The sequence below is a fragment of the Pseudomonas sp. PDM31 genome, from assembly GCF_019218965.1.
In the GTDB taxonomy this organism is placed as follows: domain Bacteria; phylum Pseudomonadota; class Gammaproteobacteria; order Pseudomonadales; family Pseudomonadaceae; genus Aquipseudomonas.
On the sequence record NZ_JAHUWS010000009.1, the window covers coordinates 1 to 113,077 of the forward strand.

111 protein-coding genes, 4 tRNA genes and 3 pseudogenes (1 of these 118 cut by a window edge) are annotated in these 113,077 nt (G+C 59.6%); 57 read left to right on the top strand and 61 right to left on the bottom strand.

Annotated features, from left to right (window positions below; translation table 11 throughout):
• Positions 1-409: 409 nt before the first annotated feature.
• A complete protein-coding gene (locus tag KW839_RS17970; protein WP_218425070.1) occupies positions 410-1,228 on the bottom strand; it encodes a shikimate 5-dehydrogenase in 819 nt (272 codons plus the stop codon).
• A 244-nt stretch (positions 1,229-1,472) separates the two neighbouring features.
• Here KW839_RS17970 and KW839_RS17975 point away from each other — a divergent pair, with 244 nt between their 5' ends.
• From KW839_RS17975 to KW839_RS17985, 3 genes are all read left to right on the top strand, one after another.
• Entirely contained in the window at positions 1,473-1,850 is a 378-nt protein-coding gene (locus tag KW839_RS17975; RefSeq protein ID WP_218425072.1) for a hypothetical protein, read from the top strand.
• A 727-nt stretch (positions 1,851-2,577) separates the two neighbouring features.
• Positions 2,578-2,772: a hypothetical protein gene (locus KW839_RS17980; RefSeq protein ID WP_060541980.1), complete on the top strand. Its 195-nt coding sequence runs from the start codon at positions 2,578-2,580 to the stop codon at positions 2,770-2,772.
• 115 nt (positions 2,773-2,887) lie between these two features.
• Positions 2,888-3,079 (top strand): hypothetical protein, encoded by a 192-nt coding sequence (locus KW839_RS17985; RefSeq protein ID WP_060541982.1) that lies wholly within the window; start codon positions 2,888-2,890, stop codon positions 3,077-3,079.
• On the opposite strand, the gene KW839_RS17990 is transcribed toward KW839_RS17985, so the two are convergent.
• Positions 3,076-4,137, bottom strand: coding sequence for an AI-2E family transporter (locus KW839_RS17990; RefSeq protein WP_060541979.1), 1,062 nt, complete (start codon positions 4,135-4,137; stop codon positions 3,076-3,078). The genes KW839_RS17985 and KW839_RS17990 overlap by 4 nt on opposite strands.
• 298 nt (positions 4,138-4,435) lie before the next feature.
• On the opposite strand from KW839_RS17990, the gene KW839_RS17995 reads away from it, so the two are divergent.
• The 6 genes from KW839_RS17995 (at position 4,436) to ampC (ending at position 13,760) form a co-directional block, all read left to right on the top strand.
• Entirely contained in the window at positions 4,436-8,221 is a 3,786-nt protein-coding gene (locus tag KW839_RS17995) for a response regulator (RefSeq protein ID WP_218425074.1), read from the top strand.
• A gap of 182 nt (positions 8,222-8,403) precedes the next feature.
• A complete protein-coding gene (locus KW839_RS18000) occupies positions 8,404-9,528 on the top strand; it encodes a two-component system response regulator (protein WP_256352720.1) in 1,125 nt (374 codons plus the stop codon).
• Between the two features lie 62 nt (positions 9,529-9,590).
• The gene (locus KW839_RS18005; RefSeq protein ID WP_060541977.1) at positions 9,591-11,000 is read left to right on the top strand and encodes a GGDEF domain-containing protein; all 1,410 of its coding nucleotides are present in this window, start codon (positions 9,591-9,593) and stop codon (positions 10,998-11,000) included.
• A gap of 174 nt (positions 11,001-11,174) precedes the next feature.
• The gene (locus KW839_RS18010) at positions 11,175-12,044 is read left to right on the top strand and encodes a winged helix-turn-helix domain-containing protein (RefSeq protein ID WP_218425077.1); all 870 of its coding nucleotides are present in this window, start codon (positions 11,175-11,177) and stop codon (positions 12,042-12,044) included.
• A 130-nt stretch (positions 12,045-12,174) separates the two neighbouring features.
• Positions 12,175-12,537 (top strand): hypothetical protein, encoded by a 363-nt coding sequence (locus KW839_RS18015; protein ID WP_156465508.1) that lies wholly within the window; start codon positions 12,175-12,177, stop codon positions 12,535-12,537.
• A 65-nt stretch (positions 12,538-12,602) separates the two neighbouring features.
• Positions 12,603-13,760: a class C beta-lactamase gene (gene ampC, locus KW839_RS18020; RefSeq protein ID WP_218425078.1), complete on the top strand. Its 1,158-nt coding sequence runs from the start codon at positions 12,603-12,605 to the stop codon at positions 13,758-13,760.
• Between the two features lie 57 nt (positions 13,761-13,817).
• Here ampC and KW839_RS18025 read toward each other — a convergent pair whose 3' ends face one another.
• From KW839_RS18025 to KW839_RS18035, 3 genes are all read right to left on the bottom strand, one after another.
• The gene (locus tag KW839_RS18025; RefSeq protein ID WP_060541973.1) at positions 13,818-14,369 is read right to left on the bottom strand and encodes a DUF4174 domain-containing protein; all 552 of its coding nucleotides are present in this window, start codon (positions 14,367-14,369) and stop codon (positions 13,818-13,820) included.
• A 141-nt stretch (positions 14,370-14,510) separates the two neighbouring features.
• Positions 14,511-15,296 (bottom strand): sulfite exporter TauE/SafE family protein, encoded by a 786-nt coding sequence (locus KW839_RS18030; RefSeq protein WP_060541972.1) that lies wholly within the window; start codon positions 15,294-15,296, stop codon positions 14,511-14,513.
• Positions 15,297-16,284: 988 nt separating this feature from the next.
• Complete coding sequence (locus KW839_RS18035; protein ID WP_218425079.1) at positions 16,285-17,034, bottom strand: hypothetical protein; 750 nt, start codon at positions 17,032-17,034, stop codon at positions 16,285-16,287.
• Positions 17,035-17,135: 101 nt separating this feature from the next.
• Between KW839_RS18035 and KW839_RS18040 the strand changes: the two are divergent.
• A pseudogene (locus KW839_RS18040) lies at positions 17,136-17,339 on the top strand (aldo/keto reductase); the annotation flags it as partial.
• 29 nt (positions 17,340-17,368) lie between these two features.
• Positions 17,369-17,839, top strand: coding sequence for a DUF1810 domain-containing protein (locus KW839_RS18045; protein WP_060541587.1), 471 nt, complete (start codon positions 17,369-17,371; stop codon positions 17,837-17,839).
• On the opposite strand, the gene KW839_RS18050 is transcribed toward KW839_RS18045, so the two are convergent.
• Positions 17,804-20,164, bottom strand: coding sequence for a DNA polymerase II (locus KW839_RS18050; protein WP_218425080.1), 2,361 nt, complete (start codon positions 20,162-20,164; stop codon positions 17,804-17,806). The genes KW839_RS18045 and KW839_RS18050 overlap by 36 nt on opposite strands.
• Positions 20,165-20,514: 350 nt before the next feature.
• On the opposite strand from KW839_RS18050, the gene KW839_RS18055 reads away from it, so the two are divergent.
• Positions 20,515-20,955, top strand: coding sequence for a CBS domain-containing protein (locus KW839_RS18055; protein ID WP_007976812.1), 441 nt, complete (start codon positions 20,515-20,517; stop codon positions 20,953-20,955).
• Between the two features lie 167 nt (positions 20,956-21,122).
• On the opposite strand, the gene KW839_RS18060 is transcribed toward KW839_RS18055, so the two are convergent.
• Entirely contained in the window at positions 21,123-21,746 is a 624-nt protein-coding gene (locus tag KW839_RS18060) for a glutathione S-transferase (protein ID WP_060541585.1), read from the bottom strand.
• A 226-nt stretch (positions 21,747-21,972) separates the two neighbouring features.
• Between KW839_RS18060 and KW839_RS18065 the strand changes: the two genes are divergently transcribed.
• Entirely contained in the window at positions 21,973-22,374 is a 402-nt protein-coding gene (locus KW839_RS18065; RefSeq protein ID WP_218425224.1) for a hypothetical protein, read from the top strand.
• A 300-nt stretch (positions 22,375-22,674) separates the two neighbouring features.
• Here KW839_RS18065 and KW839_RS18070 read toward each other — a convergent pair whose 3' ends face one another.
• Entirely contained in the window at positions 22,675-23,766 is a 1,092-nt protein-coding gene (locus tag KW839_RS18070) for a DUF1615 domain-containing protein (protein WP_218425081.1), read from the bottom strand.
• Between the two features lie 278 nt (positions 23,767-24,044).
• On the opposite strand from KW839_RS18070, the gene KW839_RS18075 reads away from it, so the two are divergent.
• Complete coding sequence (locus KW839_RS18075) at positions 24,045-26,255, top strand: TonB-dependent siderophore receptor (RefSeq protein ID WP_218425082.1); 2,211 nt, start codon at positions 24,045-24,047, stop codon at positions 26,253-26,255.
• A 322-nt stretch (positions 26,256-26,577) separates the two neighbouring features.
• Positions 26,578-28,107: an FAD-dependent oxidoreductase gene (locus KW839_RS18080; RefSeq protein ID WP_218425084.1), complete on the top strand. Its 1,530-nt coding sequence runs from the start codon at positions 26,578-26,580 to the stop codon at positions 28,105-28,107.
• A 29-nt stretch (positions 28,108-28,136) separates the two neighbouring features.
• Here KW839_RS18080 and KW839_RS18085 read toward each other — a convergent pair whose 3' ends face one another.
• A complete protein-coding gene (locus KW839_RS18085) occupies positions 28,137-28,847 on the bottom strand; it encodes a glutathione S-transferase family protein (protein ID WP_060541581.1) in 711 nt (236 codons plus the stop codon).
• A gap of 64 nt (positions 28,848-28,911) precedes the next feature.
• Positions 28,912-29,235 (bottom strand): hypothetical protein, encoded by a 324-nt coding sequence (locus tag KW839_RS18090; RefSeq protein WP_218425086.1) that lies wholly within the window; start codon positions 29,233-29,235, stop codon positions 28,912-28,914.
• On the opposite strand from KW839_RS18090, the gene KW839_RS18095 reads away from it, so the two are divergent.
• Positions 29,197-29,871 (top strand): histidine phosphatase family protein, encoded by a 675-nt coding sequence (locus KW839_RS18095; protein ID WP_218425088.1) that lies wholly within the window; start codon positions 29,197-29,199, stop codon positions 29,869-29,871. The two genes, KW839_RS18090 and KW839_RS18095, sit on opposite strands and share 39 nt — an antisense overlap.
• A gap of 210 nt (positions 29,872-30,081) precedes the next feature.
• On the opposite strand, the gene mnmH is transcribed toward KW839_RS18095, so the two are convergent.
• The 5 genes from mnmH to KW839_RS18120 all read right to left on the bottom strand — a co-directional run bounded on the left by mnmH (position 30,082) and on the right by KW839_RS18120 (position 34,426).
• The gene (gene mnmH / locus KW839_RS18100; RefSeq protein ID WP_218425090.1) at positions 30,082-31,185 is read right to left on the bottom strand and encodes a tRNA 2-selenouridine(34) synthase MnmH; all 1,104 of its coding nucleotides are present in this window, start codon (positions 31,183-31,185) and stop codon (positions 30,082-30,084) included.
• Positions 31,185-32,219, bottom strand: a complete 1,035-nt coding sequence (gene selD / locus KW839_RS18105) for a selenide, water dikinase SelD (RefSeq protein WP_060541578.1) — start codon at positions 32,217-32,219, stop codon at positions 31,185-31,187. Before selD ends, mnmH begins: the two co-directional genes overlap by 1 nt.
• A gap of 171 nt (positions 32,220-32,390) precedes the next feature.
• A complete protein-coding gene (locus tag KW839_RS18110) occupies positions 32,391-33,347 on the bottom strand; it encodes a zinc-binding alcohol dehydrogenase family protein (protein WP_218425092.1) in 957 nt (318 codons plus the stop codon).
• A 27-nt stretch (positions 33,348-33,374) separates the two neighbouring features.
• On the bottom strand, positions 33,375-33,548 hold the full coding sequence (locus KW839_RS18115) for a DUF1427 family protein (RefSeq protein ID WP_082457527.1): 174 nt from the start codon (positions 33,546-33,548) through the stop codon (positions 33,375-33,377).
• A 98-nt stretch (positions 33,549-33,646) separates the two neighbouring features.
• Entirely contained in the window at positions 33,647-34,426 is a 780-nt protein-coding gene (locus tag KW839_RS18120) for a helix-turn-helix domain-containing protein (RefSeq protein ID WP_218425094.1), read from the bottom strand.
• A 146-nt stretch (positions 34,427-34,572) separates the two neighbouring features.
• Between KW839_RS18120 and KW839_RS18125 the strand changes: the two genes are divergently transcribed.
• Positions 34,573-34,800: a DUF6555 family protein gene (locus tag KW839_RS18125; RefSeq protein WP_060541575.1), complete on the top strand. Its 228-nt coding sequence runs from the start codon at positions 34,573-34,575 to the stop codon at positions 34,798-34,800.
• Between the two features lie 171 nt (positions 34,801-34,971).
• On the opposite strand, the gene KW839_RS18130 is transcribed toward KW839_RS18125, so the two are convergent.
• Genes KW839_RS18130 through KW839_RS18140 form a run of 3 tightly spaced genes read right to left on the bottom strand, consistent with a single transcriptional unit; the run spans position 34,972 to position 36,126 of the window.
• The gene (locus KW839_RS18130; RefSeq protein ID WP_060541574.1) at positions 34,972-35,136 is read right to left on the bottom strand and encodes a metallothionein; all 165 of its coding nucleotides are present in this window, start codon (positions 35,134-35,136) and stop codon (positions 34,972-34,974) included.
• A 40-nt stretch (positions 35,137-35,176) separates the two neighbouring features.
• On the bottom strand, positions 35,177-35,629 hold the full coding sequence (locus KW839_RS18135; protein WP_218425095.1) for a DMT family transporter: 453 nt from the start codon (positions 35,627-35,629) through the stop codon (positions 35,177-35,179).
• Positions 35,630-35,631: 2 nt separating this feature from the next.
• Positions 35,632-36,126, bottom strand: a complete 495-nt coding sequence (locus tag KW839_RS18140; protein WP_218425097.1) for a DMT family transporter — start codon at positions 36,124-36,126, stop codon at positions 35,632-35,634.
• Positions 36,127-36,329: 203 nt separating this feature from the next.
• Between KW839_RS18140 and KW839_RS18145 the strand changes: the two genes are divergently transcribed.
• On the top strand, positions 36,330-37,265 hold the full coding sequence (locus KW839_RS18145; RefSeq protein WP_060541572.1) for a LysR family transcriptional regulator: 936 nt from the start codon (positions 36,330-36,332) through the stop codon (positions 37,263-37,265).
• Between the two features lie 126 nt (positions 37,266-37,391).
• Here KW839_RS18145 and KW839_RS18150 read toward each other — a convergent pair whose 3' ends face one another.
• From KW839_RS18150 to KW839_RS18195, 10 genes are all read right to left on the bottom strand, one after another.
• Positions 37,392-38,204, bottom strand: a complete 813-nt coding sequence (locus KW839_RS18150) for a transglutaminase family protein (RefSeq protein WP_060541571.1) — start codon at positions 38,202-38,204, stop codon at positions 37,392-37,394.
• Positions 38,201-39,151 (bottom strand): alpha-E domain-containing protein, encoded by a 951-nt coding sequence (locus KW839_RS18155; protein ID WP_060541570.1) that lies wholly within the window; start codon positions 39,149-39,151, stop codon positions 38,201-38,203. The genes KW839_RS18150 and KW839_RS18155 overlap by 4 nt, the downstream gene beginning before the upstream one ends.
• Before the next feature lie 12 nt (positions 39,152-39,163).
• Positions 39,164-40,573 carry a circularly permuted type 2 ATP-grasp protein gene (locus tag KW839_RS18160; protein ID WP_060541569.1) on the bottom strand — a complete coding sequence of 470 codons (1,410 nt, stop codon included), beginning with the start codon at positions 40,571-40,573 and terminating at the stop codon, positions 39,164-39,166.
• 288 nt (positions 40,574-40,861) lie between these two features.
• On the bottom strand, positions 40,862-41,203 hold the full coding sequence (locus KW839_RS18165; protein ID WP_060541568.1) for a ribonuclease E inhibitor RraB: 342 nt from the start codon (positions 41,201-41,203) through the stop codon (positions 40,862-40,864).
• A 210-nt stretch (positions 41,204-41,413) separates the two neighbouring features.
• A complete protein-coding gene (locus KW839_RS18170; protein WP_060541567.1) occupies positions 41,414-41,647 on the bottom strand; it encodes a hypothetical protein in 234 nt (77 codons plus the stop codon).
• Between the two features lie 208 nt (positions 41,648-41,855).
• On the bottom strand, positions 41,856-42,731 hold the full coding sequence (speE, locus tag KW839_RS18175) for a polyamine aminopropyltransferase (RefSeq protein ID WP_218425101.1): 876 nt from the start codon (positions 42,729-42,731) through the stop codon (positions 41,856-41,858).
• Between the two features lie 253 nt (positions 42,732-42,984).
• Positions 42,985-43,176 carry a PLDc N-terminal domain-containing protein gene (locus KW839_RS18180; protein WP_060541565.1) on the bottom strand — a complete coding sequence of 64 codons (192 nt, stop codon included), beginning with the start codon at positions 43,174-43,176 and terminating at the stop codon, positions 42,985-42,987.
• Positions 43,177-43,257: 81 nt separating this feature from the next.
• Positions 43,258-43,788, bottom strand: coding sequence for a hypothetical protein (locus KW839_RS18185; protein ID WP_218425102.1), 531 nt, complete (start codon positions 43,786-43,788; stop codon positions 43,258-43,260).
• A 132-nt stretch (positions 43,789-43,920) separates the two neighbouring features.
• Entirely contained in the window at positions 43,921-44,439 is a 519-nt protein-coding gene (locus KW839_RS18190; RefSeq protein WP_218425103.1) for an ankyrin repeat domain-containing protein, read from the bottom strand.
• Positions 44,440-44,535: 96 nt separating this feature from the next.
• Positions 44,536-46,374: a long-chain-acyl-CoA synthetase gene (locus tag KW839_RS18195; RefSeq protein ID WP_218425104.1), complete on the bottom strand. Its 1,839-nt coding sequence runs from the start codon at positions 46,372-46,374 to the stop codon at positions 44,536-44,538.
• Between the two features lie 342 nt (positions 46,375-46,716).
• Between KW839_RS18195 and KW839_RS18200 the strand changes: the two genes are divergently transcribed.
• Positions 46,717-46,992: a DUF3509 domain-containing protein gene (locus KW839_RS18200; RefSeq protein ID WP_060541561.1), complete on the top strand. Its 276-nt coding sequence runs from the start codon at positions 46,717-46,719 to the stop codon at positions 46,990-46,992.
• 155 nt (positions 46,993-47,147) lie between these two features.
• Here the strand turns inward: KW839_RS18200 and mtnC are convergent, their stop codons facing one another.
• Genes mtnC through aroC form a run of 5 tightly spaced genes read right to left on the bottom strand, consistent with a single transcriptional unit; the run spans position 47,148 to position 51,282 of the window.
• Positions 47,148-47,831 (bottom strand): acireductone synthase, encoded by a 684-nt coding sequence (gene mtnC, locus KW839_RS18205; protein ID WP_060541560.1) that lies wholly within the window; start codon positions 47,829-47,831, stop codon positions 47,148-47,150.
• 4 nt (positions 47,832-47,835) lie between these two features.
• Positions 47,836-48,381 carry an acireductone dioxygenase gene (locus KW839_RS18210; RefSeq protein WP_218425105.1) on the bottom strand — a complete coding sequence of 182 codons (546 nt, stop codon included), beginning with the start codon at positions 48,379-48,381 and terminating at the stop codon, positions 47,836-47,838.
• A gap of 12 nt (positions 48,382-48,393) precedes the next feature.
• Positions 48,394-49,014 carry a methylthioribulose 1-phosphate dehydratase gene (locus KW839_RS18215; protein ID WP_060541558.1) on the bottom strand — a complete coding sequence of 207 codons (621 nt, stop codon included), beginning with the start codon at positions 49,012-49,014 and terminating at the stop codon, positions 48,394-48,396.
• Positions 49,011-50,162, bottom strand: coding sequence for an MFS transporter (locus KW839_RS18220; protein WP_218425106.1), 1,152 nt, complete (start codon positions 50,160-50,162; stop codon positions 49,011-49,013). The genes KW839_RS18215 and KW839_RS18220 overlap by 4 nt, the downstream gene beginning before the upstream one ends.
• A gap of 28 nt (positions 50,163-50,190) precedes the next feature.
• Complete coding sequence (gene aroC / locus KW839_RS18225; protein ID WP_095059105.1) at positions 50,191-51,282, bottom strand: chorismate synthase; 1,092 nt, start codon at positions 51,280-51,282, stop codon at positions 50,191-50,193.
• 83 nt (positions 51,283-51,365) lie between these two features.
• Here aroC and KW839_RS18230 point away from each other — a divergent pair.
• Positions 51,366-52,365 (top strand): annotated as a pseudogene (locus KW839_RS18230) (alpha/beta hydrolase).
• Positions 52,366-52,463: 98 nt separating this feature from the next.
• A complete protein-coding gene (locus tag KW839_RS18235; protein ID WP_218425108.1) occupies positions 52,464-53,252 on the top strand; it encodes a hypothetical protein in 789 nt (262 codons plus the stop codon).
• A 112-nt stretch (positions 53,253-53,364) separates the two neighbouring features.
• Here KW839_RS18235 and prmB read toward each other — a convergent pair whose 3' ends face one another.
• On the bottom strand, positions 53,365-54,273 hold the full coding sequence (prmB, locus tag KW839_RS18240; protein ID WP_218425109.1) for a 50S ribosomal protein L3 N(5)-glutamine methyltransferase: 909 nt from the start codon (positions 54,271-54,273) through the stop codon (positions 53,365-53,367).
• Between the two features lie 239 nt (positions 54,274-54,512).
• On the opposite strand from prmB, the gene KW839_RS18245 reads away from it, so the two are divergent.
• From KW839_RS18245 to KW839_RS18275, 7 genes are all read left to right on the top strand, one after another.
• Positions 54,513-55,103, top strand: coding sequence for a cysteine hydrolase family protein (locus tag KW839_RS18245; RefSeq protein ID WP_060541552.1), 591 nt, complete (start codon positions 54,513-54,515; stop codon positions 55,101-55,103).
• A gap of 132 nt (positions 55,104-55,235) precedes the next feature.
• Positions 55,236-55,556, top strand: coding sequence for a hypothetical protein (locus tag KW839_RS18250; RefSeq protein WP_060541551.1), 321 nt, complete (start codon positions 55,236-55,238; stop codon positions 55,554-55,556).
• A gap of 98 nt (positions 55,557-55,654) precedes the next feature.
• Complete coding sequence (locus KW839_RS18255; protein ID WP_060541550.1) at positions 55,655-56,212, top strand: Smr/MutS family protein; 558 nt, start codon at positions 55,655-55,657, stop codon at positions 56,210-56,212.
• Positions 56,213-56,290: 78 nt separating this feature from the next.
• Positions 56,291-56,836 carry a GTP cyclohydrolase I FolE gene (folE, locus tag KW839_RS18260; RefSeq protein ID WP_060541549.1) on the top strand — a complete coding sequence of 182 codons (546 nt, stop codon included), beginning with the start codon at positions 56,291-56,293 and terminating at the stop codon, positions 56,834-56,836.
• Positions 56,837-56,940: 104 nt separating this feature from the next.
• The gene (locus tag KW839_RS18265) at positions 56,941-57,312 is read left to right on the top strand and encodes a glutathione S-transferase N-terminal domain-containing protein (protein WP_218425110.1); all 372 of its coding nucleotides are present in this window, start codon (positions 56,941-56,943) and stop codon (positions 57,310-57,312) included.
• A 361-nt stretch (positions 57,313-57,673) separates the two neighbouring features.
• Complete coding sequence (locus KW839_RS18270; protein ID WP_218425111.1) at positions 57,674-59,023, top strand: NCS2 family permease; 1,350 nt, start codon at positions 57,674-57,676, stop codon at positions 59,021-59,023.
• 65 nt (positions 59,024-59,088) lie between these two features.
• Entirely contained in the window at positions 59,089-59,715 is a 627-nt protein-coding gene (locus KW839_RS18275) for a LysE family translocator (RefSeq protein ID WP_218425112.1), read from the top strand.
• 229 nt (positions 59,716-59,944) lie between these two features.
• Here the strand turns inward: KW839_RS18275 and uraH are convergent, their stop codons facing one another.
• On the bottom strand, positions 59,945-60,298 hold the full coding sequence (gene uraH, locus KW839_RS18280) for a hydroxyisourate hydrolase (RefSeq protein ID WP_008031462.1): 354 nt from the start codon (positions 60,296-60,298) through the stop codon (positions 59,945-59,947).
• 431 nt (positions 60,299-60,729) lie between these two features.
• Between uraH and puuE the strand changes: the two genes are divergently transcribed.
• The 8 genes from puuE to KW839_RS18320 all read left to right on the top strand — a co-directional run bounded on the left by puuE (position 60,730) and on the right by KW839_RS18320 (position 68,907).
• Positions 60,730-61,656, top strand: coding sequence for an allantoinase PuuE (gene puuE, locus KW839_RS18285; protein WP_218425113.1), 927 nt, complete (start codon positions 60,730-60,732; stop codon positions 61,654-61,656).
• Positions 61,653-62,168, top strand: a complete 516-nt coding sequence (uraD, locus tag KW839_RS18290) for a 2-oxo-4-hydroxy-4-carboxy-5-ureidoimidazoline decarboxylase (RefSeq protein WP_218425114.1) — start codon at positions 61,653-61,655, stop codon at positions 62,166-62,168. The genes puuE and uraD overlap by 4 nt, the downstream gene beginning before the upstream one ends.
• An 89-nt stretch (positions 62,169-62,257) precedes the next feature.
• Positions 62,258-63,253: an allantoicase gene (gene alc / locus KW839_RS18295; protein ID WP_218425115.1), complete on the top strand. Its 996-nt coding sequence runs from the start codon at positions 62,258-62,260 to the stop codon at positions 63,251-63,253.
• Positions 63,254-63,374: 121 nt separating this feature from the next.
• On the top strand, positions 63,375-63,878 hold the full coding sequence (locus KW839_RS18300) for an ureidoglycolate lyase (RefSeq protein ID WP_060541542.1): 504 nt from the start codon (positions 63,375-63,377) through the stop codon (positions 63,876-63,878).
• Between the two features lie 50 nt (positions 63,879-63,928).
• Positions 63,929-65,233 (top strand): urate hydroxylase PuuD, encoded by a 1,305-nt coding sequence (locus KW839_RS18305; RefSeq protein ID WP_218425116.1) that lies wholly within the window; start codon positions 63,929-63,931, stop codon positions 65,231-65,233.
• Positions 65,234-65,447: 214 nt separating this feature from the next.
• Positions 65,448-66,800, top strand: coding sequence for a nucleobase:cation symporter-2 family protein (locus KW839_RS18310; RefSeq protein WP_218425117.1), 1,353 nt, complete (start codon positions 65,448-65,450; stop codon positions 66,798-66,800).
• A 156-nt stretch (positions 66,801-66,956) separates the two neighbouring features.
• Positions 66,957-67,742 carry an outer membrane protein OmpK gene (locus KW839_RS18315; RefSeq protein WP_060541539.1) on the top strand — a complete coding sequence of 262 codons (786 nt, stop codon included), beginning with the start codon at positions 66,957-66,959 and terminating at the stop codon, positions 67,740-67,742.
• 379 nt (positions 67,743-68,121) lie between these two features.
• A complete protein-coding gene (locus tag KW839_RS18320) occupies positions 68,122-68,907 on the top strand; it encodes an outer membrane protein OmpK (protein WP_060541538.1) in 786 nt (261 codons plus the stop codon).
• Positions 68,908-69,053: 146 nt separating this feature from the next.
• Here the strand turns inward: KW839_RS18320 and KW839_RS18325 are convergent, their stop codons facing one another.
• From KW839_RS18325 to KW839_RS18330, 3 genes and pseudogenes are all read right to left on the bottom strand, one after another.
• Positions 69,054-70,226: a patatin-like phospholipase family protein gene (locus KW839_RS18325; protein ID WP_060541537.1), complete on the bottom strand. Its 1,173-nt coding sequence runs from the start codon at positions 70,224-70,226 to the stop codon at positions 69,054-69,056.
• A gap of 53 nt (positions 70,227-70,279) precedes the next feature.
• A pseudogene (locus KW839_RS28160) lies at positions 70,280-70,366 on the bottom strand (outer membrane lipoprotein carrier protein LolA); the annotation flags it as partial.
• 25 nt (positions 70,367-70,391) lie between these two features.
• Complete coding sequence (locus KW839_RS18330; RefSeq protein WP_060541536.1) at positions 70,392-71,324, bottom strand: lipid A biosynthesis lauroyl acyltransferase; 933 nt, start codon at positions 71,322-71,324, stop codon at positions 70,392-70,394.
• Between the two features lie 118 nt (positions 71,325-71,442).
• On the opposite strand from KW839_RS18330, the gene minC reads away from it, so the two are divergent.
• The 7 genes from minC to KW839_RS18365 all read left to right on the top strand — a co-directional run bounded on the left by minC (position 71,443) and on the right by KW839_RS18365 (position 78,568).
• Positions 71,443-72,180 (top strand): septum site-determining protein MinC, encoded by a 738-nt coding sequence (minC, locus tag KW839_RS18335; RefSeq protein ID WP_218425118.1) that lies wholly within the window; start codon positions 71,443-71,445, stop codon positions 72,178-72,180.
• 200 nt (positions 72,181-72,380) lie between these two features.
• The gene (minD, locus tag KW839_RS18340; RefSeq protein WP_060541535.1) at positions 72,381-73,193 is read left to right on the top strand and encodes a septum site-determining protein MinD; all 813 of its coding nucleotides are present in this window, start codon (positions 72,381-72,383) and stop codon (positions 73,191-73,193) included.
• A gap of 3 nt (positions 73,194-73,196) precedes the next feature.
• Entirely contained in the window at positions 73,197-73,451 is a 255-nt protein-coding gene (gene minE / locus KW839_RS18345; RefSeq protein WP_007974947.1) for a cell division topological specificity factor MinE, read from the top strand.
• Positions 73,452-73,641: 190 nt separating this feature from the next.
• Entirely contained in the window at positions 73,642-74,277 is a 636-nt protein-coding gene (locus KW839_RS18350) for an RluA family pseudouridine synthase (protein WP_218425119.1), read from the top strand.
• Between the two features lie 458 nt (positions 74,278-74,735).
• Positions 74,736-76,025 carry a M18 family aminopeptidase gene (locus tag KW839_RS18355; protein ID WP_060541533.1) on the top strand — a complete coding sequence of 430 codons (1,290 nt, stop codon included), beginning with the start codon at positions 74,736-74,738 and terminating at the stop codon, positions 76,023-76,025.
• Positions 76,026-76,160: 135 nt separating this feature from the next.
• Positions 76,161-76,337 carry a hypothetical protein gene (locus KW839_RS18360; protein ID WP_177336965.1) on the top strand — a complete coding sequence of 59 codons (177 nt, stop codon included), beginning with the start codon at positions 76,161-76,163 and terminating at the stop codon, positions 76,335-76,337.
• 77 nt (positions 76,338-76,414) lie between these two features.
• On the top strand, positions 76,415-78,568 hold the full coding sequence (locus KW839_RS18365) for a mechanosensitive ion channel family protein (RefSeq protein ID WP_218425120.1): 2,154 nt from the start codon (positions 76,415-76,417) through the stop codon (positions 78,566-78,568).
• A gap of 92 nt (positions 78,569-78,660) precedes the next feature.
• Here KW839_RS18365 and KW839_RS18370 read toward each other — a convergent pair whose 3' ends face one another.
• Positions 78,661-79,200 carry a hypothetical protein gene (locus KW839_RS18370; protein ID WP_218425121.1) on the bottom strand — a complete coding sequence of 180 codons (540 nt, stop codon included), beginning with the start codon at positions 79,198-79,200 and terminating at the stop codon, positions 78,661-78,663.
• Positions 79,201-79,351: 151 nt separating this feature from the next.
• The gene (locus tag KW839_RS18375; RefSeq protein WP_218425122.1) at positions 79,352-80,065 is read right to left on the bottom strand and encodes a UTRA domain-containing protein; all 714 of its coding nucleotides are present in this window, start codon (positions 80,063-80,065) and stop codon (positions 79,352-79,354) included.
• 351 nt (positions 80,066-80,416) lie between these two features.
• Here KW839_RS18375 and KW839_RS18380 point away from each other — a divergent pair, with 351 nt between their 5' ends.
• From KW839_RS18380 to KW839_RS18405, 6 genes are all read left to right on the top strand, one after another.
• Positions 80,417-81,481 carry an ABC transporter substrate-binding protein gene (locus tag KW839_RS18380; protein ID WP_060541529.1) on the top strand — a complete coding sequence of 355 codons (1,065 nt, stop codon included), beginning with the start codon at positions 80,417-80,419 and terminating at the stop codon, positions 81,479-81,481.
• Positions 81,482-81,657: 176 nt separating this feature from the next.
• Complete coding sequence (locus KW839_RS18385) at positions 81,658-82,464, top strand: alkaline phosphatase family protein (RefSeq protein WP_218425123.1); 807 nt, start codon at positions 81,658-81,660, stop codon at positions 82,462-82,464.
• A 5-nt stretch (positions 82,465-82,469) separates the two neighbouring features.
• Complete coding sequence (locus KW839_RS18390) at positions 82,470-83,306, top strand: ABC transporter permease subunit (RefSeq protein ID WP_162237395.1); 837 nt, start codon at positions 82,470-82,472, stop codon at positions 83,304-83,306.
• On the top strand, positions 83,293-84,093 hold the full coding sequence (locus KW839_RS18395) for an ABC transporter permease (protein WP_060541526.1): 801 nt from the start codon (positions 83,293-83,295) through the stop codon (positions 84,091-84,093). The genes KW839_RS18390 and KW839_RS18395 overlap by 14 nt, the downstream gene beginning before the upstream one ends.
• A complete protein-coding gene (locus KW839_RS18400; RefSeq protein ID WP_060541525.1) occupies positions 84,090-85,079 on the top strand; it encodes an ABC transporter ATP-binding protein in 990 nt (329 codons plus the stop codon). Before KW839_RS18395 ends, KW839_RS18400 begins: the two co-directional genes overlap by 4 nt.
• 34 nt (positions 85,080-85,113) lie before the next feature.
• The gene (locus tag KW839_RS18405) at positions 85,114-85,767 is read left to right on the top strand and encodes an HAD family phosphatase (protein ID WP_060541524.1); all 654 of its coding nucleotides are present in this window, start codon (positions 85,114-85,116) and stop codon (positions 85,765-85,767) included.
• 617 nt (positions 85,768-86,384) lie between these two features.
• Here KW839_RS18405 and KW839_RS18410 read toward each other — a convergent pair.
• On the bottom strand, positions 86,385-87,347 hold the full coding sequence (locus tag KW839_RS18410; protein ID WP_218425124.1) for a zinc-binding dehydrogenase: 963 nt from the start codon (positions 87,345-87,347) through the stop codon (positions 86,385-86,387).
• 138 nt (positions 87,348-87,485) lie between these two features.
• Between KW839_RS18410 and KW839_RS18415 the strand changes: the two genes are divergently transcribed.
• Complete coding sequence (locus KW839_RS18415; RefSeq protein ID WP_162237391.1) at positions 87,486-89,567, top strand: carboxy terminal-processing peptidase; 2,082 nt, start codon at positions 87,486-87,488, stop codon at positions 89,565-89,567.
• Between the two features lie 231 nt (positions 89,568-89,798).
• On the opposite strand, the gene KW839_RS18420 is transcribed toward KW839_RS18415, so the two are convergent.
• From KW839_RS18420 to KW839_RS18460, 9 genes are all read right to left on the bottom strand, one after another.
• Complete coding sequence (locus tag KW839_RS18420; protein ID WP_218425125.1) at positions 89,799-90,203, bottom strand: sel1 repeat family protein; 405 nt, start codon at positions 90,201-90,203, stop codon at positions 89,799-89,801.
• Complete coding sequence (locus tag KW839_RS18425; protein ID WP_003223109.1) at positions 90,204-90,575, bottom strand: hypothetical protein; 372 nt, start codon at positions 90,573-90,575, stop codon at positions 90,204-90,206.
• Entirely contained in the window at positions 90,572-90,913 is a 342-nt protein-coding gene (locus KW839_RS18430; RefSeq protein ID WP_060541595.1) for a helix-turn-helix transcriptional regulator, read from the bottom strand. The genes KW839_RS18425 and KW839_RS18430 overlap by 4 nt, the downstream gene beginning before the upstream one ends.
• Positions 90,914-91,028: 115 nt before the next feature.
• Entirely contained in the window at positions 91,029-91,484 is a 456-nt protein-coding gene (locus KW839_RS18435; RefSeq protein ID WP_060541520.1) for a YkvA family protein, read from the bottom strand.
• 294 nt (positions 91,485-91,778) lie between these two features.
• Positions 91,779-92,495 carry an FKBP-type peptidyl-prolyl cis-trans isomerase gene (locus KW839_RS18440; RefSeq protein ID WP_218425126.1) on the bottom strand — a complete coding sequence of 239 codons (717 nt, stop codon included), beginning with the start codon at positions 92,493-92,495 and terminating at the stop codon, positions 91,779-91,781.
• Between the two features lie 361 nt (positions 92,496-92,856).
• Positions 92,857-92,933, bottom strand: a tRNA-Asp gene (locus tag KW839_RS18445).
• 28 nt (positions 92,934-92,961) lie between these two features.
• Positions 92,962-93,037, bottom strand: a tRNA-Val gene (locus KW839_RS18450).
• Positions 93,038-93,235: 198 nt separating this feature from the next.
• A tRNA-Asp gene (locus KW839_RS18455) sits at positions 93,236-93,312 on the bottom strand.
• 19 nt (positions 93,313-93,331) lie between these two features.
• A tRNA-Val gene (locus KW839_RS18460) sits at positions 93,332-93,407 on the bottom strand.
• Positions 93,408-93,566: 159 nt separating this feature from the next.
• Between KW839_RS18460 and rdgC the strand changes: the two genes are divergently transcribed.
• From rdgC to sugE, 3 genes are all read left to right on the top strand, one after another.
• Positions 93,567-94,487 carry a recombination-associated protein RdgC gene (rdgC, locus tag KW839_RS18465; RefSeq protein WP_007969735.1) on the top strand — a complete coding sequence of 307 codons (921 nt, stop codon included), beginning with the start codon at positions 93,567-93,569 and terminating at the stop codon, positions 94,485-94,487.
• A gap of 146 nt (positions 94,488-94,633) precedes the next feature.
• Complete coding sequence (locus KW839_RS18470) at positions 94,634-95,599, top strand: bile acid:sodium symporter family protein (protein ID WP_060541518.1); 966 nt, start codon at positions 94,634-94,636, stop codon at positions 95,597-95,599.
• Between the two features lie 119 nt (positions 95,600-95,718).
• A complete protein-coding gene (gene sugE / locus KW839_RS18475; protein WP_060541517.1) occupies positions 95,719-96,033 on the top strand; it encodes a quaternary ammonium compound efflux SMR transporter SugE in 315 nt (104 codons plus the stop codon).
• 123 nt (positions 96,034-96,156) lie between these two features.
• Here sugE and KW839_RS18480 read toward each other — a convergent pair whose 3' ends face one another.
• Both KW839_RS18480 and KW839_RS18485 read right to left on the bottom strand, forming a co-directional pair.
• Entirely contained in the window at positions 96,157-98,031 is a 1,875-nt protein-coding gene (locus tag KW839_RS18480; RefSeq protein WP_218425127.1) for an MFS transporter, read from the bottom strand.
• Positions 98,032-98,114: 83 nt separating this feature from the next.
• On the bottom strand, positions 98,115-99,266 hold the full coding sequence (locus tag KW839_RS18485; protein WP_218425128.1) for a TDT family transporter: 1,152 nt from the start codon (positions 99,264-99,266) through the stop codon (positions 98,115-98,117).
• 297 nt (positions 99,267-99,563) lie between these two features.
• Here KW839_RS18485 and KW839_RS18490 point away from each other — a divergent pair, with 297 nt between their 5' ends.
• Positions 99,564-103,034, top strand: coding sequence for a PAS domain-containing hybrid sensor histidine kinase/response regulator (locus tag KW839_RS18490; protein WP_218425129.1), 3,471 nt, complete (start codon positions 99,564-99,566; stop codon positions 103,032-103,034).
• Positions 103,035-103,103: 69 nt separating this feature from the next.
• Here KW839_RS18490 and rmuC read toward each other — a convergent pair whose 3' ends face one another.
• Positions 103,104-104,468, bottom strand: a complete 1,365-nt coding sequence (gene rmuC, locus KW839_RS18495) for a DNA recombination protein RmuC (protein ID WP_218425225.1) — start codon at positions 104,466-104,468, stop codon at positions 103,104-103,106.
• Between the two features lie 175 nt (positions 104,469-104,643).
• A complete protein-coding gene (locus KW839_RS18500) occupies positions 104,644-104,967 on the bottom strand; it encodes a hypothetical protein (protein ID WP_082457525.1) in 324 nt (107 codons plus the stop codon).
• Positions 104,968-105,957: 990 nt separating this feature from the next.
• On the opposite strand from KW839_RS18500, the gene KW839_RS18505 reads away from it, so the two are divergent.
• From KW839_RS18505 to KW839_RS18515, 3 genes are all read left to right on the top strand, one after another.
• A complete protein-coding gene (locus KW839_RS18505; RefSeq protein ID WP_007898912.1) occupies positions 105,958-106,182 on the top strand; it encodes a hypothetical protein in 225 nt (74 codons plus the stop codon).
• A 274-nt stretch (positions 106,183-106,456) separates the two neighbouring features.
• Positions 106,457-106,939 carry a hypothetical protein gene (locus KW839_RS18510; RefSeq protein ID WP_060541511.1) on the top strand — a complete coding sequence of 161 codons (483 nt, stop codon included), beginning with the start codon at positions 106,457-106,459 and terminating at the stop codon, positions 106,937-106,939.
• A 146-nt stretch (positions 106,940-107,085) separates the two neighbouring features.
• On the top strand, positions 107,086-108,357 hold the full coding sequence (locus KW839_RS18515; protein ID WP_218425130.1) for an OmpP1/FadL family transporter: 1,272 nt from the start codon (positions 107,086-107,088) through the stop codon (positions 108,355-108,357).
• A gap of 89 nt (positions 108,358-108,446) precedes the next feature.
• Here the strand turns inward: KW839_RS18515 and KW839_RS18520 are convergent, their stop codons facing one another.
• The 7 genes from KW839_RS18520 to cobT all read right to left on the bottom strand — a co-directional run.
• Positions 108,447-108,998, bottom strand: coding sequence for a glutathione peroxidase (locus tag KW839_RS18520; RefSeq protein WP_218425131.1), 552 nt, complete (start codon positions 108,996-108,998; stop codon positions 108,447-108,449).
• 55 nt (positions 108,999-109,053) lie between these two features.
• Positions 109,054-109,176, bottom strand: a complete 123-nt coding sequence (locus tag KW839_RS27705) for a hypothetical protein (protein ID WP_256352723.1) — start codon at positions 109,174-109,176, stop codon at positions 109,054-109,056.
• The gene (locus KW839_RS18525) at positions 109,173-110,381 is read right to left on the bottom strand and encodes an MFS transporter (protein WP_060541508.1); all 1,209 of its coding nucleotides are present in this window, start codon (positions 110,379-110,381) and stop codon (positions 109,173-109,175) included. The genes KW839_RS27705 and KW839_RS18525 overlap by 4 nt, the downstream gene beginning before the upstream one ends.
• Positions 110,382-110,432: 51 nt before the next feature.
• Positions 110,433-110,837, bottom strand: coding sequence for a MarR family winged helix-turn-helix transcriptional regulator (locus tag KW839_RS18530; RefSeq protein ID WP_218425132.1), 405 nt, complete (start codon positions 110,835-110,837; stop codon positions 110,433-110,435).
• Between the two features lie 139 nt (positions 110,838-110,976).
• The gene (locus KW839_RS18535; RefSeq protein ID WP_218425133.1) at positions 110,977-111,708 is read right to left on the bottom strand and encodes an adenosylcobinamide-GDP ribazoletransferase; all 732 of its coding nucleotides are present in this window, start codon (positions 111,706-111,708) and stop codon (positions 110,977-110,979) included.
• Between the two features lie 2 nt (positions 111,709-111,710).
• Entirely contained in the window at positions 111,711-112,286 is a 576-nt protein-coding gene (gene cobC / locus KW839_RS18540; RefSeq protein ID WP_218425134.1) for an alpha-ribazole phosphatase family protein, read from the bottom strand.
• Positions 112,283-113,077, bottom strand: partial view of a nicotinate-nucleotide--dimethylbenzimidazole phosphoribosyltransferase gene (gene cobT, locus KW839_RS18545; RefSeq protein WP_218425135.1) — the 3' portion only. It continues 261 nt past the right edge of the window; 795 of the gene's 1,056 nt are visible here — the last part of the coding sequence; the start codon falls outside the window, past its right edge; it ends in the stop codon at positions 112,283-112,285. The genes cobC and cobT overlap by 4 nt, the downstream gene beginning before the upstream one ends.

Sequence of the window (113,077 nt, forward strand, 5' to 3'; positions counted from 1 at the left end):
GAGGCCTGTGGCCGCCACAGATCCCTTGTAGGAGCGAGCATGCTCGCGAAAAACCTGAGAACGCCGGGGGGTGTCAGGCTTCCCGCGTCAGCGTTCACGACCATCGCGAGCATGCTCGCTCCTACAGTTTGCTCTTCTGCGAATGCGAGGCCTGTGGCCGCCACAGATCCCTTGTAGGAGCGAGCATGCTCGCGAAAAACCTGAGAACGCCGGGGGGTGTCAGGCTTCCCGCGTCAGCGTTCACGACCATCGCGAGCATGCTCGCTCCTACAGAATGGGAGGAGTGTAACCGCCATAGAATCCTCCCACAGTTGACTTGGCTGGATCACAGATGTGCAATCCAGCCCGGAACTTGTGGGAGCGCGCTTGCCCGCGATGGCGTCGGCACGCTCAATAAGCCGCCAAGCCCTCAACCACGGGCAAACGCCACGGCTTTTTGGAACTGTTCGTCTGTCGGCCGCACGCCGGTGTAGAGCACAAACTGCTCAAGCGCCTGGATCGCGATCACTTCCAGCCCGGTGATCACCCGCTTGCCTGCGGCGCGAGCCTGCACGATCAGCGGTGTTTCCGAGGGGATCGCCACCACATCAAAGACAGTCTCGGCATGTGCGATTACGTCAGCCTCGAACGCCAACTGGCCGGCTTCCGGTCCGCCGTCCATGCCTACCGGGGTCACGTTGATCAGCATCTGCGGACGCTGCTCACCCAACTCGGCTTGCCACCGATACCCCAACGAGTCTGCCAGCGCCCGCCCGGCACCCTCGTTACGGGCCACGATCAGACCATTGCTGTAGCCGCCATCACGCAAGGCACTGGCCACCGCCTTGGCCATGCCACCACTGCCGCGCAGGGCAAAGGTCGAATCCTTGGGTACTTCATGGGTTTGCAGCAACTGCGCAACGGCGATGTAGTCAGTGTTGTAGGCCTTGAGATGGTCATCGGTATTGACGATGGTGTTGATCGACTGAATCGCCGCAGCCGATGCATCCAGCTCATCGACCAGGGCGATGCTGGCTTCCTTGAACGGCATCGACACGCCGCAGCCACGAATACGCAGGGCGCGGATACCGGCGACAGCACCCGGCAGGTCGTGGCTGGCGAACGCTTTGTAATAGAAGTTCAGGCCCAACTGCTCATACAGATGATTGTGGAAACGCAGGCCAAAGTTCCCGGGACGTGCCGACAGGGACATGCACAGCTGGGTGTCTTTGTTGGGGTTCATCTGCATGCAAAGCTCCTTCAAAAGCACTTTCGGATGGACGGGATTAGCCAGCCCATCGAGTTCTGTTCGATGATATTGACCTGCCTGTGCGAACCGGCACACACCGGTCAGAAAGTCGGTCCAGACCTTACACAAAATTTACCCAATGGCTGTGCTGAATTTCGAAAAAAAGCTGTCTTAGTAGTATCCCCGCGACATTCCTTGGGTCTGTTGCAGACACAAGCGCCGGGTCGCAGATCGAGGAACCATCATGATCAGTCGAATCCCCACTGTAGCCTTGCTGATCGGCGCACTCGCCGTCGCAGGACAGGCGCAAGCCCATGGCGGCGGTAATGATGCGGCGGTGTTCGGAGCGATCGTCGGTACTGCCATCGTTGGCTCAGCCCTGATCAACGCCAACCGGCCGGTCTATGTGGCGCCGCAGCCGGTCTACGCCCCACCGCCACAGGTCTACTACCAGCCTCCCCCACCGGTTTATTACCAGCCGGCACCGATCTACGTGCAACAACCGGTCTACTACGCTCCGCCGCCAATATATTACGGGCCACCCCGTGGTTATTACGGACCACCCAGAGGTTATTACGGCCCGCCCCGTGGTTACTATCGCGCCCATTACGGTCGCTGGTAACGCATCATCAAGCCCCGTGTTGAGAGCGTAATGCTGTTCACTTAAGCATGGTGTTGTTAAGAACTGGATTGGGGGGATATCCATTGCTGCGGTAACGGCCACCTATGGTTTCGCTCTTACAGCGAGTCACTTTTGGAAGAGCCCAAAAGTAACCAAAAGGCTCTTGCCCCACCACTCGGTGCCTCGCTTTGGCTTTGGCTTTTGATTTTCTTGCCCCCTCGAGAGGCCGAGTGGAGGTTCTGCGCAGTGGGCAACCCGGCATGGATGCCGGGTTAGCCGCGCTGGGCCAAGGATGGCCCATCGCGGCGGGCCCACGGAGCAGGACCGGAGCGAGGGCATGCCGAGCCTAGGCGAGGCACCGAACGTCAGGGGCAAGAGCCCTTGGTTACTTGGGGCTTTTCCAAGTGACTCGCTGTAAGAGCGAAACCATAGGTGGCCGTTACCGCAGAAATGGATATACACCTAATCCAAATATCCACCTGGAGCCCTCCAACCTAAAGTGAACAGCATTACGTGTTGAGAGCGGGGCTTTTATTCCCGTTCGTCGCCAGAAGTCTGGATCCATCTCGTCAAGGTCGCTATCGGGACAATGCCCGGGGTGCTGGTTGGCAAGAATAATTGATCACTCTTTTGGCCCGCGTCACAAACGGTCATATTAATGTCACAAAAGATCCGCAAGCTCGGATCTGTCCGTTGATAACAGGTCAATAAAAACAAGGACGACCCCATGCCAACCCAAAACCCGCACCGCAACGCCGGCCTGTGCACCTCCAGCAAGGTCTATGACACACTGACCGAACTCAAGCACCTGGAAGGCCATCGCAGCGCCAAATTTCTTTCGCTGCTGACGCAAAACCTGGTGCGCAAAGGCCTGCTCAACGAGCAGGAAGTGGTGCAAATGCTCGATCAGGTCGTCAACTGATCGACAGCCGGTCTTTTACCCTCACTGGCGTCAATGACCACTATTGAAAACGTTGATTTTCGGTGAGAGCGCCGGGGCCTTAAGGTAACTCCACAGATTGATGGAGGTACCTATGATGTCTCAAGTCCAGATCATGTCCGTTATCGGTAGCGCGGTTCCCGCACAACTCAGAAACCTGGGCATGCTCGCCTGCTGGTATCTGGTTCAGGATGGCGAGCCAATCAGTGGTCCGCTGACCTCGCTGCCCGCCGCCCGGGCACTGTCGCAACGCATTGGCACAGGCCAGTCCGGCAAACTCAGTGCTTAAGGCAACTGCACCCGCGGTTTGGTTTCGATGAAAATGGCCCAGCTCGACATGAACAGGGCCGCAATCAATGGGCCGATGACAAAGCCGTTGAGACCGAAAACCGCCAGGCCACCCAAGGTCGAGATCAAAATCATGTAGTCGGGCATCTTGGTGTCCTTGCCCACCAGGATCGGGCGCAGCAGGTTATCCACCAGGCCAATCACGAAGATCCCGAACAAGGTCAGCACGACCCCTTGCCAGATCGCCCCGCTCAGCAGGAAAAACGCCGCCACGGGTGCCCAGACGATCCCCGCACCCACCGCTGGCAGCAACGACAGGAACGCCATCAGTACCGCCCAGAGCAACACGCTGGGGATATCGAGCACCCAGAAAATCAGCCCGCCCAATGCACCCTGCGTGACAGCGACCAACAGGTTGCCCTTCACCGTGGCCCGCACCACCCGATTGAACTTGAGCTGCAGACGACGTTTCTGCTGATCTTCCAGTGGTACGGCGGCCCGCACCTTGCGCGCGAGCTCAGAGCCATCGCGCAGGAAGAAGAACAGCATGTAGAGCATGATGAAAAAGCTGACGATGAACTCGAATGTACCCTGGCCAAAACTGAACGCCCGGGAGGCCAGGACCTGCCCGCCGGTCATCGCGCTTTTGACGATTTTCTCCCGCAACCCATTCAGCTCACCTATGCCGAACCGGTCGAGCAAATTCTGGAAGTATGCCGGCAGGCTGTGCTTGAACTGCGCCACATAGCCGGCAATGTCCAGCTCGCCGCTCTCGATGCGCTTGTACAGCGCCGCGCCTTCCTGCACCAGCAAGGTGCTGATGGTAATCACCGGCAGGATTGCGATCACCAGACATATGCTCAGGGTGCACAGCGACGTCAGGTTGCGCTCCCAGCCGAATTTCAGCTGCAACCGATGCTGCAAGGGCGCAAAGAGAATGCCGAGAATGACCGCCCAGAACACCGCGCCGTAGAACGGCAGCAGAATCCAGACAAATGCAACGCTCACCAGTGTCAGCAATACCATCAATGATTTGTCTTGTAGCGTCTCTTTACTCATATCCGATCCATGTCAGTACACCCGGACGTAAAACGCAACGCCCTGATGCTTAGTCCGCCACGGTTCGCGCGAGTGCCATCCGTTTGTTCTTCAAGCATAGATTCAGATCAACACCGGCCTATAACGCCCCCGCCACCGCAGGCGCCGCATACAGGATGCACCACATATTTTTTCAGGGTTTTTCATCGAGTCGAATTGCCTGGACAGGATGTTTTTCACAGCACGGGCCTTGGCGCGGCGGTTTACTGCACATTCAAGCTGCCGATAAGTGTTCGGGGCGATTGTCGCGGGAGAGCCCATGAGCCTGGTACGTCTGAGCAAACTCATTTCAGTGGGGTTTGGCATGGCCTTGGTTGCCTGCCTGATGACCCTGGCGCTGGATGAATACTTTGGTGAGCAGGCTGCGCAAGCCACGGATCGACGTCACCAGACGATCGTTGGCGTCTCGCGGATGGCCACCCTCAACCGTGAAATGACGCACCTCGCCCGTCTTTATGTAGGCACCGGCGATGAATTGTTTCTGAGCCAATACAACGAAAAATGGCAGAAAGGCCGGACATTCCACGGCATCACTCTGGATTTGCGCGCGATTGGCCTGAACGACTCAGAGCAAAAACTGCTGGATTTGGTCGAGACCATGGATACCAGGCAGACGAGCATGGAACGCATGGCAATGAAACAGAGCTTTCACGGCACGAGGGGGCCGTCATTGCTTGCCAGCACCACTTACGTCAATTCCGAGTGGGGTTTTGCTGTCGCGCTGGATCAACTGACCAGCTCAATTACCCTGCGTTTCAATAGTGACTTCGTTGCGGCTCGCAAAAAAGCGCAGTGGGCCAGCCAAATCAATGTCCTGATGCAGTTGATTACCCTGGGGGCGGGTCTGCTGGCGTTTTTGGTCATCCTGCGTCGGCAGCTGGTGACTCCCCTGCTGAGTCTTGCCGAACGCATGCGCCGCCTGCACGCTGGTGAAGATCCTGGGCAGCCGGAGCAGCGAAAGGGGCTCGCTGAAGTCGTGACCCTGGCCGAGGCAATCGATGCCTATGTGGACGTCAATGAAAAACTGCGCCGACAGCACTGGGTAAAAGAACTCCTCGGCGAGCTGATGCAAGCGTTGCAGTTATGCACCAGTCGGGAGGCCTTTGCGGCGACGCTGCAGCACAAACTGGGTGAATGCCTGGGTTGCCGGACGACGTTGCTGTTCGACGCAGAACCCTCTGGGGCGCGTACGGGCCAAGTGCACTACAGTCTGCCACTGCTGCAGGAAGGCCAGCAGCTGGCCAGCCTTGAAATCGACTTCGCCAACCGCCCGGATCCCGCCCAGCTGAAGTTTCTCGACAGCTTGCCCAACCGACTCGGTACGCTCCTGAGCTTGCTGGATCAACGCATTCACAATCAGCAATTGTTGCAACAGGCTCACCTGCAGGCCCGGCAACTGGAATCCCAGGCGGTGAAACTGCAACAACGCCAGCAGTCCCTGGAAACCACCGAGAGCTGGTATCGCAGCATCGTCGAGTTTGCCCCCAAAGCGCTGCTGGTGTTCGACGAACAAGGGGTGATCCTGGCTAACCAGCAGAGCGAAGCGACCTTTGGTTATGCCCCCGGCAGCCTGCTTGGCTTGAGCTACCGGGCACTGGTACCGGACAGCCAGTTTGAAGTCATTGAACACCTGCTCGAACGTGTGCGGCAGAAAAAGACGCTCGGCACGCTCGAGCTGATTGCCCGTCGCGCTGACGGTAGCGAGTTCCCGGCCGAATTGCGCCTGTGTCTGCTGCCGGCGCGACAGAATCGAGGGCAATGTCTGTGCGTTGCGTTTCGCGATCTCAGCCAGCGCAAAGCTGAAGAGCGCAGGCTGCGTGAAGCACACGAACAGCAGGAGGCCATCGTTAACTCGGCGCCCTATGGCATTGCCCTGGTGCGAGGCATGCTCATCGCCCAGGCCAACTCGCGGCTGGACGAACTGCTCGGCTACGCCGTTGGCGAACAGCTTCAGCGCTCCCCGCTGATCTGGCTGGAGCACGTCATGCCGGCACAGATGATGATCTCGTTCGAGGCGCAGGTGCGCGAGACGTTGAACCGTGGCGACATCTTTCAGCAGCGTTTGCAACTTTGCCGCCAGGACTCCAGCCGTTTCTGGGCAAGCATGAGTGCAAGGGCCATCAGCCCCGGCGACCTGTCCCGTGGCTCGATCTGGATCATCGAAGATATTTCCGCCCAGCAAGCGGCGGCCCAAGAGATGCAGCAGGCGCGGCAGCTGGCCGAGGAAAGCGCTCGGACCAAAGCCGAATTCCTCGCCAACATGAGCCACGAGATCCGCACGCCGATGAACGCCATCATCGGCATGACCTACCTGACCCTGAAAACGCAGTTGAGCGAACGCCAGCGCGACTACCTGAACAAGGTACAAAGCTCCAGCCGGCATTTGCTCGGTGTCATTAACGACATTCTGGATTTCTCCAAGGCCGAGGCCGGAAAGCTGCAACTGGAGGCCCGCGATTTCAGCCTGGCCCGGTTGCTGGAAGAAGCGCTGGACCAGGTACGTCCGCGTATTGCCGATAAAGGCCTGGATATGCGGCTGCATGTCGACGCAGATGTGCCGGAACGGCTATGTGGCGATCCGCTGCGTTTGCGGCAAATACTGCTGAACTACCTTAGTAATGCGGTTAAATTCACCGAACGTGGGCAGATCCGGGTGCAGGTCAGCCTGCGTCAGGCCGGCCCGGGTGACGCCTTGCTTTGCTTCAGTGTCACCGACAGCGGCATAGGGCTCTGTGCCGAGCAATTGCCACACATATTCCAGAGCTTTGTGCAGGCTGATACCTCCACCACAAGGCGCTTTGGCGGCACGGGGCTCGGGCTGGCAATCGCCAGACAACTGGCCGAACTGATGGATGGCCAAGTGGGTGTGCAGAGCGTGCCGGGTGAAGGAAGCACCTTCTGGTTTGAGGTTCGCCTGCTGCTGGCCGGCGACACGTTCATTGAAGGCTCGTATGCCACAGACCCTCTCAAAGATTGGCGAGTGACCGAGGGGACTCGTGTTTTGCTGGTCGAGGACAACAAATTGAACCAGCAGGTGGCCGCCGAAATCCTGCAGGCGGCAGGTTGTCAGGTAGATATCGCGGCTGATGGCAGTCAGGCGTTGAACCTGTTGGCCGGCGAGCGCTATGACCTGGTGTTCATGGATATGCAGATGCCGGTGCTCGATGGCCTGGCCGCCACCCGCCTGCTGCGTCAGCTGCCCGGGCTCGGCACACTGCCCGTCATCGCGATGACCGCCAATGCCGGCAAAGATGATCATGACGCCTGTCTGGCCGCGGGCATGAATGACTTTATCAGCAAGCCCTTCGAGCCGCAGACGCTCTATGCGGTGTTGCGGCGCTGGCAAACCGGGCCACAGGCCCGAGACAAGCTCTCCCTGGAGGTGGATGCTCCAACACAGGTGCACCGCGCGCATGCGTGCCTGGAACTCGAAGGTGTAGACATGGACGCCGGACTGCGCCGGACAATGGGTCGGCATAACCTGTATACGGACTTGCTGCGCAGCTACCTGACAGACCAGAGCGACTTGCTCGAACAACTGGGCGCGGCCCTTGCGGCGGGCGAACGGGATAGAGCCGAACTGTTGGCCCATAGCTGCAAAGGCGCGTCAGCGACCATCGGTGCTGATGCCGTCGCGCAAGCGGCCAATCAACTGGAGCAGTCACTGCGCGCAAAGAGTCCGCAGGAAGAGCTGCAAACCTGTCTGCAGGCGTTGTCTGAACCCTTGATGGCTGTGCTGGAGCAACTGCAGGAGAAACTTCCCGGTGAAGTGGAGACTGCACCGATAGTCGTGGATTTTGTCGAGTTGCAACGCATCTGCCGACAACTCGACGAGTTGCTGGGCGATTTCGATGCGCAGGCCGTGCCCTGTTTTTCCTCCCATGCCGCCTTGCTGCGGGACGCGTTCGCAAAACACTACCAGCCCCTGGAAAGCGCTGTGCAGCGTTTCGATTTCGAGCAGGCGCAGGTTTGTCTCAACGAGGCCCTGCTGGCCTGTGGAACGGGTGCGATAAACAGTGAAAGTATCGCTGTTCAGAAGTTTTAAGCGTTTTTCACAACCCGGCCATCAGGCTCCAGCCCATTTCAGAGCAGATTCATGGAGGGCATGCGTTACTGCAGTCAGTTGGCAGAGGCGATGTCCGTTGATCTTTGCGTCGCGTTCACGCAGCAGCTATTGCCCCCGCTGCTTTACTGACACATCTGTGACCTCGTCACGAGGAAGTCCAGTTGAACAGTTCGATCCATACACCCACCGTGCTGGTGGTCGACGATATGCCGGCCAACCTGCGGCTGATCAGTGAGATGCTAAGTGAGCTTTATCACGTCAAGATCGCCATCAGCGGTGCCCAGGCCCTGCAGGTCGTACAACGCACGATCCCTGATCTGATACTGCTGGATGTGATGATGCCCGACATGGATGGCCATGAAGTCTGTCGTAGACTCAAGGCTGATCCGAACACACGTGAAGTACCGGTCCTGTTTCTAAGCGCCAGGAATCACCACGAAGATGAGTGCCTGGGTTTCGAGCTCGGCGCCACCGACTACCTGTTCAAACCGATCAACCCGCCTATCCTGCTGGCGCGGGTGCAGACACAGTTGCGCCTGAAGGCGACAACGGACCTGTTGCGTTCGCACAATGCCTATCTCGATGAGCAAGTGATGGCGCGAACCCGGGAGCTGCAAGCCACCCATGACGTGACCATCCTGGCCCTCGCCTCGCTGGCCGAGACTCGGGACAACGAGACCGGCAACCACCTGCGCCGCACGCAGCATTACGTGCGGATACTGGCGCAAGAACTGCGCGATCACCCGCGATTCAGTGCACATCTTGATGACGAGAGCATTGAACTGATGTTCAAGTCGGCGCCACTGCACGATATCGGCAAGGTCGGGATTGCCGACCATATCCTGCTCAAGCCGGGGCGCTTCGAGCCAGCCGAATACGAGATCATGAAGAGCCACGCCCGGTTGGGTTATCAGGCCCTGGTCCATGCCGAGGAGCTGTTGGGCGCGCAAGTGCCTTTTCTGCGAATCGCCAAGGAGATCGCCCTGTGCCACCACGAAAAGTGGGACGGCAGCGGCTACCCCAGTGGCCTTGCCGGTGATGCCATTCCCGTCAGCGCCCGCCTGATGGCGGTCGCCGATGTCTACGACGCGGTCATCAGTCGACGGGTCTACAAATCGCAAATGAGCCACCAGACCGCAGCGGCGATCATCCGCGACGGGGCCGGGCAACATTTTGATCCGGAGGTGGTAGCAGCCTTCATCACCCTGGAAAAACAGTTTGAGCAGATTGCCGAACGCTATGCCGACACCACTGACGAGGAGCCCCTTGAGGACAAGGCCGGCTAACGGCGGGTGAGTGACGGCAGAGTCAAGACAGCGGTGTCAGCAATCAGACCGGAGTAAAGATCATGAGTTGGGTCGTCAAGCACGCGCAGGTGATCAAGCGTATTTGCTGGATAACAGTGGCCGTTCTATCGATACTTACCGTGGTTGCCGTGGTCGATCGCTATCAACGCCAACAAATCATGCTGCTGGAGAGCCAGCAGGCACTGTTGGCTCAACGAAGCGCCAGGGGTTACTCCGACCTGCTGAGCAATCTGCAGACCCACAAGTTGCAACAATCACTGCTGCTGGCAAATCCGCCTCCGCAGGGATGCCTGTCAGACGAGTTCATTGCCGGGCAGCAGCGATTCAATAAGACCCAGGCGGCGGATGTCGACGGGCTGTCACAACACACTTTGCGAGTACCGATTCACCAACTGGCACCTTTACCCAAGCCGCACGCGCCACGCATGAAAGTCAGCGGGGGCAGTTTGCACATGACCAGCGGACAACTCCTGGGCTATACCTGCGATAAGCGTTACGCAGTGATACAGCAAACGCAGACCCGCTTGAACCCACCTCCGCTGCTGCAGCCTCTGGCGTTGGGATCGGCGGTTTCCGAAGGGCTTGTCGTGCATGTTGCGTTGAACCAGGGTATGGGGCCAACCTTGTACTTCGACATTCGTTTCAACGCCGGCAAAGCAATCTATTTACCTGTCACCGGCACTGGCTGGCCGACCTCGCTGCCTGACCAGGTGCAAGGCGAAGAGCGCTTCTTGCGGCAATATGCGAATCTGCACCGAGAACTGCAAATGCGCATCTACAGTGAACCGCTGGCGCCGAATTTCCTCTCGCAGTTCCTCATTCTGAACGGCCAATGGTTGTTGCTGGCGGCCGGAGTAGTTGTCTGTCTGCTGCTGATCAACTGGCTGGTGGCGCACCTGATCGATGCCATTGTGGTGCAACATCGTGAAGCCTCCCACGACTTTCTCACCGGCCTGTACAACCGGCGGGCGGCGATGGCGCTGGCTGAAACCGAATTGGCACGCGCCACGCGCAAGCCCGGGCCGTTGTGTGTATTGATGATGGACATCGACCACTTCAAACAGGTCAACGATACCTACGGCCACGACGGCGGAGACCAAGTGCTGAAGTTTTTCGCGCAGTTGCTCCGTGAAACGGTGCGGCAACCGGATCTGGTCGCCCGCATCGGCGGTGAGGAATTTCTCGTGGTGTTGCCCGACACCGACCTGAGCGGCGCGCAACAGATGGCCCGGCGTCTGCTGCAAGTGCTGCGCAGCTCGACGGTGGACTATAACGGCAAGTGCTTCGGCATCACCTGCAGCATAGGTGTAAGCGCCTGGCATGGTCACGGGGATAGCCTTCAGAACTTGCTGGTGCGCGCCGACAAACTGCTTTATCAAGCCAAGCAGCAAGGCCGTGACCGCTATATCAGCGAGCCCCTGGCGGATTCTGCGCAGGTTGCGTACGTCTGAACGCGAGCCTCGATGGTGCTCGTATCCCGGACTGCTTCAATGATCACCACCCTGCAGCAGCGATTTGCACACCCGATCAACCGATATGTTGGCTAAAGCTGGGAATGGACGCTTAACTCTAGAGGTCGGCGACACACACCCGACCTGCCTTCCTGCCACATACGAAAGGGTGCCATGGGCCAACTGCTGATTGATGAACACTTGGTGTTCGACGAGAGTAACTTCCTGTTGTTTCGCGTGGACGCCACGGATGAGGAGCCTTTGCGCCTGGGGGCAATTGCCAGTCGATGCCTGGCCATGATTCTCAGGTCCGAGGGCGCTGTGGTGCGCAAGCGTGAACTGATGGCCGGGGCATGGGGGCAATACGGCCTGGAAGTGACCGACAACAGCCTGGCCCAGGTTGTCCGGCAGTTGCGCGTGGCGCTTGAGAAACTGCAACCGGATCGGGAGTTCATCCAGACCTTGCCTCGTATAGGTTACAAGCTCGCCGATGGCGTGCGGGTCGATGAGTTGACCACAGCGCAAAAAACGGCGGCTGGCGCCGGCAGTGAAGTACCCCACCCTGAAGCGCTTACTGTATTGCCCATGGCTGAGGCCCAAGACGAAGAAGTCGGGCATCCATCACTCATCAACATTCCAGCTTCGGAGCAACCTGCGCCAACGCAGCAACCGGTGCTTGCGACAGCGCGTCCAAGGCGATGGTATCTGTGGCTGGCCTTACCCCTTTGGGCAATCGGTGCCTTCATGCTAGGCAAAATCTGGCTGGCACCTTCGCAAGAAGTGGTGCTGCCAACGTTCAACGCTCCCGTCACCATTGATGATGTGCAGGTGCATCTGCCAGCTCAAGAAGTGCCGCCGCTGGAGGCTGCAGAGCTGGAACCGATGGTCCGGCACAGTCGAAAACTGGCGGGGCTGCTTGGTGTTGCGACGCAAAATCTGCATTTGTACCTGTTGCCGTCCCGTCGTGGTGCAGATCAGATTCTCTGCGACGGTGAGATGGAAGCGTCCAGCAGTCGCTGCATTGGGGTACAACAACATGACTAGACGCGCGGAAAATGCAGCCTGGTGCCTGGCCTTCGTGCTGGCTGGTCTATTGGGAGTGGGACTGGCACACCTCGTTGGAAGGCAAACCTCCGGCCCGGACCTTTGGTGCAACGGAGAAGGGGCTCACCAGGTGTCGTCGCAACAGCGTCCTGCGTGGATGACCACACGCTATCGACTGGACCTGAGGCCCACCGGCGTCAGTCATATGCGCCTGGTGGCGCAACTGATCGATGCCGACTCAGGGGCTGAACTCGGCACTATCCGTCGCAACAGTGCCTTTCGCGTGCAACAACAGGGGCACCGCTTGCAGCTCAATGTCGAGAGTAGCGCCAGAGGCGAAGCGGACAGTACGGCGCCTGAATTGTCGGGCACACTGGGCATGTTCATTTTCCGCTCGGACGGTAGCCTGAGTTACTGGATGCGGCCGTTGTCCGCGACCCGTTACCTGTTCGATGATGGTAACGACATGTTTGTTCTGTGCAGTAAGCGATGACGTCGTTTGTCGATCATCAGTAAATTGTCTAGATTTGGCTCCTCTGAAATCATGGAGCAAAGCCAATGACGGGCAAAATCAGACTCTCCACAATCACTCGCCTGGCGGCTGGCATCGCGCTGATTGGGGCAACCCATTGTTTCGCCGAGCAACCGATAGAGACCCTGGTGAACGACGCGGTACGCCCGGTCATGCGCGACCATGGCATCGCCGGGATGGCGGTGGCTGTCACCCTGCACGGCAAAGCGCTTTATTTCAATTATGGAGTGGCCTCCCGGGAAACCGGCAAGCCTGTCACGCCATACACCCTGTTCGAGATCGGCTCGGTCAGCAAAACATTCACCGCCACCCTCGCCGCCTACGCCCAGGCCAGCGGCAAGCTGTCATTGTCCGATAAAGCCAGCCAGGTACTGCCGGCCTTGCGCGGCAGTGCATTCGACAACATCAGTGTGTTGCAACTGGGCACCTACAGCGCCGGTGGCCTGCCGCTGCAATTCCCCCAGGATGCCGATGCGCCGGACAAGATGTTCGGCTACTACAAACAGTGGAAGCCGCTCTACCCCGCCGGCAGCCATCGCCAATACTCAAACCCCAGCCTCGGCCTGTTCGGTTATCTTGCCGCGCAAAGCATGGGGCAACCGTTTGATGCGCTGATGGAAAACACCCTGCTGCCCAAACTCGGTTTGCAGCACACTTTCCTCAAGGTGCCGCAGGCGCAGATGGCGCTCTACGCCCAGGGCTACAACAAGGATGACAAACCGGTACGAGTCGGGCCGGGGGCACTGGATGCCGAGGCTTACGGGATCAAAACCAGTGCGGCGGACTTGATTCGCTATGTCGAAGCAAACATGCATCCGGCGAACCTGGAAATACCCATGCAGCGAGCCATCGAACTGACCCGCAACGGTTATTACACCGTCGGTGACATGACTCAGGGACTGGGTTGGGAGCTGTATCACTATCCGGTAACACTGGATCGGTTATTGGCTGGCAACTCGACGCAGATGGCCATGGAGGCGCACAAGGTTCAGTGGCTGAACCCGCCACAAGCGCAAGCGGACAATGTGCTGATCAACAAAACCGGATCGACGGGTGGATTCGGGGCTTACGTCGCATTTGTGCCGTCCAGGGACATTGGTATCGTGATCCTGGCCAACAAGAACTATCCCATTGCAGAGCGGATCAGGATTGCTCACACCCTGTTGACTGCGCTGGGCGACTGATCTTTTTCAAGACCAGATCCGCCAGCGCCTTTCTCACCAGCAAAATTCCATGTCGGATCAATCATCCGGCATTTGCGGCGGCTTGGCGGTCTTGGTCGCTTTGCCGTTTTTTGCGCCCTTGGTACCCTTGGCCGGTTCGGCCTCGGCGGGCGGTGTCACCACCGGTGGCGGCACGGCTTCTTTTTCCGCCGCCGGTAACTGATCGACAGTGCTGAAAATTTCCGTCAGTTCGATTGCGCCGGAATGATCCAGTTTCTTCTCGCCATCCTTGCCCACCAGAATGACTTTGGTCTGCGCACCTGCTCCCAGCTTCAGGGCACGGATCAGTGCCATCGTCGTCTGCGGGTCGAGGTCTTTACCGTCACGCTGGCCCATCGTGTTGATCACCGAATACAGCACCAGCTTGCGTTCGGAGAATCCCTGCTTGTTCGCAGGCTCCTCCAATGCCTTTTTAAGGCTGACCCAGGTCGGATCCACCGTGCTGGGTGCGATGACAATCAGGGAGCGGTTCCTGCCCTTTTCGATATCCAGTGGTGAATCGCCATCGGCGGCGAACAAGGTGCCGGTAAACGCCAGTAAAGTAGCCAGGGTCAGTGACCTGATGAGCATGCGCATCTCCTTTTGATATCCACGCTCTAATGATTGCGCATCGCGGCGATTGTTCCAGGTGACATACCGCAATTTGTGCTGCGTCTTGCCCCAAGCTTAGGTCAGGGCGGTCATTGCGCAACAGGCTGGGCCAGGGCTGAATCAGAACGCCAATTTGTAACCGATCAATACCAGCATGGTCGCCAGGCACGGACGCAACAGTTCATCGGAGATGCGCCCGGTCAAGTGGCTGCCCAGGTAGATTCCCGGCAACGAGCCGATCAGCAGGTAACCGAGCACGTGCCAGTCCATGTTGCCCATGCTTGCATGACCCAGGCCTGCAACCAGGGTCAGGGGTACGGCGTGTGCGATTTCCGTCCCCACCAGACGACGGGTCGGCAGCAGCGGGTAGAGAATGAACAACGCCACGGTGCCCAAGGCGCCGGCGCCAATGGACGTCAGCGCGACCATGGTGCCAAGGACCAGGCCTGTGATGACTGTCAGGACATTCAGACGCGTGCCACTGGGGTTGTAGTTGCCACCGGCGCGTTTGTGAGCGAAATCGAGCAGGCGTTTCTTGAACAGAATGGCCAGCGCCGTGGCGAACAAAACGAAGCCCAGGGCCTGTTTGATGATCGCATTCATCGCATCGGGCGAGCTGTGCAAACTACTGAGGAACCACAACGTCAGCGCCACTGCCGGCACACTGCCCAGCGTCAGCCAACCGGTAATGGCCCAGTCGATGTTGTTGTTCTTCCTGTGAACCAGCACGCCACTGGATTTGGTGATGGCCGCGTACAGCAGATCGGTGCCGACGGCCGTTGCGGGATTGATGCCGAACCACAGCAGGATCGGGGTCATCAATGACCCGCCACCGACGCCAGTCATGCCGACGATAAAACCCACCACCAACCCGGCAACGACTAACCCGATGTTCACTAAATCCATTGATACGTCCACATAGATCGCAGGGGAAATCCGGCCCGCAGCATAGCGATTTTTCTTATAACCAGTTATATCGATACGATCTATCTTTATTCCCCAAACACAGCCTCCCTCTTTGTGGGAGCGGGCTTGCTCGCCAAAGCGGTGTGTCATCCAATACAACTTTCGACTGACATACCGCCTTCGCGAGCAAGCCCGCTCCCACAGGCAATGCTGTTCACTTAAGCATGGGGTTGTTAAAAACTGGATTGGGGGGATATCCATTGCTGCGGTAACGGCCACCTATGGTTTCGCTCTTACAGCGAGTCGCTTTTGGAAGAGCCCAAAAGTAACCAAAAGGCTCTTGCCCCACCACTCGGTGCCTCGCTGTGGCTCGGCATGCCCTCTCTCCAGCATTGCTCCGTGGGTCGCCGCGATGGGCCATCCCTGGCCCAGCGCGGCTAAACCGGCGTCCTGCCGGTTTCCCCACTGCGCAATGCCTGCGTTCAGCCATCGTGGTTTAACGGGGCGCCCAAATCTAAAGCCAAAGCGAGGCGGCCTGACAGCCGACCTGAATTCTAGTGAGCACGTTCCCCAAGGAGCGAGCTTGCTCCCACAATTGGATCGTAGACAGGTCCCTTAATCAGGTCGGCTGTCAGGCCGCCTCGCTTTGGCTTTGGCTTTTGATTTTCTTGCCCCCTCGAGAGGCCGAGTGGAGGTTCTGCGCAGTGGGCAAACCGGCATGGATGCCGGGTTAGCCGCGCTGGGCCATGGATGGCCCATCGCGGCGGGCCCACGGAGCAGGACCGGAGCGAGGGCATGCCGAGCCTAGGCGAGGCACCGAACGTCAGGGGCAAGAGCCCTTGGTTACTTGGGGCTTTTCCAAGTGACTCGCTGTAAGAGCGAAACCATAGGTGGCCGTTACCGCAGGAATGGATATACACCTAATCCAAATATCCATCTGGAGCCCTCTAACCTAAAGTGAACAGCATTACGCTCCCACAGGGGATTTTCACTGGACCGGCAGGAAATTGAGGAACAACAGGCTCTGCGCGTAATTCAAGCCAATGCGCCGATAACGCTCGTCGAGCATCTGGGTCAGCAAGTCCAGGCGCGCGACGATCTTGCCGAACTCCACGGCAAAACTCAGGTTGCTGCCCTCTTCCGAGATTTCATTGGAGAACAGCAAGGGCTGGCCCTCCCTGTTTTGCCGCTGGCTCAGAATCCAGGTGGCTATTTCGATATTGCGCGCGGCGTTACTGACGAAGGTCGGGTTGATCGCGTCTGTCATGTAAAACTCAAGGCGATTGCCGTGGGCCGTGACCAGCATGCTGCCGATGGCATAGATGAAGGCCCCGACCCGGTCACCGAGAAACTCCGGGCTCATGGCAAAGCGCAGGGCCGCCAGGTCCTTTTTGCCACCCAGGGTGGGCAGCGGTTGCTCCTGCTCGATGGCCAGGCGCACTTGCTTGACTGCGGTGCGGACATCGAGGAAACCGGATTTTTTCAGCTCGTCGGGGTTGCGCAGGTAAAGCTTGCCCATGATCCGGTAGAGGCTGTCGAGATTGTCGCGCATCGCCAGGGTCGCCATGCGGTCGACGCTGGTTTGCAGAAACTCCTGGGGCTTGCCTTCGCGCATCTGAGTGAAGATATCGCTGCCCTGCTGCTGGCTGCAGCCGGTAAAAAGCAAGATCGCCAGGCCGGCCGGCAGCCAGCAATGCTTTCGCAACAGAGCGCTGATAACAGGTAAAGCTTGAGCCATGGGGTCTTGAACTTGGCATGGGCCAACGGTGGGGATCGCCGCAGGCTGCCCATGGATAGAGCCGCTCAATTCGAAAAAGTGCAGTGTCGGCAGGCATCAATCGATCATCGGTGACGCCGGCACCGATAGCGCTGGCCTGGATTGTGCGTCAGGATGGAGTGATCGCCATCCCCAAGGCGGTCAGTCCCGAACATGTACGACTCAACGCCCACGCGGCGGATTTTCAACTTGAGGCCGGAGATCTGGAGGCGCTGGACCAAGCTTTTCGTGCGCCACAACGCAAACAGCCGTCGGCCATGGTCTAAGCCAATACAGCCTGTCAGAGAGCTTCGTCATGAGAAGCACGGATCCGCTGGACACCTTTAACCTGCAACGCTTCATACAGGCGCAGGACCCGGTATTCGACCGGGTCCAGGCCGAGTTAGGTGCTGGTCACAAGCGCAGTCACTGGATGTGGTTCATCTTCCCGCAGTTTGCCGGGCTGGGCGGCAGTGAGATGTCCCGGCACTTTGCCATTCACTCGCGGGAAGAAGCCCTGGCCTATCTGGATCATCCCTTGCTGGGTGCAAGGTTACGCACTTGCACTCAGGAAGTGCTTAACATCCAGCAGCGCTCGGTTGCAGCGATTTTCGGCCATCCGGATGACCTGAAATTTCACTCATCGATGACGCTGTTCGCCGAGGTAGCAGACCGGGATAGTCCGTTCCACCAGGCTCTGGACCGCTATTTTCACGGCATTCTGGATGCCTGGACGTTGTCGTTGATGGACTTAAAACAGGCCCAGTTGCCCACCAATCAGGGTTGAGAAATCGTCGTCGACAAACGGCAGAATCGCGTCCGCCACCGGTTGCAGCTGCCGGGTGATGTAGTGGTCGTAATCGATGGGTGCGCTGCGAATTTCCAGCGGCTCGGGGCCCGCGACGGTGATCACGTAGCTGATCCATCCGCCGTTCTGGTATTGACGCGGGCGGCCCTGAAGATCGTTGTTGTCGTCGGCGATCCGCGCCGCGCGCACGTGGGGCGGCACGTTACGCTGATAGTCGTCCAGGGTACGGCGCAGGCGTTTGCGGTAGATCAGCCGGTCATCGAACTCCCCGGCCAGCGTCTTGCGCACGTAGTCGCGCACGTAATCCTGATAGGGTTTGCGCTGGAAGATCCGCGAGTACAGCTCCTGCTGGAATTGCCGGGCCAGCAGCGACCAGTCGGTGCGCACGGTTTCCAGGCCCTTGTAGACCATTTCTTCGCTACCATCGGCGCGCGTCACCAGCCCGGCATAGCGCTTCTTGCTGCCCTCTTCCGCGCCGCGAATGGTTGGCATCAAAAAGCGTTTGTAGTGGGTTTCGAACTGCAATTCCAGGACGCTTTGCAGGCCGTACTCCTGCTGCACATGTTCGCGCCACCACTGATTGACGTGGTCCACCAGCGCATGACCGATCTGCGCGGCTTCCTGCTGACCGTGAGCGCGACGCAACCAGACAAACGTCGAGTCGGTGTCGCCATAGATCACCGCGTGGCCCTGGGCTTCGATCAACTGGCGGGTACGCAGCATGATCTCGTGACCACGCAAGGTGATGGACGACGCCAGCCGCGTATCGAAGAAGCGACAACCGCTGGAGCCGAGCACACCGTAGAACGCGTTCATGATGATCTTCAGCGCCTGGGACAGCGGTGCGTTGTGCTCGCGCTTGGCGGTTTCCCGACCCTCGGCGACCCGCGCGACGATGGCCGGCAGACAATGTCGGGTGCGCGAAAACCGCGCCCCGCGAAACCCCGGGACCGACTCGCTGTCATCCGGAAGCCTGAGCCCTTCGATCAGCCCCACCGGGTCGATCAGGAAGGTGCGGATGATCGACGGATAGAGGCTTTTGTAGTCAAGCACCAGCACCGATTCGTATAACCCCGGTTGCGAGTCCATGACAAAACCACCGGGGCTGGCTTGCGGTGGTTTGCCGCCGAGGTTTGGCGCGACAAACCCCTGGCGATGCATCAACGGCATATACAGATGAGTGAACGCCGCCACCGAACCACCGCTGCGATCGGCCGGCAGACCGGTGACGCTGGCGCGTTCCAGCAGGAAGGTCAGCAACTGGGTCTTGGCGAAAATCCGTGTCACCAGTTCGCAGTCCTTGAGGTTGTACTTGGCCAGCGCCGGTTTGTCCTCGGCGAACATGCGGTTGATTTCGTCCATGCGCTGGTACGGCGTGGCGATCGACTTGCCCTCGCCGAGCAGGGTTTGGGCGACATTTTCCAGGCTGAACGAGGGGAAGCTCCAGGTCGCCGAACGCAGGGACTCGATGCCGTCGATGATCAGCCTGCCTGCCGCCGAGGCGAAGTAATGATTGCCGCTGCCATGTTCGCGCCACTGCATTTCCTCGCCGCCACGCCCCAGTTTCAGGGGCACGGCCAGGCGCCTTGCGTGCTCATGCAGGATGCGCAGATCGAACTGCACGACGTTCCAGCCAATGATCGCGTCGGGGTCGAAACGGGCAAACCATTGGTTGAGCTTTTTCAGCAGCAAGGTACGGGAGTCGCAGTACTCAAGCTGGAAATCCACCTCGCTATCGTCACCATTGGGCGGACCGAGCATGTACACCTGACGCTCGCCGCAGCCTTCCAGGGCAATGGAGTACAACTCGCCCTGTGCCGTGGTCTCGATGTCCAGGGAGACCAGTTTGAGGTTCGGCCGATAGTCGGGGTCAGCTTTCATCTGGGCGTCGAGCAGCACGCCCTTGTCGTTCGGTGTACCGGTAAAAACCACGGGAGCGGTGATGAATCGCTCCATCATGTAGCGCTCCGGCGGCCGCACGTCGGCCTCGAACACCTCGACACCGGCCCTGCGCAGCGCAGTTTCCAGGCGCATCAACTGTCCATGCTGCTGGCAGTACAGGCCCAGGACGGGACGATGTTCGAAATCCTCCAGGGCCAGGGCTTTGAGTTCGACATTCTTCTCGCCCTGCAACAGCGCCTCGGCCTGCTGCCGTTGCTGGGCCGGGATGAACGCCACCGACGGTTGATGAGGCAGGCGGATGCACCGGGGACCGGCATCGGTCGCCAGCCAGAACTCGACTTCGGTGCCGGCCGGGGTATCGCGCCAATGCCGGGTCAGGACGAAGCCCTGCTGTAAATCCACCACTGCAACCTCAGATTTGATTCAGAGGGGGATTCTACCTGTCATGGGCCGGGATGGCGCGCAGGTCGATCCCCTGTGGCGAGGGGGCTTGCCCCCGCTTGAGTGCGCAGCACTCACAAGATCTTTGGTGCTGGGACATTTTAGGGGGCTGCTTCGCAGCCCGACGGGGGCAAGCCCCCTCGCCACAGGCAAGCCCCCTCGCACAGGCAAGTCCCCCTCGCCAATGGGCGGTTTACTGCAGAAAAACCGCTGAATGCCGTTTTTTGCGTGTTATCTGCCGCTTTCGCCCTTGCCCTCAGCGCCTGTGTCTACGATTCTTCATGAACAACGACAACACCCGAGTAACCACCATGAAAACCGTCGCTCAATTGCTCAAGCTCAAAGATCAGAAGAATCAGGAAGTGCACCAGATCAAACCCGATCACATGGTGCTCGAAGCCCTGATGAAGATGGCCGAGAAAAACGTCGGTGCCTTGCTGGTGGTTGAAAATGACGAGGTGCTGGGCATCATCAGCGAGCGCGACTATGCGCGAAAACTGGTGCTGCATGGCCGTTCTTCGGTGGGCACGCCGGTGCGCGATATCATGGTATCGCCGGTGATCACCGTCGATACCCATCAAACCGTGGACACTTGCCTGGGCATCATGTCCGACAGACGCCTGCGTCACCTGCCGGTGGTGGAAGGTGGCAAGCTCATCGGTCTGCTGTCGATCGGCGACCTGGTCAAGGAAGCGATTGCCGAACAGGCCGAATTGATTCGCCAGCTGGAGCAGTACATCCGCGGCGAATGACACGCCCGCTCTGTAATTGAATGGCCTCGCCCAAGCCGAGGCGTCTACGCATGGGTCAGCCACAGCCGCTATCTGATCGTTCCCCTGTGGCAGCTGGCTTGCCAGCGATGGCGATCTTGCACATGCCATCGCCGGCAAGCCGGGCTCCTACAGTGGTTTCATGCTGATCAAGCGGGCCAATGCCGGGCAAACACCGGCGCCAATACGGGATGGCGGTCGATTCGCTCAAGCCAGGCGAAAAAACCCGGCCGGGCACTGCGCAAATGCTCGCGGCTACCGGCCCACCGCGATATCACCGCCGCCAGCACATCCAGCGCCCCGGGTGTCTCGCCCCCCAGGTACAACTCGCCGGAAAACTGATCGGCAAACACGTCCCAACTCCAATGCAGGCGTTTGCGCGCACCGGCCATGAGGTTTTGCCTTGACGCTTCATCCGTCGTGGACAGCCAGCGCTCCGGGTAATCGATCACGCCAATGGCCGCATAGCAATTGCTGACGATGTAGGCCATGCCGCGGATGGCCTGGTCGCGTTCGGCGGGATCTTGCGGCAACAGCCCCGAAGCGGGAAATGTCAGCCCGAGGTGAATCAGGATCGCCGCACTCTCGGTCAGGACGCTGCCGTCGGGGAGCTGTAACGTCGGAATCTGCTTGAGCGGGTTGAGCTTCTCCAGCGCCTGCGCCGCCTGCACAGATGACTCGACATCGATAAAACGATAAGGGATTTCACACAGCTCCAGAGCTGCCTCTATCGCCGCGGCGCCGGAATTCTGATGGCCGTAGAGCTGATACATAAACCTCTCCTTGCAGACTGCGGTCGCGCCAATGCCGATCAGTGTAGAAGGCCCCATCGGCCCTGCCCTGGCCATCCGACGACCGCATCATCATCGCCAGGTGCGCCAAGGCATGGGTCCTATCATTGCTGTCGATGGTCACCATCAGCGCAATGAAGTTCTCATAAAAAATCCGCGGCGTAACATCTGCTCCATACCAACCCATAACACCCCGGAGCACACCATCATGAAACGCCAGGTCCTTCTCGGCATCGCTTTCTCGGTTTTTGCAGTTAACGCTTTCGCCGCTACCTCTGCTCAACCTGTGGTCGCTGAAGGCGGCTCGGATCGTCTGATTGAAAGCCGTGTGGCTGAAGGTGGTTCTGATCGCCTGATCGAGAATCGTGTGGCTGAAGGTGGTTCTGATCGACTGATCGAAAACCGCGTTGCTGAGGGTGGTTCCGATCGCCTGATCGAGAATCGTGTGGCTGAAGGTGGTTCTGATCGCTTGATCGAAAACCGTGTCGCTGAGGGTGGTTCCGATCGCCTGATCGAGAATCGTGTGGCTGAAGGTGGTTCTGATCGACTGATCGAAAACCGCGTTGCTGAAGGTGGTTCCGACCGACTGATCCAGAACCGTACTGCCTGAATGCTTGGCTTCACTGCGGCACTCAAGGAAAACCCGGCTTTATCAGCCTGATGCTGTCCACTTATGCTGGGTACACACTTGTGGCGAGGGGGCTTGCCCCCGTTGGGCCGCGGAGCGGCCCCAAAACCTGCCACCGTGGTGTATCAGGTACACCGCGTGTAATGGTTTTACGGCTGCTCCGCAGCCCAACGGGGCGGTGCGGCGGTCCGACAAGCCCCCTCGCCACAAGTGTGTGCCCCAGCTTAAGTGAGCAGCATCAGCCTCATCAGCCGGGTTTTTTACGTCTGCAACAAACTAATGTCACTTCGCCCGCGCCATACAGCGCTGATAACGCTCATCGACCCGCTTGGCGAACCAGGCCGTGGTGAGTTTGCGGGTGATTTTCGGGCTTTTCAGCTCGATTCCCGGCAACACCGCCCGTGGCAGTGATCGACCTTCGGCCTTTTCGGCCAGCGCAAAGACCCGCTGATACAGCTTCGTGTTCTCGAACGCCAGACTATTGCCCTGCTCCAGTTGCGCGCGGATCGTCGGATTGCGCATGTCCAGTTGCTTGCCAAGACTGCGCACGGCCAACTCCGTGGTCCCGGGCATGATCGAACCATGGAGCACCAGATCGCCATCCAGTGCCAGGGTTTTGCCCGAAGCCCGGCTCACCGCACTCTGGAATGCGGCATTGCGGCTGGCGTACCAGCCGGCATTGAAATCGGCGAAACGATACAGCGGCTGCTGGTAGCTCACCGGATATCCGAGTAAATGGGCGATACCGAAATACATGCCACCGCGTCGGCTGAACACTTCCTGGCGGATCGAGCCGTTCACCGGATACGGATAACCCTTGGCTTGCTGTTCGGCGAAATCGATACTGACCTGCATCGGCCCGCCGGTATGCACCGGGTTGAAACCGCCAAACAGCGTCTGCCCCATGGGCACCATGTTGATGAAATCATCGAAAATCCTGCTCAGCTCCTTCTCACTGCGTGCCGCATTCAGGCGATCGCTATAGCTTTTGCCGCCGGGAGCCTTCAACTGCAACGCTGCGCTGACCAGCAGGCCAGGAACATGCGCCTTGGCCGCACGGCGGTCGATCTCGTCACGGGCGATCTTGCCCAGCCCCGGCACCGACGGGTCGACCTGAAAGGTCGACTCCTGCTCGGTTACGGCCAGCACCGAGCAGAGGTTTTGCGTGGTCGGCGAGATGTTCTGCGCAGCAAATGCCGCCTGAATGTCGGTGGCCCAGCCTTGGCGGTCGACCGTCTTGGCCGGCAGCAGGCGGACGATTTCGGCCTTCACTTCGGCCGGATTGCGCACAGCGGCCTCCTGGGTCCGTTGGCTGCCGCAGCCGGCCAGTACCAGTAATACGGCGACGCTTGAAATAAATCGTTTGGCTTGCATGTCGTTCCATCAAATCCGTTGAGCCAGGTAAACCATACGACCAATGGCATGGCGCAGGCTATGACCGTGCCCAAAGTTTGCCGTTCATGCCGCTGAAATTGCCCAGCCACGGTTCCTCAGGTTTCTGCGCTGGCAGAAATTGCCCCTATACCTCGCAGAAAACGCATTTCGCGACGTTATTGAGAACACATACCATTTGCGCGTGGAGTCGTATTTGCGCAAGGAGTCCCGCGCCGGCCCTTTATTTTTTCATCGGCGGCGCGCCGCCAGGACCATGCATGAAACCTTTCGCCCGACTCGGCTTTTTTTTTCGCCCGACGCTACTCACCCTGTTTTGCTCCCTCAACGTGACGGCTCACGCCGCACCTGCCGATACATCCCAGGCTGAAGGCCAACCGCTGGTGCTGGGCGACGTCAACATCGACGCCCAGGCTCCCACACCGTCACAATTACCCCCGGTGTACAGCGGCGGTCAGGTCGCACGCGGCGGGCAACTGGGTGTGCTGGGCAACCAGGACATCATGGCCGTACCGTTCAGCATGACGTCCTATACGGAAGAATTGATCCGCGACCAGCAAGCCGAAACAGTCGGCGACGTGCTGCTCAACGATTCATCGGTGCGTCAGGCCTCCGGGTACTCCAACCAGGCCCAGAGCTTCATGATTCGCGGCCTGCCCCTCTACGGCGACGACATTTCCTTGAATGGCCTTTACGGCATCCTGCCGCGGCAGATCATTTCCACCGATGCCGTGGAGCGAGTGGAAGTCTTCAAGGGGCCAAACGCCTTCATCAACGGCGTCACCCCGACCGGCTCCGGTATCGGCGGCGGCGTCAACCTGCAACCCAAGCGCGCCGGTGACGTGCCGTTGCAGCGGTTCACCACGGACATCAGCGACGACGGGCGCATCGGCCAGCACCTGGATATCGGCCAGCGCTTTGGCGAGGACAACCGCTTCGGTGCACGTATCAACCTGTCACAACGCGAAGGCGACACTGCCATCGATGACGAGAACCAGCGCTCCAAGCTTTTCGCCCTCGGCCTTGATTACCGCGGCGACGCCCTGCGCCTCTCCGGCGACTTCATCTATTCCAAAGAACGGGTCAATGGCGGGCGCAGCTCGGTCAATATCGGCGACGCCACCGACATTCCGGATGCACCATCGGCCGACACCAACTATGCGCAGAAGTGGGGCTTCAGCGAGATCGAAGACACCTTGGGCATGCTGCGTGCCGAGTACGACCTGAACGACAGCTGGACCGCTTACGCCGCCGCGGGTGCCAAGCACACCCGAGAAGTCGGCAACTACGACTCCACCACCCTGGTGGGCAACGATGGCAGTTCGGTGACCAGCGGTTCTTACATTCCCCATGAAGAGGACAACACCAGCGCCATGGCGGGTCTCAATGGCGCCTTCAACACTGGAGCCGTCAGCCACCGGCTCAATTTCGGCCTGGCCGGGATCTGGACCGAACAGCGCAACGCCTACGATTTCGACCAGAACGATTACCCGAACAACATCTACGACCCGATCGACGTTCCGGCGCCTGGGGGCGGTTACTCTGGCGGGGACCTGGGTGACCCGGGCATCACCGGTAAATCCTTCATGCGCAGCGTCGCAATGTCCGACACCCTGGGGTTTATCGATGATCGCCTGCTGATAACCCTTGGCGTACGCCGTCAACAGCTGGTTGTGCAAGGCTATGACTATGACACCGGAAGCCGTACTTCCAACTACGATGAGTCGATCACGACTCCGGTGTACGGCATCGTGTTCAAACCATGGGACCACGTGTCGTTCTACGCCAACCGTATCGAGGGTCTGACCAAGGGGCCGACAGCGCCGACCACCTCCGGCTCGCGAGTCGTGGTCAACGGCAATGAAGTCTTTGCACCGTCGCGCACCAAGCAGGTCGAAGCCGGCGTAAAAGTCGACATGGGCACCTACGGCGCGACCCTGGGCGTGTACCGCATCGAACAGCCGGCCGATGGTTATACCCAGGTCATCGACGACAGCACCGCCGTGTTCGTACACGATGGCGAACAGATCAACAAAGGCGTTGAATTGAATGTCTTCGGCGAGCCGATTGACGGTCTGCGCCTGCTCAGCGGCGTAACCGTGATGGACACCGAACTTAAAAACACCCAGGACGGCCTCAACGACGGCAACCAGGCGGTTGGCGTTCCCAGCTTCCAGTTCAACGCTGGCGTGGATTGGGATGTGCCCGGCATGCAAGGCGTAGCGCTGAGCGGACGGATGTTGCGCACCGGCGGCCAGTACGCCGACGCGGCGAACAACCTCAGCCTGCCGACCTGGAACCGCTTCGATGTCGGCGCCCGTTACGCCTTCAAGGTCCAGGAAAAAGACGTGACCGTGCGCTTGGGTGTCGAGAACGTGGCCAACAAGGATTACTGGGAGTCGGCCCAGGGCGGCTACCTGACCCAGGGCGAACCACGCTCGGCGAAGCTGTCGGGCACTATCGACTTCTGAAAGTCCCCTGCGGGCAGATAATGCCGTTCACTTAAGCGGGCAACACACTTTGTGGCGAGGGGGCTTGCCCCCGTTGGGTCGCGAAGCGGCCCCAAAACCAGCCAATGCGGTCCACCTGAACGTACGCAGTTGCTGATTATGGGGCCCCTTCGCAGTCCAAACGGGGCGGTGCGGCGGTCCGACAAGCCCCCTCGCCACAAAGTGTGTAGCCCGCTTAAGTGACCAGCGTTACACCACCGCCGTTGCCTTTTCCGTTGGGCAGGCGAACTGGCTCCCATGCACGACTGGACCATACTGATGCACAAGCAAGGAGGACAGGCCCATGCAGCGTAGCGACGTGTTGATCATCGGCGCCGGCCCTACCGGGCTGGTCCTGGCGCTGTGGTTGAGCAAGCTGGGGGTTCGCGTGCGGATTCTCGACAAGACCTCCGCGCCCGGCACCACGTCCCGGGCGCTGGCCGTGCAGGCGCGGACACTGGAGTTGTACCGCCAGCTCGGCTTGGCCGAGGCCGTGGTGGAAAATGGCCATCGGGTGGCAGCCGCCAACTTCTGGGTCAAGGGCGAGCCGCTGGCACACCTGCCCCTGAGCCGCATCGGCGAGGGACTGACGCCATACGCATTCCTCGAAATTTTTCCCCAGGACGAACATGAACGGCTGCTGATCGAACGCCTGGAAACCTTCGGCATCACCGTGGAGCGCAATACCGAACTGCAGGGTTTCGAGCAAACCAATGACGGCGTCACTGCCACACTGCGCCTGCCTGATGGCCAGCAGGAAATCTGCCAGGCCTGCTACCTGGCCGGTTGCGATGGTGCCCGCTCGAGGGTGCGCAAGACCCTGGACACCGGGTTTCCCGGCGGTACCTACCAACAGATTTTCTACGTTGCCGATGTGCAGGGCAGCGGCCCGACGTTCAACGGCGAACTGCATGTGGATCTTGATGAGGCAGACTTCCTCGCCGTATTCCCGCTGGCGGGTGCGGGACGTGCCCGCTTGATCGGCACCGTTCGCGATGATCGCGCCGAACACGCCGAGACCCTGCGTTTCGAAGATGTCAGCAGCCGCGCCATCGAACATATGAAAGTGCAGATCGAGCACTTGAACTGGTTCTCCACCTACCGGGTGCATCATCGGGTGGCGGATCACTTTCGCGGCGGCCGCGCGTTCCTGTTGGGCGATGCCGCCCATGTCCACAGCCCGGCGGGCGGCCAGGGCATGAACACCGGGATTGGCGATGCAATCAACCTGGCCTGGAAACTTGCGGCGGTATTGACTGGCGGTGCCGAAGCCAGACTGCTCGACACCTATGAAACCGAACGCATGGCGTTTGCCCGCAAACTGGTGGCGACCACGGACCGGGTGTTCACCTTCGTCACCGCTGAAGGCCCCGTCGCCGACCTGTTACGCACGCGCCTGGCGCCCTTCGTGATTCCGAAAATGGCGTCGTTCGAAACCTCCCGCGAGTTTCTCTTTCGCACAGTGTCGCAAATCACCCTGAACTATCGCGCGATGCCCCTGAGCGCGGGCGTTGCCGGCCACGTTCATGGAGGCGACCGCCTGCCCTGGGCCCACGACGGCGAGGGGGATAATTACGAATCGCTGAAGTGCCTGACCTGGCAAGTGCACGTCTATGGCGACACCAGCGACGAGATGATCGCCTGGTGCAATGAACACCATCTGCCACTGCATGTGTTCGCCTGGCGGCCGGCATTTGAAGCGGCAGGACTTGGGCGCAACGGGTTTTACCTGTTGCGCCCGGATACCTATGTGGCGATTGCCGAAACCTGCTCGGACCCCAAGGTGATCGAGCGGTATTTCAAACATCACGGCATTCGGCCGTTCATTGCCTGAGCAGAGTCCCCCTTGTGGGAGCGGCGGTGTCAGTTAGAGACGGGTTTGGGAATTTCCAGACCGCGTATCACTGCCGGCCGCGCCAGGAAACGCTGCAGCACCCGCGTGACGTTAGGGAAATCCTGGATACCCACCAGATCGCCAGCCTCATAGAAGCCGATCAGGTTACGCACCCAGGGAAAGGTTGCGATGTCGGCAATGGTGTAGCGCTCGCCCATGATCCAGTCGCGCCCTTCGAGGCGACCATCGAGGACTTTGAGCAGGCGTTTGCTTTCATCGACGTAGCGGTCGCGGGGGCGCTTGTCTTCGTAGTCCTTGCCGGCAAATTTGTTGAAAAAGCCGAGCTGGCCGAACATCGGGCCGATCCCGCCCATCTGGAACATCAGCCACTGAATGGTTTCATAACGCGCTGCCGACTCCTGGGCCAGCAGTTGCCCGCTCTTGTCGGCCAGATAGATCAGAATCGCCCCGGACTCGAACAATGCCAGCGGCTGATCGTCCGGGCCATGGGGATCGAGGATCGCCGGAATCTTGTTGTTGGGGTTCAGCGAGAGAAACTCGGGAGACATCTGGTCGTTGGTGTCGAAACCTACACGGTGAGGCTCGTAAGGCAGGCCGATCTCTTCGAGCATGATCGAAACCTTGACGCCGTTGGGGGTGGGCAACGAGTACAGCTGAATCCACTCCGGGTAGCGGGCTGGCCATTTGCTGGTGATGGGGAATGCGGACAGATCAGGCATGGGATGGATCCACGAAGACATTGAGATGGATGAGCATAATGTAGCTGCCTCATTCGCACGACCTTTAGGCGTCATCAACATTACTGATGAGTAGAATCAAAAGATCGCCGCCTTCGGCAGTTCCTACTGGTGTATCTTGTCCATAATTTCGCAACATACTGTCAATAACCTGTGCTGCAACCCATTGAAGGTTACCGGTAAATTGTGCGCGCTCGGCCGGGCATAGAACCAAATGGGTATCATGGACTCTAATTGACCGCTTCAACGACATGGAAAACACGCGACGCTGGAAGTTCGCCGTGTAAAGGTTTGTCAGCCTTAACAGAATTGCGCTGAAGACCGACATCCAATGATCAACTTTTTCAAGTTCGCCAAGCGCTTCAAACATCGCGCTTACTTCTTTTTGCCTGCACTGCTGGTGACCACCGCGTTGTTTCTGGCGCTGGAGTCCAGCAAGACTCGCGCGCAACCGATGGATGGCACCCAGACCCTGGTATTCCTGCGCCACGGGGAGAAACCCGCCGGCGGCCTGGGCCAGCTCAATTGCCAGGGCCTGAACCGCGCCATCGACCTGGCTACCTTGCTGCCGGAAAAATTCGGCAAGGCCAATTACGTGTTCGCCGCGAACCCGACGCGCAATGTCGAGGAAGGCGAGTTGGACAATTCCTACAGCTACATTCGCCCACTGATGACCATCAGCCCCGCCGCCATCAAGCTCGGGTTGCCCGTGAACATCAACTTCTCGGCCAATGACACCAGCGACCTGGCCGATGAACTGCTGCACGACAAGTACCACAACTCGGTCATCTATACCGCCTGGTCCCACGGCTATCTGCCCGACCTGATCAACAAGGTCGCCGGTGAAGCCGTTGGCAAGGAAATGATAATCACCGAGGACTGGGAGTCCAGCGACTACGACTCGCTATACGTGCTCACGCTGACCTGGCAGAACGGCAAGGCCAGCCTGCAAAGCCACATCTACAAGCAAGGCCTGGATAATGGCCAGGAAACCTGTCCGACCTGAGTCCTGCGGCGCATCTTTCGTCGGATCGCCGCCCGGAACAAGCTCGCTCCCACAGGGTCAGCGTGTGTCATCAAAACCCACGGTCACCCAATAAACCACTGTGGGAGCCTGCTCGCGATGAGGCCGGCACATCCAACATCGATGTCGTCCGACACGCCGCCATCGCGAGCAGGCTCGCTCCCACAAGGGATCGCGCCGGCAAGACCACCATCACTCCCGCCGACTGCCCCGCTCACGCAAGTATTCCAGAACCGCCCCGTGCTCCCCGGCGAACTCGATCCGCATGCCTTTCTTCTCGCGTTGAAACGCATACATCGGGTCGTAATACTCGCTCAGCAAACCTTCGATCCAGCCCCGATGCAGGTCCACCGAACCACTCCTGGCCTGCTCCGCCAGCGCGTCCTCCATCAGCACCAGCATGCGCCGATGACGTTCACCGCCCAGGCGCTTCTGCACATTGTTCAGGCTTTCAAGCAAACGCTCTGAGAACAGCGCAAAACCTTCCTCGCCATGTACACCGATGAACTCGGCACTCAAGTCCACCACGTAATCGCGCAAGATCCGCTCGACCCGCCCTTGCAAGCTGTCTTCCAGCCAGACCATCGGAAACTGCTGCATGCCCTGATACAACGGCAGCGGCAACGCGCAACTGCCGACCGCGCGGCTTTCGTCTTCCAGCACGAATTGGCCAATGCCCTGGGCGCGCTTCTTCAGCACGTCTATCGCCAGACGGTTTTCGAAGTCGATATTGGAAGGTTGGCCGGTAGCCCGCTTGCCGAAACTGGAGCCGCGATGGTTGGCGTGCCCTTCAAGGTCCAGGCCGTTACGCAACTGCGTGAGCACCTCGGTTTTGCCGGTGCCGGTCATGCCGCCCAACAAGACGAAATCGCACTGGGTAATCGCTTGATCGAGGGTATCGAGCAGGAACGTACGCATCGCCTTGTAACCACCACCGACCCGCGGATAGTCGATGCCGGCCTCGTCCCTCAGCCATTGCTGAACGATTTGCGAACGCAAGCCGCCACGAAAACAGTACAAAAGCCCATCGGGATGGGCGCGGGTAAAGTCTGCCCAAGCCTGGATGCGTTCAGCCTTGATCTGCCCGGACACCAACTGATGCCCCATGACGATTGCCGCTTGCTGACCGTGCTGCTTGTAGCAGGTGCCGATGCGCTGCCGTTCGTGGTCGTTCATTAACGGCAGATTGACCACGCCAGGGAACGAACCCTTGAGAAACTCGATCGGCGCGCGGGCATCCATCATCGGCCGATCGTTGAGGAAAATGTCGCGGTAATCGGTGCAGTCGACAGACATCAGGACACCTCGACCGCGTTGCTCTGTCGCTCGACCAGTTCACCGATCGGCTCAAGCGCCAGGCCCAGTTCGGCGGCGACCGAGAGGAACTGCGCATTGCCTTGTGGCGTCACCGCAATCAGCAGCCCGCCGCTGGTCTGAGGATCGCACAGCACACGTTTGTGCAGTTCCTGCAGACGCCCCAGCTTACTGGCGTAGCTGTCGAAGTTGCGCAGCGTGCCCCCCGGCACGCAACCCTGTTCCAGGTAATACTCGACCCCCGGCAGGCGCGGAACGCGGTCATAGTCGATGCGTGCGGTGAGCTGGCTGCCGTCGGCCATTTCCACCAGGTGCCCGAGCAGGCCGAAACCGGTGACGTCAGTCATCGCGGTCACGCCGTCGAGCTTGCCGAAACGGCTGCCGGGTTTGTTCAGGGTGCACATCCAGTCGCGGGCCAGGCCGATATCGGCATGACGCAACTTGCCCTTCTTTTCGGCGGTGGTGAGGATGCCAATACCCAGGGGTTTGGTGAGATAGAGCAGACAACCGGCAGTGGCGGTGTCATTGCGCTTCATGTGACGTTTTTCCACCAGCCCGGTGACGGCCAGGCCGAAGATCGGCTCAGGTGCGTCGATGGAGTGCCCACCGGCCAATGGAATCCCTGCCGCGTCGCACACCGCACGCCCGCCACGAATCACCTCCCGGGCAACCTCCGGTGCCAGTACGTTCACCGGCCAGCCGAGAATGGCGATCGCCATCAGTGGATCACCGCCCATGGCGTAGATATCGCTGATGGCATTGGTGGCGGCAATGCGGCCGAAATCGAAGGGGTCGTCGACAATCGGCATGAAGAAATCAGTGGTCGAGACCACGCCGCGCTCTTCGTCGATGGCATACACCGCCGCATCATCACGCGAGGCGTTGCCGACCCACAGCCTCGGGTCCAGGTTCTGCGCCCCGCTGCCGGCCAGAATCACCTCCAGCACCTGGGGGGAAATCTTGCAGCCGCAACCGGCGCCATGGCTGTATTGGGTCAGGCGAATCGGCTCGCTCATGGAACACACCTCGTGAAGTCAGTGCCATGGATTCTACAGCAAGCCCATGCGGGGTATTACACCTAACCGGTGTGGGAGCGGGCTTGCTCGCGAAGGCGGTGACCCGGTCGACATCTCGATTGGCTGACACACCGCTTTCGCGAGCAAGCCCGCTCCCACACACAGATCGGGTCAGGGCAGCAGGATCACTTTGCCGCCCAAGCCCTGATTGACCTCGCCATAGCGCTCCAGCCCTTCGGCCAGTGGCGACTCGACCAACCCCTGAGGCAACGGCAGCAAGTCCTGATCAAAATACCGGCCGAACTGATCGAGCATCGCCGCGCAGGCTTGCACGCCATACAGCAAGGTGTTGACCCCCACCACCGAACCGCCCTTGCGGTACAGCGCGAGGGCCGGCAATTGCACATGGCCGTCTACGGGCGCGGCAATGATCGCGATGCGGCCGAAGGTGGCCAACGCCGCCACCGAAGCCGGCAACCAGAAGCCGGTGGTGTCGAAAATCACCTCGGCGCCGCCGGCATACACAGCATTGACTTGCGCGCCCAGGTCCTCGGGTTTATCCAGCCGGATAGTCGGGTACCCCTGCGCCTGCAGATCCTTGACCTGCTCCGGGCGCCGTGCCGCCGCCAGCACCTCGGCACCCCGTACCTTGGCCAGCGCCAGGGCTGCGCTGCCGACCGCACCACCGCCTATGACCAGCAAGCGGGTTCCGGTAGTTACCAGGCTGCGCTCCAGTGCATCCCACGCCGTGGTGTACGGCACGCCGATGCTCGCGGCCTGGGCAAAGCTCAGGTTGCCGGGCTTTTGGGCCACGCCGCCTGCCGGCAGCTTGACGAACTGCGCATGGGAACCGTCGGCGAAGAACCCCAACTCCCGACCGGTGCCCCACACCTCCTTGCCGATCAATGCGTCGGGACCCGCCACGACCACACCGGCAAAATCCCGACCGGGAATCCGTGGCAAGGTGGTGTAGGGAAAACGTCCCAGCACATTCTTCACATCGCTGGGGTTGAGTCCGGCGGCCTTGATCTCGACCAATACCTCATCGGCACCGGGAACAGGAGTAGCAACTTCTACATAGCGCAGGGCCGAGAGATCGCCGGTCCTGTCAAACTGCAGTGCTTTCATGGCATTTCCATTAAGTTGATGAAGGTCTCAGGAGATCCAGCCAGCGGCCAGCTGTCGGCCCATCGGCCAGAGCTTTTCGCCGGCAAGCATGCCGAGCAGGCCGACCAGCGCGATGGCCGGTGGTGCCGGGGAACGAAAATCCAGCGCGCCGTACAGCAACCCGACGCCCAGACCAATGGCCAGTGAGATGAGGTAGCTCATGGCAGACTCCTTGGGGCAATTGAAGTTGCGCTGAGTCTAAAGGGTGAGAACCGTGTGCATCGGCCAAGTGCTTCTGAATTTCGGCCAAAGCCGGGGGGTCACCCTTGGCGTTGCCCTGTGGAAAACTGCGAAGGCGCGACGCCCAGTTCACGGCGAAACATGTCGCTGAAGCTGCTAGGTGAATAGCCCAGCTCCCGGGCAATCCCGCTGACCGGCACACCCTGGATCAATTCGGCTACCGCTGTCGCCAGCTGCACCTGGCGCCGCCACTCGGCAAAGCCCATGCCCAAACCGTCCTTGAACAGCCGCGCAAGGGTGCGCACGCTGGCACCGGAATTTTCCGCGTGCTGTTCAAACGGTACGTCGAGGGACGGCGCGGCCATCACGGCCTGGCACAGGTTCATCAGTCTTCGATCGGAATCATCCGGCAGCGGGATTCTCAGCAGCGATCGCTTGGCCCGCTGCAGCTCCAGCAGGGTCAGGCCGACCAAGGCTTCGTAATACTCGGGCGCCCCGTCGCTGCCCTGCTCCACCAACCCGAGGATCAATTCACGCAGCAACCCGCCCACCTCGATCACCTGCACACTGCCATCCAGCGTCACCGCTAACGCCGGTCGCAGGTAGATGTTGCGCATTTGCAAATCGGACACCACGCGAATCCCGTGAGGCACCCCCGGCGGCAACCATACCGCCCGTTGCGGCGGCACTACCAACGCCTCGTGTGGCGTCTCGACCCACATCACCCCGCTCATCGCGTACAGTAACTGGCCCCAGACATGCTCATGGGGTTCGATGTACAAGCCGCGCGGATACGTCCGTGCCAGCGGTTGCACGGGCACATCGAAATCGCTCAGGTCTGGCGGCACGGCAAGGGCCATGGTCAATATTCATTGGAGGTGGGAGATGTCTCATGGTAACGGGACATAGAACTTGTCGCCAGCAACCGTAACCGCCCGCCAATTCGAATGAATTTTCCGCGCAGGCCGCGATCCTTCTATGTACCACAGGGAGGAACAAGGGCTTTATGAACAGCGCAAAACTTTTCGTCATCGAGTACACCCTTCATGGCGTCCCCAAGTCATTCATTATCCGTCTGGACAAAATGGATAATGCCGAGGCTTGGCACTGGGCGAGCTGTGATGCGGGAGTTGGCCGTATTCCTCGCTTTGGCCGTGAAAAGGTGCAAAAAACCAGCAAGCCGATGGCAGAGAAATTCGGCGTGGAGAACGTCAAGTGGCGGCCGGCGAACTGACGCCTGGCTTCGCATGATCGAGGGGGGGGATTGAAGACCAGGACTGTGGTACTGCGCGTCGAAGGCCGGCGCTTGCAGGGCGCGGTGCGCCGCCGCGATCGGCTGGACAATGACAGCTTGAGAATGGAAGTGGAGCCGAATCAGGCTCCACTTTTTCCTGCACGGTTGCTATCAGCCATGGGCGCACTTGCAGCCTTTATGGGTGCATTCCTCGCCGTGTTCATGGTGCTTGGCGCAGGCTTCACAGCAATAATGCTTGCCGTGGCGGGCAATCGGATGCTCACCGAGTTTGCAGGAACATTTCGGACAATCGCAGACACTTTCGCTGTCGATCATGACTCAGACTCCTTCGGTATGTGTATGTGCAGGATTGATGTTACGCCTCTCGGGTGCTGCTGCGGTACATGAACAGCAGTGCCAGGGCCAGACACGCCATCGCCAGAATGCGGTTGCCCGACAACTCGATCGGCGGATTGCCCAGCCAGCCGAAGTTATCGATCAGCATGCCCATTCCCAGTTGCCCGACAATCACCGCCACGGTCGCCACCGCCGTGCCCACCCGTGGCACCGCGCCGACCATAACCATCATGTAGACCACACCGAAAAACGCCCCGCCGAGCTGCCATTTCGGCACATCGAGCAAACTGACGGCGTGGGCCGGTTCAAAAAACAGGATCAGCAACCCGGTGGTCACAGTCCCGACCACAAAGGTCAGCAAACTGCTGCGCAACACGCCGACCGTTTCACCGAGCCGGCCATTGATCGCTGCCTGCACACTCAACACCGCACCGGCGACAACCACCAAGGCCAACAGAATAATCAGATTCATCATCAACCCCGAGCAATCAAGACAAGTGCCGCGACAATCAAAAGCAAAGCCAGCCAACGTTGCCCGTTGACCTTTTTGCGGGTAGCGCCGAACCAGCCGAAATGGTCGATCAACACGCTTTTACCAACCTGCCCGGACAGAATCGCGATCATGGTCATCGCGATGCCGATGTGCGGCGTGGCCAAGGTCAGCACGACCACGTACATCGGCCCGAGAAAGCCGCCGATCAATTGCCAGCGGGGCAGTTCGCTGAGGGCCGGGCCGCGTTGCGGGCCGCTGAACAGCAACAGCAAGAACAGAATCGCCGAACCGACGCCGAAGATGCTTAAGGTCGCCCACAGATGGCCGACCTGCACACCCAGGGGCCCGAGCAAGCCGGCCTCCACGGATAGCCCCATGCCGGCGAGAATCACCAGAGGCAACAGCAGCAGGCGCAGCCCCGGCCGGGTGACGGGCATCGTGTCGACGCCCGCGGGATCAATGGAAGAAGATTGCATGCACAGCACCCATGTAATCGCTCGAACTGTGGAAGCCGGCCTTCCGGCGATGGCGATTCCGGCAACGCCATCGCCGGCAGGCCGGCTCCCACAGGGTTGAGCGCTGGTTATTAGAGAGGTGTGCATTATCGTTTGGCGCCGCTGTGCGATAAATGGGAGCATGCCAACAACACTTTTGCGTAAAACGCACAACGGGACTAATCATGCACGGCCTCAATGAACTGGGATTCAAGGCGCTCCGGCTGTTTGTCGCAGTGCTCGATCACGGCAGTTTTTCCGAAGTGGCCCGCCGCGAAGGCCTGGCGCCCTCTTCGATCTCCCGACAGATCCAGTTGATGGAGCAGGCCCTGAGCCAGCAACTGCTTTACCGACATACACGCGCCGTCACCCCCACCGAAGCCGGACGCATGCTCGGCCACCATGCACGACTGGTACTGGTTCAACTGGAAGAAGCCGAACAGGCCTTGCAGGAACAGCAAAGCGAACCCGGCGGGCTGGTGCGGATCAACGCGCCCGTGGTGTTCGGTCAACGGCACCTGACGCCATGGCTGGGTCGCTTGTGCGAGCGCTACCCGAAACTGCAACTGGATATCCAGCAGACCGACCATTATGTCGACCCCTTGCAGGAAGGCGCCGACCTGTTGTTTCGCATCGGCCCGTTGCCCGATTCGAGCATGCAGGCGCGGATTCTGGCACCCCATCGCTTTCAGGTGGCGGCGAGCCCGGCTTATCTTGCGCGATACGGGATACCGCAACACCCCGCCGATCTCGTGGCTCATCAATGCCTGGCCTACAAGGGCGCGGCCGGCCAGCAGCGCTGGTTCTTCCGTCAAGGTCAGCAGGCCTGGACACCCTATTCGGTTAAGGGGCCTATAACCGGCAACCATGCCGACACCCTGACCCAGGCCGCCGAACAGGGCCTGGGGCTGGTGATGTTTCCGTCATGGCTGATCGGCGACGCCGTGCGCAACGGCTCCCTGGTGCCGGTGCTGGGGGATTATCAGGTATCCAACAGCCTCGAACCACAGCAGATCGCCGTGCTCTGGCCGGGCAGCCGGCGGTTGTCGGTGAAGGTCAGGACGGTGATTGATTTCTTTGTCGAGTGTTTTGGTGAAGTGCCCTACTGGGACAGACCGTAGCACCTGTGGGAGCGGGCTTGCTCGCGAAAGCGGTGTATCAGCCAACAAAGATGCCGACTGGATCACCGCTTTCGCGAGCAAGCCCGCTCCCACAGGTTCCTTGGTGACGCGGATGTCGTTGTGCGCTTACTGCTGTTGCACCGAAACAACCGGTGCCACCGGCGTCGGCGATACCAGTACCTTGGCGTGCATCTGTTCGCTTCCACCACCCCGGCGCATGCCGCGCACCGGGCAGGCATCCAGGTAATCCAGGCCCACCGCCAGTTTCAGGTGCCGTTCCGGACGCGCCAGTTCGTTGGTCACATCGAAGCTGTACCAGGCGTCATCCAGCCAGGCTTCGGCCCAGGCATGACTGGCCAGGTGCTCACTGCTTTCACTGTACAGATACCCCGACACATAACGCGCCGGGATGCCCAGGCTGCGGGTGCAGGCGAGGAACGCGTGGGTGTGGTCCTGGCACACGCCGCTACGGCCGGCAAAAGCCTGGGCGGCGCTGGTGTCGACTTCAGTGGAGCCGGGTGTATAGGTCATGTACTGATTCAGGCCATGCATCAAGTCGATCAGCGCCGTGCGATCTCGGCGTTGCTTGCATTGTTTTTGCGCGAAAGCGCGCAGGGCCTGGTCGGCTTCTGTCAGCCGGGTGAAACGCAAAAACGGCAATGCCGACTGGCTTTCGTGCTCGGCCTCCCGCAGCTCATCAATGTCCACCTGGCCCCGGGCGCCAATGATGATGGCCTCATGGGGTTCGTCCATGGTCAGTACATGCAGGATGTTGCCGAACGGATCGAGTTGCGCGCGCACCGGGCGCGGCAGGTCGAGCTGCCAACTGAGCACGTGCTGGCGCTCGCTGTCGTGAGGGGTCAGTCGCAGGTACTGGATGCTCGCCCGCACCTTGTCTTCGTATTGATAGGTGGTCTCGTGGCTAATGGAAAGTCTCATGCCGCCTCCAGGTAAGAACTGTGTATGGCATTGCCCAACTGGCGAACCAGCGGGATGAACTCGGTCAGCCAGGCGTGCAGGCCTTCTTCGAGAATTTCGTGGATGCCGGTGTAGCGCAGGCGCGCGTCGATCTCCGCGGCCAGGCGTTGCGCCGGACGGCCGTTGGCTCCAGGCAGCTGGGCGAGGATCTGGTCGATTTCTTCGGTGCAGGCGCGCAACGAACGCGGCACGTCGGCCCGCAGCAACAGCAACTCGGCAACCTGTCGGGCGCCGGGAGCGTCGCGGTAGATTTCGGTGTAGGCCTCGAACGACGACAACGCCCGCAACAAGGCACTCCACTGGTAATAGGCGTGAGCGGTGCCGTCGCTGACCGCTTCAGCCTGATCGCCGGCCATTTCGTAGCGGGCATCGAGCAGGCGCAAGGTGTTGTCGGCCCGTTCGATAAACGTACCCAGACGAATGAAGCGGAATGCGTCATTACGCATGATGGTGCCGTAGGACGCGCCCCGAAACAGGTGGGAACGTTCCTTGATCCACTCGCAGAAACGGCTCATGCCGTAGCGACTCAAGCCCTGCTCGGCGATCCCGCGAATCTCCAGCCAGGTGGCGTTGATGTTCTCCCACATGTCGGCGGTGATGCGCCCGCGCACCGCATGGGCACTGGCCCGCGCTGCGCCGAGGCAGCTGTAAATGCTCGCCGGGTTGGCCGCATCAAGGGCGAAGAAATGCAGCAGCCGCTCGGCGTGCAAATCACCGTGACGCTCGATGTAATCGTCCAGGGTGCCGGTAATCAACAGCGGCATGGCCAGTTCGTGCAGCCCGTCGCCACGGCCATCCTGTGGCATCAGCGACAGCGAATAACTGATGTCGAGCATCCGTGCGAGGTTTTCCGCCCGCTCCAGGTAACGTGACATCCAATACAGATCCGAAGCAGTTCTACTTAACATGACAGGCTTCCTTCAATCCTCGACCACCCAGGTGTCCTTGGTTCCGCCGCCCTGGGAGGAGTTCACCACCAGGGAACCTTCGCGCAGGGCGACACGGGTCAGGCCGCCGGGTACGACCCGGGTTTCGCGGCCGGACAAAACGAACGGACGCAGGTCGATGTGGCGCGGCGCAATGCCGCTTTCGACAAAGGTCGGACAGGTCGACAGCGACAACGTCGGTTGCGCGATATAGGCATGGGGCTTGGCGATGATGCGCGCGCGGAAGGCTTCGATTTCCGCCGCCGTCGCCGCCGGCCCCACCAGCATTCCGTAACCACCGGAGCCCTGGGTTTCCTTGACCACCAGTTCCGGCAGATTGGCCAGCACATGGGACAGTTCAGAAGGATTGCGACACTGCCAGGTCGGCACGTTCTTCAGGATCGGTTCTTCATCCAGGTAAAAACGGATCATGTCGGTAACGAACGGATACACCGACTTGTCGTCCGCCACACCGGTGCCGATGGCATTCGCCAATACGACATTGCCGGATCGGTAAGACGACAGCAGCCCCGGCACACCCAGCATCGAGTCCGGATTGAACGCCAGCGGATCGAGGAACGCATCGTCGAGGCGGCGGTAAATCACGTCGACGGCTTTCGGCCCGTCGGTGGTGCGCATGAACACTTTGTCGTCACGCACGAACAGATCCGCGCCCTCCACCAGCTCCACGCCCATTTCCCGGGCGAGGAACGCATGCTCGAAGAACGCACTGTTAAAGCGCCCGGGAGTCAGCACCACCACGCTCGGGTTGTCGATCGGGCTGGAACTTTTCAGGGTGTCGAGCAACAGGTTCGGATAGTGATCGATGGGCGCGATGCGTTGCGCGGCGAACAGCTCGGGGAACAGGCGCATCATCATCTTGCGGTCTTCGAGCATGTAGCTGACGCCACTCGGTGTACGCAGATTGTCTTCGAGCACGTAATACGTGCCGTCGCCATCGCGCACCAGATCGACGCCGGAGATGTGCGAATAGATATCGCGGTGCAGATCCAGCCCTTGCATTGCCAACTGGTATTGCTCGTTGGCCAGCACCTGCTCGGCCGGAATGATGCCGGCCTTGATGATGCGCTGCTCGTGGTAGAGGTCGGCGAGGAACATGTTCAGCGCCTTGACCCGCTGGATGCAGCCGCGCTCGACGATACGCCATTCGCTGGCAGGGATGCTGCGGGGGATGGTATCGAAGGGTATGAGGCGCTCTGTGCCCTGCTCATCCCCGTAGAGCGTGAAGGTTATCCCGGCGCGATGAAACAGCAGATCGGCCTCGCGTCGCCGTTGGGCCAGTAGCTCGTCAGGCGTCTCGGCAAGCCAACGGGCAAACTCCCGATAGTGCGGGCGGACCTGGCCGCCGGCATCGTACATTTCATCAAAATAAGTGCGGTTCATGCCGTACTCCTTGTCACCCGGACATCCAGACCTTCGCAAGGCCCGTGCCATCGGCAGAATCGCTTTGATTTCAATCGGTTGGATAATCAACGCGAAAGCACCGCACCATTGCTGTGCGGCAAACGCCCCAACCCCATTGGCTGCGCTCCAATGCAAGGCACTGTAGTCGCCTGTTTCCAGCATAGTCAGAGTTGATCGCCCTGCCCAAGGCTGCGATCTTTTGCTCATAAACGAAAACGGCCAACCCAAAAGGTCAGCCGTTACTGATGCCTGCTACTGTTCATAAGCTTATGCGAGTCGCCCTCGTACCTCCTGTTTCACTCCCCAGCCTTCGATGATGCCGCCCAGTGGCTCGACCACAGCTTCGAACCCCTGCTCGAAATCGCCGATGTCGTCGTAGGTGGCATACATGACTTTGCTCAACTCCAGCGCCCAGGCGCCGTCATCACGCACACTGATCTGTGCATTCAGCGATTCACCACGGTAATGCCCTGCCGCCCTGCGTGCCCGCTCCTCGTCCGGGAAAATGGCGTAGAACTCGATGGGATGGAACCGGGAAAAGTCAAAACCGCCTTCTTTCATGCGGCGCAGCACGCTGCTGCTGATGTCTTCTTGATAGGCTGTGCTCATGAAACGTCCTCCTCAAATGATGGATAGACTTTCCGTACTCCCTGCGCCCGCAACCGAACGGTGCGAGCGACGGCAACCGATGTGCCGGCGGGAAACAAGCATGGAGCTACAAGACCAGACCTTAGCGATTCATTCGCTGATCTCGCTTGCAGAGTAGCCTCAAGTTAGAGCGTCTGCCAAGGTCTGGGCGTGAATGTCGCAAGAGTTGAATCAGACGGGAGTGATTCCGAGGATTTGAATGCTGTTCTGGGACTTGAGACTTTTGACGCTGGCGTCAGCGGTTCGCCCTTCCAGATCGTTCAGATCCAGTTCGGCGGCAACAGGAAGGAGCCGGGCCTTGATGAGTTTGGCAGCGAGCTCATTATCCGGGCACTCGTCGCACTCAAAGACTTCGTCGACAGTTTCACCGTGATCATCCACGAAAGTGATTTTCCACTTTTGCATCGCAGCCTCCTAGATAAAACCCATGGGTGGGCTTACATGAATCTCGACCTTGATAGGTGGCTAAACGTTCCGCTGGATCAATTGAACTGAGGATAAAATCAATGTGGGAGCGGGCTTGCTCGCGAAGGCGGTGTGTCAATCGACCTATCTATCGACTGACACACCGCCTTCGCGAGCAAGCCCGCTCCCACAAGGGTCACGCATGACTTCAGTCGTTACTTGGCTTGTTCACGGCCTGCAATACGTATTGCGGCAAGGCGAAGGCGCCGATGTGGATCTCCGGATTGTAGTAGCGGGTGACGATACCGCTGCCGATGAAGCGCTGCTGCAGGGTTTCACGGGACAGCTTGCGATAAGCGGTATCGGTCGCACCCCAGGCAAAGGTCATCGAGCCGCCAATGTAGGTCGGCACGGCAGCCTGGTAGAAGTGCCAGTCCGGGAACAGGCTGTGCAGGCGACCGGCGGTGGTTTTTACTTCCTCGATCTGCATGAACGGCGTGCCGTTCTGGGTCACCAGGATGCCGCCTTCGTTCAGGCAGCGATGGCAGGCCTGGTAAAAGTTTTCCGAGAACAGTACTTCGCCCGGGCCGATCGGGTCGGTGGAGTCGGAAATGATCACGTCGAATTTTTCAGTGGTGGTGGCGACGAAGCGCATGCCGTCGTCGATCACCAGGTTCAGGCGTGGATCATCGAACGCGCCATTGGAGTGGTTCGGCAAGAACTCCTTGCACATATCGACCACGGTGCCGTCGATCTCGACCATGGTGATGTGCTCGACGCCGCCGTGCTTGGCCACTTCACGCAACATGCCGCCGTCACCGCCACCGATGATCAGCACGCGCTTGGCTGCGCCATGGGCGAGGATTGGAACGTGGGTCAGCATCTCGTGGTAGATGAACTCATCGGCCTCGGTGGTCTGGATAACGCCGTCCAGCGCCATCACCCGGCCCATGCGCGGGTTTTCGAAAATCACCAGGTGCTGGTGTTCGGTGCGCACTTCGTGCAGCAGTTTTTCCATGCGAAAACGCTGGCCGTAGCCTTCGTAGAGGGTTTCCAGGTAGTCGCTGGCAGGGATGTTGCTCATGGGAAGTGCTCCGATGAATGCGGGAGGCAACGGACGGTTACCCGCCCATGATGGCCAGTCGATCGGATCGATTGGCCGGGAAAGGCGCGCATTCTACGTCGCCGGACATGACAGGTCGAACCTCAGTTGTCCGGCTTGCCACAATCCCCTGTAGGAGCGTGGCTTGCCCGCGATACAGGCGCCATGGTCTGTCAGGTACACCTGTGATCCCATCGCGGGCTTGCCACGCTCCCACAGGTTCAGTGTCGCTTGTCTAGACCCGCACATTCCCGCGCGGCCCGGCAATGGCCCAGATGATCAGCCCCAGCACCGGCAGCAGCGCGATCAACAGTACCCAGAGGACTTTGGCCCCGGTCCCGGCACTACTTTTGAACACGTTGATGATCGCCCAGATATCCAGGACGAAAATGATCAATGCAACCAGACTGTTGAACGTGGAACCCATGGTGTCGCCCCTAAGAGTGGAAATCCCTCTTAGGATAGACGGTCATCGCCAGGGTTCCGTTTTATTGCCAGCATTTTGCTTTCAGACGTGGATCGCCACTTTCAGGGCTTCCAGGGAGGGTGCTGTCGCGATACCGACCTGGGCACAGAGTTCCAGCACCCGTGGCACGTCGTTGCCGAAGACCAGCACCACCTGCAACTCGTCATCGAGCAGATGACTGAAGTTCATCAGCGTGTAACCGCCGTTTTCCTTGTTCAGGCTGCTCATCTGCACCTGAATGCGATTGAGAGCAGTCAGGGCTTCAGTCTTGGCCAGTTGCTTGGGCTTGAGATTGAAATCGACGCCCGGGCCGAACGAGGCAACGATCTGCGCGAACAGGTCCGTGTAGGTATCGGCCTGAAACAGCACGGTCTCCGGCAGGCTGCCGACCACGACCCATTCACCCAGCGGGATCGGGAAGCTGTCGTCGTAGTTGATGTCCGGGTTGGCGGCCAGAAATGCGTCGGCGTCGGCGTACGCCTGGGCGGCTTCGTCGGCGACCTTGAGAATTTCGTCATCGCCCATGCACCCGGAGCTGATTTTGCTGATGAGTTCGACGAGTGCGGCTTTCATGGGGCGAATCCTGTGGAGAGGTCATTTTGAGGGCGCGAAGGATAGCGCATTCGTGGGCTGTGTGCTGAGGCTGGCATGACCTGTGGCAAGCCCCCTCACCACAGGCACACCCTCTCCCGACAGGACGCTGCTTCAGCCAGCCAACTTCTCAAGCTGCGCCACGGTATCGACAGCGCCCATGGTCCTGGCCGCATCCAGGGCGGTAATGCCATTGGCATCCTTGGCCTGGGCATCGGCACCTTTGCTGATCAGGTAGTCGACCACTTCGACGCGGTTGAACATCGCCGCCATCATCAGCGCCGTGCGGCCGTCGAAAGACGAACCTTCTACCTGCGCCCCACCTTCGACCAAGGCCTTGATCACTGCCAGGTCGCCCTTGAAAGCGGCGCCGGCGATCGGGCTCTGGCCATTGTCGTTACGGATTTCCGGGTCGGCCTTGTGCTCGAGCAGGACTTTCACCGTTTCCACATGACCGTGATACGCGGCCAGCATCAGCAAAGTGTCGCCCTTGTGGTTGCGCAGGTTCGGCGGCAGCCCCTTGGACAGCAGCGCTGCCATCATGGCCGCATCGCCCTCGCGCGCCTTGTTGAATACCTGTTCGGCAAATTCGGCAGCTTCCTCGGGGGTCATCTGGCGGCTTTTATCTGACATTGGACACTCCACGTTCTGTCATTCGCAAAGCCGACAGTTTCCCGAGTGGCCCGGGCACTGTCACTTGTTTTTTCTCTTGGGCGGTCATAGCCATGTTCAATATCGGTATTTGCCGCTGTGAATGTCCGCCAGCAACTGCCCGGTCACCTGAACGTAAGTATGAGTGCCCGGCAACCAGGCGTAGATCGGGTCATCGCCGGTCCTGTCCGGATCGAACGCCTCGTCCTTGAGCCGGGTTTTCTGGTACTTGAAGGTCCCGGTGGTGTCCATCTTCACTTTCACCCGCAGGAACAACGGCACGGCATAGGCCGGCATCTGTTGCCGGGCGAAGGCCAGCAGCTCGCTGAAATCCAGGGTCGCCAGGGACTCGGCGGGCGTGATGGCGGCCATCCCGGCGCGGCCATTGGTGTTGCGAATTTCCACGCCATAGGCCACGGCCTCGCAAATATGCGGGTGCTGCAAGAGGATGTTCTCAACCTCGGTGGTCGAAACGTTCTCCCCCTTCCAGCGATAAGTGTCACCCAGGCGATCGACGAATTGCGCATGACCGAAGCCGATGTTGCGTAGCAGGTCGCCGGTATTGAAATAGCGGTCGCCCTTTTCGAACACATCGTGAAGCACGACCCTGGCGGTTTTCTCAGGGTCGGTGTAACCGTCCAGGGGGGCCTTTTCGTAGATTTTCGCCAGCAACAAGCCTTGCTCGCCCTTGGCAACCTTGCGCAGCAAACCCTTGGCGTCGCGAAGCGGCTCACCACTGTCATGGTCATACGCGACCAGTTCCCATGACATCAGGGAAAAGCCGATGGTGTTGTCGAAATTCAGAATGTTGGTAAAACCGATGTTGCCGTCACTGGCGGCGTACAACTCGCAGATATGGTTCACCGCAAAACGGGTCTTGAACTCGTTCCAGGCGCCGGGACGCAGACCGTTGCCGACCATTTTCTTCACACCATGACGGCTGTCTTCGGCGCTGGGCGGTTGATCCACCAGATAACGACATAACTCGCCAACGTAACCGATGGTAGTTGCCCGATATTTGCGCACGTCGCCCCAGAACCGGCTGGCGCTGAACTTGCGACGGATGGCGAACCCGGCCGCACCGCTGACGGCCGCCCCCCAGCAGACGCACAGGCCGGTGGCGTGATATAGCGGCAAGGGGCAATAGACGACATCGTCGGCGCGCATATCCAGGGCGATCATGCCAAAGCTTGCCGAGCTGCGCATCCAGCGGCCGTGCTTGAACACGCCGGCCTTGGGCAATCCGGTGGTACCGGAGGTGTAGATATAGAAGCAGGGGTCGTCGAAGAAGATCTGCTGGCTGCTGACCGGATTGTCGCTGGATTGGTCGATGCTGGCGGACATCAGATTGACGAAGCCGTCCGGAGCAATGCCTGGCTGGCGGGAGGTGTCCAGATCGGCGACAAACCAGGTGCGCGACGACTCGATCGATACGCGCTCGCGCACCGCGAGAAACGCCGGGGCCAACTCCTCTCCGACGACGATCGCCACCGGCGCCACCAGGTTGAGGCTGTGTACCAGGGTGTCACGGGTTTGCGAGGTGTTGAGCAACGCACTGATCGCGCCGACCTTGGCCACAGCCAGGATAGTCACCAACAGCTCCGGGCGGTTTTCGATGAATACCGCCACCACGTCGCCCTTGGCGATGCCTTGGCTGATCAAGTGATGGGCGATGCGATTGGCCCATTGATTGACCTCGCCATAGCTGAGTATCACATCGTCCTGCAACAGTGCCGGCCCCTCGGGGTTACGCAAAACGGCCTGCTCGAAACTCCAGCCCAACCCACAGGGTTGGGCGGGATCCTTGACGTTGGCGACCTTCATGCCCCTCACCACTCGGGGAATGGCTTTGGCGATGGCTGGCAGCTTGCGCAGCATCATGCCCCAGGTGATGGTGTCGTGCGACGTGCGACTCATGTTGCTCCCGTTGGTCTTCTTATTGTCGGGCGGCGATGACTTGCCTCGAAAATACGTCAACGGTTCTTGAGCTGTACACGCGGTTTTTGAAATGTTTTGTATCCGCAGCAGCTACCTGTCGATTGGTAAACCCTGCCTGGCGAAAGGTTCCATCAAAACGCCGAACGACCCCGCAAAATGCAGGATGCACGATGGCCATTCATGCAGATTGCACGAAATCAAAAAACTTCTCTATTTGTAAGTATCTGATTTTATTAGCATTTTTATAGGAGTCGATACTGGCACAATCACTGCAACCCTCTGTGCATGCTTGCCATTCAAGTACTCACGGAGCTGATAGACATGAGCCTGATTCAAGAAAAATTTTCGTCCTTGTTCTCCAACTTCAAAGTCACCACCCAGGCTCGACCTGACGGCGGGATTCTGCTGACGCTCAGTGCCGAAGGCAGGACCTTCAAACGCTCGATTTCCTACCAGCAATTGCACAATGGTGACCAACTGACGTGGGTTATCAGCGCAATTCGCCGCGACCTTGCCGAACAGGCCAGCGAGTTGCCGCAAATCTCCATGCTGCAAAGCCAGCAACGGTTTGCCCTGCCGACTTATCACTCGCTGTAAACCCGGAATCTGTCGCATGCCCTCTGTGGGAGCGAACCTTTGTGGCGAGGGGGCTTGCCCCCGTTGGACTGCGCAGCAGTCCCATTTTCTGGGGCCGCTTCGCGACCCAACGGGGGCAAGCCCCCTCGCCACAAAGGTTCGCTCCTACGGGGGGATTAGATCGCCGCAGGATCGATCCGGGCAAAGCTGTCCACGGTTACATGCCCCGCCAGCTCACCGCCCTCGCGGGCCAGGCCGCAGGTGGCCATGCCTGCCAAACGCGCCGCATCCAGCTCCTCGACGATATCCGACAGGAACAGAATCTGCCCCGCTTCGACCTTGATCGCCTGGATAATGTTGGCGTAGGACTGTGCCTCGCGCTTGGGCCCGGAAGTGGTGTCGAAATAACCGCTGAACAGCGGCGTCAGATCGCCCGCCTCCGAGCAACCGAAAATCAGGCGCTGGGCCTGGATCGAGCCCGAGGAATACACGAACAGCTGATAGCCGTCCTGGTGCCAGCGCTTGAGCGCATCCACTGCATCCGGGTACACATGCCCTTTCAACTGCCCGGCCTGATAACCCTGCTCCCAGACCATACCTTGCAACGCCTTGAGTGGCGTGGCCTTACGGTCTTGGGCAATCCAGCCCAGCAGGATCGCGATCACCCGCTCGACGTCGGCGTCCGGTTCATTGCTATCGCGGCGCACGGCCGCCAATTGCTCGGCCACGTCCGCACGCTCGGCGTTCTGGCGGATGAAATCCGGCAGGTGGCTGGCGGCATAGGGGAACAACACGTCGAAGACAAAACTCACCGCGCTGGTGGTGCCCTCAATGTCGGTGAGAATCGCTTTGATCGGCATCGGTTCAGTCCTCAAGACGCGGGAAACGCCCGGCGATGTCTTCGCCGGTGAAGTTGGCGACCCAGCCATCCGGGTTGTTGAACAGCCGGATCGCGATGAAATGCGGGTGCTCGCCCATGTCGAACCAGTGTCTGGTCCCGGCCGGGACCGAGATCAGATCGTTCTTCTCGCAGAGAACCGCGTAAACGTAATCTTCGATGTGCAGGGTGAACAAGCCACGGCCGGCGACGAAAAACCGGACTTCATCTTCACCGTGGCGGTGCTCTTCAAGGAACTTCGCGCGCAATTCGGCTTTTTGCGGGTGATCGCTGTTGAGGCTGATCACGTCGACCGTGATGTAGCCGCGCTCGGTCATCAGCTTGTCGATCTGCTCTTGATAAGCTGCGATCACTTCTTCCTGAGTGGCCCCCGGCTGAAGTTTCGTCGCCGCTTGCCAGCGGTCGAAGCGCACGCCCTGCTCGGCCAGGGTCGAGGCGATGTCTTCGTAATGGGTCAGCACCTTGTTGGGTATTTCAGGGCTCGAAACGTGATAAACGGACAGGCTGCTCATCAGGGCAACTCCTTAACGGTTTGAGAGCGAGCGGGTTTTCAGCTCGCACTCGAACAAAAATTCAAAGGCCTCGATCTGCCGCAGCGCATCACTCATGCGCGCGCCCCAGGTGTACAGGCCGTGGCCGCGGATCAGATAGCCGACGCAATCGGGATGGGCTTCAAGCCAAGGCTGCACCTTGGCGGCGAGGCGCGCAATGTCCTGATCGTTGTCAAAAATCGGTACCCGCACCGTCGATTCGTGGGTCGACACGCCGCTAAACGCTTTTTGCAACTCGTAGTCTTCGAACTCGATGAAATCTTGCGGCGTCAGGCGCGACAGCACCGTGGCGTTGACCGAGTGGGTGTGCAGCACTGCGCCGATCTCCGGGCGCCAGCTGTACAACTGGGTGTGCAACAGGGTTTCGGCGGACGGTTTTTTGCCCGGCTCCAGGCTGTTGCCCGAAAGGTCGGTGGCCAGCACATCGTCCTTGCCGAGCTGGCCCTTGTGCTTGCCGGACACGGTCAGCAAGGCTTCGGTCGGCGACAAACGGGTGGAATAGTTGCTACTGGTGGCCGGCGACCAGCCGCGACCATACAGAAAACGCCCGGCGTCGATGATTTCCTGGGCGAGGTGTTCACGGGTAAGGCTCATGGCCTGTCCTCTTGCATACATGTGGCAATGATAACGGCAGCCGCGACAGCTGCGAGACTGGCAATACTAAAGGTCAATGCGGCCCCGAGGGCGTTCCAGCTGTAGCCGGAATATAACGCGCCCAACGCACCGCCTGTGCCGGCCAAGGCGGCATACAACGCCTGACCCTGGCCTTGCTGGCGCGCACCGAAGCTACGTTGCACGAAGGCAATGGCAGCGGCGTGAAAGCTGCCAAATGTCGCCGCGTGCAGGATCTGGACACACAACAGCACCCAAAGAAATTCTGCGAGCGAACCCAGCAATAGCCAACGTACCGCCGCCAGCACAAAGCTGGCCATCAGCACCCGGCGCAGCGAGAAGCGCGCGAAGATCCGGCTCATGGCCAGGAACATCAGGACTTCGGCGACCACGCCGACCGCCCAGAGCATGCCGATCACGCCCCTGCTGTAACCCAGGCGCTCGAGGTGCAAGGTCAAAAACGTGTAATACGGCCCGTGACTCATCTGCATCAATGCCACGCAGCCGTAGAACGCCAGCACGCCGGGGTTGCGCAGCTGCTTGAGAAATCCTTCGCCGGCCACCCGGTTGCCCGGTGCGGGCTGGGCGTTCGGCACCCACAGGCTGCTCAGCACAATGCCGGCCATGATCAACACCAGCGCCGCCGGGTAAATGTCCAGGCTCAGCCGTTCGAACAGGCGGCCCAGGGCAACCACGGTGATGATGAAGCCGATCGAACCCCACAGGCGAATCTGGCTGTAGCGCGAGGTCTGGCCTTGCAGATGTGCCAGGGTGATGACTTCGAATTGCGGCAACACGGCGTGCCAGAAGAACGCATGCAAAGCCATGACCATCGCCAGCCAGGCATAGCTCTTGCTGACGTAAATCAGCGAGAAGGTCAGCAAGGTGCACACTGCGCCAAAGCGCACGATGGCCAACCGCCGACCGGTGTAGTCGCCCAGCCAGCCCCAGATGTTCGGCGCCACGCAGCGCATCAGCATCGGGATCGCCACCAACTCGCCGATGCGCGCGGCGGAAAATCCCAGGTGATCGAAATACAACGCCAGAAACGGCGCCGTAGAACCGAGCAAGGCGAAATAGAACAAATAGAAACTGGAGAGCCGCCAGTACGGCAGCGCCGCCGCAGCCATCAGGCTGCAGCAGCTGAGAGGTCAGCCATTAAAGCTGACCCAGAACCGGCGTGCTCACGCGCACATCGGCGTTCTGCCCGCGGTGGCGCAGCAGGTGGTCCATCAGCACAATCGCCATCATCGCTTCGGCGATCGGCGTGGCGCGGATGCCGACGCATGGGTCGTGACGGCCCTTGGTGATCACTTCCACCGGGTTGCCGTGAATGTCGATGGAACGGCCCGGCGTGGTGATGCTCGACGTTGGTTTCAGCGCCAGATGCGCCACGATCGGCTGACCGGAAGAAATGCCACCGAGGATGCCGCCGGCGTTGTTGCTGAGGAAACCTTCGGGCGTCATTTCATCGCGATGCTCGGTGCCGCGCTGGGCGACGCTGGCGAAACCGGCGCCGATTTCCACACCCTTGACTGCGTTGATGCTCATCAGGGCATGGGCCAGCTCGGCATCCAGACGATCGAAAATCGGCTCGCCAAGGCCAGGCATCACGCCTTCGGCGACCACAGTGATCTTCGCACCGACCGAATCCTGGTCACGGCGCAGCTGGTCCATATAGGCTTCCAGCTCTGGCACCTTGTCCGGATCGGGGCTGAAGAAGGCATTCTCTTCGACCGAATCCCAGGTCTTGAACGGGATTTCAATCGGGCCGAGCTGGCTCATGTAGCCACGAATGACAATGCCCTGGCTGGCCAGATACTTCTTTGCAATTGCGCCAGCAGCCACACGCATGGCGGTTTCACGGGCCGAACTGCGGCCACCGCCGCGATAATCGCGCTCGCCGTATTTATGGTGATAGGTGTAGTCGGCATGGGCCGGACGGAACAGATCCTTGATCGCCGAATAGTCCTTGGACTTCTGGTCGGTATTGCGGATCAACAGGCCGATGGCGCAGCCGGTGGTGCGACCTTCGAACACGCCGGAAAGGATTTCAACTTCGTCGGCTTCCTGGCGCTGGGTGGTGTGGCGGCTGGTGCCGGGCTTGCGCCGGTCGAGGTCGCGCTGCAGATCCTCCAGGGATATCTCCAGCCCCGGCGGGCAGCCATCGACAATGGCGACCAACGCCGGACCATGGCTTTCGCCAGCGGTGGTGACAGTGAATAGCTTGCCGTAGGTATTGCCGGACATGCAGGACGCTCCGTGAAATGAACCTGAATACGTAATGCGCGCCAGTATACGCAGGCTACCCAAGTAGTTCATCCTCGAACCTTATGGGTGCCTGTGAGTCCAACGGGCATCTTTGTGAATGATGGCCTGATGATGCTGCGAGTTTTAGCCTTGAGCCTTACCCTTATCAGCGGCTTCGCCCAGGCAACTGTCCTGCAGCGGCCGATCACCCTCAACACCGGCACCGGCGAGCTTTTCGGCTCATTGCTGCTACCCAAATCCGACAAGCCTGTGCCGGTTGTCCTGATCATTTCCGGCTCCGGCCCGACCGATCGCGACGGCAACAACCCCGACGGCGGGCGCAACGACAGCCTCAAGCGCCTGGCCTGGGTGCTGGCCAAACACAACATCGCCAGCGTGCGCTATGACAAACGCGGTGTCGCGGCGAGCCTGGCAGCGACGCCGGATGAACGCAACCTGAGCGTGGAAGCCTATGTGGCCGACGCCCAGGCCTGGGGCCACAAGCTCAAGGCTGATCCGAGATTCGACAAACTGATTGTGCTCGGCCACAGCGAGGGCGCCTTGATCGCCAGTCTCGCGGCACCCGATATCGATGCTGGCGCAGTGATTTCCATGTCTGGCAGTGCCCGGCCGGTCGCTGAGGTATTGCGCCAGCAACTGAGCAATCGCCTGCCACCGCCGCTGATGCTGCGCAGCAACGAATTGCTCGACAGCCTCAAGGCCGGCAAAACCGACGACAACGTGCCGCCGCAATTGCAGGTGATTTTCCGCCCGAGCGTACAGCCGTACCTGATTTCACTGTTTCGTCAGGATCCGGCCGCAGCGTTCGCCAACCTGAAAATGCCCGCCCTGATCATTCAGGGCAGCAATGACATTCAAGTCGGAGTGAATGACGCCCGCCTGCTCAAGGCCGCGAAACCGGACGCCGAACTGGCGCTGATCGAAGGCATGAACCATGTATTGCGAATTGTGCCCAATGACGTAAAGCGCCAGTTGGCCTCTTATAAAGATCCACAATTGCCCCTCGCAGCGGAACTGGGCGCGCGAATCATCGGGTTTATTGACGGACTTCGCACCAGTTAAGCCCGGCAACCCTCCAGTACTGAAAAAAACGGCCGATAAGCCTTTGTCGCCAGCGCACTGGCTGGCGACGAGCAGAGCTTGGACAGGATCTCGCCGTTATGACCGATACCCAGACTTCACCCGACACCAGCGCTGTACAAGACGCACCGACAGCGGTCGAGCTGCCCTGGGCGGACGTCCACGTCGAGCACCACAAGATGCTCCGCCTGGCACCGTTGCAGACCGACCGCAACACCGGTGGACGCCCCTTGCGTTTTGTCGAATTTGGCTATGCCGAACGCAATGACAAGCAGCACAGCCTGATGCGCATGAACATCACGCTGCCCGGCCAGCGCGTGCGCAAGGAACAGAATCATCTCGATGTGTGGGTCGATCACAGCGAAAAAACCGTGCATTTCGGTCCTGACAGCGGGCTGCAGGTCGAGCCACTGAACCGGGGTATCGGACGTTTCCTGACCGCCCAGGGCATCAACTGGGCGAAGAAGCGCTGGCCCGGCTATACCTTCAACGGTGCCGACCTGAACAACAAGGACGCACTGAACGAAGACACGCGCTTGCGCCGCGATCACTTTTTGCAAGCCCATGGTTTCGAAGTGGCCTACGCCGATGCCCAGCATTTGAAGGGCAGCGTCAAAGCCGTGCAGGTCGGTGACCTGACAGGTGACTGGAACACGGAGAAACTGCAGGTCGTGGAAATTCTCGAAGCGGCGCAGATGCTCCAGCAGGCCGAGCAGAATCTGGCCGAGCAGGAAGTCAAACTCAAGAAACACGAAGAGAAAGTCAGCAAGTACAAGCGTGAAGACGCCGGGCTGCGCTTTACCATCACTTGCCTGGTGGCGTTTGCGGTGTTTCAGGCGGGCTTGCTGATCTGGATTGCCACGCACTGATGATCTTTTGCAGGAGCGAGCCTGCTCGCGATGGACGTTAACGATTACGCGTGTTATCTGGATAAACGCGGTGGTCTTGCGTCCATCGCGAGCAGGCTCGCTCCTACAGGGGTCAGACGCGCGAAGCGAACAGCGCCTGATGATTTCGACACTGCTCGGCGGTCAGCATGAACACCCCATGCCCGCCTCGCTCGAAGTCCAGCCAGGCGAAGTCTACTTGCGGGTACAACGCCTCGACATGAACCTGGCTATTGCCCACTTCAACGATCAGCAAGCCCTTCTCGGTCAGGTGATCGGCAGCTTCGGCGAGCATGCGCCGCACCAGGTTCAAGCCGTCATCACCGCAGGCCAGGCCCAGCTCCGGTTCGTGCTGGTATTCGTCCGGCATGTCGGCGAAATCTTCCGCATCGACATAAGGCGGGTTCGACACGATCAGATCGAAACGCTGGCCGGGCAAGCCATCGAAACCATCGCCTTGTACCGTAAACACCCGTTCATCGACGCCATGACGCTCGATGTTCTGGTTGGCGACCTCCAGCGCTTCGAAAGACAGGTCCGCCAATACCACCTCTGCGTTCTGGAACTCGTAGGCGCAGGCGATGCCGATGCAACCGGAGCCGGTGCAAAGGTCGAGAATCCGCGCCGGCTCGGCACCCAGCCAGGGTTCGAAACGTTTTTCGATCAGTTCGCCAATCGGCGATCGCGGGATCAGCACACGCTCGTCGACAATGAACGACATGCCACAGAACCAGGCTTCGCCCAGCAGGTAAGCTGTAGGTACCCGCTCTTCGATGCGGCGCTTGAGAAGAAGCTGCAGGTGTACCAGTTCATCTTCTTCAAGGGTACAGTCGAGATAACTGTCGGCGATTTCCCACGGCAAGTGCAACGCACCCAACACCAGTTGACGGGCTTCGTCCCAGGCATTGTCGGTGCCATGGCCAAAAAACAGATCCTCCCCATGAAAGCGGCTGACGGCCCAACGGATATGGTCGCGCAGGGTACGAAGGCGGGAAGTGATCACAACGGCAAGCTCCAGAAAAATCGACTGGCAATTCTACCAGTCAAACGCCGTCACGACGACGCAGGAAAAGCTTTGGGATGAATGTAGGAACTATCCGATTATTCTGCCGGCTATTGAACAATGCGTAACAATTGACAAGGCTACCTGGCAGAAACCGCATCATCTACGTTCGTAGCGATTCACAGAATCGTTCAGCCAGAGGACAATGCCTCAAAAGCCCCACTCCAAGGAGCCCCAGAATGTCCGTTCCAAAAACGATGTTTCAACTCAGCGGCCGCGGTTATGCAGCAGCCAACCTGAGCCAAGCGACGCTGGTCATCATCGATGCCCAGAAGGAATACCTCAGCGGGCCACTGGCCCTGACCGGCATGGACGCTGCCGTCGCGAACATCAAACAGTTACTCGCTGCTGCCCGCGCCGCCGGCCGGCCGATCGTGCACATCCGCCACCTTGGCACGCTGGGCGGGATGTTCAACCCACAGGGCGTAGGCGGTGAGTTCATTGCGGGTGTGGAGCCGCAGGGTGACGAAACCGTCATCGGCAAATTGCTGCCCAGCGCATTCCACGGCACCGAACTGGCAAAACTCCTGGAGGACCTGGGCGCACTGGACTTGATCGTCTGCGGCTTCATGAGCCACTCCAGCGTCAGCACCACAGTACGCGCGGCCAAGAACCTGGGCTTCCGTTGCACCCTGGTGGAGGACGCCTGCGCCACGCGCGATCTGCCTTACAAGGGCGGCGTCCTGAGTGCCGAACACGTTCACCAGACCGAAATGGCGATCATGGCAGACAACTTCGCCACCCTCGCCACGACCGGTGAATTGGTCTGATTTGCATCTTGATGAGCGGCCAATATCGCCGCTCATCCGCTAAAGCCTCTCGTTTGCTGTAATTGTCTTAGCCTCAGGAACATCCCGGTCAACTTCCGGTCGAAGGGCCGATACCCATTGAGGAAGGTCGGAATGAAGTTATCCGATGGTTTTGACGCTCGCCGCTTGCGGCCCAAAGGCCAAAGCAACTGGCGTTTTCGAATCGGCGCGGCATTCGCGGCGCTGCTGGCGACCTGTGGTGTGCTGCTCGCCATGGCCGGCGCCGCCAGCCTGTTCGGTCACGTCCCGGCGCTAGGTGAACTGAATACCAGCCGCGCAGGCGCTGGGGTCATTCTGGCGCTGGGCCTGTTCGTGCTGTACATCGGCGTATGGCTGTGGCGCCGCTGCCGCCGCCGCTCGCGCCAGTCGCGGGCACTGGCCATGTCTCCGCACCTGATGAAAAAACACGACTGAAGCAAACGACACAACCAATGGCGTGCAAACGCCACGCAGTTTGTTGCGCCCCAATTGTCTCGACTTGGGTAAACTGGCCGCCCTTCGCGGAGGCTGACATGCAAGACGACGATTTTTCCTTATTCAAAAGCGCGATCCAGGGCGTCAAGCCCATCAAGCACGATCGCGCCGAAACCGGCAAACCCAAGGCTGACCGCGCGCAGATCGCCAAGCTGCGCCAGGCCGCCACTGTGCGCACAGATGCCACCACCGTTGACGGCTTGTCCGATCAGTTCGTCATCGACGTCGGCCCCGAAGACGAATTGATGTGGGCACGCGATGGCGTTCAGGAAAGCCAGATGCGCAAGCTCAAGATCGGTCAGATTCCGTTCGAAGGCAGCCTCGACCTGCACGGTATGACGGTGGAGAAGGCCCGGGAAACCCTCTGGGCGTTCCTGGCTGAAGCAACCAAATTCGAAATCCGTTGCGTGCGCGTCACCCACGGCAAGGCGGTGCGCCTGGACGGTAAACGGCCGATGATCAAGAGCCACGTCAATACCTGGTTGCGCCAGCATCCGCAGGTACTTGGCTTCACTTCGTGCCAGGCCAGACATGGCGGCGCCGGAGCGGTTTATGTGATGCTCAAACGCACCATGATGGAAGGACGCGACGAGTAAAGCTGATGCGCCGCGCTTGCAGCGCCGTGTCCACCACCGTACCCTTGCCCTTTGCGAAAAAATCCCACAGGTAGTTTCATGTCCCTGGAACAGAATTACACCGCGATTCTCGGCCAACTGGGCGAGGACGTCTCCCGCGAGGGCCTGCTCGACACGCCAAAGCGTGCAGCCAAAGCCATGCAGTACCTCTGCCGCGGCTATGAACAGACATTGGAAGAAGTCACCAACGGTGCCTTGTTCAGCTCCGACAACAGCGAAATGGTGCTGGTCAAGGACATCGAGTTGTACTCGCTGTGCGAACACCACCTGCTGCCGTTCATCGGCAAGGCCCACGTCGCGTACATTCCAAGCGGCAAGGTGCTGGGCCTGTCCAAGGTTGCGCGCATCGTCGACATGTACGCCCGCCGCCTGCAGATCCAGGAAAACCTCAGCCGCCAGATCGCCGAAGCAGTCCAGCAGGTGACCGGTGCCCTGGGTGTTGCCGTGGTGATCGAGGCCAAGCACATGTGCATGATGATGCGCGGTGTGGAGAAACAGAATTCGTCGATGATCACCTCGGTGATGCTCGGTGAGTTCCGTGAGAACGCCGCGACCCGCAGCGAATTCCTCAGCCTGATCAAGTAATTCGCGTCACGAAGAAAACCGGCATTCATCGCCGGTTTTTTTTCGCCCGCGAAAAATCAGGTAAGCTGCGCCCCCTTCTCAATCTGCACCGTGAGGCTTTCAACGTGTTCGTAAAAGCGCTTCGAGTCGGCCTTGGCCAACTGATCATCTTTATCGACTTCCTGACCCGCCCAGGCAAGAAGCAGCGCCCTGCGGCTGCCCAGGCCCAGGTCGAATCCGCCGCCAAGGATCTGACCCTGTATCAATTCCACGCCTGCCCGTTCTGCGTGAAGACCCGCCGCACCCTGCGCCGCCTGAATGTGCCGGTGGCACTGCGTGACGCGAAAAACAACGAACAGGATCGCCAGACCCTGCTGGAACAAGGCGGCAAAATCAAAGTGCCGTGCCTGCGTATCGAAGAAAATGGCCAGACGACCTGGATGTATGAGTCCAAGGTGATCATTGATTATCTGGATAAGCGATTTGCGGCAGTCTGAGATTTTTCGGTGTAGCTGATGGCCTCTTCGCGGGCAAGCCCGCTCCCACAGTGATGTGCGGCGCTCGCAAAACCTGTGGGAGCGGGCTTGCCCGCGATGAGGCCGGTGCAGGCACCGCAAACTTCAGACAAAAAAAACCGGCCTTCGCGCCGGTTTTTTTGTCCCATATATCCCTATTTCCAAACTTTTCGTAAGCAGAATAGAAAACATTATTTGCTTTCTTTGTATACAAAAGCATAATCCACTTCGTGCGAGTTCCTGACCAACCGGTCAACAAATTCGCAAGTGCCTCAATGGGCCGCTGCCACCCTCATGGGTCCGGTCCTGGAAATAACAATAAAACTCTTGAGGAGTACTCGCTGTGGAAAGCCGCAAATCCGATGCATCGACGCTGGAACTCTCGCCGCCATTGCGCAATGGCTTGCTGGAACGCCTGTTCAAACTCAGCTTGCATGGCACCACGGTGAAGACTGAGCTGATTGCCGGTCTGACAACCTTCATCACCATGGCCTACATCATTTTCGTCAACCCCAACATCATGGCCGACGCCGGCATCGATCACGGTGCGGCCTTCGTCGCCACCTGCATCGCCGCCGCGCTGGGTTGCCTGTTGATGGGCCTGTATGCGAACTGGCCAGTCGGCCTGGCTCCAGGCATGGGGCTCAATGCGTTCTTCACTTACACCGTGGTAGGCACCATGGGCTACAACTGGGAAACCGCTCTGGGTGCGGTGTTCGTTTCCGGTGTGCTGTTCATGATCCTGACGTTTTCGCGGATTCGTGAATGGCTGCTCAACAGCATTCCGGTCAGCCTGCGTTACGCCATGGGCGCCGGCGTTGGCCTGTTTCTCGGGCTGATCGGCCTGAAAACCGCAGGCATCGTCGTCGATAGCCCGGCGACCCTGATCAAGCTCGGTTCCCTGCGCGAACCCGGCCCGCTGCTGGCTGCCGTGTGCTTCCTGATGATCGCTATCCTCAGTTATCACCGGGTGTTCGGCGCAATCCTGATCAGCATTATCACCGTGACTCTCGCCGGCTGGGGCCTGGGCCTGGTGCACTATGAGGGCATCATGTCGGCACCGCCGAGCCTGGCTCCGACCTGGATGGCCATGAATGTCGCCGGCGTGTTCAATGTCAGCATGATCAGCGTGGTCCTGGCATTTCTCTTTGTACACATGTTCGACACCGCCGGCACCTTGATGGGCGTTGCCCAGCGTGCCAATCTGGTAGGCGCTGACGGCCGCATCGAAAACCTTTCGCGTGCCATGAAAGCCGACAGTGCATCCAGCGTATTCGGCGCCGTGGTCGGTGTTCCGCCGGTCACCAGCTATGTGGAAAGTGCTGCTGGTGTTGCTGCGGGTGGTCGCACCGGTCTTACCGCCGTCACTGTTGGCGTGCTGTTTATCGCAGCCATGTTTTTTGCTCCACTGGCAGGAATGATTCCGGCCTATGCAACCGCTGGCGCGCTGATCTACGTGGCGATGCTGATGATGGGCGGCATGGCCCACATCGAATGGGATGAAGCGACCGACAGCATTCCGGCAATCGTCACAGCGATCATGATGCCGCTGACCTTTTCGGTCGCCGACGGCATCGCACTGGGCTTCATCACCTACGTGGCGTTGAAGGCCGGCACTGGCAAGTACAAGGAAATTTCCGTCAGTCTGTGGGTGCTCTGCGCGATCTTCATCGCCAAGTTCATCTTCTTGTAAGCCATCAAGGCTTGAAAACAGCCTCACCCCATCGGGTGAGGCTTTTGTGCAAATGGAGGAAAGTGATGAGTCTGGAAACCTGGCTGCTGTTCAGCGGCGCTGCGCTGATAGTGATATTGATCCCGGGCCCCCTGTCTTTGCTGATGATCAGCAACAGCCTGAATTACGGCCTGCGCCGTTCCTACCCGGCCTTTCTGGGCGGAGTGTCGGCCTCGATCTGCCTGCTCAGCGCTTCGGCGCTGGGCCTGGGTGCGTTGTTGCTGGCCTCGGAGCAGCTGTTCAGTGCCTTGAAAATCCTCGGCGCGCTGTACCTGTTCTATCTCGCGTGGCAAAGCTGGCAGCAGTCACGCCTGCCCGCCCATGGCGCGCAAGTACCACAGGCTGCGCCGGTGCCACACTTTCGTGCGCTGTTCGGGCGCGCGTTCATGCTGGGCGCGAGCAATCCCAAAGACATTCTGTTCTTTGCCGCTTTCCTGCCGCAGTTCCTGAGCGCCGAGCAGCCGTTCCTGCCGCAGTTGCTGGTGATGATTGTGACCTGGACCGTGCTCGATCTGCTGTGCAAGCTGGCCTACGGCCTCGGCGCCCATGGTGCGGCGCGGTATCTGCGCAGCGGCAAGGGACAGAGCTGGTTCAACCGGATCAGTGCCGGGTTGTTCGGTGGCGCGGGGGCGGCGTCTCTACTTAGCCGCTAAAAGCCTGAAGCTAAGCGCTTCGCGAGCAAGCCCGCTCCCACAGTTGATTGTCAGCGAACATGGTATTTGCGTTCGAGGGTGATCCAGTGTGGGAGCGGGCTTGCTCGCGAAGACGGCTTCACAGACACCAGTTTTCTCCAGACGAAAAAAAGCCCGCAGTGTGAGCGGGCGAAAGACCAAAGAAGCTATATGCGCAGTCGCTTCCAGGCTGAGGCAGCTGCTTGGGGGATCAGCTGCCGCGATAGGTGGAATAGCTGTAAGGCGAAATCAGCAATGGCACGTGGTAGTGATCCTGCTCGGCGGATATGCCAAAGCGCAGCACCACCACATCCAGAAATGCCGGTTCCGGCAGTTGAACGCCCCGGGCGCGGTAATAATCGCCAGCGTGAAACTGAACCTGATAGACCCCGGTACGGTAGTCATCACCTTGCAGCAACGGCGCATCGACCCGACCATCGCTGTTGGTGATCGCGCTGGCGACCAATTCCAGCTGCGAGCCTTCAACGCGGTACAACTCGACCTTGATCGAGCTGCCCGGGCAACCGTGTGCTGCGTCCAAAACGTGTGTAGTCAAACGTCCCATTGATTCTGCGCGCCTGCCTGCATGGAGCAGTCAGACCTCGCGCCTCCCGAAGTCAGTTGAAAAGGAGACCGCACCGATTCGGAGCACGAAAAGCTGCGGCGAGCGACTGATTAAGACATTTTCCATAAAAATTGTACACAATAAAAACGACATTTTTCCCACCTCTCCAGCCATCGGTCCATTTATCACCCATCTGAAGCCAAATCTGACCGCAGTTACACCTCTTATTCAGGCGCTGACCGTTCAGGCAGATTTATTGCAGACCTATGCGCATAACAGCAAAAGATGACAGCTGGTTAAAAATGCGAAAATTCAGGCTTACAAAGTGAATATAAAGTTGTATACAATCACTCCATCGCTGTGACGCCAGCCTTTCAATTACTTCAGGCGCGCCACACAACCTGTCAACACGAACAAGAAGGAAGACTGCAGTGAGCGCTGACTACCCACGCGACCTGGTCGGTTACGGCAGTAACCCTCCGCACCCACACTGGCCTGGCAATGCCCGCATCGCACTGTCCTTCGTGCTCAATTACGAAGAAGGTGGCGAGCGCAATATCCTGCACGGCGACAAAGAGTCCGAGGCCTTCCTCTCGGAAATGGTTTCCGCCCAGCCGCTGCAAGGCGCACGTAACATGAGCATGGAATCGCTCTACGAGTATGGCAGCCGCACCGGCGTCTGGCGGATTCTGAAACTGTTCAAGGAATTCGACATTCCACTGACCGTCTTCGCCGTGGCCATGGCCGCCCAGCGCCACCCGGACGTGATCCGCGCCATGGTCGATGCCGGCCACGAGATCTGCAGCCACGGCTACCGCTGGATCGACTACCAGTACATGGACGAAGCCGAAGAGCGCGAGCACATGCTCGAAGCGATCCGCATCCTCACCGAAATCACCGGCGAGCGCCCGTTGGGCTGGTACACCGGCCGCACTGGCCCGAATACCCGACGCCTGGTGATGGAGGAAGGTGGCTTCCTCTACGACAGCGACACCTATGACGACGACCTGCCCTACTGGGAACCGAACAACCCGACCGGCAAGCCGCACCTGGTGATCCCGTACACCCTGGACACCAACGACATGCGCTTCACCCAGGTGCAGGGCTTCAACAAGGGCGACGATTTCTTCGAATACCTCAAGGATGCGTTCGATGTGCTGTACGCCGAGGGCGCCGAAGCACCGAAGATGCTGTCGATCGGCCTGCACTGCCGATTGATCGGCCGTCCGGCGCGACTGGCTTCGCTCAAGCGCTTTATCGAATACGCTAAAAGTCATGAACAGGTGTGGTTCAGCCGTCGCGTCGACATCGCACGCCACTGGCAACAAACCCACCCGTACCAAGGGGCCGCCAAATGAGCACCTTTCAAAGCCTGAAACCCTCGACCCTGAGCCGCGACGCCTTCGTCGCAGCCTTCGCCGACATCTACGAACATTCGCCATGGGTAGCCGAAAAGGCTTTCGACCTGGGCCAGGATGCTTCGATCGACCAGATCGAAACCCTGCACCAGCGCATGAGCGACATCCTGTTGAGCGCTGATCACGCCAGCCAGCTGGCCCTGATCAACGCTCACCCGGACCTGGCCGGCAAAGCTGCCGTCCAGGGCGAGTTGACCGAAGCCAGCACCAATGAACAGGCTGGCGCCGGTATTCACCAATGCACGGCCGAAGAGTTCCAGCGCTTCACCGAGCTGAACGACGCCTACAAGGCCAAGTTCAAGTTTCCCTTCATCATGGCGGTAAAAGGCAGCAACCGGCATCAGATCCTCGCGGCGTTCGAAACGCGCATCCACAACCCGGTCGACACCGAGTTCAAATGCGCGCTGGCGGAGATCAACAAGATCGCCCTGTTCCGTTTACTGACCCTATAGCGAGCCTGGCCCTGCGAATTCATGAACGTCGAAATCGACCAGGGCCCTGCAAGCATCCCAAGCCAACTTATTAAAGGCAGACAAGAAGAATGAAAGCTTACGCCGTACCTTTCGAGAAGTTCGTCAACCTGGCCGACGCCCGCCTGGGCACCAAAATCATCTCGGTCACCGATGACTGGTTCGCAGACGCCAACCGTCTGTTCCAACCGACCCCGGCCGTGTGGAAGGAGGGCGTGTTCGATGACAACGGCAAGTGGATGGACGGCTGGGAGTCGCGCCGCAAGCGCTTCGAAGGCTACGACAGCGCGGTAATCCGCCTGGGCGTGCCTGGTTCGATCAAGGGCGTGGACATCGACACTTCATTCTTCACCGGTAACTTCCCGCCATCGGCGTCCCTGGAAGCCTGCTTCCTGGCATCGGGCGAACCCGACGACAATACCCAGTGGATTGAAGTGCTGTCTGCCGTCGAGTTGCAGGGCAACAGCCACCACTATCACGAAATCAGCAACGACCAGGCGTTCAGCCACCTGCGCTTCAACATCTACCCGGATGGTGGTGTAGCCCGCCTGCGCGTGTACGGCGTGCCACACCGCGACTGGTCCGCTGTGGGCGACAACGAGCAAGTCGACCTGGCCGCAGCCCTCAACGGTGGCCGCGCCCTCGCCTGCTCCGATGAACACTTCGGCCGCATGAGCAACATCCTCAACCCGGGCCGTGGTATCAACATGGGCGACGGTTGGGAAACCGCACGTCGTCGTACCCCGGGCAATGACTGGGTAATCGTCGCGCTGGGTCACGCCGGCGAAGTCGAGAAAGTCGTGGTCGACACCCTGCACTTCAAGGGTAACTACCCGGACAGCTGCTCGATCCAGGGCGCGTTCGTGAAGGGCGGTACCGACAGCCAGATCGAAACCCAGTCGCTGTTCTGGCGCGAACTGCTGCCAAGCCAGAAACTGGAAATGCACGCCGAACACACCTTCGCCGAGCAGATCAAGGCACTGGGCCCGATCACCCACATCCGCCTGAACGTGTTCCCGGATGGTGGTGTTAGCCGCCTGCGCGTTTTGGGCAAAGTAGCGAAGTAAGCGGCGCGCCCTTCGCGAGCAAGCCCGCTCCCACAGGGGAATGCATTCCAAATGTGGGAGCGGGCTTGCTCGCGAAGGCGTCAGAACCAACAACACAGAACTCAACGAAAAGAAGAACAGCATGCGCACACTGACGATTGAACCGCTGACCAAAGAAGCCTTCGCCCCTTTCGGTGACGTGATCGAAACCGACGGCAGCGATCACTTCATGATCAACAACGGTTCGACCATGCGCTTCCATAAACTGGCGACGGTTGAAACCGCCACGCCAGAAGACAACGCAATCATCAGCATTTTCCGCGCCGACGCGCAGGACATGCCGCTGACCGTGAGCATGCTGGAGCGTCATCCGCTGGGCAGCCAGGCTTTCATTCCGCTGCTCGGCAACCCCTTTCTGATCGTGGTCGCGCCAGTTGGCGATGAACCTGTATCAGGCTTGGTCCGCGCCTTCGTCACCAACGGCAGGCAGGGCATCAATTACCATCGCGGCGTCTGGCACCACCCGGTGCTGACGATCGAAAAGCGGGATGACTTCCTGGTGGTTGATCGCAGTGGCACAGGCAATAACTGCGATGAGCATTTTTTCAAAGAGGAAGAGCGTTTGGTCCTCGCCCCCCACCAATAAGAGAAGGTCTGATCACTCGACAACAGAGTGACAGGCGAGAGGTAAAGACTGTGGAAGCACATCTGTTGGAATGGCTGAACCTGAGCGTACGCTGGGTTCATATGATTACTGGTGTGGCCTGGATCGGCGCATCGTTCTATTTCGTCTGGCTGGAAAACAACCTCAATCGGGTCAACCCGAAAAGTGGTCTGGCCGGTGATTTGTGGGCGATCCACGGCGGCGGTATCTACCACCTGGAAAAATACAAACTGGCTCCACCGACCATGCCGGACAACCTGCACTGGTTCAAATGGGAAGCCTACTTCACCTGGATGTCGGGTATCGCGCTGCTGTGCGTGGTGTTCTACTCCAACCCGACGCTCTACCTGCTGGCCCCAGGCAGCAGCCTGACCGGCCCTGAAGGCGTTCTGCTGGGCATCGGCTCACTGTTCGTCGGCTGGTTCGTCTACTCCTTCCTCTGCGACTCGGCCCTGGGCAAACGTCCTGCCCTGCTGGGTTTCATCCTGTTCGTACTGATCATCGGCGCGGCCTACGGCTTCAGCAAGGTGTTCAGCGGTCGTGGTGCGTACCTGCACGTCGGCGCGATCATCGGCACCATCATGGTCGGCAACGTGTTCCGCATCATCATGCCGGCGCAGCGCGCACTGGTGGCGGCGATTGCTGAAAACCGCACGCCCGATCCGGCGCTGCCGGCCAAAGGCCTGCTGCGTTCGCGTCACAACAACTACTTCACCCTGCCGGTGCTGTTCATCATGATCAGCAACCACTTCCCGAGCACCTATGGCAGCCAATACAACTGGCTGATCCTGGCCGGGATCGCGGTGTTTGCGGTGCTGGTGCGTCACTACTTCAACACCCGTCACGACAGCCACAAGTTTGCCTGGACCCTGCCAGTGGCAGCCGTCGGCATGATTTGCCTGGCTTATGTAACCGGTCCGAAGCCGATGTCCAGCGCCCCTGAAGTGGCCAAGGCACCCGCTGCGATCGAGTACCAGCCGCTGCCGGAAACAGCAGTGGGCGGTGGCTTGAAACCGGCTGAAGCGAAACCTGCAGAGGCACCCGCAGCCGCACCGGCGCAGGCGTCCAACGCCGGCCCTGGTTTCGACAAGGTGCATAGCGTGATTCAGGAACGTTGCGCAGTGTGTCACTCGGCCAAACCGACCAGCCCGCTGTTCAGCGCGGCGCCTGCCGGCGTGATGCTCGACACCCCCGAGCAGATCCGCCAGAACGCTGCGCGCATCCAGGCTCAAGCCGTCACCAGCCAGATCATGCCACTGGGCAACATCACCCAGATGACCCAGCAGGAACGTGACCTGATCGGTGCCTGGATTGTGCAGGGAGCCCCGACCAACTAAGCAACACAAAAGCCCGTGAAAACGGGCTTTTGTGGCGAGGGGGCTCGCCCCCGTTCGACTGCGAAGCAGTCTTAAAACCTGCGGATGCGATCTCTCAGACGCAACGCAATTGTCGGTTTTGGGGCTGCTTCGCAACCCGACGGGGGCAAGCCCCCTCGCCACAGATCTCCCTGATGCACGAAATCACAAGAATAAAAAAGATCCGAGGTGTTGCATGTCCGAGCTAACCCAAGCACGCATCCCCGACGCACCCGCCATTCAGCGTTTGCCCCTTTTGCAACTGATCCTGGTCGGTCTGCAACATGTTCTGCTGATGTACGGTGGCGCCATTGCGGTGCCGCTGATCATCGGACAGGCTGCTGGCCTGAGTCGTGAAGAGATTGCCTTTCTGATCAACGCCGACCTGCTGGTCGCCGGCATCGCCACCATCGTCCAGTCGCTGGGCATCGGCCCCATGGGCATTCGCATGCCGGTGATGATGGGTGCCAGTTTCGCCGCGGTCGGCAGCATGGTCGCCATGGCCGGCATGCCGGGTATCGGTATGCAAGGGATCTTTGGCGCGACCATCGCCGCCGGATTCTTCGGCATGCTCATCGCGCCGTTCATGTCCAAAGTCGTACGCTTCTTCCCGCCTCTGGTGACTGGCACGGTCATCACCTCGATCGGTTTGTCGCTGTTCCCCGTGGCCGTGAATTGGGCTGGCGGTGGAGCGGGCGCGACTCAATTCGGTTCACCGATTTACCTGACCATCGCCGCGCTCGTGCTGGGCACCATCCTGTTGGTGCATCGCTTCATGCGCGGTTTTTGGGTCAACATCTCCGTGCTGATCGGTATGTGCCTGGGCTATGTGCTGTGCGGTGTGTTGGGCATGGTCGACCTCAGCGGCATGGCCCAGGCGCCATGGCTGCAGTTCGTCACACCGCTGCATTTCGGTATGCCGAAATTCGAACTCGCACCAATCCTGTCGATGTGCCTGGTGGTGGTGATCATTTTCGTCGAATCCACCGGGATGTTCCTGGCACTGGGCAAGATCACCGGCCAGGAAGTCTGCCCGCGGATGCTGCGTCGCGGCTTGCTCTGCGACGCCGGTGCCTCGTTTTTCGCCGGGTTCTTCAATACCTTCACCCACTCCTCCTTCGCCCAGAACATCGGCCTGGTGCAGATGACTGGTGTGCGCTGCCGTTCGGTGACTATTGTTGCCGGCGGTTTGCTGATCGTTCTGAGCCTGCTGCCCAAAGCCGCGTTCCTGGTGGCTTCGATTCCGCCAGCGGTACTCGGCGGCGCAGCCATTGCGATGTTCGGCATGGTCGCGGCCACCGGGATCAAGATCCTGCAGGAGGCCGACATCGGTGACCGGCGCAACCAGTTGCTGGTGGCGGTGAGCATCGGCATGGGCCTGATCCCGGTGGTGCGTCCGGAGTTTTTCGCCCACCTGCCCGTGTGGATGAGCCCGATCACCCACAGCGGTATCGCCATGGCCACCCTCAGCGCCCTGACGCTGAACCTGCTGTTCAATATCCTTGGCGGTGCCGAACGCGCGGCCATCAACGACTGTCAGGCCCACTAACAACTAACGACACAGAACCCTGTGGGAGCGGGCTTGCTCGCGAAGAGGTCGGCACATCCAACATCAATGTTGACTGGCAAACCGCTTTCGCGAGCAAGCCCGCTCCCACAAGGGGGTTTCCTGCGCCTTGAAAACAAGAAAAATAGGGAGCAACAGATGATTCGGACACAAACCAGCATGCTGTTGGGCGGTGGGCTTCTGGCGGCCAGCCAGGCCATGGCCGGCGATCTACTGCTGTGGCAAACCAACAGCCTGAGCTATCTGTACGGCAAGGACTTCGCGGTCAACCCGTCGATCCAGCAGACGGTGACCTTCGAACATGCCGACCGCTGGAAGTACGGCGACAACTTCCTGTTCGTCGACAGCACCTATTACAACGGCGAGAAAGACCGCAACAAAGGCGTTCACGCCTATTACGGCGAGTTCAGTCCGCGCCTGTCCTTGGGCAAGATCCTCGACCGCCGTTTCGAATTCGGCCCGATCAAGGATGTGCTGCTGGCCATGACCTACGAGAACGGCGAAGACGACACCGAGGCCTACCTGATCGGCCCGGGTTTCGACCTGGCAGTACCGGGCTTCAACTTTTTTACCTTGAACTTCTATTATCGCCAGACCGAAGGGGCACGTCCCGGCGACGACGTCTGGCAAATCACCCCGGCCTGGTCCTACACCCTTCCATTGGGTAACTCGAACCTGTTGCTCGACGGTTACATCGACTGGGTGGTGGACAACGACCAGAACGCCCACGGCACCTATCACGCCAACCTGCACTTCAACCCACAGATCAAATACGACCTGGGCAAAGCCCTGGGCTGGCGTGAGAAGCAGGTCTACGTCGGCGCCGAATACAGCTACTGGAAAGATAAATACGGCATCGAGAACACGTCCCGATTCGATACCAACGAAAACACCACCAGCCTGCTGCTGAAGGTGCATTTCTGATGCTGACCCGCAACCGTGCCCCAAACATGTCGTCGGTGCGCCGTTGCGGGGCACTTGAGACCTGGCCGAGGAGTCAGTATTCTCCGCGGCCGCCTGAATCCGCTTTAAAAAAAAGCCCGGATTTAATTCCTGACCAAAAAGCCAACTTACCCCGGCTCTGGACGGTACCAAGGCACCCGGTAATCACTCTCAATCGGCTGTTTTTGCGCAGCCGAGCGGGAGTTTTTTTGTTTTCTGAAAGCCTTGGCGCAGCTCTTGCTAACAGCACTAAAGCTGACCGAACGGATGATTTTTTTTGTAGCTGCAGATAAAGGCGCCACACCAGAGCGCCGACCTTAAAAAAATAACGTGGAACCACCTACATTTTGGGAGCAACCGAATGAAACGTACGTGCACTAGCCTGATGCTGGCAGGATCGATGTTGGCGGGGGGCCAGGCCATGGCCGGCGACTTGCTGCAATGGCAGACCAACAGCCTGACCTACCTCTACGGCAAGGACTTTCAGGTCAACCCGCGCATTCAGCAGACCGTGACCTTCGAGCACGCCGATGGCTGGAAATACGGCGACAACTTCTTCTTCATCGACAAGATTTTCTACAACGGCAAGGAAGACGCCTTCGCGGGTGAGAACACCCACTACGGCGAGCTCAGCCCGCGTTTGTCGTTCAACAAGATCTTCGATCAGAAGTTTGAGTTTGGCCCGATCAAAGACGTGCTGCTGGCCATGACGTACGAATTTGGCGAAGACGATACCGAGTCGTACCTGATCGGCCCTGGTTTCGACCTGGCAATCCCTGGTTTCGACTACTTCCAGTTGAACTTCTACAACCGCCATACCGAAGGCGACCGTCCGGGTGACGATGTCTGGCAGATCACTCCGGCCTGGTCCTACACCATTCCGGTGGGTGGCTCGGACGTGCTGATCGACGGTTTCATGGACTGGGTCGTCGACAACGACGTCAACAGCAAGGGCGAATACCACGCCAACCTGCACTTCAACCCACAGGTCAAATACGACCTGGGCAAGGCACTGCATTTCGGCGAAAAGCAGCTGTACGTGGGTGTTGAGTATGACTACTGGAAGAACAAGTACGGTATCGAAGACAGTCAGGGCTTCAAGACTGATCAGAGCGTGACCAGCTTCCTGGTCAAGGTTCACTTCTGATTTTGTAGGAGCTTGCCTGCTAGCGATGGACCAGAGAGCGCCACGGGGGTGTCAGGCCCCCAGCGTCATCGTTAACGACCATCGCGAGCAGGCTCGCTCCTGCAATTGACCGCGTGTCCATGTGAGAGCACGCCGCACTAGCGATCTCAGGCCGAAACCACCGGCTGCGCCAACCCCAGAAACCGGCACAACTCAGCCTTCTTGGCCAACGCGTCACGCCGTCCCAGTTCGATCAACTCGCTGCAATACCCCGCCTCGAACAACAAATAACTCAGCACCCCTGCCCCGCTGGTCTTGGTCGCACCCGGCCCGCGCAAAAACAGGCGCAACGCCGCCGGCAATTCCTGACGATGGCGCGCAGCAATCTCGTCGATCGGCTGACTGGGCGAAATCACCAGCACCTCCACCGGCGCCACCCCCAGTGCTCGAGCCGGTGTGCCGCTGGGCAGCAGGTGACTGAACTGGTTCAGGCGTTGCAACAATTCAATGTCGCTTTCCAGGCTGTCGATGAATGTACTGTTGAGCATGTGCCCACCGATCTGCGCCAACGTTGGCTGCTGGCCGCTGTAGGCCCCTTGCCGGGGCTGTAGCGGGTCGACGCCGCGTGGATTGCCGCTGACGCCCACCACCAGCACCCGGTTGGCGCCCAGGTGGAGGGCCGGGCTGATCGGTGCCGATTGGCGCACCGCACCGTCGCCGAAATATTCTTCACCGATTTTCACCGGAGCGAACAGCAATGGAATGGCTGAACTGGCCAGCAAGTGTTCAACGGACAAGCGGACAGGCACGCCAATGCGCCGATGACGCAACCACGGGTTGATGGTGCCACCGCCCTGATAGAAGGTGACGGCCTGACCCGACTCATAGCCAAACGCCGTGACCGCCACGGCCTGCAACTGTTGTTGCGCGATGGCGTCGGCAATGCCGTTCAGGTGCAATTTGTCGTTGAGCAAATCCCGCAGCGGTGAGCTGTTGAGCAAGGCCACCGGGACTTTTGCACCCAGACCGAGCAGGCTGTGGCTGATAAAACGGCTGGCCTGGCCGATCACCCCTGGCCAGTCGCTGCGCAACACCTGATTGCTGCGAAAGCCCTGCCAGAAGGCGGTGAGGCGCTCGATGGCACCACGAAAATCCATCGCCCCACTGGCGAGGCTGACCGCGTTGATCGCCCCGGCCGAGGTGCCGACGATCACCGGAAACGGATTATTCGCGCCCTGCGGCAACAACTCGGCTATCGCCGCCAGAACTCCGACCTGGTAAGCCGCCCGAGCCCCGCCACCGGAAAGAATCAAACCTGTAACCGGTTCGCCTGGACTCATGCACGACGCTCCTTGGTGCTTGATGGGATTTCGTTGTTTCGACCTATTCCCCCTGTAGGAACGAGCTTGCTCGCGATGAACCTGAGAGCGCCACGGGGTGTCAGGTTTGCCGCGTCATCGTTGACGACCATCGCGAGCATGCTCGCTCCTACAGGGGATCGTGATTCAACGGCGTTTTGCGTACAGCTTGGGCTCGCCCGGCGGACGACTCTTGAAACGGCGATGGGCCCACAGGTATTGCTCGGGACGCTCACGCAAAACGCCTTCGATCCATTGATTGATGCGGATGCAGTCGGCCTCTTCGGTTTCGCCGGGGAAGCCTTCGAGTGGCGCATGAATCACCAGACGGTAGCCGCTGCCATCCGCCAGGCGTTCCTGGGTGAACGGCACCACCAGCGCCTTGCCCAACCGGGCAAACTTGCTGGTGGCGGTGACCGTCGCGGCCTGAATGCCGAAAAACGGCACGAAGAGACTTTGCTTGGCGCCGTAGTCCTGATCCGGTGCGTACCAGATCGCCCTGCCCGAACGCAGCAGCTTGAGCATGCCGCGCACGTCCTCACGCTCCACGGCCAGCGAGTCGAGGTTGTGCCGCTCGCGGCCCTGACGCTGGATGTAGTCGAACAGCGGGTTCTTGTGCTCACGGTACATGCCGTCGATGGTGTGCTGTTGGCCGAGCAATGCAGCACCGATCTCCAGTGTGGTGAAATGCAGCGCCATCAGAATTACACCCTTGCCCTCGCGCTGTGCCTGCTGCAGATGCTCCAGCCCTTCGATGTGGGCCAGGCTCGCCAGGCGCTTGCGCGACCACCACCAGCTCATCGCCATCTCGAAGAAGGCGATGCCGGTGGAGGCGAAGTTCTCCTTGAGCAGGCGCTTGCGCTCGGCCGTACTCTTTTCAGGGAAACACAGCTCCAGATTGCGCTTGGCGATGCGCCGTCTGTCGCCGGCCACCCGATACATCAATGCGCCCAGCACGCGACCGATCCACAGCAATGCCGGATACGGCAACTGGACGATCAGCCACAACAGCCCCAGGCCACACCACAGCGGCCAGAAACGTGGAGAAAGAAAAGATTTTTGAAAACTCGGGCGATCCATTAAAGCTTCCGCAATGACAGTGGCCGCGCATTCTACATCGTTCGACCCGGCTTGCGGCCTGCGGGCGTTCTCGTTATAAGTCTCGGCACTTTTAGTGACAAGTCGTTGTATGCCGACCATGAGCCAAACCGAACCGCTAGACCAAGATCCCGTGTTCCAGTTGAAGGGCAGCATGCTGGCCATTACGGTGCTGGAACTGGCCCGTAACGACCTCGAAAGCCTTGATCGGCAACTGGCTGCCAAGGTTGCCCAGGCGCCCAACTTCTTCAGCAACGCGCCGCTGGTACTGGCCTTGGACAAGCTCCCGGCCAGCGAAGGGGCTGTCGACCTGCCCGCGATGATGCGCGTGTGCCGCCAACACGGCCTGCGCACCCTGGCGATCCGTGCCAGCCGCATTGAAGACATCGCGGCCGCCATCGCGGTCGACCTGCCGGTGCTGCCACCATCAGGTGCCAGGGAGCGCACGATGGACCTGAGCGAAGGCCAACCGAAGAAAAAACCGGAAAAACCGCCCGAGCCGACCATCAAGCCGACCAAAATCATCACCTCGCCCGTGCGCGGTGGCCAGCAGATCTACGCCCAGGGCAGCGATCTGGTAGTGATTTCCTCGGTCAGCCCCGGGGCGGAACTTCTCGCCGATGGCAACATCCATGTATACGGTCCTATGCGTGGTCGTGTACTGGCTGGCGTCAAGGGAGACACCAAGGCCAGAATTTTCTGTCAGCAAATGAGCGCTGAGCTGATTTCCATTGCCGGTCATTACAAGGTTTCCGAAGATCTGCGACGTGATCCCCTGTGGGGTTCGGGCGTGCAGGTCAGCCTGTCGGGCGATGTGTTGAACATCATTCGTCTTTAACGGATACTGCCGCATTTTCCAATCATCTCTAAAACGTAGCGAAAACGGCTCAAACGAAGTAGGAAAAAGGCTACAAGCAGTGTTTACCGGGGGTAAACGCCGTCTGCGGCCAAATTCCAGCCAAGGCTGTCCAACTGCAGTAGTTTTCAAGAGATGTTTTTCAGGGGCTAAAAAGTCCTTTTCCTTAGGGGTGAAACACCTTGGCCAAGATTCTCGTGGTTACATCCGGCAAGGGTGGTGTGGGTAAGACCACCACCAGCGCCGCTATCGGTACCGGTCTCGCTCTGCGTGGCCACAAAACAGTCATCGTCGACTTCGACGTCGGTTTGCGTAACCTTGACCTGATCATGGGGTGCGAGCGCCGCGTGGTTTACGACTTCGTCAACGTGGTCAACGGCGAAGCGAACCTGCAACAGGCCCTGATCAAAGACAAGCGCCTGGAAAACCTCTACGTCCTGGCTGCCAGCCAGACCCGCGACAAAGACGCGCTGACCGTCGAAGGCGTGGAAAAGGTCCTGATGCAACTCAAGGAAGACTTCGAGTTCGTGGTCTGCGACTCGCCGGCGGGCATCGAGAAAGGCGCCCACCTGGCCATGTACTTCGCTGACGAAGCGATCGTCGTGACCAACCCTGAAGTGTCCTCGGTACGTGACTCCGATCGCATGCTCGGCCTGCTGGCCAGCAAGTCCCGTCGCGCTGAACGCGGCGAAGACCCGATCAAGGAACACCTGCTGATTACCCGTTACCACCCGGAACGTGTGAGCAAAGGCGAAATGCTCGGCGTAGAAGACGTCAAGGAAATCCTCTCGGTGGCCCTGCTCGGCGTGATCCCTGAATCCCAGGCGGTGCTCAAGGCATCCAACCAGGGTGTTCCGGTGATTCTCGACGACCAGAGCGATGCCGGCCAGGCCTACAGCGATACCGTTGACCGCCTGCTGGGCAAGACCGTGGATCATCGATTCCTCGATGTACAGAAGAAGGGATTCTTCGAGCGCCTGTTTGGAGGCAACTAAGCAATGAACCTTTTTGACTTCTTTCGTGCCAACAAAAAGCAAAGCACCGCGTCGGTAGCGAAAGAGCGTCTACAGATCATCGTGGCGCACGAACGCGGCCAACGCAGCACCCCGGACTACCTGCCGGCCTTGCAGAAGGAACTGGTGGAGGTGATCCGCAAGTACGTCAATATCGGGTCCGATGACGTGCACGTCGCACTGGAAAGCCAGGGCAGTTGCTCGATTCTGGAACTCAATATCACCCTGCCAGATCGCTAGTCGATCCGGCTGGAGCCACGGCGGCTCGATGACTTGAGCGCACCTTTTTCGTAGGAGCCGGCTTGCTGGCGATGCAGACAGCGCGTTGTATCTGATACAACGCGTCAATGCCATCGCTGGCAAGCCAGCTCCTACAATCAAGGAGTCAAGTCATCGAGCCGCCGTTGGCGTTTGTTACGAGGCTGTTTTAATGCCGTTGTCCAACGTCCACATCATCCATCAGGACGCCGCCGTCCTGGTGGTGAACAAACCAACCTTGCTGCTCTCCGTCCCTGGCCGGGCCGATGACAACAAGGATTGCCTGATTACCCGCCTGCAGGAAAACGGCTACCCCGAAGCGCGAATCGTCCATCGCCTGGACTGGGAAACTTCCGGCATCATCCTGCTCGCCCGCGATCCGGACACACATCGTGAGTTGTCTCGGCAATTTCATGACCGCGAAACCGAAAAGGCCTACACCGCCTTGTGTTGGGGTCAACCTGAGCTCGACAGCGGTAGCATCGATCTGCCATTGCGCTACGATCCGCCAACCAAGCCGCGCCATGTGGTCGACCACGAATTCGGCAAAAACGCCCTGACCTTCTGGCGTGTGCTGGAACGTTGCGGCGACTGGTGTCGCGTTGAACTGACGCCGATAACCGGCCGCTCCCATCAGTTGCGCGTGCACATGCTGTCCATCGGCCATCCGCTGTTGGGTGACGGGCTCTATGCCCATGAGCAGGCACTGGCGGCCTGGCCGCGCCTGTGCCTGCACGCGAGCATGCTCAGTTTTACCCATCCGCAAAGCGGCGAGCGCTTGCGCTTCGAGTGCGCGGCACCCTTCTAAAGCAAATGCAAAACCCCCTGTAGGAGCGTAATGCTGTTCACTTAAGCGGGTAGCACACTTTGTGGCGAGGGGGCTTGCCCCCGTTGGGTCGCGAAGCGGCCCCAAAACCTGCCACCGAGGCGTATCAGTTACACCACGTGCAATAGTTTTACGACTGCTTCGCAGCCGAACGGGGCGGTGCGGCGGTCCGACAAGCCCCCTCGCCACAGATTTTGTACTTGCCGGAAGATCCGTCTTAAGTGAACAGCATTACCCTGTAGGAGCGAGCATCCTCGCGATGGACATCTGAACACCGCGGGGAATCAGACAGCCCGCGTTATCGTTCACGTCCATCGCGAGCGTGCTCGCTCCTACAGGATGTTCTCAAGATTCAATCCTGGCGCCACGCCACCCCGCACTCCAGCGCCAATTCAATGGCCAATACGTTAAACTGGCGCCATTGCTGTCTGGAGCTACTTATGCGCGAAGAGTTGAACCAAGGCCTGATCGACTTCCTCAAGGCCTCCCCTACCCCATTCCATGCCACCGCCAGCCTGGTCCAGCGTCTGGAAGCGGCGGGCTATCAACGCCTCGACGAACGCGAACCGTGGAATACCGAAGCCAACGGCCGCTACTACGTCACCCGTAACGACTCCTCGATTGTCGCAATCAAAATGGGCCGGCACTCGCCACTGCACGGCGGTATCCGACTGGTGGGCGCCCACACCGACAGCCCGTGCCTGCGGGTCAAGCCGCAGCCGGAACTGCAACGCCAGGGTTTCTGGCAGCTGGGCGTCGAAGTGTATGGCGGCGCACTGCTGGCCCCCTGGTTCGACCGTGACCTCTCCCTGGCCGGCCGCGTGACGTTCCGCCGCGATGGCAAGGTCGAGAGCCAGCTCATCGACTTCAAGGCCCCGATTGCGATCATTCCGAACCTGGCCATTCACCTCAATCGCGAAGCCAACATGGGCTGGGCGATCAACGCCCAGACCGAGCTGCCGCCGATCCTGGCGCAATTCGCCGGCGACGAGCGCGTAGACTTCCGCGCGGTGCTCACCAACCAACTCGCTCTGGAACATGGCCTGAACGCCGACGTAGTCCTCGATTACGAGTTGAGCTTCTACGACACCCAGAGCGCCGCGGTCATCGGCCTGCATGGCGACTTCATTGCTGGCGCGCGCCTGGACAACCTGCTGTCGTGCTACGCCGGCCTGCAAGCGCTGCTGAGCGCCGATACCGACGAGACCTGCGTGCTGGTGTGCAACGACCACGAAGAGGTCGGCTCGTGCTCGGCCTGCGGTGCCGATGGCCCCATGCTCGAACAAACCTTGCGCCGCCTGTTGCCCGAAGGTGATGAATTCGTACGCACCATTCAGAAATCCCTGCTGGTCTCGGCGGACAACGCCCACGGCGTACATCCCAACTACGCCGACAAGCACGACGCCAACCACGGCCCGAAACTCAACGCCGGGCCGGTGATCAAGGTCAACAGCAACCAGCGTTACGCAACCAACAGCGAAACCGCCGGGTTCTTCCGTCATCTGTGCATGGCTGAAGAAGTGCCAGTACAAAGCTTCGTGGTGCGCAGCGACATGGGTTGTGGCTCGACCATCGGCCCGATCACCGCCAGCCATCTGGGCGTGCGCACCGTGGATATCGGCCTGCCGACCTTCGCCATGCACTCGATCCGCGAACTGTGCGGCAGTCATGACCTGGCGCACCTGGTCAAAGTGCTGAGCGCGTTCTACGCCTGCCACGAACTGCCGTAACCCCCTGTAGGAACTGCCGCAGGTTGCGATCTTTTGATCTGATTTTGATCCTGATCACGGAAAAAAAGATCAAAAGATCGCAGCCTGCGATAGCTCCTACAATTAAAACATCCCTTTGCGACAAGGCTGTCATCCATGATTTCGATGCAAAACTTTCAGGCCATGCTGTACCCCATTCTTGCCGGGATGCTCATGCTGGCCGTCGGCTTCAATTTTCGTGACAAGAACGCCGGTGTGTTCGCCATGTGGATCGGCATGCTGACGATTCTTGCCACCGTGGTGATCAAGATCCTCGCCAAACTCAACGAATAAAACCTCGCCCTGGCTCGCATTGATTTTGGCGGGCTCGTACACTCGGTCGATCCGCTCCCTGCGAGGTTGACCGCCTAGTGTTCGTTCGTCTGTTCGCCCTACCGTACTTATTCCTTGTCTGCCTCATGACGCTGGTGCCGCTGGCATCTGCACAGGCGGTCGGCCTGCCGGGCCTGCTCGGCGGCCAGGCCAAGACCCAGCCCGAAGCGCAAGAACCCCTGGGACAATCCCTGGATGAAGTAATCAAGTCGCTGGAGAACGACCAGCAACGCAGCAAACTGCTGGCGGACCTGAAGCAGCTGCGCGACGTCACCAACAAAGCCCAACCGCCTGCCGAAGAGGGCGTGCTGAGCCTGATTGGCGGAACCCTGACCAATCTGGAACAGAAGTTTTCCGGCGCTGACAGCCCACTCACCCGCTGGTCCAACGAGTTTGACCTGGCCGCACAAGAGTTGGCCGCGCTGGCATTGCCAGCCAATGAATGGCTGCCGATGATCTTTGCCTTCGCCATGATCCTGATGGTCTGGAGCCTGCTGGCCGCGGCGCTGATCTGGATCAGCCATCGAGTGCGCATGCGCTTCGGCCTGACCGAAGAACTGCCGCAGCACCCCAGGGCAGTGGACATGCTGCGCTTCGCCTTGCGTAAACTCGGGCCATGGCTGGTTGCCCTGGTCATCACGGTCTACATGAGCTACGCCTTGCCCTCATCCCTGGGCAAGAGCCTGGCGATGGTGTTGGCCTATGCGCTGGTCGTCGGCACCTGCTTCTCGGCCATCTGCGTGATCGCCTTCTCCCTGCTCGACGGCCCGCACCGCCATCGCGCGCTGTACATCCTGCGCCATCAGGCCTTTCGCCCGTTGTGGCTGATCGGTAGCTTCGCCGCATTCGGCGAGGCCCTGAACGATCCGCGACTGGTCAACAGCCTCGGCGTTCATCTGGCCCACACCGCTGCAACCGCCGCCAACGTCCTGGCAGCCTTGTCCACGGGGCTGTTCATCTTGCGTTTCCGCCGCCCGATTGCCCACCTGATCCGCAATCAGCCACTGTCCCGGCGCCTGACCCGCCGGGCATTGAGCGACACCATCGAGATCCTCGGCACCTACTGGTACGTGCCTGCCCTTGTGCTGGTAGCCGTTTCGCTGTTCGCCACCTTCATCTCGGCCGGCGATACCAGCACCGCACTGCGCCAGTCATTGATCTGCACGGTGCTGCTAGTGCTGTGCATGGTCATCAATGGACTGGTCCGCCGCCACGCCCTCAAGCCACAACGCGGGGTCAAGCGCCATGCCTTGTATTCGGAGCGCTTGAAAAACTTCTTCTACACCATCGCCCATCTGCTGGTATGGCTGGCCTTCATCGAACTGGGCCTGCGGGTCTGGGGGCTGTCGCTGATCCGCTTCACTGAGGGCGATGGCCATGAGGTCAGCGTCAAGCTGCTCAGCCTTGCCGGCACGCTGCTGTTTGCCTGGCTGATCTGGATCCTCAGCGACACAGCGGTGCACATTGCCCTCACCCGCTCGCGCAAAGGCCTGGCCAACGCCCGCGCACAGACCATGATGCCGCTGATCCGCAACGTTCTGTTCGTGGCGATTTTCATCATTGCGCTGATCGTCGCCCTGGCGAACATGGGCATGAACGTCACGCCGCTGCTGGCCGGTGCCGGCGTCATCGGCCTGGCCATCGGTTTTGGCGCGCAGTCGCTGGTGGCCGACCTGATCACCGGGCTGTTCATCATCATCGAAGATTCCCTGGCCATCGACGATTATGTCGACGTCGGCGGCCACCTCGGCACCGTCGAAGGCCTGACCATCCGCACCGTGCGCCTGCGGGACATCGACGGCATCGTCCACACCATCCCGTTCAGCGAGATCAAAAGCATCAAGAACTACTCCCGTGAATTCGGCTACGCGATCTTCCGGGTGGCGGTGCCGGCCAATATGGACATCGACAACGCGATCAAACTGATGCGCGACGTCGGCCAGAAAATGCGCACCGATCCCCTGCAACGCCGCAATATCTGGTCGCCACTGGAAATTCAGGGGGTGGAAAGTTTCGAGGCCGGCAACGCGATCCTGCGCGCCCGGTTCAAGACCGCGCCGATCAAGCAGTGGGAAGTGTCTCGTGCGTTCAACCTGTCGCTCAAACGCCATCTGGATGAGGCCGGACTGGATCTGGCGACGCCGAGGATGAGCATTCAAATGGTGGCAACAGATAACCAGATGAATAAGTAACTTCAAACGAAAAGCAGCGCGAATATTCGCGCTGCTTTCTTCACTAACCGCTGGTTCCCGATCAACCGCACTACGATCAGGAAAACACCAAATTAGAGGATAGATAACACAAGGGGAGTTGGTTTGGCTGTATATGGCTCGTCAGCCGGGTGATCCTCCCACGTTCCCTCTCCCGTTGGAACAATATAAAACACGCCCTTCTCTTCTGATTGTTCTCTGAGCTTTCGCCCGGCGATCAGGAAGTTATAAATATTATCAAGATCATCAAATCCGTCAGCACCATCATACAATATGACCGGCGAATTACCGGCAGCGACCAAGTGCACAACTTTTTCACCTGCAGATTGATCCCTCGATAGCGGCCGCCCATCGAGATCAACGAGAGTGAACAGCGTCACTTCAGTACTAATGCAAAGATACCCTTCGCGATTTATTCCGACAAATTCTTCACGATCACTGTTACCCACCGTAATCACAAATTGATTTATAAAGTTTCGGAAATGAAAAACAGTCGGCTCAGCATTTCGACGCAGAGCGCCAACCCTGCTCTTGTTAATCACTGCAACCGAATGGCCGAACGATTTAAAAACGCCTTTGAAATCCGGCTGAGATTGTTCTGCATAATCAGACATAAAAATACCCGCGAATAAAGTTATTAAAAGCCAACCATTGACTTGCAGTCAGCCTAAACAAACTTAACTCAACAAAATACCTGAAAGTACTTACTGATTATTTCAAAAAACAAATATATAAACAGCCACTCGGAGACTGGTAAAACCTAACTTACACTACATCAACCCCAACATGAATCGCATCATGCCGCCAAAACTCCAGATCACAATCGATCAACCGCTCATGCTGATCATAATTGACTCGCGCAATCCGCAACCCCGGACTTCCGACCGACACCCGTAACGCCGCCGCCGCATCCATCGACAATGCCGTCGGCACTATCTCGAAACGCACCCGGCCATAGTGCAAATCGTAATGCCGCGCATATAACTCGGTGATCGACTGATTCAAGTCGAACTCGAGAATCCCCGGAAAGTATTGCGGATTCAGATAGTGCTCCACGTACAGCACAAGCCGCCTGTCGATCCGCCGCGCACGGCAAATCTGGATCACCCTCGACAGTGCCGGCAATTGCAGCCAGGCACAGACCGCCGCCGATGCCGGCTGCAAGCGCGCCGAAATCATTTCGGTGGAAGGCTCCCGCCCTTGGGCGCTGACCATCGCGTGAAAATGACTGCGCTGCATCAGGTTGTAAGCCAGGCGCGGTGGCGATACGAACCAGCCCCGGCGTTCCTCGCGATAAATCTGGCCTTGAGACTCCAACTGCAACAACGCCTCACGCACAGTGATGCGCGTAGTGCCGAACAACTCACTGAGCTTGCGCTCGGCCGGCAACTTGCTGCCCGGGGCCAGCAGTCCGTGGTCGAGCTGTTCCTGGAGAACCTGGCCAATGGCTGTCACCGCCTTGGTTGCCTCATCGCGCATCAAGGTTACCTATCTGGACTAGACCAGCTCTGTTTCGGGGCAGAAGCGCACGGTAAACGGGCTCCTTTTCAGTGGTGTGTCAGCGTAGGCACTCCAGATGACCGATAGATGACAAAGCCGCCCAGCGGTCGCGTTCGACCGTGCAATACGTCGGCCAAGTCAGCTGCCGGCGGGGCTTTGGCCATGGTCTACGCTTAGCAGGCCCCCAGTAATATCGAGCAGCGAAAAGCCTTGCAGGGCGACGAGCGACATCAAAGTGTCATCCAGCATCCTTAAATTGGCTCGGGTATTGCTGACCTAGACCAACATAACCGCAATCGCAGCGTTGATCACGAACCAAGGAGCTTTGGAATGAAACAGTTTCTCCTGGCATCACTGTTAGGCTCGACCATTGCAATGTGCACCGCAGCCATGGCGGCCGATGATCTGAAAACCCTGGAAGCCGCTGCGAAAGCGGAAGGCGCCGTCAACAGCGTCGGCATGCCCAATGACTGGGCCAACTGGGCCGGTACCTGGAAAGACCTGAGCGACAAATACGGCCTCAAGCACATCGACACCGACATGAGCTCCGCCCAGGAGATCGCCAAGTTCGCCGCGGAAAAAGACAACGCCAGCGCCGACATCGGCGACGTCGGCGCCGCGTTCGGCCCGATCGCGGTCAAGCAAGGGGTGGTCCAGCCTTACAAACCTTCGACCTGGGATCAGGTACCGGAGTGGGCCAAGGACAAGGACGGCAACTGGGCACTGGCCTACACCGGTTCCATCGCGTTCATCATCAACAAGAAGCTGCTGCATGGCTCCGAAGCACCGACCAAATGGGCCGACCTCAAGACCGGCAAATACAAGGTCTCCATCGGCGACGTGAGCACTGCCGCCCAAGCTGCCAATGGTGTACTGGCAGCGGCACTGGCCAACGGTGGCGACGAGAAAAACCTGCAGCCTGCCCTGCTGTTGTTCGCCGACATTGCCAAGCAAGGCCGCCTGTCGATGGCCAACCCGACGATTGCCACCATGGAAAAAGGTGAAATCGAAGTCGGCGTGGTCTGGGACTTCAACGGTTTGAGCTACAAGGCCAAGATGGCCAACCCGGATGACTACGTGGTGCTGATCCCGTCTGACGGCTCGGTGATTTCCGGTTACACCACCATCATCAACAAGTACGCGAAAAACCCGAACGCCGCCAAGCTGACCCGCGAATACATCTTCAGCGACGCCGGCCAGATCAACCTGGCCAAAGGCAACGCCCGTCCAATCCGTGCCGAGCACATCAAACTGCCGGACGAGGTGAAGTCCAAGCTGCTGCCAAACGAGCAGTACAAAAACGTGACGCCGATCAAGGACGCGGACGCGTGGGAAAAGACCTCCAAGGCACTGCCTCAGAAGTGGCAGGAAGAAGTCATTATCAATATGCAATAACCCGGTAGACCCCCACCTTGGTGATCCTATGGAGAACCAATGTGGGAGCGGGCTTGCTCGCGAAGGCGGACTGAGATTCAACACTTGTGTTGACTGACACACACCTTCGCGAGCAAGCCCGCTCCCACAGGGGAGTGGCTGCGTATTTGAAATATCTGCTCGCGGAGTTCCGCCCTATGAAACACAACGTCATCCTGGTCGTGCTCGACGGCCTCAACTACGAGGTCGCCCGCCACACCATGGGGCACCTGCAGGCTTACGTCGGCGCAGGACGCGCGGCACTCTACAAGCTGGAGTGTGCGTTGCCGGCCCTGTCCCGCCCTCTTTACGAATGCATCCTCACCGGTGTCCCACCGATCGACAGCGGCATCGTCCACAACAACGTCTCGCGCCTGTCCGACCAGCGCAGCATTTACCATTACGCCACGGATGCCGGGTTGAAGACTGCGGCGGCGGCCTACCACTGGGTCAGCGAGCTGTACAACCAATCGCCATTCGTACCCGCCCGGGATCGTCACACCGACAACCCGCAATTGCCGATCCAGCACGGCCATTTCTACTGGAGCGATCATTACCCGGATTCGCACCTGTTCGCCGACGCCGAAAACCTGCGCCTGCGCCACGCACCGGACTTTCTGCTGATCCACCCGATGAACATCGACGATGCCGGGCACAAGCATGGCCTCGACACCCCGCAATACCGCAACAGCGCGCGCACGGCCGACATCATCCTGGCCGACTACCTGCAAGGCTGGCTCGACGCCGGTTATCAGGTGCTGGTGACCGCCGACCACGGCATGAACAACGACCGCTCCCACAACGGGCTGCTCAAGGAGGAACGCGAAGTGCCGCTGTTCGTCCTCGGCGACGCATTCAGCTTCGATTCGGGCGCCGCGCCCGCACAAACTGACATCTGCGGCACGGTCTGCGAACTGCTGGGCGTGCCTCACGACAAACCCGTGTGCCGGGAGCTTCTGAAGTGAATTCCATGACTCGCGGCAAATGGCTCGCGGCCTTGTGCCTGGTGCCATTTGCGCTGTTCTTCATTGTCTTCGAAATCGCCCCGCTGACCTGGGTCATGATCAACAGCCTGCAATCGGAAGAGTTCGGCTGGGGCCTGGCCAACTTCAAAAAAATCTTCAGTTCGAAGTTCTACCTGCAGGCGATCCAGTACAGCCTTGAGATCAGTTTCTGGTCCAGCGTATTCGGCATCCTGATCGCGGTGCTCGGTGCCTATTCTCTGCGCCAGGTCGACTCGAAGCTGCGCAATTTCGTCAACGCCTTCGCCAACATGACCAGCAACTTCGCCGGCGTGCCCCTGGCCTTCGCGTTCATCATCCTGCTCGGCTTCAACGGCAGCTTCACCATCATGCTCAAACAGGCCGGGATCATTCAGGATTTCAACCTGTACTCGAAGACCGGGCTGATCATTCTCTACACCTACTTCCAGATCCCCCTCGGCGTGCTGCTGCTCTACCCCGCCTTCGACGCCTTGCGCGAAGACTGGCGCGAGTCCGCCGCGCTGCTCGGCGCAAGCGGCTGGCAATACTGGCGGCACATCGGTTTGCCGGTGCTGACCCCGGCGCTGCTCGGGACCTTCGTGATCCTGCTGGCCAACGCACTCGGCGCCTACGCCACGGTGTATGCGCTGACCACCGGCAATTTCAACGTACTGCCGATCCGAATCGCAGCGATGGTGTCGGGGGACATTTCCCTGGACCCTAACCTGGCCAGTGCCTTGGCCGTGGTGCTGGTGGCATTGATGACCCTGGTGACCATCGTGCATCAGTTGCTGTTGAAGAGGAGTTACCATGTCTCGCGCTGAACTGGGGCCCGCCGGTGTCTATCACCGGGTTGTGGTGTACCTGCTGTTTGCCATATTGCTGCTGCCGTTGCTCGGCACGCTGGTGTACTCGATCGCCAGCAGTTGGTCGGCAACCATTCTGCCCAGCGGATTCACCCTCAAGTGGTACATCCAGCTGTGGAGCGACCCGCGTTTTCTGCATGCTTTCGGGCAATCGCTGCTGGTCTGCGTCGGTTCGCTGATCCTGTCGGTGGTGCTGATCCTGCCGCTGTTATTCGTGGTGCACTACCACTTCCCCAAGCTCGATGCGCTGATGAACATCCTGATCCTGCTGCCCTTCGCCGTGCCGCCGGTGGTGTCGTCGGTGGGGCTGTTGCAGCTCTATGGTTCGGGACCGTTCGCCATGGTCGGCACGCCGTGGATCCTGATCGGTTGCTACTTCACCGTGGCGTTGCCATTCATGTACCGGGCGATCACCAATAACCTGCAAGCGATCAACCTGCGCGACCTGATGGACGCAGCCCAATTGCTCGGCGCCAGCACCTGGCAAGCCGCGTTCCTGGTGGTGTTGCCGAACCTGCGCAAGGGCCTGCTGGTGGCCCTGCTGCTGTCGTTCTCGTTCCTGTTCGGTGAATTCGTCTTCGCCAACATCCTCGTCGGCACCCGCTACGAAACCCTGCAGGTCTACCTCAACAACATGCGTAACAGCAGCGGCCACTTCACCAGTGCGCTGGTGATTTCCTACTTCTTCTTCGTGCTGGTTCTGACCTGGGCGGCCAATATCTTGAACAAGGACAAAAGCGAATGAGCTATGTCAGCGTCCAACATCTGCAAAAGAATTACGCCGGCACCACGGTGTTCAGCGACATCAACTGCGAAATAAACAAGGGTGAATTCGTCACCCTGCTCGGCCCGTCCGGTTGCGGCAAATCGACCCTGCTGCGCTGCATTGCCGGCCTGACCTCGGTGGATGGCGGCAAGATCCTGCTCGATGGTGTGGATATCGTGCCATTGAGTCCGCAGAAGCGTGGAATCGGCATGGTGTTCCAGAGTTATGCGCTGTTCCCCAACATGACGGTGGAACAGAACGTCGCCTTCGGCTTGCGCATGCAAAAGGTCAACGCCGACGACAGCCACAAGCGCGTCGCCGAAGTGCTGAAGCTGGTGGAGCTGCAGGATTTCGCCGCGCGTTACCCGCATCAACTGTCCGGCGGCCAATGCCAGCGTGTGGCACTTGCCCGCTCCCTCGTCACCCGGCCACGCCTGTTGTTGCTGGATGAACCCCTGTCGGCCCTGGACGCACGGATTCGCAAGCACCTGCGCGAACAGATCCGGCAGATCCAGCGCGAGTTGGGCTTGACCACGATCTTCGTCACACACGATCAGGAAGAAGCCCTGACCATGTCTGACCGGATTTTCCTGATGAATCAGGGAAAGATCGTACAAAGCGGCGACGCCGAAACCCTCTACACCGCACCGGTCGATGTTTTTGCCGCCGGTTTCATCGGCAATTACAACCTGCTGGAAGCCGAGAGCGCTTCGAAGCTGTTGCAGCGCCCGATCAGCCATCGCATTGCCATTCGCCCGGAGGCCATCGAACTCAGTCTGAACGGCGAACTTGATGCGCAAGTGCGTAGCCATACGCTGCTGGGCAACGTGATCCGCTACCGGATCGAGGCCCGGGGTGTTGAGCTGGTGGTGGACGTGCTGAACCGCTCGGCGTCCGACCTGCACCCCGATGGTCAGCGCCTGGCGCTTTCGATCGATCCGACGGCCCTGTGTGAGGTAGCCTGATGACTTTGCTGATGTTGAAGAGAGAACCGCACTGATGGCCCTGGCAATTTTTGATCTGGATGAAACCCTGATCCACGGCGACTGCGCCACCCTCTGGAGCGAGCAGATGGGCCGGCTGGGATGGGTCGATCCCGAGTCGTTCATGCGCAAGAACAACGAGCTGATGGACGCTTACAGCCACGGCAAGTTGCGCATGGAAGAGTACATGGACTTCAGCCTGGAGCCGATGATCGGTCGCACGCCACAGGAGGTCGAACATCTGGTCGGGCCCTGGGTGGAGGACTACATCGAGCCGATCATTTTCAGTGATGCGACCAAGACCATCGCCGCCCACCGCAAGGCCGGCGACCGGATCCTGGTGATCTCGGCGTCGGGCACGCACCTGGTCGGGCCGATTGCCGAGCGCCTGGGCATCGACGAGATACTGGCCATCGAGCTGGGAGTCGAGCACGGGGTTTACAACGGCCACACCGTCGGCACCCTGACCTACCGCGAAGGCAAGATCACCCGCTTGCTGGAGTGGCTGGATGCGCAAGAGGAAAACCTCGAAGGTGCGAGTTTCTATTCTGATTCGCGCAATGACTTGCCGTTGCTGATGAAGGTGGATTTCCCGCACGTGGTCAATCCGGACCCGGTGTTGCTGGAACACGCCGAAAAAGCCGGCTGGCCGATCCACCTCTGGAAGTAACCCGAATCCTTTGTGGGGGCTTGCCTGTGGTGAAGGGGCTTGCCTGTGATTATGGGGCTTCCTGTGGTTAAGGGGCCTCCTGTGATTAGGGGCTTTCTGTGGTTAAAGGGCTTCCTGTGATCAGGGGCTTCCTGTGGTTAAAGGGCTTCCTGTGATTAGGGGCTTTCTGTGGTTAAAGGGCTTCCTGTGATTAGGGGCTTCCTGTGGTTAAAGGGCTTCCTGTGATTAGGGGCTTCCTGTGGTTAAAGGGCTTCCTGTGATTAGGGGCTTCCTGTGGTTAAAGGGCTTCCTGTGATTAGGGGCTTTCTGTGGTTAAAGGGCTTCCTGTGAATAGGGGCTTCCTGTGGTTAAAGGGCCTCCTGTGATTAGGGGCTTCCTGTGGCGAGGGGGCTTGCCCCCGTTCGGCTGCGAAGCAGTCGCAAAACCTGCTTATGCGGTTTTTCTGAAAGAATGCCGGGGAGCGCTTCGCGCTCCAACGGGGGCAAGCCCCCTCGCCACAGGCAAGCCCCCTCGCTCCCCCCCCCTCGCTCCAACCCCCTCGCTCCAGCCCCCCTCACTCCAGCCCCCCTCGCTCCAGCCCCCTCACCACAGAGCTCGCACCCACAGACCCCGGGTTTTCAGCTCAGGCTTTCATCAATCACCAGTACCACCTTCCCCGCCACGGTATTGCTGGCCAGCTCGGCAAACGCTGCCTCGGCATCCTTGATCGCGAAAGTCCTGGCCAACTGCGGGCGCAACCGTCCTTCGGCGAATAACGGCCAGACGTGCTGGCCAAGCTCACTGAACAAATCGGCCTTGAACTGATCGTCGCGACTGCGCAGGGTCGAACCCAGCAACTGCACACGCTTGGCCAGCACCTGGGCCAGGTCCAGTTTAGCCTCGCGGCCACCCATCAGGCCGATCAGCACCCAGCGACCATCCTGGGCCAGCAGCTTGAGGTTCAGTTGCGCGTAATTGCCGCCCACCGGGTCGAGAATCACGTCGAACGGCCCCAAGTCGCTCAGGCTGTCCAGGTCGCCATTGCGCACCACGCCACCCTGGGCCCCCAGTGCCTCGCAATAGGCCAGACGCTCGGCGGAACCCACACTGACCCAGCACGGATTGCCAAATGCCTTGCACAGCTGAATGGCGGCTGAACCGATTCCACTTGCACCGGCGTGCAGCAGAACTTTCTCACCCGGCTTGAGCGCAGCCAGTTGAAACAAATTCAGCCAGACGGTGGCGTACACTTCCGGCAATGCAGCTGCTTCCACAAGCGACATCCCGTCGGGAACCGGCAGCACGTGCCGCCCGTCGACGACCACCTCCTGGGCCATCCCGCCCCCGGCCAGCAAGGCGCAAACCCTGTCGCCCACTTGCCAGGACGAGCCCGCCCCGACTTCGCTGATCACCCCTGAGCACTCTAGACCGAGCACCTGGCTAACGCCGGGCGGGGGTGGGTAAAGGCCAGCTTTCTGCAGCAAATCGGCGCGATTGAGGCCCGATGCCGCCACTCGAATACGAACTTGCCCTACATCGCATGTAGGACTCGGCTCATCTACCCACGCCACTTGACCGTCAACGCCTTGCAATGCTTTCACAGTGCCTCCATAGTGAGTCTGGACTGAGCCCGAAGCTGTAGCGCCGGGCTTTTTGCATTATGCGACCGGCCCTCGTGGTACCGGCGACTTCAAAGACGGCCTAATATGCGTTATCAATTGTCCCCGCGTCGAATCAGCATGAAGCATTTGTTCCCCAGCACCGCCCTCGCCTTATTCATCGGTATCGGCCTGCTGCCGATGTCGAGCAATACATTCGCAGCCAATAGCTGGGACAAGCTTCAACCTGATCGTGACGAAGTGATCGCCAGTCTGAACGTCGTGGAGTTGCTCAAGCGCCACCACTACAGCAAGCCGCCGCTCGACGATGCGCGCTCAGTGATCATCTACGACAGCTACCTCAAGCTGCTGGATCCGTCGCGCAGCTACTTCATGGCCAGCGACATCGCCGAATTCGACAAGTGGAAGACCCAGTTCGACGACTTCCTCAAAAGCGGCGACCTCAACGCCGGGTTCACCATCTACAAGCGCTACCTGGACCGCGTCAAGGCGCGCCTGGACTTTGCCCTTGCCGAGCTGAACAAGGGTGTCGACAAGATCGACTTCTCCGCCAAGGAAACCTTGCTGATCGATCGCAAGGACGCCCCTTGGCTCAAATCCACTGCAGAACTCGACGACCTGTGGCGCAAGCGCGTCAAGGATGAAGTGCTGCGCCAGAAAATTGCCGGCAAGGATTCCAAGCAGATCCAGGAAACCCTGACCAAGCGCTACAAGAACCAGTTGGCGCGCCTGGACCAGACCCGTGCCGAAGACATCTTCCAGGCGTACATCAACACCTTCGCCATGTCCTACGACCCGCACACCAACTATCTGTCGCCGGATAACGCGGAGAACTTCGACATCAACATGAGCCTGTCCCTGGAGGGCATCGGCGCCGTGTTGCAGAGCGATAACGACCAGGTGAAAGTCGTGCGCCTGGTGCCGGCAGGCCCGGCGGACAAGACCAAGCAGGTCGCTCCGGCCGACAAGATCATCGGCGTTGCCCAAGGCAACAAAGAGATGGTCGACGTGGTGGGCTGGCGCCTGGACGAAGTGGTCAAGCTGATCCGTGGTCCGAAAGGCACGGTGGTGCGCCTGGAAGTGATTCCGGCGAGCAATGCGCCTAACGACCAGACCAGCAAGATCGTACCGATCACCCGCGAAGCGGTGAAGCTCGAAGACCAGGCCGTGAAGAAGTCGGTGCTGAACCTGAAACAGGACGGCAAGGACTACAAGCTCGGTGTGATCGAGATCCCGGCGTTCTATCTGGACTTCAAGGCCTTCCGTGCCGGCGATCCGGACTACAAGAGCACCACTCGCGACGTCAAGAAACTGCTGACCGAGTTGCAGAAAGACAAGGTCGACGGCGTGGTCATCGACCTGCGCAACAACGGTGGCGGCTCCTTGCAGGAGGCTACCGAACTGACCAGCCTGTTCATCGACAAAGGTCCGACCGTGCTTGTGCGTAACGCCGATGGCCGGGTCGATGTGCTGGAAGATGAAAACCCGGGCGCGTTCTACAAGGGCCCGATGGCGTTGCTGGTCAACCGCCTGTCCGCCTCGGCTTCGGAGATTTTTGCCGGCGCCATGCAGGACTACCACCGCGCATTGATCATCGGCGGCCAGACCTTCGGCAAAGGCACCGTGCAGACCATTCAGCCGCTCAACCATGGCGAACTGAAACTGACCCTGGCCAAGTTCTACCGGGTTTCCGGGCAGAGCACCCAGCATCAGGGCGTGTTGCCGGACATCGATTACCCGTCGATTATCGACACCAAGGAAATCGGTGAAAGTGCCCTGCCGGAAGCCATGCCGTGGGACACCATCCGCGCAGCCATCAAGCCTGCGGTCGATCCGTTCAAACCGTTCCTCGCCCAGCTCAAGTCCGAGCATGACGTGCGTACGGCCACGGATGCCGAGTTCGTGTTCATCCGCGACAAGCTGGCCCTGGCGCAGAAGCTGATGAACGAAAAAACCGTCAGCCTCAATGAAGTCGAGCGTCGTGCGCAACACACCGACATCGAAGCCAAGCAGCTTGCCATGGAGAATATCCGTCGCAAGGCCAAGGGCGAAGAACCGCTCAAAGAGCTGAAGAAAGAAGACGAAGACGCCATCGCGGCCGAGCCGGACAAAACCAAGCCGGAGGATGATGCCTACCTGAGCGAGACCGGGCGGATTCTGCTGGACTACCTGAAACTCAACACGGCGGTGGCCAAGCACTAAGGTACAACTTATTAAGGCTGACGCTTCGCAGAGCGTCAGCAAACAGTGATGGTTCTGTCGTGAGACTGGGAGCACCTCTTCAACCAAGAGCGCTCCCGGTCTTTTTTTTGGCTTCCCCAAGCAATTGCGCAATACCTGTAGGAGCGAGCATGCTCGCGATGGACCCAAGGGCGCCACGTGTAGCCAGTAAACACGCGTTATCGTCGACGACCATCGCGAGCAGGCGCGCCCCTACAGAGGGTCGCGAGCGGCCAGTTGTTTCAATTTGAGCGGAGCCAGTGGATGCCCGGCCCGGGCAGCAATCTCCCAGTACCGCGCCGCTTCAACCGGATCCGGCTCCTTGCTTGCCGTCCCCGCCAGACTGATCACGCCCACCTGATACGCAGCCTTGCCATCGCCCGCCAGCGCGGCCAGGCGCAACAAACGCACACCTTCTTCACGAGCCCCCAGGCCGACGCCGCGAAAGGCCAGGATGTGCCCATAGAAGCTCTGGGCACCGACATTGCCCAGGTTAGCCATGCGGGCGAACTGGCCTTCCAGCCAGCGCCACCCCCGTGGCTGGCGGACAAACCACGACCAGTGGAACAGCCTGCGCGCGAGCCAGTAGCCGGCTCGAGCCTTGAGTTGAAGAAACACTCAGGCCTCTGCCGATTCCGGGTATTCGTATTCAAACACCCGCACCACCTCCGAGGCGTGCCAGGAGGCCGCGGCGACACCGTCCGACGGCCCGGAAAAACGCCCGAGGCGCTCGACACATTCAAAGAAACCGGTGCGTGGCAGGCGGCTGGCGCCTTGGCTTATCACCAGCGAGCTGCGTAATGGTTGTTCGGCCTTGGCGTCCAGCGCGGCCAGATGCTCCAGGGCGGCGGTGAGGGTTTGCATGGCCGGTGTCGGCAGCTGCAAACGCTCAAGCAATGCCCGATAAGTCAGAAGATGGCGCTGGCGGCGGGCCTGATCCAGCTCGCCCAGCAATCCGTCCCAGTGTTGACGACTGATGCGTACGCTCACGATTGCTCCCTCCACCCCGGCACCGTCAATTCCCAGGCCAGGCTGCGGCGAATGGCAGCGTCGGGCAGGCGTTCACCGCTTTCGATCATGGCCAGGTAAGACGGGCTGATACCTACCGTGCGGGCCAGCGCCTCAATGGCGATGCCCTTCCCTTCACGCAAGCTGCGCAGTTGATCCAGACCTGGAAGATCCTGGTCGGATGCCTGGGCTTGAACCTTTGCCGCTTCTTTTGGCGGCTGCTCCTTGATCCCCGCTGCGTTCAGCAAAGCCTGATACTGAGCCCATGGCACAACCGCATATTCGGGCTCGCCTTCGCGTGTAATTATCTGAATATCCATGACTACCCCGTAGGACAACAACACTTAGCGAGTCGGCACTTTTCCTTAGAAGTGTAATCCTAACAGCGGCCAAGGTCGCGGGGGTGTATCAATCTGTGAACAACAGGTTATCGGCTCAGTTTTTTTTCCGGCCTTCAAGGTGCAATTGCTTTGGATTTTTCGGCAGGCGCTCGACTACCGCAAGCTTCTCCGGTACTTGCCGATTGCGCCACGCCCGGAAGGCAGCCAGTTCGTCGTCGAAAACCTTCATCAGCCAGGCCAGCACTGCAATGTCATCGAGCATGCCCAAGCCTGGTATGAAGTCCGGGATCGCATCCACCGGACTGAGGAAGTACATCAGGCCTGCAACGATCGAGACCAGCGCCTTGGGGCTGATAGCTCGATACTCACCGCGCCACCAGGCCAGGCAGAGCGCCTGAAACAGGCGCAAGTCATCCTTGAGCTTACCCAGGCGATTGCCCTGGCTCGCACCTTTGCTGGCGACTGCGAACAACAGGGTGGGCAAGCGCCCGCGCGCGAGAAGGCGGCCAGCCAATGGCAGAAAACGAGCGAAACTCCAGGGTGTTTTCATCATTCCTCCCGTTGAAAGGTTATCCACACAAATTGTGGATAACCTTGTGAACAGAGCTGGTTTTCACCGCTGAAAGCCACGTCCTACAAGGGCTCGACTCAGATCGGGCGTTTTTTGCCCATCGAAAAAAACCCCATAATTTCATTGACTTGGCGGGCCCAGATGGCTAGTGCAGCTGTCCATAGTGGGTATGACTCCAGTCAGCAGCATCTGTTCGCTTTGTTTACCGTTACCGCGGGTCAGATGCAACAACGCCCCGCTTGAGCGAGGCGTTGTAATTGAAGCGGACGCTGATTACTTGGCAGCGGCGTCTTCTTTTGCCGGATCCTTGATCGCCAGCAGTTCCAGGTCGAATACCAGCACCGAGTTGGCCGGAATCGCCGGGCTCGGGCTTTGCGCGCCGTAAGCCAGTTCAGCAGGGATGTACAGCTTGTACTTCTCGCCAACGTGCATCAGTTGCAGGCCTTCGACCCAACCCGGGATCACACCGCTGACCGGCAGATCGATCGGGCTGCCGCGCTCGACGGAACTGTCGAATACGGTGCCATTGGTCAGCTTGCCGGTGTAGTGAACAGTCACTACGTCGGTAGGCTTAGGCTGAGCGCCATCGGCTTTTGTCACGACTTCATACTGCAGGCCCGAAGCGGTAGTGGTCACACCGGCTTTCTTGGCGTTTTCCTCGAGGAACTTCTTGCCAGCAGCGGCCGACTCTTCGCTCATCTTGGCCATGCGCTCTTCGGCGCGCTTTTGCAGTGCGGCGAACGCTTCTACCAACTCTTCGTCTTTGAGCTTCTGTTCTTTCTTGCCGACGGCATCTTCGATGCCCTGGGCTACAGCTTTGGAATCCAGGTCATCCATCCCTTCCTGAGCCAGGCTCTTGCCCATGTTCAGACCGATTCCGTAGGAAGCTTTTTGCGCCGGAGTTTTCAGCTCTACACTGGTCTGCGAGTCACAACCCGCGAGTACCAGGCTAACCAGGGCTACCGCCGCCGCCAACCGATGCTGTTTCATGCTATTTCCTTGTTCATGCGCCTAAAGGGCAATCGAGTAAAGCCGCGAGCTTATCAGGCCGCCACGACCAATGGCTACCGGCATGAGAGCAGGAAATTTCCGATAAGTTCAGGTGTTTAAACGCATTTCAGGTTCGCGGGGATGAAGCTTCCTTCATCTTGCTCCGACACAAGCAAATTTCGGCGCACAAAACAAATGGGGTAATAGCCAATTGCCGCACTTTGCCGCTCAACTTGACGCAGAATATACCGGCCGAAAGTCCGCTGGATTCGGGCTTTGCCAAATCCCGGACGGCAAAAAGCCCGCATAAGCGGGCTTTCTGTTTGGTGACCTGGCGTTCAGTGCTCCAGGTTACCGAATATGGCGCAGCGGACGGGACTCGAACCCGCGACCCCCGGCGTGACAGGCCGGTATTCTAACCGACTGAACTACCGCTGCGCGAAACGCTTGAAACGCTTGAAACGAATGGTGGGTGATGACGGGATCGAACCGCCGACATTCTGCTTGTAAGGCAGACGCTCTCCCAGCTGAGCTAATCACCCTTCGCTTCGTTACGGGACGCATTATGCCACAAGTTTTCTTAATGTGTTGATTTATTTGAAGTTTTTTTCAAATAAATCTGAAAACCGGTGAAACGACACAACCCGCTGGAACAAGGTACAAACTTGAGGCAGAAAAAAACCCGCCTAAGCGGGCTTTTCCGTGGTGACCTGGCGTTCAGTGTTCCAGGTTACCGAATATGGCGCAGCGGACGGGACTCGAACCCGCGACCCCCGGCGTGACAGGCCGGTATTCTAACCGACTGAACTACCGCTGCGCGTAACACTGAAAACGAATGGTGGGTGATGACGGGATCGAACCGCCGACATTCTGCTTGTAAGGCAGACGCTCTCCCAGCTGAGCTAATCACCCTTCGCTTCGGTGTGGCGCGCATTCTACGGAGCGACCCCACCTCTGGCAAGCACTTTTTAAAATAATTTTCTGAGGCCTTCCAAAGGCTTAGAGAAAGGTTGGCCTATGGCACACGGAGGACAATAATGCCCCCCTTTGTATAAAGGAGAGACCTGTCCCATGTGGTTCAAAAACCTGCTTATCTATCGCCTGACCCAAGATCTGCCTGTTGATGCCGAGGCGTTGGAAACTGCACTGGCCACCAAACTGGCGCGTCCATGTGCAAGCCAGGAGTTGACCACCTACGGTTTCGTCGCGCCATTCGGCAAAGGCGAAGATGCGCCACTGGTGCACGTCAGCGGTGATTTCCTGCTGGTGTCCGCGCGCAAGGAAGAACGCATTTTGCCAGGCAGCGTCGTACGCGACGCTGTAAAGGAAAAGGTCGAAGAGATTGAGGCCGAGCAAATGCGCAAGGTCTATAAGAAGGAACGGGACCAGATCAAGGATGAAATCATCCAGGCCTTCCTGCCCCGCGCCTTTATCCGTCGCTCGTCGACCTTTGCCGCCATCGCTCCCAAGCAAGGCCTGATTCTGGTCAACTCGGCCAGCCCGAAACGCGCCGAAGACCTGCTTTCTACCCTGCGCGAAGTGATCGGCACCCTGCCGGTACGTCCGCTGACCGTGAAAATGTCCCCGACCGCCACCATGACCGAATGGGTCACCACCCAGAAAGCCGCGGACGATTTCTTTGTGCTGGACGAGTGCGAACTGCGCGATACCCACGAAGACGGCGGCATCGTGCGCTGCAAGCGCCAGGACCTGACCAGCGAAGAAATCCAGCTGCACCTGAGCACCGGCAAGGTGGTCACCCAGCTGTCCCTGGCCTGGCAGGACAAACTGTCATTCGTCCTCGACGACAAGATGGTGGTCAAGCGCCTGAAGTTCGAAGACTTGCTCCAGGATCAGGCGGAACAGGACGGCGGCGACGAAGCCCTGGGCCAACTCGATGCCAGCTTCACCCTGATGATGCTGACCTTCGGCGATTTCCTGCCGGCGCTGGTTGAAGCGCTGGGCGGCGAAGAGACACCTCAGGGCATTTAAAGCCTTGTGATCATCAAACTGTGGGAGCGGGCTTGCTCGCGAAAGCGGAGTGTCAGTCAATATACGCACTGACTGATAGACCACTTTCGCGAGCAAGCCCGCTCCCACGATGCTTTGTGATGCTACTTAATAATAAGGATCAGGCCATGCGCGCACTGGCTGCATTGAGTCGTTTTGTCGGCAACACCTTCGCTTACTGGGTACTGATTTTCGCGGTCGTGGCGTTCCTGCAACCAACGTGGTTCATCGGCCTCAAAGGCGCCATCGTGCCGCTGCTGGGATTGGTGATGTTCGGCATGGGCCTGACGCTCAAACTCGAAGACTTCGCCGAGGTCGCCCGCCATCCGTGGCGTGTGGCCCTGGGTGTGGTCGCGCACTTCGTGATCATGCCCGGCGTGGCGTGGCTGCTTTGCCAGGCGTTCCATTTGCCGCCGGAGATTGCCGTGGGCGTGATTCTGGTCGGCTGCTGCCCAAGCGGCACTTCATCGAATGTCATGACCTGGCTGGCACGCGGCGACCTGGCGTTGTCGGTGGCCATCGCCGCCGTCACCACCCTCCTCGCTCCGCTGCTGACTCCGGCACTGATCTGGCTGTTGGCCTCGGCATGGTTGCCGGTATCGTTCATGGAGCTGTTCTGGTCGATCCTGCAAGTCGTGCTGCTGCCGATCGTCCTCGGCGTCGTGGCGCAACGCTTGCTTGGCGACAAGGTTCGCCATGCGGTGGATGTATTGCCGCTGGTGTCGGTGGTCAGCATCGTGATTATCGTCGCTGCCGTAGTAGCCGCCAGCCAGGCGAAGATAGCCGAGTCCGGCTTGCTGATCATGGCTGTGGTCATGCTGCACAACAGCTTTGGCTTTCTGCTGGGTTACTTCACCGGGCGCCTGTTCAAATTGCCACTGGCGCAACGCAAATCCCTGGCGCTGGAAGTGGGCATGCAGAATTCCGGTCTGGGCGCAGCCCTGGCCAGCGCGCACTTCTCGCCGTTGGCGGCGGTACCGAGCGCGCTGTTCAGCGTCTGGCATAACATTTCGGGAGCGCTGCTCTCGACCTGGTTCCGCCGCATGAGTGAGAAACAGGATCGGGAAACGGCTGCCCGCCAGGCCACCGACTGAGCCGGAAACTTGATCCCCGGATTAATGCTGGGCACTATATTGCGCAAACGCGGGGACGACCCCGCGGCTCGATTGAGTCATTAATCTGGGGACGACCCCGTCAAGCGATGAGGTCTTTCATGTCCTGGATCATTCTGTTTTTCGCCGGTCTGTTTGAAGTCGGCTGGGCCGTTGGCCTGAAGTACACCGACGGCTTCAGCCGCCCTCTTCCCACTGCATTGACCGTTGCGGCCATGGCTATCAGCCTTGGCCTGCTGGGCCTGGCCATGAAGGAACTGCCGCTGGGTACGGCCTATGCGATCTGGACCGGGGTGGGTGCCGTGGGTACGGTGATTGCCGGGATCATTCTGTTTGGTGAGTCGATGGCGCTGGTGCGGTTGGCCAGTGTGGCGTTGATCATTATCGGGTTGGTTGGACTCAAGGTCAGCGCCTAGGCCACTGGCCCCTTCGCGGGCAAGCCCGCTCCCACAGGGCCTTTGTTGTTGCACAAATTTTGTGAACACCCAAGATCACTGTGGGAGCTGGCCTGCCAGCGATGGGGCCAGCACAGCCACCCGCTATCTGACAGCGCCCCGCAACTCCCCCACCAACGCCTGCAATCTGGCAGGCTCCGCCACCTCAACCGCCACCGCCGACCCCGCCACCAACGTCACCCGTGACCATAACCGGCGAAACAACCCTTTGCCCGGATCACGGCTGAAGAAGCTCCCCCACAATCCCTGCAACGCCAGGGGAATTACCGGCACCGGTGTCTCTTCGAGAATGCGCGTCAGCCCGCCCTTGAACTCATTGATCTCGCCATCGGTAGTCAGCTTGCCCTCGGGAAAGATACACACCAGCTCGCCGTCCTTCAGATACTGCGCGATGCGGGTGAAGGCCCTTTCGTAGATCTGTATATCCTCCTGACGCCCCGCGATGGGAATCGTCCCCGCCGTACGGAAGATGAAGTTCAGCACTGGCAGGTTGTAGATCTTGTAATACATCACAAAGCGAATCGGCCGACGCACCGCGCCGCCAATCAGCAACGCATCGACGAACGACACGTGATTGCACACCAGCAACGCCGCGCCTTCATCAGGGATCTGGTCGAGATTGCGGTGTTCCACGCGGTACATGGAATGGCTGAGCAGCCAGATCAGGAAACGCATGGTGAACTCGGGGACGATCTTGAAGATGTAGGCGTTGACGCCGATGTTCAGCAGCGACACCACCAGGAACAGCTGCGGGATCGACAGCTTGGCCACGCTCAGCAGGATGATCGAGACGATCGCCGAGACCACCATGAACAACGCATTGAGAATGTTGTTGGCGGCAATCACCCGGGCCCGCTCGTGCTCGGCGGTGCGTGACTGGATCAGCGCATACAGCGGCACAATGTAGAAGCCACCGAAGATCCCCAGGCCGAGGATATCGAACAGCACCAGCCAGGCATGACCAAAACCGAGGATTTCAATCCAGCCATGTCCCTGGGCACTGTCCGCAATTCCCCCTGAATGCCACCACAGCAACAGGCCGAAGACGGTCAGGCCGAACGAGCCGAATGGCACCAGGCCGATTTCGACTTTGCGCCCGGAGAGTTTTTCGCAAAGCAACGAGCCCAACGCGATGCCAACCGAGAACACTGTCAGGATCAGCGTCACCACGGTTTCGTCACCGTGCATCCACTCCTTGGCATACGCCGGGATCTGCGTCAGGTAAATCGCCCCGACGAACCAGAACCACGAGTTACCGACAATCGAGCGCGACACCGCAGGGGTCTGTCCCAAGCCCAGTTTCAGGGTGGCCCAGGACTGGCTGAAAATATTCCAGTTCAGGCGCATTTGCGGGGTCGCTGCCGCCGCGCGGGGAATGCTGCGACTGGCCAGGTAACCGAGCACCGCAATGCCGATGATCGCGGTGGACACAATGGGCGCGTATTGCGCGGACGACATCATCACCCCGGCGCCAATGGTCCCGGCAAGAATCGCCAGGAACGTGCCCATTTCCACCAGGCCGTTGCCTCCCACCAACTCATCTTCGTGCAGGGCCTGGGGCAGGATCGAATACTTCACCGGCCCGAACAGCGCCGAGTGGGTACCCATGGCGAACAGTGCCACCAGCATCAGCGACAGATGATCGAACATGAAGCCCACAGCACCTACCGCCATGATGGCGATTTCTCCGAGCTTGATCAGGCGAATCAGCGCGTCCTTGGCGAACTTTTCCCCGAACTGCCCGGCCAGCGCCGAAAACAGAAAAAATGGCAGGATGAATAACAGCGCACATAAATTGACCCAGATCGAGCGGTCGCCTTCGATGGCCAACTTGTAAAGAATGGCCAGGATCAACGACTGCTTGAAGACGTTATCGTTGAACGCCCCAAGCGACTGGGTAATGAAGAACGGCAGAAAGCGCCGGGTGCGAAGCAAAGTGAACTGTGACGGATGACTCATTCCATGTGTCCCTGAGTGGCCTGGATACAGCTATTTGAGTGTCGTATATCGATGCAGGCCACACATTACCTAATCTTTGCAGGTTATTTCTTCAATCCTGCAATGCACGGCGAGACAAACAGCTCGCCGCGCCATGCTCCCAGCACCGTACGTTTGCCGACGATCATCCACATCACCGCCAGCAACGCCACCAATACACAGCCGAACACACTGAAGAACGTCAGATTCAAGAGAGTGGCCAGTTTCAACGTCGCCAGAGAATAAACGCCCAAGGGAAAGGTGAAACCCCACCAGCCGAGATTGAAGGGAATGCCTTCACGCAGGTAACGCACGGTGATCAGCACCGCCATCAGCATCCACCACAAACCGAAGCCCCATAGCGTGATTCCGGCCACCAGCCCCAGCCCTGCGGCCGTTTCACCGATACCCGGCAAACCGTTGGCAGTAAAAATCAAGGGTGCATCGCCACCCAGCACCAGCATGCCCAATGCACCGGTGCCGATGGGACCAAGCGCCAGCCAGCTCGAAGCGGCCATGTTTTCGTGGGGCAGCTTATGCAGCGCCATGCGCAACAACAAAATTGTCAGAATGCTGAATGCCACCGGCAAGGAAAACGCCCAGAGCACATAACTGGTCACCAGCATGACCAACTGCGAGTGGGCATCGGCCAGGTGCGGCGCCAGCAGACCACCGCTGGCGGCCGCGACTTCCGCCGCCACCACCGGCAACAACCAGACGGCAGTCATCTGATCGATGCTGTGCTCCTGACGGGTGAACATCATGTAGGGAATCAGCACCCCGCAAGCCAGCGACATGGCGACGTCCAGCCACCACAGCACCTCGGCAAGCTGAATCACCCCTTCCCCCCAGCGCGGCAGGCCGAACACCAGGAAACCGTTGATGATGGTCGCCAGTCCCATGGGAATGGTGCCGAAAAACATCGAAACCGTGGAGTGGCCGAAAATGCGCCGCGCCTCGTCGAAAAACATGACCCAACGGGCCGCGTACACCGCGGTGAACACCAGGAACAGCACGATATTGAAAAACCAAAGGGCTTCGGCAATGGCACGCACGCCCGGCACGCCGCCAGGTAACTGCGCAAGCGCCAACGCCAGCACGCCGGTGCCCATGGTGGCGGCGAACCAGTTGGGCGTGAACTGACGGATCACTTCCCGCGGGTGCTGCAAATGAGTGAAAGGTTTGATTCCGGGCTTGACGCTATTGGCGCATGTCATGAAGAACTCCTGTCCTCAGGTGAGGTAGGAATCCATCTTAGATCCGCATCGAATATCTATATAACGGGTAATATCTCTATAACTTATCTATTTCACAGATAAGAGTTCAGATCCCCATTTCCATTGGCGGTGCAGAATGGCTCGCGACAGGCCAGTGAAAACACCTGAGCGTCACCACAAACATTCCCTGCGACACCCCGCCACGCCACGACCTTGGTCGACACTGACTAACGCAGGCGGTCGTGCGAGACTGTCTGTCCGGGCGGGAGGCCCGGATGTCTTTCGTCGGGAGTTTCCATGTCGCTGTCCACCGGGCTGATCGCCGCCGTCGCCCTGGCCTATATGGCCATCATGTTCGCCATCGCCTTCTACGGCGACCGTCGCAGCGCGCCTTTGCCGCCGCGAGTGCGAGCGTGGGTGTACAGCCTGTCGCTGGCCGTCTACTGCACCAGTTGGACCTTCTTTGGCGCCGTGGGCCAGGCCGCCGAACAGCTCTGGTCATTCCTGCCGATCTACCTCGGACCGATCCTGCTGTTGCTCGGCGCGCCGTGGGTGCTGCAAAAAATGGTGATGATCAGCAAGCAGGAGAACATCACCTCCATCGCCGACTTCATCGCTGCGCGCTATGGCAAATCCCAGTCATTGGCGGTGGTGGTGGCGCTGATCTGCCTGGTCGGTGTGCTGCCCTATATTGCCCTGCAGCTCAAGGGCATCGTGCTCGGCGTGAACTTGCTGATCGGCGCCGGTGCCGATGCCATGGGCACCCGGGCTCAGGACACCGCGCTGATCGTGTCGCTGGTTCTCGCACTGTTTACCATCGTCTTCGGTACCCGCAACCTCGACGCTACGGAGCACCACCGCGGCATGGTGCTGGCGATCGCCTTTGAATCGCTGGTCAAACTGTTCGCATTCCTCGCCGTCGGGGCGTTCGTGACCTACGGCTTGTACGACGGTTTCGACGACCTGTTCGACCAGGCGATGCTCGCTCCACGCCTTGAGCAATACTGGAAAGAAACCATCAACTGGCCATCGATGGTGGTGCAGACCGGCGTGGCGATGATGGCGATCATTTGCCTGCCCCGGCAGTTCCACGTCACCGTTGTGGAGAACATCGACCCGCAGGATTTGCGCCTGGCCAAGTGGGTGTTCCCGGCTTACCTCGCTCTTGCGGCACTGTTTGTCGTGCCTATCGCGCTGGCCGGCCAGATGCTGCTGCCAAGCTCGGTGCTGCCGGACTCGTTCGTCATCAGCCTGCCGCTGGCCCAGGCGCATCCGGCGCTGGCCTTGCTGGCGTTCATTGGTGGCGCGTCGGCGGCCACCGGCATGGTGATTGTGGCCAGCGTGGCGCTGTCGACCATGGTCTCCAACGACATGCTCCTGCCCTGGCTGCTGCGCCGCAACAATGCCGAGCGGCCGTTCGAAGTGTTCCGCCAGTGGATGCTGTCGGTGCGCCGGGTGAGCATCGTGGTCATTCTGCTGCTGGCCTATGTCAGCTATCGCCTTTTGGGATCGACCGCGAGCCTGGCGACCATCGGCCAGATTGCCTTTGCCGCCGTGACTCAGCTGGCACCGGCCATGCTCGGCGCGCTGTACTGGAAGCAGGCCAACCGCCGTGGCGTGTTTGCCGGCCTGGCCGCCGGCACCTTCCTGTGGTTCTACACCCTGGTCCTGCCGATTGCCGCCCACAGCCTCGGCTTGCCCTTGAGCAGCTTTCCGGGATTGGCCTGGCTGCACAGCAATCCGCTGGGCCTGCCGATCACGCCACTGACTCAAGGTGTGGTGCTGTCGCTGGCGGGTAACTTCACGCTGTTCGCCTGGGTCTCGGTGCTGTCCCGCACCCGGGTATCGGAGCACTGGCAGGCGGGTCGTTTCATCGGCCAGGAAATCAATGCCCGTCCCAGAGCCCGTTCGATGCTGGCGGTACAGATCGAAGACCTGCTGCAACTGGCGGCCCGCTTCGTCGGTGAAGAACGTGCCCGGCAGAGCTTTATCCGCTTCGCCTACCGCCAGGGCAAAGGCTTCAACCCGAACCAGAACGCCGACGGTGAATGGATCGCCCACACCGAGCGCTTGCTGGCGGGCGTACTCGGCGCATCGTCGACTCGTGCGGTGGTAAAAGCCGCCATTGAGGGTCGGGAGATGCAACTGGAGGACGTCGTGCGAATCGCCGACGAAGCCTCGGAGGTCCTGCAATTCAACCGAGCCCTGCTACAAGGGGCTATCGAGAACATTACCCAGGGCATCAGCGTGGTCGACCAGTCGCTCAAACTGGTGGCATGGAATCGGCGCTACCTGGAACTGTTCAACTATCCTGACGGCTTGATCAGTATCGGCCGGCCCATTGCCGACATCATTCGCTTCAACGCCGAGCGCGGACTGTGCGGCCCAGGAGAAGCCGAAGTGCACGTCGCCCGCCGGCTGCACTGGATGCGCCAGGGCCGTGCCCATACTTCCGAGCGCCTGTTTCCGAACGGTCGGGTGATCGAACTGATTGGCAACCCCATGCCCGGCGGCGGTTTTGTCATGAGTTTTACCGACATCACCCCGTTCCGCGAAGCCGCGCAGGCACTGACCGAAGCCAACGAGGGACTGGAGCAGCGGGTCGCGGCGCGCACCCAGGAGCTGTCCCAACTCAACGTTGCCTTGACCGAAGCCAAAGGCACCGCCGAAGCGGCCAACCAGTCGAAAACCAGGTTCCTGGCGGCCGTGAGCCATGACCTGATGCAACCGCTCAATGCTGCGCGACTGTTCTCCGCAGCGCTCTGCCATCAGGAAGACGGACTGTCCGCCGACGCGCAGAAGCTGGTCGAACACCTGGACAGCTCGTTGCGCTCGGCCGAGGACCTGATCAGCGACCTGCTGGATATTTCCCGCCTAGAAAACGGCAAGATCAACCCTGCCCGCCAGCCATTTGTCCTGAACGAGCTGTTTGACACCCTTGGTGCCGAGTTCAAGGCGCTGGCCCGCCAGCAAGGGCTGACGTTCCGTGTACGTGGTAGTCAATTGCGCATCGACAGCGACATCAAATTGCTGCGTCGTGTGCTGCAGAACTTCCTGACCAATGCCTTCCGTTATGCCAAGGGTCCGGTATTGCTGGGTGTTCGCCGACGCAAGGATGAGTTGTGCCTGGAGGTCTGGGACCGTGGGCCGGGTATTCCTGAAGATAAACAGCAAGTGATCTTTGAAGAGTTCAAGCGCCTCGACAGCCACCAGACCCGCGCCGAGAAAGGCCTTGGACTGGGCCTGGCGATTGCCGACGGGCTCTGTCGCGTGCTCGGCCATACCTTGCGCGTGCGTTCCTGGCCGGGTCGCGGCAGCGTGTTCAGCGTCAGCGTGCCACTGGCGCGCACGCAAGCAGCGCTGCCGGCCAAGGTGGTCGAACTCAACGGTAAACTGCTCAACGGTGCGCAGGTGTTGTGCATCGACAATGAGGACAGCATCCTCATCGGCATGAACAGCCTGCTCAGTCGCTGGGGTTGCCAGGTCTGGACCGCGCGCAACCGCGAGGAATGCGCCGCACTGCTTGCCCAAGGGGTACGGCCTCAATTGGCATTGGTGGATTACCACCTGGACGATGGTGAAACCGGAACCGAGTTGATGGCCTGGCTGCGCACCCGCTTGGGCGAGCCTGTACCCGGCGTGGTGATCAGTGCCGACGGCCGGCCCGAGACCGTCGCCCAGGTCCATGCGGCGGGGCTCGATTACCTGGCCAAACCGGTGAAGCCGGCGGCGTTGCGGGCGTTGCTTAGCCGGCATTTACCGTTGTAGGGTTTTCTGATCGTTCCCACGCGTGGGAACGATCAATACCGCGACGCGTTCGAACGATCTCTTGATCCGTTAATCCGGCAGCTCAACCAACCCGTCGACATCCGTCATCGCCCGCTCCAGTAAATCCGCCGGCAAGCTCTTGCTCGCCCGCGCGCCCAGCAACTTGAGCTGCTCACTGCGACTGACCAGGTTGCCGCGCCCCTCGGTCAGCTTGTTACGTGCCGAGCTGTAGGCCTTGTCCAGTTGCTGCAGGCGATTGCCAACCTCATCCAGATCCTGAATGAACAGCACGAACTTGTCGTAGAGCCACCCGGCGCGCTCGGCAATTTCCCGGGCGTTCTGACTCTGGCGCTCCTGCTTCCACAGGCTGTCGATGACACGCAGGGTCGCCAGCAGCGTGGTCGGGCTGACGATCACGATATTACGGTCGAACGCGTCCTGGAACAGCGTCGGCTCTGCCTGCAACGCCGCCGAAAATGCCGCCTCGATGGGTACGAAAAGCAACACGAAATCCAGGCTGTGCAGACCGTCCAGGCGTTTGTAGTCCTTGCCGGCCAGGCCTTTGACGTGATTTCGCAGGGACAGCACATGCTGCTTGATGGCGATCTGGCCGATGGCCTCGTCTTCAGCCGCCACATATTGCTGGTAGGCCGTGAGGCTGACCTTGGAATCGACCACTACCTGCTTGTCGCCCGGCAGGTAGATGATCACGTCGGGCTGGAAGCGCTCGCCGTCAGGGCCCTTGAGGTTGACCTGGGTCTGATACTCGCGCCCCTTCTCCAGCCCCGCATGCTCAAGCACCCGCTCCAGAATCAGCTCGCCCCAGTTGCCCTGGGTTTTTTGCCCTTTCAAGGCGCGGGTCAGATTGGTGGCTTCGTCGCTCAGGCGCAGGTTCAGTTGCTGCAGGCGCTCCAGCTCCTTGGCCAAGGAGAAGCGCTCACGAGCTTCGGCCTGATAGCTTTCCTCGACACGCTTTTCAAAAGACTGGATGCGCTCCTTCAACGGATCGAGCAACTGGCCCAGACGTTGCTGACTGGTTTCGGCAAAACGCTGCTCACGTTCATCGAAGATTTTCCCCGCCAGTTCGGCGAACTGCGCACGCAGTTCATCCCGCGAGCCTTGCAGGTCATTGAGGCGTTGCTGATGGCTTTCCTGTTGCTCGCGCAGCTCGGCATTGAGCGAAGCGGCCCGGGCATCCAGCCGGCGCAATTCGGCCTCTTTACCGGCACGCTCGATATTCCACGCATGGGCAGCATCGCGTGCGTCGTCGCGTTCGATTTGCAGCAGTTCGACCTCACGACGCAGGGCGGCCAGGTCTGCCTGCCTGGCGGCGTTGGCCTGGCTCAGATCACCGACTTCATCACGACTGGCTTCAAGTTGCACATTCAGCCCGTCCTGCGCCAATTGCGCCATGGCCAGCCGCTCTTCCAGCAGCAACACCTCTGCCTGGCTGGAACTTGCCCGACGCTGCAGTTGCCAGGCCAATACCAGTAATGGCAACGCAGCCCCTGCCAGACCGAGCAAAACGCTGGTCAAGTCCATAGCCATAGCGACTCCTGCCATTGAAATAAAGCCTGAAGGTTAACCAAGGTGTCAGGTCTTGGACAGCTCAGTCTTCGATCAGACCCAGTTCCTGCTGCGCGCGTCGATCCCCGGCGCGAGCGGCCTGGCGCAAGAGGTCCTGGCCGATTCGACGATCCCGGGCGTTGCCGCACTCACGGCACATCAACTGGCCCAGGCGGCTTTGCGCAGCGACTATGCCTTCGCGGGCCGGTTGCTTGAGCAAACGTCCGGCGATGTGTTTGACGTTAGTGTTTTCGCCCAGGCGCGGGCTATCCAGCAGCCACTCGGCCACGCGCATTGAAAAGCGCTTGGGAGGGGTAACAGTGGAGGGTGTAGAGGAAGTCGAAGGCGTTACTGAGCGAAACTTCATAAAGCACTGTGGGGCAGATCGGAAGGCGCGCCACTTTACTCTCTTTTTCTTACAGGTAAAGCTGAAAAGCCCCAGCACGCCCGTGCTAGAGCAAGCGCTCGGGACAATCCACAGATCCTGTGGATAACTCAGTGGACAACCCCCCTTGAACCCGCGCAAAGCCCTGTGGAATGGGGCTTACAGTCAAACTGACGATTTTTTCACCAGTAAAAAAAAGCGAGATTTTTCATTGACTTAAATTTTGGTTACAGGCACCCATGATGCTGGAACCCGAGATGACAGTGCGGTGACAGTCTGCGCAACTTATGTGCACAAGTGCCTTCGCGACGGTTATATCGGTGCACCGGTTCGGCGCATTTTTCCGTTTTTTTATGGATAAGCCCCGAAAACCCGGCGATAAGCCGGCTCACGATGTTACAAACTTCGATGACCGATGGTCGGATTCGGCCCGGATACGGGGTTCGCCAGTCAGTACCACCCGCATAACCCATTACGGGCAAAACAGCCAAGCGAACCGTGACGAGCAGACTTTTTCGCTATCACACTTCCCTTTACCAATTCAATACGTTAGTATCCGCAGCGTTAGTACCAAGCTGAAAGTCAATTCTGGTCGAACAAATCCCCCCGGTCGGTCTTCCCAACGGAAGGCTCCATCGAACAAGCGGGATCGGCCACCTCGATGGTTTCCAGGTAAATCTTGCGCCAACACAGCCTCTGCCAATGCAAAGGGTGTTGCCAGGCTCACTTACTCTGACCGAACCAGCCTGCAAATTGATCAGGATCTTCACCCCGGGCCCAGAACCTTTGCCCTCGATGTGTTGCCTGCCCTCCTAAGTACCTACCTGCCAGCCCAAGCGCGCCAACTTATCAGCGCTTCAAACTGGCTGCTTTGTTCCAGTCGGGTTCTTCGTTCGATCAATGGTGATCGACGTTACTGGAACGTTTTAACGTTGCACGGTTCTTATCCGTGTCATATGCAGGAACACAATAATGTCTACTCAAATCCACACTCAGGATGCCATTCGCACCCTAACCAACGCTTTTGCTCCAATGAACTGCCTGATCATGGCCGCTCGCAAAGGCTGCTTCAGCTTCACCCTGGTCAACGAACACGGCATCGCCCGTCACAGCGAACGCCTGTACCCCGATCAATACTCCAGCGCCGAGCCGCTGCAGGCCGTGATCGAGCGTACCCGTCAGGCACTGGTTGCCTGAGACGCCAGAAAGGCTGAAAACCTCAAAAGCCCTGCCGAAAAAGCGGGGCTTTTTATTGCCCGAGATTTCATGTTTCAAAGCCATCGGCTAAGCACCAACCGATATAACGGTTATAACTGTCCGCCAGAAATATTTTAAAAACAGGCCTTTACAGCACGAATATGACACTACACTTCAACTCAAGCGGCCCGTCCGCTTCCGGCGAGCCTGAGCCGATCCATTGCTGCCAAAGCCCATTCAGGTATCGCCGCCCAATTCGGTTTTCGAGGGTCTTATGGGTATCGCTGCCAGCGAACTGTGCCGTTATGTGATTCGTCCAACCCTGATTTATCTTGGACGCCATAGCGCAACCGCCGAATCCCTGCTGCTGGGCATCGCCGCCAGTCAGTCAGCCCTTGGCTCCGCCCTGCATGACCGCCGTGGACACGGTTTGTATCGAATCGCTGAACTGCGTCACCAGGCCCTCTGGGACCATTACCTGGCCCTTGATCCCGAACGCGCCAGCCTGGTTCGCGGCCTGGCCAGCCAGCATGCGTTTCTCAGCGGCCCGCACCTGGAACTGACCGTTAATCTGCGTTATGCCACGGCCATTGCCTGGCTACTGATCGAAGAACAGAACCCCCCCCTCCCCGCCCCGGATGATTTGCTCGGTATGGCCAGAATCTGGCGCCAGACCTTTCAACCCCAGGGGCGCCTGCGTGATTTTACGTGCGCCTGGCAAACCTGCGTTGCCCCCCTCAATCAAGTCGCTTGCTGACCCACCAGTTTCGCAAGATCGTGCAACAAGTGGCGAATCTGGTCTGATTGTCCTACAAAACCGCTCTAACTCAAGCGTTACAGCCTATGGCGCTGGGACGAAAATGTTGGTAATTTCCGCCCCGGTGATCACCAGGAGTTCTAATAATGAAAAAAGTAATGCTCAAAACCACCCTTAGCCTCGCTGTTGCCATGGCATCCACCCAGATCTTTGCAAGTGGCTTTGCCATCAACGAACAAAGCATCAGCGGGATGGGTACGGGCTTTGCCGGGCGATCTTCCGCAGCAGACGACGCTTCCACCATTTTTGGCAACCCTGCCGGCATGTCCCGCATCAAGCGCGAACAAGTCACCGGCGGTGTTGCAATGCTCGACGCACACACTGACATCAGCCAGGCAAGCTCCTTCCCGAACGGCGGCAGCAACGACGGCGACATGGTACCGTTCATCGCCGTACCCATGGGCTACTACGTCAAGCCAATCGAAGACCAGTGGGCTTTCGGTGTGGGCGTTTACGCTCCGTTCGGTCTGGTAACCGACTACGAAAACGGCTTTGCCGGTCGCTACTTCGGCAGCAAGAGCGAAGTTAAAATCGTCACCGTGCAACCGACTGTCAGCTACGCCTTCAACGACAAGGTTTCCGTCGGATTCGGCCCGACCATCAACCGCATCGACGGCACCCTGGAATCGAATCTGTCGATCACCCAGGCCGCGCCGGATGGCAACGTCAAGATCAAAGGTGATGACACTGCGCTGGGCTACAACATCGGCGTGCTGGTGCAAGCCACCGACAGCACCCGTGTCGGCCTGACCTACCACTCGAAAGTGAAGTACAAGCTCGAGGGTGACACCAAGGTCAATTACAACGTGCTGGGCCTGATCGGCCAGAACCCAAGCCAGAAGTACGACGCATCGCTGGACCTGACCACCCCTGAGTCGGTGGACTTCTCGGTCACTCACCAGCTTGACGACAAGTGGACTCTGTACGCAGGCAGCACCTGGACTCGTTGGAGCCGACTGAAAGAAATCACCGTCGAAAACAAAGGTGTTCCGGGTATTCTGAACGGTCAGTTCGGTACCATCACCGAAGAGCAGAACTGGCACGACACCTGGGCTCACGCCATCGGCGCGTCCTACCAGTTGAACAAGCAATGGGTACTGCGTACCGGTCTGTCCGTTGACCAGGCGCCGACCAACAACGTCGACCGTTCCCCACGCATCCCGACTGGCGATCGCAAGATTTTCAGCCTGGGCGCCGGCTGGAGCCCAACCGACGACCTGACCATCGACGTGGCGTACTCGTACCTGCGCGAAGATTCGGTCAAGGTCAACAACAGCAACGACCGTGGTCAGACCTACAACGCCAAGTATGAAAACTACGCGAACGGTTTCGGTGTCGGTGCGACCTACCGCTTCTGATGATTCCCGGCGAGCCTGAATCGCTCGCCGACCGAATCAAAAAAGCCCCGCTCTCTTGTACAGAGGCGGGGCTTTTTAGTGGGCGCAGTTCAGGGTTTGGAGGCCAGAGCCTGCTCCACTGCGGCAATGAACTCGGGGTCGTCAGGTTTTGTCAGGCTGGAAAAACTGGCAATCACATTGCCCTTGCGATCGATCACGTACTTGTAGAAGTTCCACTTCGGCGCGCTGCTCTGCTCGGCCAGGACCTTGAACAGGTGCGTCGCGTCTGCGCCTCGCACCGGTTGCGGCTCGGTCATGGTGAAAGTCACGCCGTAATTGACGTAACAGACCTTGGCAGTCTCGGCGCCATCCTTGGACTCCTGCTTAAAGTCATTGGAGGGCACGCCGATCACCTCCAACCCCTGGCCCTTGTAGCGCTGATTGAGCGCCTCAAGGCTTTTGAACTGCGGCGCGAAACCGCAGAAGCTGGCGGTATTGACCACCACCAACGGCTTGCCCTCGAACCGCTGGCACAGGTCGATGGATTCCTTGGCACGCAGCTTTGGAAGTGAGCCCTGCAGCAGCTCCGGGCACTCGCCCGCGTGGGCCAGCCCGGTCATCGCCACCAGCAACGCAGGAACTGCAATCCAGCGCATCAACATGTCGGTGCATCCTTATCAAGTAGTCAAAAACGAAGTTACTCGCCCTCGCCGCTTGCTAGCAAGCACCTATGCCCAACTGCATCAGCGCCAGCCCGCCCTCATGCCAGCCCCACCAGGACAGCGCCAGCAGCAAGGCGCAGACGGCCGCTACAGCGATCCGCGGCCAGAGACTGTTCATATCGCCCCCACCTGCGCTTGCAGACGCGCTACCGGTCGCTCACGCACCGGCCAGTTCAGGGCGGCGGCCAACAGGCTCAAGAGAATCGCCATTTGCCAGATCAAGTCATAACTCCCGGTTCGGTCGTACACGACCCCGCCCAGCCAGCCACCGAGGAACGCGCCGAGCTGGTGAAACAGGAACACTATGCCGCCGAGCATGGACAGGTTTCGCACACCGAACAAGGTCGCCACGGTACCGTTGGTCAACGGCACGGTAGACAACCACAGGAAGCCCATGGCCATGCCGAACAGATAGGCCGTGGTGGTGGATACCGGTGCCCACAGGAATAGCGTGATGACCACTGCCCGCAGCAGGTACAAACCGGTGAGCAAACGCGGTTTGGACATGCGCCCGCCGAGCCAGCCGGCGGTGTAGGTACCGAAGATGTTGAACAGGCCGATCAGCGCCAGCACCGTGGTGCCGACCGTCGCCGGAAGATGTTGATCCACCAGATAGGCCGGCAGGTGCACGCCGATGAACACCACCTGGAAGCCGCAGACAAAAAAGCCGAACGCCAGCAGCCAGAACCCGGAGTGGGAGCAGGCTTCGCGCAGTGCTTCACCCAGAGTCTGTTCATGGCCCAATACCGGCAACGGCTTGTCCTTGAGCATGCTCACCAACGGTACGATCAGCGCCACCAACAGACCCAGCACCAGCAAGGCCGCCGACCAACCCAGCCAGCCAATCAGCCCCAGGGTGCCAGGCAACATGGCGAACTGACCGAAAGAGCCAGCGGCACTGGCGATGCCCATGCCCAGGCTGCGTTTCTCCGGCGGCACTGCGCGGCCGACTACGCCAAGAATCACCGAGAATGAAGTGCCGGACAAACCGATGCCGATCAGCAGACCGGCACTCAAGGACAGGGTCAGCGGCGAGTCGGAAAGCGCCATGCAGATCAATCCTGCCGTGTAGAACACGCCACCGATCAATACCACTTTCGCCGCGCCGAAGCGGTCGGCCAGGGCGCCGGTGAAGGGCTGGGCCAGCCCCCAGATCAGGTTCTGCAAGGCGATCGCAAAGGCAAAGACTTCACGCCCCCAGCCGAACTCTGCGCTCATCGGCGCCAGAAACAGCCCGAAGCCATGTCGCACTCCCAGAGACAACGCAAGGATCAGCGCACTCCCCAGCAGAACCCAACCGCACGTACGCCACATCGATGTCATTGTTTTTCTCCGGTGCGGGTATATACCCGCTTAAGATCGGACAAACTGGCATCAAGCCAGTTCGTCCAACAGCTTCAACAATATTTCGCGCTTCTCGGCGCCCAGGCGATCGACCAGGCGTTGCTGCGCCGCTTCCCAGGCCGGCAATGCCGCCTCAAGGCGTTCGGCACCGGCGTCGGTCAGCAGGACAATGCGGTTACGCATGTCTTCGCCCTCGACCAGCGTCACCAGACCTTCGCCTTCCAGCACCCGCAGGTTACGCCCCAGGGTGCTGCGATCCAGCCCCATGGCCTCGGCCAGGGTGGAAATACTCGGCTGATCCAAGCGCTGCAGGTTACACAGCAACGAATACTGGGCAACGTTGATTCCGAAGCCATCCAGAGCGCCGTCGTAATGCCTGCTGACGCCACGGGCGGCGCGACGCAGGTTGATGCATAAACATTGGGAATCGAGCATGGTGCGTGTATATACCCGTGAATCGGTTAAATCAAGATACAGGATTGCACAGAAGATCAAAAGATCGCAGCCTGCGGCAGTTCCTACAGGGCAACGCGGTCCCTGCAGGGGCTGCCGCAGGCTGCGATCTTTTAAACCTTCAGGTCAACGCCAACCCCACCAGCACCCCAACCTCCAGCAGTTCGAGCAACGCTCCAGCCGTGTCGCCCGTCGTCCCGCCTAATCGCCGTACCATTACTTGGCGCAACCAGACGAATCCAATAGCCGCCAACACCACTGCCACTACACCGCTCAAACCGCCGATCAGCACACACGCCAGCCCGCTAGCCGCCAGTACCCGCCAACCCGCCGCACGCGGCAGATGGTCAGCCAATGCCTGACCCAAACCTGCGGCGCGAACATAGGGGGTACTCAGGAACAGCCCGAGCATTGCACTGCGCCCGATCAAGGGCACAATAATCAGCGCAACCGCCTGCTGCTGCTCGATCAACGCCAGCAGCGCAGCAAATTTCAGCAGCAACACCAACACCAGCGTGACCACCGCGATCGGCCCGCTACGCGGGTCTTTCATGATGGTCAGCGTACGCTCACGGTCGCCAAAACCGCCGAGCCAGGCATCGGCGCTATCCGCCAGGCCATCCAGATGCAGCCCGCCGCTGAGCAGTACCCAAACGCTCAGCAGTAACGCCCCGTGCAGCAACGTCGGTATGCCCAGTAACAGCCAGTTCACCACCCACAGAATGGCGCCAAAGAGCAATCCCACCAGCGGATAAAACAGCAGCGACCGCCCCAACTCCCGGGGCTGCGGCATGCCCGGCAGACGAATCGGCAGGCTGCTGAGAAACTGCAGGGCAATCCAGAACGGCAACATGGTCAGAGCGCTTCCCTTAACAATCCACCGGGCTCCACCGTCAGCGAAAACAGCGCCCCATGCCCCACTTCAACGTTGAGCAACTGCTCGCGGGGCAACCCCCGGGCCTGCGCCAGCAACAGGCGCATGACACCGCCGTGGCTGATCAGCAACACCCGCTCGCCTGCGCAGTTCGCGTGCAACCGCTCGATCGCTGCCAGCACCCGGGTCGCAAAGTCTGTGACCGGCTCCCCCTGGGGCGGCGTGAACGAATACGGATTCGCCCAGAACAGGCCGAGGGCTTGTGCATCGGTTTGCATCAACGCCGCAGCGCTCTGCCCTTCCCAGGCACCGAAGTGCAGCTCCTGCAGATCCTTTTCCAGCTGCACGGGCACAGTCAATTGCTCGCCCAGCTCTTGCGCGAATAGCGCACAACGCTGCAGGGGCGAACTGATCAGCCGATCCCACGGGCCCTGCTCAACCACCGCCGCGCGCATCTGCGCCCAGCCCGTGGCGGTCAGGGCATCGTCGAGGCTGCCACGCAGGCCGCCGCCGAGCTCGGTTTCGCCGTGGCGCAGCAGATCCAGGCGCAAGGTCATGCCGGACGATCCGCCACTGAGGCTTCGGCGAACGTCGCCATCTGCCCGTGCAGGTCACACGCCAGACGCAACAACGGCACAGCCAGAGCCGCGCCACTGCCTTCGCCCAGGCGCAGACCGAGATCGAGCAAGGGGTGCGCGTTCAAGGTCTCCAGCACATGGCGATGACCCGGCTCGGCTCCCCTGTGAGCAAACAGCAGCCACTGACGACACTCAGGGTTCAAGCGCACCGCGACCAGCGCAGCGACACTGCAGATGAAGCCGTCCACCAGCACCGCAATACCTTCCTGCGCGCACGCCAGATAGGCACCCACCAGCGCCGCGATTTCAAAACCACCCAGGTTGAACAGGGTCTGCAAGGCATCGCCACGCTGCGCATGGTGCAGCGCCAACCCACGCTCGATAACCTGCGCCTTATGGCTGACACCTGCGGCATCGAGCCCGGTGCCCGGCCCGGTCAAATGGGTCACAGGGCAATCGAGCAAAGCACAGGCCAGGGCGCTGGCCGCTGTGGTGTTGCCGATGCCCATTTCGCCACCGATGAACAATTGTGTGCCCGCCGCTTTGGCCCGCTGCACGCTGTCACGACCGGCCTGCAAAGCCAGTTGGCCCTGGGAACCGGTCATCGCTGGCCCCTGCACAAAGTTTGCCGTGCCGGCGCCGATGTCCAAGTGCCGCACGCCCGGCAGATCGAGCGTCGGCGTGATCGTGCCCAGATCCACCACTTCAAGGGAGGCGCCCAACTGCCGTGCCAGCACACTGATCGCCGCGCCACCGCTGACGAAGTTGTG

Coding starts and splice junctions, on each gene's coding strand:
- KW839_RS17970 (WP_218425070.1), bottom strand. CDS start 1,228: ATGCAGATGAACCCCAACAAAGACACCCAGCTGTGCATGTCCCTGTCG.
- KW839_RS17975 (WP_218425072.1), top strand. CDS start 1,473: ATGATCAGTCGAATCCCCACTGTAGCCTTGCTGATCGGCGCACTCGCC.
- KW839_RS17980 (WP_060541980.1), top strand. CDS start 2,578: ATGCCAACCCAAAACCCGCACCGCAACGCCGGCCTGTGCACCTCCAGC.
- KW839_RS17985 (WP_060541982.1), top strand. CDS start 2,888: ATGTCTCAAGTCCAGATCATGTCCGTTATCGGTAGCGCGGTTCCCGCA.
- KW839_RS17990 (WP_060541979.1), bottom strand. CDS start 4,137: ATGAGTAAAGAGACGCTACAAGACAAATCATTGATGGTATTGCTGACA.
- KW839_RS17995 (WP_218425074.1), top strand. CDS start 4,436: ATGAGCCTGGTACGTCTGAGCAAACTCATTTCAGTGGGGTTTGGCATG.
- KW839_RS18005 (WP_060541977.1), top strand. CDS start 9,591: ATGAGTTGGGTCGTCAAGCACGCGCAGGTGATCAAGCGTATTTGCTGG.
- KW839_RS18010 (WP_218425077.1), top strand. CDS start 11,175: ATGGGCCAACTGCTGATTGATGAACACTTGGTGTTCGACGAGAGTAAC.
- ampC (WP_218425078.1), top strand. CDS start 12,603: ATGACGGGCAAAATCAGACTCTCCACAATCACTCGCCTGGCGGCTGGC.
- KW839_RS18025 (WP_060541973.1), bottom strand. CDS start 14,369: ATGCTCATCAGGTCACTGACCCTGGCTACTTTACTGGCGTTTACCGGC.
- KW839_RS18030 (WP_060541972.1), bottom strand. CDS start 15,296: ATGGATTTAGTGAACATCGGGTTAGTCGTTGCCGGGTTGGTGGTGGGT.
- KW839_RS18035 (WP_218425079.1), bottom strand. CDS start 17,034: ATGGCTCAAGCTTTACCTGTTATCAGCGCTCTGTTGCGAAAGCATTGC.
- KW839_RS18045 (WP_060541587.1), top strand. CDS start 17,369: ATGAGAAGCACGGATCCGCTGGACACCTTTAACCTGCAACGCTTCATA.
- KW839_RS18055 (WP_007976812.1), top strand. CDS start 20,515: ATGAAAACCGTCGCTCAATTGCTCAAGCTCAAAGATCAGAAGAATCAG.
- KW839_RS18060 (WP_060541585.1), bottom strand. CDS start 21,746: ATGTATCAGCTCTACGGCCATCAGAATTCCGGCGCCGCGGCGATAGAG.
- KW839_RS18065 (WP_218425224.1), top strand. CDS start 21,973: ATGAAACGCCAGGTCCTTCTCGGCATCGCTTTCTCGGTTTTTGCAGTT.
- KW839_RS18070 (WP_218425081.1), bottom strand. CDS start 23,766: ATGCAAGCCAAACGATTTATTTCAAGCGTCGCCGTATTACTGGTACTG.
- KW839_RS18075 (WP_218425082.1), top strand. CDS start 24,045: ATGAAACCTTTCGCCCGACTCGGCTTTTTTTTTCGCCCGACGCTACTC.
- KW839_RS18080 (WP_218425084.1), top strand. CDS start 26,578: ATGCAGCGTAGCGACGTGTTGATCATCGGCGCCGGCCCTACCGGGCTG.
- KW839_RS18085 (WP_060541581.1), bottom strand. CDS start 28,847: ATGCCTGATCTGTCCGCATTCCCCATCACCAGCAAATGGCCAGCCCGC.
- KW839_RS18095 (WP_218425088.1), top strand. CDS start 29,197: ATGATCAACTTTTTCAAGTTCGCCAAGCGCTTCAAACATCGCGCTTAC.
- KW839_RS18090 (WP_218425086.1), bottom strand. CDS start 29,235: ATGTTTGAAGCGCTTGGCGAACTTGAAAAAGTTGATCATTGGATGTCG.
- mnmH (WP_218425090.1), bottom strand. CDS start 31,185: ATGTCTGTCGACTGCACCGATTACCGCGACATTTTCCTCAACGATCGG.
- selD (WP_060541578.1), bottom strand. CDS start 32,219: ATGAGCGAGCCGATTCGCCTGACCCAATACAGCCATGGCGCCGGTTGC.
- KW839_RS18110 (WP_218425092.1), bottom strand. CDS start 33,347: ATGAAAGCACTGCAGTTTGACAGGACCGGCGATCTCTCGGCCCTGCGC.
- KW839_RS18115 (WP_082457527.1), bottom strand. CDS start 33,548: ATGAGCTACCTCATCTCACTGGCCATTGGTCTGGGCGTCGGGTTGCTG.
- KW839_RS18120 (WP_218425094.1), bottom strand. CDS start 34,426: ATGGCCCTTGCCGTGCCGCCAGACCTGAGCGATTTCGATGTGCCCGTG.
- KW839_RS18125 (WP_060541575.1), top strand. CDS start 34,573: ATGAACAGCGCAAAACTTTTCGTCATCGAGTACACCCTTCATGGCGTC.
- KW839_RS18130 (WP_060541574.1), bottom strand. CDS start 35,136: ATGATCGACAGCGAAAGTGTCTGCGATTGTCCGAAATGTTCCTGCAAA.
- KW839_RS18135 (WP_218425095.1), bottom strand. CDS start 35,629: ATGAATCTGATTATTCTGTTGGCCTTGGTGGTTGTCGCCGGTGCGGTG.
- KW839_RS18140 (WP_218425097.1), bottom strand. CDS start 36,126: ATGCAATCTTCTTCCATTGATCCCGCGGGCGTCGACACGATGCCCGTC.
- KW839_RS18145 (WP_060541572.1), top strand. CDS start 36,330: ATGCACGGCCTCAATGAACTGGGATTCAAGGCGCTCCGGCTGTTTGTC.
- KW839_RS18150 (WP_060541571.1), bottom strand. CDS start 38,204: ATGAGACTTTCCATTAGCCACGAGACCACCTATCAATACGAAGACAAG.
- KW839_RS18155 (WP_060541570.1), bottom strand. CDS start 39,151: ATGTTAAGTAGAACTGCTTCGGATCTGTATTGGATGTCACGTTACCTG.
- KW839_RS18160 (WP_060541569.1), bottom strand. CDS start 40,573: ATGAACCGCACTTATTTTGATGAAATGTACGATGCCGGCGGCCAGGTC.
- KW839_RS18165 (WP_060541568.1), bottom strand. CDS start 41,203: ATGAGCACAGCCTATCAAGAAGACATCAGCAGCAGCGTGCTGCGCCGC.
- KW839_RS18170 (WP_060541567.1), bottom strand. CDS start 41,647: ATGCAAAAGTGGAAAATCACTTTCGTGGATGATCACGGTGAAACTGTC.
- speE (WP_218425101.1), bottom strand. CDS start 42,731: ATGAGCAACATCCCTGCCAGCGACTACCTGGAAACCCTCTACGAAGGC.
- KW839_RS18180 (WP_060541565.1), bottom strand. CDS start 43,176: ATGGGTTCCACGTTCAACAGTCTGGTTGCATTGATCATTTTCGTCCTG.
- KW839_RS18185 (WP_218425102.1), bottom strand. CDS start 43,788: ATGAAAGCCGCACTCGTCGAACTCATCAGCAAAATCAGCTCCGGGTGC.
- KW839_RS18190 (WP_218425103.1), bottom strand. CDS start 44,439: ATGTCAGATAAAAGCCGCCAGATGACCCCCGAGGAAGCTGCCGAATTT.
- KW839_RS18195 (WP_218425104.1), bottom strand. CDS start 46,374: ATGAGTCGCACGTCGCACGACACCATCACCTGGGGCATGATGCTGCGC.
- KW839_RS18200 (WP_060541561.1), top strand. CDS start 46,717: ATGAGCCTGATTCAAGAAAAATTTTCGTCCTTGTTCTCCAACTTCAAA.
- mtnC (WP_060541560.1), bottom strand. CDS start 47,831: ATGCCGATCAAAGCGATTCTCACCGACATTGAGGGCACCACCAGCGCG.
- KW839_RS18210 (WP_218425105.1), bottom strand. CDS start 48,381: ATGAGCAGCCTGTCCGTTTATCACGTTTCGAGCCCTGAAATACCCAAC.
- KW839_RS18215 (WP_060541558.1), bottom strand. CDS start 49,014: ATGAGCCTTACCCGTGAACACCTCGCCCAGGAAATCATCGACGCCGGG.
- KW839_RS18220 (WP_218425106.1), bottom strand. CDS start 50,162: ATGGCTGCGGCGGCGCTGCCGTACTGGCGGCTCTCCAGTTTCTATTTG.
- aroC (WP_095059105.1), bottom strand. CDS start 51,282: ATGTCCGGCAATACCTACGGCAAGCTATTCACTGTCACCACCGCTGGC.
- KW839_RS18235 (WP_218425108.1), top strand. CDS start 52,464: ATGACCGATACCCAGACTTCACCCGACACCAGCGCTGTACAAGACGCA.
- KW839_RS18245 (WP_060541552.1), top strand. CDS start 54,513: ATGTCCGTTCCAAAAACGATGTTTCAACTCAGCGGCCGCGGTTATGCA.
- KW839_RS18250 (WP_060541551.1), top strand. CDS start 55,236: ATGAAGTTATCCGATGGTTTTGACGCTCGCCGCTTGCGGCCCAAAGGC.
- KW839_RS18255 (WP_060541550.1), top strand. CDS start 55,655: ATGCAAGACGACGATTTTTCCTTATTCAAAAGCGCGATCCAGGGCGTC.
- folE (WP_060541549.1), top strand. CDS start 56,291: ATGTCCCTGGAACAGAATTACACCGCGATTCTCGGCCAACTGGGCGAG.
- KW839_RS18275 (WP_218425112.1), top strand. CDS start 59,089: ATGAGTCTGGAAACCTGGCTGCTGTTCAGCGGCGCTGCGCTGATAGTG.
- uraH (WP_008031462.1), bottom strand. CDS start 60,298: ATGGGACGTTTGACTACACACGTTTTGGACGCAGCACACGGTTGCCCG.
- uraD (WP_218425114.1), top strand. CDS start 61,653: ATGAGCACCTTTCAAAGCCTGAAACCCTCGACCCTGAGCCGCGACGCC.
- alc (WP_218425115.1), top strand. CDS start 62,258: ATGAAAGCTTACGCCGTACCTTTCGAGAAGTTCGTCAACCTGGCCGAC.
- KW839_RS18300 (WP_060541542.1), top strand. CDS start 63,375: ATGCGCACACTGACGATTGAACCGCTGACCAAAGAAGCCTTCGCCCCT.
- KW839_RS18310 (WP_218425117.1), top strand. CDS start 65,448: ATGTCCGAGCTAACCCAAGCACGCATCCCCGACGCACCCGCCATTCAG.
- KW839_RS18315 (WP_060541539.1), top strand. CDS start 66,957: ATGATTCGGACACAAACCAGCATGCTGTTGGGCGGTGGGCTTCTGGCG.
- KW839_RS18320 (WP_060541538.1), top strand. CDS start 68,122: ATGAAACGTACGTGCACTAGCCTGATGCTGGCAGGATCGATGTTGGCG.
- KW839_RS18325 (WP_060541537.1), bottom strand. CDS start 70,226: ATGAGTCCAGGCGAACCGGTTACAGGTTTGATTCTTTCCGGTGGCGGG.
- KW839_RS18330 (WP_060541536.1), bottom strand. CDS start 71,324: ATGGATCGCCCGAGTTTTCAAAAATCTTTTCTTTCTCCACGTTTCTGG.
- minC (WP_218425118.1), top strand. CDS start 71,443: ATGAGCCAAACCGAACCGCTAGACCAAGATCCCGTGTTCCAGTTGAAG.
- minE (WP_007974947.1), top strand. CDS start 73,197: ATGAACCTTTTTGACTTCTTTCGTGCCAACAAAAAGCAAAGCACCGCG.
- KW839_RS18350 (WP_218425119.1), top strand. CDS start 73,642: ATGCCGTTGTCCAACGTCCACATCATCCATCAGGACGCCGCCGTCCTG.
- KW839_RS18355 (WP_060541533.1), top strand. CDS start 74,736: ATGCGCGAAGAGTTGAACCAAGGCCTGATCGACTTCCTCAAGGCCTCC.
- KW839_RS18360 (WP_177336965.1), top strand. CDS start 76,161: ATGATTTCGATGCAAAACTTTCAGGCCATGCTGTACCCCATTCTTGCC.
- KW839_RS18370 (WP_218425121.1), bottom strand. CDS start 79,200: ATGTCTGATTATGCAGAACAATCTCAGCCGGATTTCAAAGGCGTTTTT.
- KW839_RS18375 (WP_218425122.1), bottom strand. CDS start 80,065: ATGCGCGATGAGGCAACCAAGGCGGTGACAGCCATTGGCCAGGTTCTC.
- KW839_RS18380 (WP_060541529.1), top strand. CDS start 80,417: ATGAAACAGTTTCTCCTGGCATCACTGTTAGGCTCGACCATTGCAATG.
- KW839_RS18385 (WP_218425123.1), top strand. CDS start 81,658: ATGAAACACAACGTCATCCTGGTCGTGCTCGACGGCCTCAACTACGAG.
- KW839_RS18390 (WP_162237395.1), top strand. CDS start 82,470: ATGACTCGCGGCAAATGGCTCGCGGCCTTGTGCCTGGTGCCATTTGCG.
- KW839_RS18395 (WP_060541526.1), top strand. CDS start 83,293: ATGTCTCGCGCTGAACTGGGGCCCGCCGGTGTCTATCACCGGGTTGTG.
- KW839_RS18400 (WP_060541525.1), top strand. CDS start 84,090: ATGAGCTATGTCAGCGTCCAACATCTGCAAAAGAATTACGCCGGCACC.
- KW839_RS18405 (WP_060541524.1), top strand. CDS start 85,114: ATGGCCCTGGCAATTTTTGATCTGGATGAAACCCTGATCCACGGCGAC.
- KW839_RS18415 (WP_162237391.1), top strand. CDS start 87,486: ATGAAGCATTTGTTCCCCAGCACCGCCCTCGCCTTATTCATCGGTATC.
- KW839_RS18430 (WP_060541595.1), bottom strand. CDS start 90,913: ATGGATATTCAGATAATTACACGCGAAGGCGAGCCCGAATATGCGGTT.
- KW839_RS18435 (WP_060541520.1), bottom strand. CDS start 91,484: ATGAAAACACCCTGGAGTTTCGCTCGTTTTCTGCCATTGGCTGGCCGC.
- KW839_RS18440 (WP_218425126.1), bottom strand. CDS start 92,495: ATGAAACAGCATCGGTTGGCGGCGGCGGTAGCCCTGGTTAGCCTGGTA.
- rdgC (WP_007969735.1), top strand. CDS start 93,567: ATGTGGTTCAAAAACCTGCTTATCTATCGCCTGACCCAAGATCTGCCT.
- KW839_RS18470 (WP_060541518.1), top strand. CDS start 94,634: ATGCGCGCACTGGCTGCATTGAGTCGTTTTGTCGGCAACACCTTCGCT.
- sugE (WP_060541517.1), top strand. CDS start 95,719: ATGTCCTGGATCATTCTGTTTTTCGCCGGTCTGTTTGAAGTCGGCTGG.
- KW839_RS18480 (WP_218425127.1), bottom strand. CDS start 98,031: ATGAGTCATCCGTCACAGTTCACTTTGCTTCGCACCCGGCGCTTTCTG.
- KW839_RS18485 (WP_218425128.1), bottom strand. CDS start 99,266: ATGACATGCGCCAATAGCGTCAAGCCCGGAATCAAACCTTTCACTCAT.
- KW839_RS18490 (WP_218425129.1), top strand. CDS start 99,564: ATGTCGCTGTCCACCGGGCTGATCGCCGCCGTCGCCCTGGCCTATATG.
- KW839_RS18500 (WP_082457525.1), bottom strand. CDS start 104,967: ATGAAGTTTCGCTCAGTAACGCCTTCGACTTCCTCTACACCCTCCACT.
- KW839_RS18505 (WP_007898912.1), top strand. CDS start 105,958: ATGTCTACTCAAATCCACACTCAGGATGCCATTCGCACCCTAACCAAC.
- KW839_RS18510 (WP_060541511.1), top strand. CDS start 106,457: ATGGGTATCGCTGCCAGCGAACTGTGCCGTTATGTGATTCGTCCAACC.
- KW839_RS18515 (WP_218425130.1), top strand. CDS start 107,086: ATGAAAAAAGTAATGCTCAAAACCACCCTTAGCCTCGCTGTTGCCATG.
- KW839_RS18520 (WP_218425131.1), bottom strand. CDS start 108,998: ATGTTGATGCGCTGGATTGCAGTTCCTGCGTTGCTGGTGGCGATGACC.
- KW839_RS27705 (WP_256352723.1), bottom strand. CDS start 109,176: ATGAACAGTCTCTGGCCGCGGATCGCTGTAGCGGCCGTCTGCGCCTTG.
- KW839_RS18525 (WP_060541508.1), bottom strand. CDS start 110,381: ATGACATCGATGTGGCGTACGTGCGGTTGGGTTCTGCTGGGGAGTGCG.
- KW839_RS18530 (WP_218425132.1), bottom strand. CDS start 110,837: ATGCTCGATTCCCAATGTTTATGCATCAACCTGCGTCGCGCCGCCCGT.
- KW839_RS18535 (WP_218425133.1), bottom strand. CDS start 111,708: ATGTTGCCGTTCTGGATTGCCCTGCAGTTTCTCAGCAGCCTGCCGATT.
- cobC (WP_218425134.1), bottom strand. CDS start 112,286: ATGACCTTGCGCCTGGATCTGCTGCGCCACGGCGAAACCGAGCTCGGC.